The following is a 115,343-nucleotide window of genomic DNA, read 5'->3' as shown; positions in this document are numbered from 1 at the left end:
TCCTTTTCTCCGGTGCGATCGGTCTGTTCCTGACCCTGGTCGGCACGCCGCTGCTGATCAAGCTGCTCGCCCGCAAGGGCTACGGCCAGTACATCCGCGACGACGGCCCGCGCGACCACCACAGCAAGCGCGGCACCCCGACGATGGGCGGCATCGCCTTCATCCTGGCCACGCTCGTCGCGTACGCCCTGACCAAGATCATCACGAGTGAGCAGCCGTCGTTCTCCGGCCTGCTGGTCCTCTTCCTGATGGCCGGCATGGGCCTGGTCGGCTTCCTGGACGACTACATCAAGATCGTCCGCCGCCGCAGCCTCGGCCTGCGGGCCGGCGCGAAGATGCTCGGTCAGTTCATCGTCGGCGTCACGTTCGCCATCCTGTCGCTCAACTTCGCCGACTCCCGCGACCTGACGCCCGCCTCCACGCACCTGTCGTTCACCCAGGACTTCTCCTGGTCGATCGGTCCCGTGCTGTTCGTGGTGTGGGCGCTGTTCATGATTCTCGCCATGTCCAACGGCGTGAACCTGACGGACGGTCTGGACGGCCTCGCCACCGGCGCGTCCGTCATGGTGTTCGGCGCCTACGTCTTCATCGGCGTGTGGCAGTACGGCCAGACCTGCGCCGAGTTCGACACCGCCGGCGCGAGCTGCTACGAGGTGCGCGACCCGCTGGACGGCGCCGTCGTCGCCGCCGCCCTGATGGGCGCCCTCTTCGGCTTCCTGTGGTGGAACACCTCGCCCGCCAAGATCTTCATGGGCGACACCGGCTCACTGGCCCTCGGCGGCGCGCTCGCCGGCCTCGCGATCGTCTCGCGCACCGAGCTGCTGATGGCCGTCCTCGGCGGCCTGTTCGTCCTCATCACCATGTCGGTGGTCATCCAGGTCGGCAGCTTCCGCCTGACCGGCCGCCGCGTGTTCAAGATGGCGCCGCTCCAGCACCACTTCGAGCTGAAGGGCTGGAGCGAGGTCCTCGTCGTGGTCCGTTTCTGGATCATCCAGGGCATGTGTGTCATCGTCGGCATCGGCATCTTCTACGGGACATGGGTGGCGGACTGGTGAGCGGGTTCCCCGGGCAGCGGATCACCGTCGCCGGCCTCGGCGTGAGCGGCATCGGCGCCGCCCGCGCCCTGGCCGGGCTCGGCGCCCTCGTCACCGTCGTCGACGGTGGCGACGGGCCGCGGCAGCGCGAGCGCGCCGCCGAACTGGCGGCGGAGGGCATCGACGTCCGCACCGGCGACGGCGAGACGCTGCCCGAGGGGACCGACCTGGTCGTCACCTCGCCCGGCTGGCGGCCGGACAGCCCGCTGTTCGCCGCCGCAGGGAAGGCCGGGGTCGAGGTCGTCGGCGACGTGGAGATCGCCTGGCGGCTGCGCGGCCCCGGCGCGGCCCCCTGGCTCGCCGTCACCGGCACCAACGGCAAGACCACCACGGTGCGCATGCTCGCCGCCATCCTCGGCGCCGCGGGCCTGCGCACCGCCGCCGTGGGCAACATCGGCAGCTCCCTCGTGGACGCCGTGCGCGCCGACCCGCCGTACGACGTCCTCGCCGTCGAGCTGTCCAGCTACCAGCTCCACTGGGCGCCGTCCGTCCGCCCCCACTCCGCCGCCGTCCTCAACCTGGCGCCCGACCACCTCGACTGGCACGGCTCCATGGAGGCGTACGCCGCCGCCAAGGGCCGCATCTACGAGGGCAACACCGTCGCCTGCGTCTACAACGCCGCCGACCCCGCCACCGAGGCCCTGGTCCGCGCCGCGGACGTCGCCGAGGGCTGCCGCGCCGTCGGCTTCACCCTCGGCGCCCCCGGCCTGTCGGAGGTGGGCGTCGTCGACGGCATCCTCGCCGACCGCGCCTTTGTCCCGGACCGCCGCGAGCGGGCGCAGGAGCTGGCCCAGGTCTCCGACATCGGCCCGGACACCGGCACCACCGCGCCCCACACCGTCGCGAACGCCCTGGCCGCCGCGGCCCTGGCCCGCGCGTACGGCGTCCCGGCCGCCGCCGTACGGGACGGCCTGCGCGCCTTCCGCCCCGACCCGCACCGCATCGCGCACGTCGCGGACATCGGGGGCGTGGCCTGGGTGGACGACTCCAAGGCCACCAACACCCACGCCGCCGAGGCGTCCCTCGCCGCCTTCCCCGGCGTCGTGTGGATCGCCGGCGGCCTCGCCAAGGGCGCCACCTTCGACGAACTCGTCGCCGGTGCCGCGGACCGGCTGCGCGGCGTCGTCCTCATCGGCGCCGACCGGCGGCTCATCGCCGACGCGCTGGCGCGACACGCGCCGGATGTCCCGGTCGTGGACCTCGACCGGACCGACACTGGGGCGATGGCGGCGGCGGTCGGCGAGGCGGCCGGACTCGCCCGCCCGGGGGACACCGTCCTGTTGGCCCCGGCCTGCGCCTCGATGGACATGTTCACCAACTACAACGAGCGCGGCGATGCCTTCGCCGCCGCCGTCCGGGCCCTGGCGACCGGCCCGGACGCAACCGGGCAGTAGCCCCCGGCGGCCGCGGACCGCCGGCGGGCGCGGGGCCGAGGAGGGGTCGACGCCATGACACAAGCGCCACCACCGGCGGCGGGTTCCGCGCGGCGGGGCCGCGCACCCGCCGCCGCCGACCGCCGGCCGGTACCGCCCCGGCCGCGGTCCGGCCGTCCGGTCCGCCGCCCGGGACCGCCCCGCGCCCCCCGCCCGCTGGAACGGCTGCGCCGCGCGTGGGACCGCCCGCTGACGGCCTATTACGTCGTCCTCGGCACCGGCCTGCTCATCACGGCGCTCGGCCTGGTCATGGTGTTCTCCGCCTCGCAGATCCAGGCCCTGCGCTACGACCTCCCCGCCACCCACTACTTCCGCAAGCAGCTCCTGGCCGCCGTCATCGGCACCGTGCTGCTGCTCATCGCGTCCCGCGTCCCGGTCCGGCTGCTGCGCGCGCTCACCTACCCGTTCCTCGCCTGCTCCGTCGTCCTGCTGATCCTGGTGCAGGTCCCGGGCATCGGCGTCCGGGTCAACGGCAACAGCAACTGGATCGCGCTCGGCGGCTCGTTCCAGATCCAGCCGAGCGAGTTCGCGAAGCTCGCGCTCATCCTGTGGGGCGGCGACCTCCTGGCCCGCAAGGGCGAGCGGAATCTCCTCGTCCAGTGGCGCCACCTCCTGATCCCGCTGATCCCGGGCGCGCTGCTGGTCTGCGGCCTCGTCATGTTCGGCGGCGACATGGGCACGGTGATGGTCATCATCGCCGAGCTGTTCGCCCTGCTGTGGCTGGCCGGGGCACCCACGCGCCTGTTCGCCGGCGTCATCGGCACGGCGGCCGTGCTCGGCACCCTCTTCATCGTCACGAGCTCCCACCGCATGGACCGGCTCTCCTGCCTCGGCTCCACCGACGCGGACAACTGCTGGCAGGCCGTGCACGGGCTCTACGCCCTCGCGTCCGGCGGCTGGTTCGGCTCCGGCCTCGGCGCCAGCGTGGAGAAATGGGGCGAACTGCCGGAACCCCACACGGACTTCATCTTCGCCATCACCGGCGAGGAGTTGGGCCTCGTGGGGACGCTGTCGGTGCTCGGTCTCTTCGCCGCTCTAGGCTATGCGGGTATCCGCGTGGCGGGACGCACGGAGGACCCGTTCGTCAGGTATGCCGCGGGAGGGATCACGGCCTGGCTCATGACCCAGACCGTGATCAACATCGGTGCGGTCCTGGGCCTGCTGCCCATCGCCGGTGTGCCCCTGCCGCTGTTCTCCTACGGAGGTTCCGCCCTGCTGCCCACCATGGCCGCCGTCGGGCTGCTGATCGCCTTCGCACGCGGCGAACCGGCGGCCAGGTCGGCGCTCGCCGCGCGGGGACCCCGGCTCAAGTGGAAGACGATGGGACGGCGCCGCAGGCCGGCGCCGTCCGGAGAGCGGTGAATTTTCGGTGCATGTTGTTCTCGCCGGCGGGGGGACCGCCGGTCACATCGAGCCGGCGCTGGCCCTCGCGGACGCCCTGCGCAGGCACGACCCGACCGTGGGCATCACGGCTCTCGGCACGGAGCGCGGTCTGGAGACCCGCCTGGTGCCCGAGCGCGGCTACGACCTCGGACTCATCCCCGCCGTGCCGCTGCCCCGCAAACCCACCCCCGAACTCTTCACCGTCCCGGGCCGGCTGCGCGGCACCGTCAAGGCGGCCGAGGACATCATCGAACGGGTCAAGGCCGACTGCGTCGTCGGCTTCGGCGGCTACGTCGCCCTCCCCGGCTACTTCGCCGCGCGCCGCCAGCGCGTCCCGATCGTCGTGCACGAGGCCAACGCCCGCCCGGGCCTCGCCAACAAGATCGGCGCCCGCTACACGCGGTTCGTCGCCGTGTCCACCCCGGACAGCAAGCTGCGCGGCGCCCGCTACATCGGCATCCCCCTGCGCCGCGCCATCGCGACGCTGGACCGGGCCGCGATGCGCGCCCAGGCCCGGGCGTTCTTCGGCCTCGACCACAACCTGCCGACGCTCCTGGTGTCCGGCGGCTCGCAGGGCGCGCGGCGGCTGAACGAGGTCGTCGCGCAGGCCGTCCCGTTCCTCCAGCGCTCCGGCGTCCAGGTGCTGCACGCGGTCGGCCCGAAGAACGAACTGCCGCAGGTCGACACGATGCCCGGGATGCCCCCCTACATCCCGCTATCGTATGTGGACCGCATGGACCTCGCGTACGCGGCGGCCGACATGATGCTCTGCCGCGCGGGCGCGATGACCGTCGCCGAACTGTCCGCCGTCGGGCTGCCCGCCGCCTATGTGCCCCTTCCCATCGGGAACGGGGAGCAGCGGCTCAACGCCCAGCCGGTGGTCAAGGCCGGCGGCGGGGTCCTCGTCGACGACGCCGCGCTGACGCCGGACTGGGTACGGGCCAACGTCCTGCCCGTCCTCACCGACCCGAACCGGCTCGGCAAGATGTCGCGCGCGGCCGCCGAGTTCGGCCGCAGGGACGCCGACGACCTCCTCGTCGGCATGGTCCGCGAGGCGATCGCCGCCCGCCGGGGCTGACCGGGGCGGGGACACGCGGACAGACGGACAGACGGACACCATCCAACCGAGACGGGAGCTGAGGGAGCGTGGCCGGATCGACGACCGCCCGGCGCGGCCGGGACCGCCGTCCGGCGCCGCCCGGCCCGCCCCCGCCCGCGCGGCGCCGCCGCCTGCGGCTGCCCCGCCCCGGGCGGCCCCGCGTGATCGCGCTGATCCTGGTCCTCGCCGCACTCACCGGCGGATTCGGCACCTGGGCGCTGTACGGCTCCGGCTGGCTGCGCGTCGAGAACGTCTCCGTCCGCTGGCAGGACGGCCCCCGCGAACTGACGAGGGACCAGATCCTGGACGCGGCGGGTGTGCGCGTCGGCTCCCCGATGGCGTCCCTCGACAAGGACGCCGTCCGGGACCGGCTCCTCGACGGCCTGCCGCGTCTGGCCTCCGTCGACGTGGTGCGGGCCTGGCCGCACGGCGTCTCCCTCAAGGTCACCGAGCGGGAGGCGGAGGTCCTGATGCCCGACGGCGACCGCTTCACCGAGGTCGACGGCGAGGGCGTCGCCTTCGGGGAGCGCGCCGAGGCCGATCCGGACCTGCCGCTCCTGGAACTCGACCTTGCCGACAGCGCGTCGGCCCGCCGCTACGGCGAGGACCGCGTGCGCCGCGCCGCCGTCTCCGTCGTCCTCGCGCTGCCCGGCGAGGTGCGCCGCGAGACCCGTACCGTCCTCGCCACCTCGTACGACGCCATTTCCCTGGAACTCGCCGACGGCACCACCGTGTTCTGGGGGAGTCCGGAGCGGTCGCGGGCGAAGGCGGACGCGCTGCTCGCGGTGCGCGCGGCGGCGCCGGACGCGACCCGGTTCGACGTCAGCGCGCCCACCGTCCCGGCCTCGTCGGGCGGTTGACGCCGCGGTATGTCCGCGCAGGTGGGACCCCTGTTTGATGCGCCCGTGCGTGATCACATAGGGTGAAAAGAAAAACGGGAGGTTCGGCGTGTTCGTTGAACGCGTAGCTCTTGTCGACTTAGTGTCCGGTACTGGGAATACAAGGAACGACAAGCACGGGTAACCCTAAACTTGCAGCGTTAGGGTTCGGGGCGGCCCTCCCTCCGTCCCATCGGCATCCGTCGGCGCACTGCGGCTCACGCGGAGCGGCGACACGTAAATCGAGGCGAGAGGCCTTCGACGTGGCAGCACCGCAGAACTACCTCGCAGTCATCAAGGTCGTCGGTATCGGCGGCGGTGGTGTCAACGCCATCAACCGGATGATCGAGGTCGGTCTCAAGGGCGTCGAGTTCATCGCGATCAACACCGACGCCCAGGCGTTGCTGATGAGCGACGCCGACGTCAAGCTCGATGTCGGCCGTGAACTCACCCGTGGTCTCGGCGCGGGTGCCAACCCCGACGTGGGCCGCAAGGCTGCCGAGGACCACCGCGAGGAGATCGAGGAGGTCCTCAAGGGGGCCGACATGGTCTTCGTCACCGCGGGCGAGGGCGGCGGCACCGGCACCGGCGGCGCCCCGGTCGTGGCGAACATCGCCCGCTCCCTCGGCGCCCTGACGATCGGTGTGGTGACGCGCCCCTTCACCTTCGAGGGCCGGCGCCGCGCCAACCAGGCCGAGGACGGCATCGCCAGCCTGCGCGACGAGGTCGACACCCTGATCGTCATCCCGAACGACCGGCTGCTCTCCATCTCGGACCGCCAGGTCAGCGTCCTGGACGCGTTCAAGTCCGCCGACCAGGTCCTCCTGTCCGGTGTGCAGGGCATCACCGACCTCATCACCACCCCCGGCCTGATCAACCTCGACTTCGCCGACGTCAAGTCCGTCATGTCGGAGGCCGGCTCCGCGCTGATGGGCATCGGTTCCGCCCGCGGCGACGACCGCGCGGTCGCGGCGGCCGAGATGGCGATCTCCTCCCCCCTGCTCGAAGCCTCCATCGACGGCGCACGCGGCGTGCTGCTGTCCATCTCCGGCGGCTCCGACCTCGGCCTCTTCGAGATCAACGAGGCGGCGCAGCTCGTCAGCGAGGCCGCCCACCCCGAGGCCAACATCATCTTCGGCGCCGTCATCGACGACGCGCTCGGCGACGAGGTGCGCGTCACCGTCATCGCCGCCGGCTTCGACGGCGGCCAGCCGCCGTCCCGCAGTCGCGACAAGGCGCTCGGCGGCTACGGCGGTTCCCGCGACGACAGCACCCCCACCCCGCTGCCCACCGAGCGGTCCGCGCCCGAACCGGAGCCCGAGCGGCCGGCGTTCGGCGGCCTCGGCTCCCTGCCCGGCCGCGACGGCGGTCTGTCGGCCGACCGGGACGGCGGCCAGCAGCCGGCCGAGCCGGCCCGTGAACCGCTCGGTCCGCAGGTCCCCCCGGCCCGCCCGTACGACGGCCAGGTCGAGGAGCTCGACGTCCCCGACTTCCTGAAGTGACCCGTCCGGGCACCGAAGCGGACGGCACGACGTGATAGGGATGCAGCACACGGTGGGCGGCGCCCACTTCGCCTTCACCGACCGGTGGGGCGGGGTGAGCGCCGCTCCGTACGGCACGCTCAACCTCGGCGGCGCGGTCGGTGACGACTCCGCCGCCGTTTCGGCGAACCGGGAGCGCGCCGCGCGCGGCCTCGGTCTCGACCCGGCGGACGTCCGCTGGATGCGGCAGGTCCACGGGCGCGAGGTCGTGGTGGCCGACGGGCCGTGGCCCGAGGGGGAGCCGCCACCGGCCGACGGCGTGGTCACCGCCCGCGCGGGGCTCGCGCTCGCCGTGCTCACCGCCGACTGCGCCCCCGTACTCCTCGCCGACCCGGTCGCCCGGGTCACCGCCGCAGCCCATGCCGGACGCCCGGGCCTGCTCGCCGGCGTCGTGCCCGCGACCGTCGCCGCGATGCGGGAACTCGGCGCCGACCCGGCCAGGACCACCGCCCTCGTCGGCCCGACCGTCTGCGGCCGCTGCTACGAGGTGCCCGCCGAACTCCGCGACGAGGCCGAGCGGCTGGTGCCCGGCAGCGCGGCGACCACATCGGCCGGCACCCCCGCGATCGACATCCCCGCCGGGGTCCGCGCGCAGCTCGCCGCCTGCGGTGTCGGGGAGATCACCGTCTCGCCGGTGTGCACGCGCGAGTCGGACGACCATTTCTCCTACCGCCGCGACCGGACCACCGGTCGGCAGGCCGGCTACGTCTGGGCGGATCCCGCATGAGTGGCCCGGAACGTCCCGAAGATCACCTGCCCGACCTCCGTTCGACCGCGGGTTCGCACAGCGGCGCGGACCCGACGGCGCGGGAGGTCGAACTCGCCGCGAATCTGGCCCGTGTCGAGGAGCGTGTCGCCCGCGCCTGCGCCGCCGCCGGCCGGGCGCGCGAGGACGTCACCCTCATCGTCGTGAGCAAGACGTACCCCGCCGACGACGTGCGTATTCTCGCCGGTCTCGGCGTACACCAGTTCGCCGAGAACCGCGACCAGGAGGCGGCGGCCAAGGCGGCGGTCCTCGCCGATCTCCCCCTGACCTGGCACTTCGTGGGCCAGTTGCAGACGAACAAGGTGCGTTCCGTGGTGGGGTACGCGTCCTGTGTGCATTCGGTGGACCGTGTGAAGCTCGTGACCGCGCTGTCCGCCGAGGTCGTGCGCCGGGGGCGCGCGCCTCTCGACTGTCTGCTTCAAGTCGCGTTGGAGAAGGAGTCGGGCTCCGGCGGCGGGCGGGGCGGGGTCGCGCCGGACGGCGTCCCCGAGTTGGCGGCGGCGATCGCCGCGGCGCCGGGGTTGCGGCCGGCGGGCGTCATGACCGTGGCGCCCCTCGAAGGCGTGTACGCCGGTTCACCGGGAGCGGCGTTCGAACGGCTGGCGGAAATCTCCAGGGGCCTGCGCGCAACCGTTCCTGCTGCCACCATGATGTCGGCGGGAATGAGCGCGGACCTGGAGGAGGCGATCCTGGCCGGGGCGACACACGTACGCGTCGGCAGTGCGGTACTCGGCGTCCGCCCTGCCCTCGGGTAACGTCGCCAGGCGAGGGGCCACAGCCGAAAATATGGTCATTCCCGGAGAATTCGGGCAAGTTGCGTGGATCTCCTTGGCCCCGGGCAGTCGGAGCCGATCCACCACAGAGCGGAGGACGCAGTCGATGGCTGGCGCGATGCGCAAGATGGCGGTCTACCTCGGCCTCGTGGAGGACGACGGGTACGACCGCCCGGGGTATGGCCCCGATGACGAATTCGAACCCGAACCGGAGCCCGAGCGGGCGGCGCCGCGCCGTCAGACGCTCGAACCCCCGGTCCGGGAACGGACGGAGGAGCCGGTGCGGGTCGTCCACCCGCCGGCCCAGCGGGAGACGGAGCCGACACCCGCTCCGGTCCTGGCGGAAAGCAGGCGGCCCGGGAGGATCGCTCCCGTGTCTTCCATCACATCAGAACGGCACAACGTGGAGAAGAACGCGCCGGTGATCATGCCCAAGGTCGTATCCGAGCGGGAGCCCTACCGCATCACGACGCTCCACCCCCGGACCTACAACGAGGCCCGTACCATCGGGGAACACTTCCGCGAGGGCACCCCCGTGATCATGAACCTCACGGAGATGGACGACACCGACGCGAAGCGACTTGTCGACTTTGCCGCTGGTCTCGTCTTCGGGCTGCATGGGAGCATCGAGCGGGTGACGCAGAAGGTGTTCCTGCTGTCGCCTGCTAACGTCGATGTAACGGCGGAGGACAAAGCCCGGATCGCCGAGGGCGGGTTCTTCAACCAGAGCTGACGGAAGACAGCCAACCGACATGAGTCCCGGCCGCCCGGCCGGGGCAGGAACAGGGGAGAGGGACCTGCGGGATGGGGATCGTTCTGGGCGTGATCTCAACTGTCTTGTGGTGCTTCCTCGCCCTGTTGCTCTTCCGGCTCGTGATGGACTACGTCTTCATGTTCGCGCGCTCCTGGCACCCCGGCAAGGCGATGGTTGTCGCGCTGGAGGCCACCTACACTGTCACCGATCCGCCGCTCAAGGCCTTGCGAAGGATCATCCCTCCGCTGCGGTTCGGGGGTGTGGCGCTTGATCTGTCCTTCTTCGTACTGATGATCATCGTCTACATCCTGATCAGCGTCGTGGCCTGGCTGTGAACGACTACGGTCTTGCCGATATCCGACGAAATACGTTGAGGTGAAGAGATGCCGTTGACCCCCGAGGACGTACGGAACAAGCAGTTCACGACCGTCCGTCTGCGTGAAGGCTATGACGAGGACGAGGTCGACGCCTTCCTCGATGAGGTCGAGGCAGAGCTGACCCGGCTGCTCAGGGAGAACGAGGATCTGCGCGCCAAGCTCGCCGCGGCCACCCGCGCCGCCGCGCAGAGCCAGCAGGCCGCTCAGAACATGCGGAAACCCGAGCCCCAGGACCGGCAGGGCGGCCCGCCGGCCATATCCGGACCGCAGGGCGTGCCGCAGCAACAGCAGCAGATGGGCGGCCCGCCCCAACTCCCCGCCGGCCCGGGCGGTCCCGGTGGTCCCGGCGGCCCGCAGGGCCACCCCGGCGGGCCCGGCCCGATGGGCCAGGGCGGCCCCATGGGTCCTGGCGGCCCCGGTGGCCCCGGTCCGATGGGCCAGGGCGGTCCGATGGGTCCCGGCGGCCCCGTGCCGATGAACCAGGGCATGGGCGGCCACGGCGGCCCGGGCATGGGCGGTCCGATGGGTCCCGGCGGCCCCGGCGGCCCGGGCATGGGCGGCCACGGCATGGGCGGCCCGATGGGTCCCGGCCCGATGCAGCAGCAGGGAGGCAACGAGAGTGCCGCCCGCGTGCTGTCGCTCGCGCAGCAGACCGCCGACCAGGCGATCGCAGAGGCCCGTTCCGAGGCCAACAAGATCGTCGGTGAGGCGCGCAGCCGTGCCGAGGGCCTGGAGCGCGACGCCCGTGCCAAGGCCGACGCGCTGGAGCGGGACGCGCAGGAGAAGCACCGCGTGGCCATGGGCTCCCTGGAGTCCGCCCGCGCGACGCTGGAGCGCAAGGTCGAGGACCTGCGCGGCTTCGAGCGCGAGTACCGCACCCGCCTGAAGTCGTACCTGGAGAGCCAGCTCCGCCAGCTCGAGAGCCAGTCCGACGACTCGCTCGCGCCGCCGCGCACCCCTGCCACCGCTTCGCTGCCGCCGTCGCCGCCGTCCCTGGCGTCCGCCGGCGCGCCCAGCGGTCCCGGCGGCGGTCTGGGACACCAGACCATGGGCGGCAACCAGCAGATGGGCGGCGGTCACGGTGGCCACGGCGGTCATGGCGGCCACGGTGGTCCCGGCCAGGCACCGTCGTACGGCGGGCAGCAGCAGATGTCGCCGGCCATGACGCAGCCGATGGCCCCGGTGCGGCCGCAGGGCCCGCAGCCGGTGCAGCAGGCGCCGTCCCCGATGCGCGGCTTCCTCATCGACGAGGACGACAACTGAGCTGAGCACGGGCGTTCGAGCCCACACGCCGAAGGGGCGGGTCCCGGACCGATCGGTCCGGGACCCGCCCCTTCGGCATGCTCGGTGGCGGTCCGGTCCCGGCCGCTCCCGCGGGGCCGGGACCGGACCGCCGAGGGTCAGTTCCTCCGCAGGCGGAACGAGCCGCCCACCGTGTCGTCCCCGAACGGCACGCCGAACGCGTCGTCACCCGGCCCCTCGGCGAAGTCGGTCGCCAGGATCTCCGAGCAGATCAGCGTCCGGTGGTCGTCCAGGGCACGGCGCAGCTCCTCGTCGGCGGACTCCCAGCGCACCGCGATGCGGTCCGCCACATCGAGACCGCTGCTCTTGCGGGCCTCCTGCACCAGTCGGATGACGTCGCGCGCCACACCGGCCCGGCGCAGCTCCGGCGTGATCTCCAGGTCGAGCGCCACCGTCGCGCCCGCGTCGGAGGCCACCGACCAGCCCTCGCGCGGCGTCTCCGTGATGATGACCTCCTCCGGGCTCAGCTCGATCCGCTCGCCGTCGACCTCGACCGTGGCCGTGCCCGCGCGCAGCGCCGCCGAAAGCCCGGCCGCGTCGGCCTCCGCGATGGCCCGCGCCACCGGCTGCGTGCCCTTGCCGAACCGGCGGCCGAGCGCACGGAAGTTGGCCTTGGCCGAGGTGTCCACCAGCGAGCCGCCGATCTCCGACAGGGCGGCGAGCGACGTGACGTTCAGCTCGTCGGCGATCTGCTCGCGCAGGTCGTCACCGAGGAGTTCGAAGCCCTGGGCGGCGACCAGCGCGCGCGACAGCGGCTGCCGCGTCTTGACACCGGACTCGGCGCGCGTCGCGCGGCCCAGCTCCACGAGCCGGCGCACCAGCAGCATGTCCTGGGACAGATCGGCGTCGATCATCGTCACGTCCGCCTCGGGCCAGCGCGCCAGGTGCACCGAGTCGGGCGCGCCCGGGGTCACCGGCACGACCAGGTCCTGCCACACGCGCTCGGTGATGAACGGGACGAGCGGCGCCATCAGGCGCGTCACGGTCTCCAGCGCGTCGTGCAGGGTGCGCAGGGCCGCGGGGTCGCCCTGCCAGAACCGGCGGCGGGAGCGGCGCACGTACCAGTTGGACAGGTCGTCGACGAAGGTGGAGATCAGCTTCCCCGTGCGCTGGGTGTCGAAGTTCTCCATGGCGGTGGTGACGGCGGCGACGAGAGCGTTCAGCTCGCTCAGCAGCCAGCGGTCGAGCAGCGGGCGGTCGGCCGGCGCCGGGTCCGCCCCGCCCGGCGCCCACTCGGCGGTCCGCGCGTACAGGGCCTGGAAGGCGACCGTGTTCCAGTAGGTGAGGAGCGTCTTGCGGACGACCTCCTGGATGGTGCCGTGCCCGACGCGGCGCGCGGCCCAGGGGGAGCCGCCCGCCGCCATGAACCAGCGCACCGCGTCGGCGCCGTGCTGCTCCATCAGGGGGATGGGCTCCAGGATGTTGCCCAGGTGCTTGGACATCTTGCGGCCGTCCTCGGCCAGGATGTGCCCGAGGCAGACGACGTTCTCGTACGACGAACGGTCGAACACCAGCGTGCCGACGGCCATCAGCGTGTAGAACCAGCCGCGCGTCTGGTCGATCGCCTCGGCGATGTACTGCGCCGGGTAGTGCTTCTCGAACTCCTCGCGGTTGCGGTGCGGGTAACCCCACTGCGCGAAGGGCATGGAGCCCGAGTCGTACCAGCCGTCGATGACCTCCTCGACACGGGTCGAGACCAGCTCGCAGCCCTCCGCGGGGCAGGTGAACCGCACCTCGTCGATGAACGGGCGGTGCGGATCCAGCTCCGACTGGTCGGCACCGGTCAGCTCGCTCAGCTCGGCGAGGGAGCCCACGCAGGTGAGGTGGTCGTCCTGGCAGCGCCAGATGGGCAGCGGGGTGCCCCAGTAGCGCTTGCGGGAGAGCGCCCAGTCCACGTTGTTGGTGAGCCAGTCGCCGTAGCGGCCGTGCTTGACGGACTCCGGGTACCAGGTGGTCTTCTCGTTCTCCCGGAGGAGGGCGTCCCGCACGCGGGTGGTGCGGATGTACCAGGAGGGCTGTGCGTAGTAGAGCAGCGGGTTGTGGCAGCGCCAGCAGTGCGGGTAGCTGTGCTCGTAGGGCAGGTGGCGGAAGAGGAGACCGCGCTCCCGCAGGTCGGCGACGAGGGCCTCGTCGGCCTTCTTGAAGAACTGCCCGCCCACCAGCGGCAGCCCGGCCTCGAACGTGCCGTCGGCCAGCACCGGGTTGACGACCGGCAGGCCGTAGCGGCGGCAGGTGAGGAGGTCGTCCTCGCCGAACGCCGGGGCCTGGTGCACGAGGCCGGTGCCGTCCTCGGTGGTCACGTACGCGGCGGTCACGACGTAGTGCGCCTCGGCGCCGCCGAAGTCGACCAGGTCGAAGGGGCGGCGGTACGCCCAGCGTTCCATCTCGGCGCCGGTGAACGTCTCACCGGTCGCCGTCCACTCGTCGCCGAGGGCCTTGCCGAGCAGCGGCTCGGCGACGACGATCCGCTCGTCGCCGCGGGCGGCGACCGCGTACGTCACCTCGGGGTGGACGGCGACGGCCGTGTTGGAGACGAGGGTCCAGGGCGTCGTCGTCCACACGAGCAGGTCGGCCCGCCCGGCGAGGGGGCCGCTCAGCAGGGGGAAGCGGACGTAGACCGAGGGGTCGACGACCGTCTCGTAGCCCTGGGCCAGCTCGTGGTCGGACAGACCGGTCTCGCAGCGCGGGCACCAGGGGGCGACGCGGTGGTCCTGGCCGAGGAGGCCCTTGGAGAAGATCTCCTTCAGCGACCACCAGACGGACTCGATGTACTCCGGGTCCATGGTGCGGTAGGCGTCGTCCAGGTCGACCCAGTAGCCCATGCGGCGGGTCAGCTCGGCGAACGCGTCGGTGTGCCGGGTGACGGAGGCCCGGCAGCGGGCGTTGAACTCGGCGATGCCGTAGCGCTCGATGTCCTGCTTGCCGGTGAAGCCCAGCTCCTTCTCGACGGCCAGCTCGACGGGCAGGCCGTGGCAGTCCCAGCCCGCCTTGCGGGTCACGTGGAAGCCGCGCATGGTGCGGTAGCGGGGGAACACGTCCTTGAAGACGCGGGCCTCGATGTGGTGGGCGCCCGGCATGCCGTTCGCGGTGGGCGGCCCTTCGTAGAAGACCCACTCGGGGCGCCCGGCGGACTCCTGGAGCGTGCGGGCGAACGTCTTGTTCTGCTCCCACAGGTCGAGCACGCCGTGCTCCAGGGCGGGCAGGTCGACCTGGGCGGGCACGGGTCGGTACAGCGGCATCGGATCGTCCTCCGGCGGACACACAGGGCGTGGCGTTCTCCGACGGAGGGACGAGAGCTGCGGGCTCCCGCGGTACCACCCTCCTTGGCCCCGGCGGGCCGCCGCGCACGGCGGGTGCCGAGACCCCCTCATTGGGCCGCGAACGCCGGGTCTACCGGACCGCCGCACGGGGCGGCGGGCTTTCTTCCGGCGGCTCCGGGGTGATCTTCGCGCCGCGCCTGCCCCCGGGCTCGCACCGTCCCCGGGTCGCTCCTGGCCGCTCGACGACGCTACTCGTCCCCATCCACGCCTTTCGCTGCGACCAGTGTACGGCCGGTGAGCGACGGGGACGACCGGGTTGACCGGGGGCCGGGCGGGGCACAACGCACTCAGACCGGCGCGCCCTCGTTGCCGCACGTCCAGGCCCGACTTATCGTTCCGGTCACGGTGCACGAGCACGATCACACCATGTGAACAATCGCGTGTCGGCCAAGGACGCGGGCGGCGCGTGAGGGGAACGGGACGGGAGCCAGCAGGTGGCAGCGAAGAAGAGCACGGCCGGTGAGTCGGCCACCGCGGCGCCGCCGGCCCGCGCCGGGGTCCTCGCCGTACGCACCGGCGAGGACCCGTGGACCGAGGAGGAGGTCGCCGCCGCGCGCGCCGGGCTCTCCGCCGAGGCCGACCGGCTGCGCGGCCAGATCGCAGCGGCCGAGGCGGCGCTCGCCGGCCTCATGCGCGACTCCGGCGACGGCGCCGGCGACGACCAGGCCGACACCGGGTCGAAGAACGTGACGCGCGAGCACGAGATGGCCCTCGCGTCCAACGCCCGCGAGACCCTCCACCAGACCGAACGGGCGCTCCGGCGGATCGACGCCGGCACCTACGGTCTGTGCGAGAACTGCGGCAACCCCATCGGCAAGGCCCGCATGCAGGCGTTCCCGCGCGCCACCCTGTGCGTCGACTGCAAGCAGAAACAGGAACGCCGCTAGGGCACGTCCCGCGGCGGAGGCGGGCCGGTTCGGCCCGCTTCTTCCGGTGATCGCACAGGAGTGTCGTACTCTCATCCCGTGAGCGAGGCGGAGCGGACCATCGAGACCCCCGACGACCCCCCGGCCGGGGACGGGACGGCGGGGAGCCAGGAGACCCCCGGGAGCGCGGACGAGCCCGGGGCGGCGCCGCGCGGGCGGCGGCGTGTTGCCGTGCTCGTGGCCGTCGCCGCGTTCGCCTACGTCCTCGACCTGGTCACCAAGACCCTGGTCGTCAGGGGCCTGGAGAACGAGCCCGCCATCCATGTGATCGGCGACTGGCTGCGGCTCACCGTCGTCCGCAACGCCGGCGCCGCCTTCGGGATCGGCTCCGCGCTCACCATCGTCTTCACCTGCATCGCGGCCGCCGTCATCGTCGTCATCGTCCGGCTGGCCCGCCGCCTGTACAGCACGCCGTGGGCCATCGCGCTCGGCCTGCTCCTCGGCGGCGCTCTCGGCAACCTCACCGACCGCGTCCTCCGCGACCCGGGCGCCCTCCAGGGCCATGTGGTCGACTTCATCGCCCCCAAGCACTTCGCCGTCTTCAACCTGGCCGATTCGGCGATCGTCTGCGGCGGCATCCTGATCGTCCTGCTGTCGTTCCGCGGGCTCGACCCGGACGGCACCGTGCACCGCGACTGACGGGCGGTCCGGCATACTCGGTGGGGTGAGCACGCTTCCGGAGACGCCCGAGACCCGCACCCTGCCCGTACCGGAAGGCCTGGAGGGGGAGCGCGTCGACGCGGCGCTGTCCCGCATGCTCGGGTTCTCCCGCACCAAGGCCGCGGAACTCGCCGCGGCCGGCAAGGTCCGCATCGACGGCGCCGAGGTCGGCAAGTCGGAGCGTGTGACCGGCGGATCGTGGATCGAGGTCGAGATGCCGCCGCCGGCCGTCCCCGTCCGCGTGGTCGCCGAGCCCGTCGAAGGACTGCGGATCGTGCACGACGACGCCGACCTCGTCGTCGTCGACAAGCCGGTCGGCGTCGCGGCCCACCCGAGCCCCGGCTGGACCGGGCCGACCGTCGTCGGGGGCCTCGCGGCGGCCGGGTACCGCATCGCCACCTCCGGCGCGGCGGAGCGGCAGGGCGTCGTCCACCGCCTGGACGTCGGCACGTCCGGGCTGATGGTCGTCGCCAAGTCGGAGCGGGCGTACACGCGGCTGAAGCAGCAGTTCCGCGAGCGGACCGTCGACAAGCGCTACCACGCCCTCGTCCAGGGCCACCCCGACCCGCTCAGCGGCACCATCGACGCGCCCGTCGGCCGCCACCCGCAGCACGACTGGAAGTGGGCCGTCACGGCCGACGGCAAGCCCGCCGTCACCCACTACGACCTGGTCGAGGCGCTCAGGGCCGCGAGCCTCCTGACCATCAAGCTGGAGACGGGCCGCACCCACCAGATCCGCGTCCACATGTCCGCCCACCGCCACCCGTGCGTCGGCGACACGACCTACGGGGCCGACCCCACCCTCGCGCGGCGCCTCGGCCTGACCCGCCAGTGGCTCCACGCCAAGGAGCTGGGCTTCACCCACCCCGACGACGGCCGGTGGGTCGCCTTCGCGAGCGACTACCCGGAGGATCTGCGGCACGCCCTCGACGTGCTGCGTGCCGAGAGCGCCTGACACGTGGACCAGGTCACCCTGCTCTTCGCCCTGCTCTTCGGCGCGCTGCTGACCGTGCCGCTCGGTGAGCGGTTCAACCTGCCGTCGCCCGTCCTGATGACCCTCTTCGGCGGGCTGCTCGGCGTCGCGCCGTTCGTGCCGGACATCGAGATCGAGCCGGACCTGATCCTGCCGCTCGTCCTGCCGCCCCTGCTGTACGCGGCGGTGCGGCGCACGTCCTGGCGCCAGTTCACCGCGAACGTGCGGCCGATCCTGCTGCTCGCCGTCGCGCTGGTGTTCGTGACGACCGCCGTCGTGGCCGCCGTCGCCGACGCCGCCGTCGCGGGCATGCCGCTGGCCGCCGCCGTCGCGCTGGGCGCGCTCGTCGCGCCGCCCGACCCGATCGCGGCCACCGCCGTCGCCGGACAGCTCGGGCTGCCGCGCCGCATGGTGTCGATCCTGGAGGGCGAGGGCCTCTTCAACGACGTCACGGCCATCACGCTGTACCACGTGGCGATCGGCGCGGTCGTGGCCGGCTCGTACTCGTTCCCCGCCGCCGTGACCGATTTCGCGCTGTCGGCGGTCGTCGCGGTCGCGGTGGGCGCCGTCCTCGGCTGGCTCGTCACGCTGATGCGGCCCCTGCTCGGGGATGTGACGCTGAGGGTCGGCTTCACGCTGCTGCTGCCGTTCGCGGCGTACGTCATCGCGGAGGAGATGCACGGCTCCGGCGTGCTGGCCGTCCTCGTGCTCGGCCTCTACCTGAGCGAGCAGACCGACCCGGACGACGTGGCGGGGCGGCTCACCGGCGGCAGCTTCTGGGCCGTCGTGGACACCATGGTGACGGGCGTCGCGTTCGGCCTCATCGGGCTCGAACTGCACAGCGTCCTCGACACCACCCTCGACCGCTGGGACGAACTGCTGCCCGCCGCCCTCGCGGTGCTGGCCGCCGTCATCGGCGTCCGGCTGCTGTGGCTGCTGCCGGCGGCGTGGTTCGCGCGGCGGCTGCACAAGGACACGGACTCCGCCGAGGAGGTGCCGCTCAGCTGGCAGGAGACCGTCATCATGTGGTGGTCCGGCATGCGCGGGGTGGCCACCGTCGCCCTGGCGCTCGCCGTGCCGCTCGCCGTGGACGACGGGGGCGACTTCCCGCAGCGCGACGCCCTCATCTTCATCGCTTTCGTCGTCGTGCTCGTCACGCTGGTCCTGCAGGGGCTGACGCTGCCGTGGCTGGTCGGCCTGCTCGGCGTGCGCGCGGACACCGACATCGCCGACCAGCAGGAGCACGACCTCGCGGTCCGCGCGGCGCAGGCGGCACGGCGGCGGCTGCGGCAGATCGAGGAGAGTGCGGACCTCACCGAGGAGATGTCGGAGGCGCTGCTGCGCCGGGCGCTCGACATCGGGGTGCGGATCTCGCCGTCCCTCGCCGAGGGCGACCTCCGGGAGAACGCGGCCCTGCGCGCGCAGCGTACGCGGCAGGTCGACACGTACTACGCGGAACTGCTGGCCGCCGCGCGGCGCGAGGTCCTGGACGCACGCAGCGAGGCGGGCGCCGACCCGGACGTGGTGGACCGAGCACTGCGCGAACTGGACAGGGCAAGCCTGCCCCACGGCTGACCCGGGCCGCCGGACCGGCGTGGGTCAGTGGACGTGGGTCGTCGTGTGGTGGTTCGTGGTGGTGGTCTGTGCCGTGTGCTGGTGCGGCAAGCGGTGGTCCGGTGGTGTCGCCGCCTGTGATGTCGCCACCCTCGGGAGTGCGTAGGGGTGGGTCTCACCCAGCCAGGCGATGAGTTCCTCGCGTACCGCGCAGCGCAGGTTCCACGCGTCGTCGGAATTGCGGGTGGACATCGCGGCGCGTACCTGGATCGCGGACGGAGTCGTGTCCGTCACCACCAGGCTCCAGCTCCGGCCGTCCCAGTCCTTGCGGCCCAGCAGGAACTCCTGCAGGTGCTTGCGCAGCTCGGGGATCGGTGTCGCGTGGTCCAGGTAGAGGAAGACCGTGCCGGTCAGTTCGTTGCCGCCGCGGGACCAGTTCTCGTACGGCTTGCTGTTGAAGTACGAGACGGGCATCGTCAGGCGACGGTCGTCCCAGATGCGGATCGTCAGGAACGCGAGGGAGATCTCCTCCACCGTGCCCCACTCGCCGTCCACGACGACCGTGTCGCCGATCTTCACCGAGTCGCCGAACGCGATCTGCAGGCCGGCGAAGAGGTTGCCCAGCATCGACTGGGCCGCCACACCGGCGATGACGCCGATGACGCCGGCCGACGCCAGCATCGAGGCGCCCAGGGTGCGCAGGTCGGGGAAGAGCACCAGGATCGTGACCGCCACCGCGACGATGGCCAGGATCGTCGTGACGACGCGGCGCAGCATCGTGAGCTGGGTGCGGAACTGCCGGACGCGGGCCAGGTCCTGGGTGCGGGACTCGTAGCGTGCGAGGGAGTTCTCGGCGACGGCGCCGGCGAGCCGTATGGCGAGCCAGGCCGCGGCGGCGATGGCGATGGTCGCGAGCAGGCTCTCCATGATGTCGTCGCGCCGCAGGCTGAGGTCGAAGGCGGCGTAGGCGACGCGGACGGCGGAGGCCGCGAGGAGGAGCTGGAGCGGCGCGCTGCAGCGGCGCATCAGACCCCACAGACGTGTGTCGTGGTGCCGGGCGTCGGCCGATGACAGGGCGCGGTCGATGAGCCAGCCGGCCAGCAGCGTGAGCGCGAGGGTGCCGCCGATCACCAGAAGTGACCGCAACACGTCGTCCATGGAGTCCTCCACTGGGGGCGGCGGCCGCGCGGCGGGCCGGCCGGTTCGTCTGCCAGGATGGTGGTGGCCCGGCTGGTCCGGCCCACACATCCATCATCCCCACGCGTACCCCGGGAAAGGACGCCTTCAGACCGTGAGCGATGTCATCCTCTTCCATTCCGTCCACGGTCTGCGGCCCGCCGTGCGGGACGCCGCCGGGCGGCTGCGGGCGGCGGGACACCGCGTGCACGTGCCGGACCTGTTCGATGGCCGGACGGCACAGACGGTCGAGGAGGGAATGGCGATCAGCGAGGAGATCGGGCGGGACGAACTGCTGCGGCGCGCGGTGGCCGCCGCCGCCCCGCACTCGGACGCCGGTCTCGTCTACGCCGGCTTCTCGCTCGGCGCCTCGCTCGCGCAGACGGTGGCGCTCGGCGACGAGCGGGCGCGGGGGGCGCTGCTCCTGCACGGCACGGCGGACATCGCCGACGACGCGGCGGCGGACGACCTGCCGGTGCAGCTGCACGTCGCCGACCCCGACCCGTTCGAGACGCACGACTGGCTGACGGCCTGGTACCTGCGGATGCGGCGGGCCGGCGCCGATGTCGAGGTCTTCCGGCACCCGGGCGCGGGCCACCTGTACACGGACCCGGGGCTGCCGGACTGGGATGCCGAGGCGGCCGAGGAGACCTGGCGGCTGGCCGAGGAGTTCCTGGCGTCGCTCGACGGGTGACGGAGGGGCGGCGCGGTGGCCCGCGCCGCCCTCACCGCGGTGTCTACTGGCTGTTCTCGCTGATCATCTGCTCGAACGCCTCGGGGGACTGCGGCGTGTCGACGATCTCGCCGTTGTAGCGCAGGGTCGGCGTGCCGGTGACGTCCTCCGTGCTGTCGAACTTGTCCGACATCTTCAGCGCCCAGACGGCGTAGCTGCTGTTCTCGACGGCCGCTGAGAAGTCCGCGTTGTCCTTCAGCTCGGGCACGCTCTGCGCGATGTCGATCAGCGTCTGGTCGTCCGCGTACGCGTCGGTCTGCTCGTCCGGGTGGTTGTCGGCCGAGTAGAGGGCCTCGTGGTAGGCGGTGAACGCCTCGGGGCTCACGTCGAGCGCGGCGGCGAGGGCGCTGAGCGCGTTCTTCGAGCCGCTGCCGCCGAGGCTGTCGTCGAGGAAGGTGCCGAAGACGTACTCGATGTTGTAGGTGCCGTCCTCGACGCCCTGCTGGATCGTTTCTCCAAGGGTCTGCTCCATGGTGGCGCAGATCGGGCAGCGCGGGTCCTCGTAGAGCGTCAGGGTGTTGGGGGCGTCCTCGTCGCCGACGCGGACGGTCAGGCCGTCGTCGCCGGCGGTGTTGGCGGGGGCGCCGTCGGCGAAGGCGGCGGACTCGGCCTCCGCGGCCTTGCCGTCGATCTGGTCGCGGACGGCGGACCAGTTCGTGTCGTCGTGCCCGCCGCCGTCCTGGTTGGCGACGACGACACCGACGCCGGCGGCTATGCCGAGGACGACGACGGCCGAGCCGGCGACGGTGAGGCGCCGGCGGAGCCGGGCGCGGCGCGCCTCGCGCTCCCGTTCGGCCTGGAGGCGTTCCCGGGCGGCGCGCTTGGCCTCGGCGGAATTGCGCTTGCTCATGATGGTGATCTCCGTGTGTGGGGTCCTGTGCCGGTGGACGGCGGGGCTGGCGGTCGCGCGCTCAGGAGGCGAGCGCGGCGGGCGCCGGCGGACCGCGGCGGAGAACGGAGTGCGCGAGCAGCGGGGAGCGCGGAGCCGGCTCCTCGCGCCGGCCCGCCCGCGGCGCGGCGGTGCGGCGCCCGGAGCGGCCGGCGTGGACCGCGGCGACGGCGAGCAGCAGCGGCCGGAACGTGACGGCGACGGCCGACCGCAGCGCGCTGGCGAGCGCCGCCTCGCCGCCGCGCAGCCAGCACGCGGCGAGCAGTCCGACCGCGATGTGCGCGGCGAGCAGGGCCAGGGGGCCGCCGAGGGGGCCGCCCAGGGGGCCGGCGGGTACGGACGTGAGGCCGGACAGTGAGCCGCCGAGATCGCCGCCGCCGCACAGGAGGTCGAGGCCGAGCATCCGCAGGGGGCCCGTGACGGGGCCGCCGCCGGGTCCGTAACACGTGGCCTGCCCGGTCGTGAACACGGTGTCCGCGGCGAGCTGGAGCGGCACCAGGAGGGCGGCGATGGACCAGAAGCCGCGCTCCCGGTCGCCCGCGAGCAGCAGGGCGAGCGCGAAGACGGCGGCGGCCACGGGGGCGGCCGTCGCTGCGGGGAGTGGCGTACCGGAGAGCAGGATGTGGGCACCGGCGGACAGGGTGACGCACAGGGCGGTGAAGACCGCCGCGCGCAGCACGCGCAGGCCCGCGGTGCCCACCCCGGAGGGGCGCGGTGCCGCGGACCGAGCCGGGAAACCTGTTCTGCCCATCGTGGCGAGTGTGCCAGGTCGTTCGTATGAACGTCATAAAGACCCCGGCGGATATGGTTCCGTGACCATCGCGCTGACCTCGGACGTCCGGGGCGTAACCCCTGTTGACCTGGGGAAACACGGGGCGGGCCGCGATGTGTGGGCGGCTCGGGACCGGAGGGGGGTGGGGGTAGGGTCGGTGAGCGAAACCACCCCTGCTGCGGAAGGCCCGTGGAGTGACCAAGCCGTTCACACACCTGCATGTTCACACCCAGTACTCGCTGCTGGACGGTGCGGCACGGCTCAAGGACATGTTCGCCGCGTGCAACGAGATGGGCATGTCGCACATCGCGATCACCGACCACGGGAACCTGCACGGCGCCTACGACTTCTTCCAGCAGGCGACGAACGCCGGCGTCACGCCGATCATCGGCATCGAGGCGTACGTCGCGCCCGAGTCGCGCCGGCACAAGCGCCGCGTCCAGTGGGGCCAGCCGCACCAGAAGAGGGACGACGTCTCCGGCTCCGGCGGCTACACCCACAAGACGATCTGGGCCTCGAACCGCACCGGTCTCCACAATCTCTTCCGGCTCTCGTCGGACGCCTACACCGAGGGCTACTTCGTCAAGTGGCCGCGGATGGACAAGGAGACGATCGCCCAGTACGCGGAGGGGCTGATCGCGTCCACCGGCTGCCCGTCCGGCGAGGTGCAGACCCGCCTGCGCCTCGGGCAGGAGGAGGAGGCCCTGAAGGCCGCCGCCGACTACCAGCAGATCTTCGGGAAGGACCGCTACTTCCTGGAGCTGATGGACCACGGCCTCGACATCGAGAAGAGGGTCCGCGACGGGCTGCTGGACATCGGCAGGAAGCTCGGCATCCCCCCGCTCGTCACGAACGACAGCCACTACACGTACAGCCACGAGGCGTCGGCCCACGACGCGCTGCTGTGCGTCCAGACCGGCAAGAACCTCTCCGACCCCGACCGCTTCCGGTTCGACGGCACCGGCTACTTCCTGAAGTCGCCGGAGGAGATGTACGCCATCGACCTGTCCGACGCCTGGCAGGAGGGCTGCGCGAACACCCGGCTGGTCGCCGAGCAGGTGGACACCGAGGGCTGGTTCAAGCCGCGCGACCTGATGCCGCGCTTCGACGTGCCGGACGGCTACACGGAGGTCACCTGGTTCCGCGAGGAGGTCGCGCGCGGCATGGCCCGCCGCTACCCGGGCGGGGTGCCGGAGGACCGCGAGCGGCAGGTCGAGTACGAGATGAACGTCATCATCGAGATGGGGTTCCCCGGCTACTTCCTCGTCGTCGCCGACTTCATCATGTGGGCGAAGTCCCAGGGCATCGCGGTGGGGCCGGGCCGCGGCTCGGCGGCCGGCTCGCTGGTGAGCTACGCGCTCGGCATCACCGACCTCGACCCGATGGAACACGGTCTGATCTTCGAGCGGTTCCTCAACCCCGAGCGCATCTCCATGCCGGACGTCGACATCGACTTCGACGAGCGCAGGCGCGGCGAGGTCATCCGGTACGTCACGGAGAAGTACGGCGCCGACAAGGTCTCCATGATCGGCACCTACGGCACGATCAAGGCGAAGGCCGCCATCAAGGACGCCTCCCGCGTCCTGGGCTACCCGTACGCCATGGGCGACCGCATCACCAAGGCGATGCCCGCCGACGTGCTCGGCAAGGGCATCCCGCTGTCCGGCATCACGGACAAGGAGCACCCGCGCTACAGCGAGGCGGCCGAAGTGCGCGGGATGTACGAGAACGAGCCGGACGTCCGCAAGGTCATCGACACCGCGAAGGGCCTTGAGGGCCTGGTGCGGCAGATGGGCATGCACGCGGCGGGCGTGATCATGTCGAGCGAGCGGCTCGTGGACCACGTGCCGCTGTTCGCGCCGAAGAACGACGGCGTGGTCGTCACGCAGTGGGACTACCCCACCTGCGAGTCGCTCGGCCTGCTGAAGATGGACTTCCTCGGCCTGCGCAACCTGACGATCATGGATGACGCGGTCAAGCTCATCAAGCAGAACAAGGGCATCGACATCGAGCTGCTCGGGCTGCCGCTGGACGACCCGAAGACGTTCGAGCTCCTGGGCCGTGGCGACACCCTGGGCGTCTTCCAGTTCGACGGCGGGCCGATGCGGTCCCTGCTGCGCATGATGAAGCCGACCCACTTCGAGGACATCTCCGCCGTCGGCGCGCTGTACCGGCCCGGCCCGATGGGCATGAACAGCCACATCAACTACGCGCTCCGCAAGAACGGGCAGCAGGAGATCACCCCGATCCACCCGGAGCTGGAGGAGCCGCTCAAGGACGTCCTGGACGTCACGTACGGCCTGATCGTCTACCAGGAGCAGGTGCAGAAGGCGGCCCAGGTCCTCGCCGGGTACACGCTCGGACAGGCGGACCTGCTGCGCCGCGCGATGGGCAAGAAGAAGAAGGAGATCCTGGAGAAGGAGTTCGTGCCGTTCCGCGAGGGCATGCGGAAGAACGGCTACTCCGACGAGGCCGTGCAGGCCGTGTGGGACGTGCTGGTCCCGTTCTCCGGATACGCGTTCAACAAGGCGCACTCCTCGGCGTACGGCCTGATCACCTACTGGACGGCCTATCTCAAGGCGAATTACCCGGCGGAATACATGGCGGCCGTCCTCACGTCCGTGCGCGACGACAAGGACAAGTCGGCCGTCTATCTCAACGAGTGCCGCCGCATGGGCATCAAGGTGCTGCCGCCGGACGTCAACGAATCGGAGGCCTTCTTCACGCCGCGGGGCGACGAGATCATCGTCTTCGGGCTCACGGCAGTCCGCAATGTCGGGCAGAACGTGGTGGATTCCGTCGTCGCCACCCGGAAGGCCAAGGGGAAGTACACGTCGTTCCCCGACTTCCTGGACAAGGTCGAAGCCGTCGTCTGCAACAAGCGCACCATCGAATCACTCATCAAGGCCGGCGCCTTCGACACGCTGAAGCACACCCGCAAGGGACTCACCGCCCATTTCGAGTCGATGATCGACACGGTGGTGCAGGTGAAACGCAAGGAGGCCGAGGGGCAGTTCGACCTCTTCGGCGGCATGGGCGACGACGACAAGGACGACGGCCCCGGGTTCGGGCTCGACGTCGTCTTCTCCGACGAGGAGTGGGACAAGTCCTATCTCCTCGCGCAGGAGCGGGAAATGCTCGGCCTCTACGTCTCCGACCACCCGCTGTTCGGCATCGAGCACGTGCTGAGCGAGAAGGCCGACGCCGCGATCTCCGCGCTGAACGGCGGCGAGTACCCGGACGGCGCGACCGTCACCATCGGCGGCATCATCTCCGGTCTCCAGCGGAAGATGACCAAGCAGGGCAACCCGTGGGCCATCGCCACCGTGGAGGACCTGGCCGGCTCGATCGACTGCATGTTCTTCCCCGCGACCTACCAGCTCATCTCCACCCAGCTCGTCGAGGACACCGTCGTCTTCGTCAAGGGACGGCTCGACAAGCGCGAGGACGTGCCGCGGCTGGTCGCCATGGAGCTGATGGTGCCCGACCTGTCCGACGCCTCCGCCGACGCGCCGGTCACCATCACCATCCCGAGCGTCAAGGTCACCCCGCCGCTCGTGGAACGGCTCGGCGAGCTGCTGGGGGCGCACCGGGGGCCGACCGAGGTGCGCCTGCGGCTGCAGGGCGCGCGCTCGACGACCGTCCTGCGCCTGGACCGGCACCGGGTGGCCGCCGACCCCGCGCTCTTCGGCGACCTCAAGGCGCTGCTGGGTCCCGCTTGTTTGGCGGGATGATGGAATCCGCTTTACCGATACGGGAAATCCGCGGCGCTACCTTCGGGAGTGAGAACTACTCCATGAAAGGGGTGGGTTGCCGTGGACGCCCTGATGATAGAAAAGGCAGCTTTCCTCATCCGTGAGGCGCACGCCTCACGGGAGGAAGCCGTCCACGCGCTGGCCGGGTACTTCCCCGGAAGTGCGTTCGACGACCGTCTGCGTTGTGTGCACGAGGCATATGACAAAGTGCACCGGGGGGAGCCGGTGGCGTACGTGTCACCGTCGCAGGTTTCGGACGCGCGCTATTTCGCCGCCGCGCACCGAAGGCACGCATTCACCGACTGACGCGCGCACCGTCGCGCAAAGGAGCGCACCCCCGAGCGGGGGTGCGCTCCTTCGTGCGGTACCGCGGGCGGCGGGTTGACGTCAGTTGTGCCCGAAACGCCTCTCCCGCTTGCGGCTTCTCGACGGTTCCGCGGAAGCCTCGGGACGGCTCTCGCCCGGCGGCGGTTCGGGCGGCCGGTCGCGGTTCCGGTCCTTGTTCCTGCCGTTCTTGGCCATGAGTCCTCCTCGCGCTCGGCGGCGCTGCGGCGTCCCGTCCCGCTGCCGCGCGGAACGGTGGCACGGCATCAGCCTCGCACGGCTTCCCCAAGACCGCATTCCGGACGGACCGGACCCCTGATTCGCCACGCCGAAGATCGAGTTGGCGCAGATAACGACGCTCCGGTCGGGCAGACTCAAGAAAACGTTCCGGGTCAGGCCGGGGAAGGAAGGTGCTACGTGGACCGCTGCGTCGTCCTGGTGGACGCCGGGTACTTGCTGGGCGCCGCGGCCAGCCTCCTCGCCGGCGAACCGTCCCGGCCCCGCATCACCGTCGATCACGCCGCGCTCATCCACGGCCTGCGCGAGCGGGCCGAGGCCGACACCGGCCGGGACCTGCTGCGCATCTACTGGTTCGACGGCGCCCCCGACCGCGTCCCGCAGCCCGAGCACCGCCGGCTCCGCGTCATGCCGCGTGTCACCGTCCGCCTCGGCGCCCTCACTCGGAGCGACGGACGCTGGGCGCAGAAGGGCGTCGACGCCGCCATGCACGCCGAACTCACCGAACTCGCCCGCAATCGCGCCTGCGCCGACATCGTCCTCGTCACCGGCGACGGGGACCTGCTGCCCGGCCTCATGTCCGCCAAGGAGCACGGCGTCGCCGTCCACCTGTGGGCGGTCCAGGCCGCCGACGGCGACTACAACCAGTCCGAGGACCTCGTCGCCGAGGCCGACGAACGGCGTGTCCTGGACCGGGCGTGGATCACGCGCGCCGTCCGCGTCAACGAGACGTTCACCGGCGCCTCCCCGCACCCGGGACAGCGCCCCGAGATCGCCGCGATCCTCTCCGCCCCGCTGCCCGAGACGCCGGGGCACGGCGGCGACCCGGCGCCCGGCCGGCGCTCCGGCACGGTGCCCGTCCCCGGCAAGAACGGCAGCGCCCCCGCCGCCGAGGCGTCGCCCTGCCCGCCCGAGCCGCGGGAGTCCGGCGGGCAGGCCGCCGCCCGGGGCGTCCCCACGCCGAAGGACCTCGCGTCCCTCGGCCGGTCCGTCGCCGCGCCGCCGCAGCCGGCCGGCGGCACCGCGCCGGCCACCGCGACACTGCGCTGGTCGTCCGACCGCGGCTGGGTGGACCGGGGCGCGCCCGAGGAGTCCCCCGAGATCGCCGCCATCCCGATGCTCTCCCAGCTCACCACCGCCGAGCAGCGGTGGGCCGACCGCGAGGAGGACATCACCGCGGTCAGCGGCGACCCGTTCGAGGTGGGCCAGGTCTTCGCCCGCCGCTGGGCCGAACGCCTCGCCGCCCCCGCGCACCTCCAGCGCCTGGCCGGCGAGTACCCCCGCATCCCGCACCGCATCGACGGCGAGCTGCTGCGCTACGCCGCCCGCTTCGGCCTGCTCGCCCACAAGGACGACCAGATCGACGAGCAGGACCGCTACGCGATCCGGGCCGGCTTCTGGCGCGAGGTGGACGCCAGGACCGGCGCGGAGCGCACCGCCTAGTGCCGCGTCAGGCAGGTTTGCCCGTCAAGGAGCGGCGTCCGGTGCGGTGCATCGCAAGGCGCCGGATCGCAGCTCATACCCGTCGTATTCGCGCGATTCGGCAACGCAGCGAGGTGCCGTGCCGGGCGACGCGACGGGGCGAACCTTGCCTGACGCGGCACTAGGGTCTGTCCGGCGGGTCCTGTCGCGGGCTCGCGGCGTCGGATGCGGTGCATCGCAAGGCGCCGGATCGCAGCTCATACCCGTCGTATTCGCGCGATACGGCAACGCAGCGAGGTGCCGTGGCCGGCGTCGCGAGACAGGCGGGACCCGCCGGACAGACCCTGGGGCTTGTCCGAGGGGCTCGGCGCGAGACGGGCGGGCGCGGTCGCGCGATTGTCCGAAACGTGCCCCGGCGTCCTGCCGGGGGGGCAGGCCGCGTAGGCTCACTCCTCGTGGTCTCCCCCACGGCTCGGACCGGCCCCCCGACGAACACCCCGCGGCGCGTCACCACCGGCGCGGCCCTCGTCGTGCGCGACCTGGTGAAGACCTACCCCGTCCGCAAGGCCGGGCGCAGGTACGGGCGCGGCGCCGGCGCTCCCGCGCCGGTCGCGGCGAGCGACGGCATCGGTCTGGACGTGGCGCGCGGCGAGATCTTCGGCATCCTCGGCCCCAACGGGGCGGGCAAGACCACCCTCGTGCGGCAGATCACCGGCCTGCTGCGGCCCGACGCCGGGCGCATCACCCTCCTCGGCCACGACCTGGTCCGCCACCCGCGCCGCGCCGCGCGGCTGCTGGCGTACCTCGGGCAGGAGTCGTCCGCCCTGGACGAGCTGACGGTCGCCCTCGCCGCCGAGACGACGGCGCGGCTGCGCGGCCTCGACGCCCCCGCCGCCCGCCGCGAACGCGACACCGTCATCGACGAACTCGGGCTGGGACCCCTCGCCTCCCGCCCGGTGAAGAAGCTGTCCGGCGGCGAACGCAGGCTGGCCTGCCTGGCCGCCGCGCTCGCCGGGCACCGGCCCGTCCTCGTGCTGGACGAGCCGACCACCGGCATGGACCCGGTGGCCAGGCGCGCCGTGTGGTCCGCCATCGACCGGCGCCGCGCCACCGAGGGCACCACCGTGCTGCTCGTCACGCACAACGTGCTGGAGGCCGAGACCGTGCTCGACCGCGTGGCCGTCCTGGACGCGGGCCGCGTCATCGCCTGCGACACGCCCGGCGGGCTCAAGGCGCTGGTCGGCCCGGACGTACGGCTCGACCTGGTGTGGCGCGACGAGCCGCCGGACGGTCTCGCGGAGCTGGCCGACGCACGCCGCGCCGCCGGGATCGCCGGCCGCCGCTGGACCCTGCGGCTGCCGCCCGACGAGGCCAGGGCGCTGGTCACGGCGGTCACCCAGGGGCCGGCGTTCGCCGCCCTGGACGACTTCACGCTCGCGACACCGAGCCTGGAGGACGTGTATCTCGCGCTCGGCGGGCGGGGCGAAGGACTGGTGCGCGCATGACCGACATCTCGACCGACATCCCCGCGGCCCGCGTCGCCGCGCGTACGGGCGCCGCCGTCACGGCCGTCCTGCCCGCCGCGGCGGACGGGGGACCCGAACCGCTCGCCCCCGCGGCGCGGCTGTGGCCGGCCCTCGCCGCGGTCTACCGGGCACAGCTCTCACGGGCGCGGGTGGCCCGCATCCCGCTGCTGTTCGTCGCCACGTTCCAGTCGATCGGGATCATGGTCCTGATGCGGGGCGTCGTCGACGGGGGCACAGGGGGCGGCGGCGAGGCGCGCGCGGTCGTCGCCGGGTCGGCGGTCCTGGTGGTCGCGTTCGTCGCGCTGAACCTCCTGGCGCAGTACTTCGGCCAGCTCCGCGCGTCCGGCGGGCTCGACCACTACGCGACCCTGCCGGTGCCCGGTGCCGCCGTCGCGCTCGGCACGGCCGCCGCGTACGCGTCGTTCACGGCGCCGGGCGTCCTCGTCACGGCGGTGACGGGCGCCCTGATGTACCAGCTCCCGCTGGGCGGTCTGTGGGTCCTGGTGGCCGTGGTGCCGCTCGCGGGCGCCGCCCTCGCCGGTCTCGGTGCCGCGCTCGGCCTCCTCGCGCCGCGGGCCGAGCTGGCCACCCTCTGCGGGCAGCTCGGCATGTCGGCCGCGCTGCTGCTGGGCGTCCTCCCCGCCTGGCGGCTGCCCGAACCCGTGCGCTGGCTGCGTGACCTGCTCCCGTCGAGCTACGGGGTGGACGCGCTGGCCGAGACGTTCGGCACCGATCCCGACTGGGCCTCCGTCGCCGCGAACCTGGCCGTCTGCGGTGTCGTCGGCGTCGTCGCGCTGGCCCTGGCGACCTGGGCCTACCGGCGCGCGGCGCTGCGCTGACGCGGACGGCACGCCGGCGCGCCTGCGGCCCGGACATGCCGCCGATACGGTGATACGCCCGAACAGCCGTCCCGGAGACCGAACGGATGGGCGTACCTGGCAGGATGACCGCGTGACCGATCCCGAGCCCGCACCGGACCGAGACCTCTCCGAGCGGCCAGCCCACGACCCGTGGGCGCCGCCCCCGCCCGCCGGCGGACCGGACGCGGCGGACGGCGGGGGAGCCCGTCCCCGGCGGTGGGTCCGGGAGGTCCTGGGCGACCTCCTTGTCGCGGTGTGCGCGGCCGTCGTCACCGGCGTCGCCCTCGGCCTGCTGTGGCTGTGGCTCGCACCCCGCATACCCCTGGTGTCCGACGGTGAGGCCGTGCTGCTGGCCGATGCGGAGGGGCAGCAGGCGATCGGCGCGGACGGCACGTTCCTGCTGTGGGGACTCGGCCTGGGCGCGCTGACGGGCGTGGTCGTGTTCCTGCTGCGGCGGCGCGGGGGAGCGGGCGTCGTGCTCGCCCTGGCGATCGGTACGTTCCTCGGGTCGCTGCTGGCGTGGCGGCTCGGCATGTGGCTCGGGCCGACCGACGACATCGGCCGGCACGCGCGGGACGTCGGGCAGGACGTGGTCTTCGACGCGCCGCTGCGGCTGGGCGCGAAGGGCGTTCTGCTGGGGTTGCCGTTCGGGGCGGTGGCGGTGCACATGCTGTGCGCGGCCGTCTGGGGTCCCCGTGACGAGGTGCCGCGCGAGCCGGAACTGCCGTCCTGGGGCGGCCCGGAGGGTGTCCGGCACGACGCGTAGGCGCACGGACCGGAGCACGCCGGGGCGCGGCACCGGACCGGACCGTCGGCACCGCCCCCAGCCGTCCCCGGGCCGGCCCCGGGTGATCGCGTTCAGGCCCGTTCCGGCAGTGGGGCCGTGGCGGTGGGCTCCCCGGTGTCCCGCCGTGCGCCGATGGCGAGCGGGGCGATGACCGCGCCCGCCAGGCCGATGCCCGTCGCGACGAGGAACAGCCCGCCGTAGGCGCTGTCGCCGACCGGCCCGCCGGCCGCCCCGGGCGTGAGGAACAGGGCCGTCACCTGGCTGCCGACCGCGCCGCCGACCGTGCGGGCGATGTTGTTGAGGCCGTTGGCCGTCCCCGTCCTCGATGGCGGGGTCAGGGCGGAGATCCGCTGCGGCAGAGCGGCCATGACCAGGCCGGAGCCCACACCCACCAGCGTGTAGAAGACGAGATGCTGCCACGCCGCCCCGTGCGCGACGGCCAGCAGCAGTGCCCCGGCGCCGCAGACCAGGAAACCGGTGACCAGCGGCGCGCTCTCCCCGGCGCGGCGGGGGAACCGACCCGCCGACATGCCGGCGGGCAGCATGACGAGCGCACTCGGCAGCATCAGCAGACCGGCCCCCGTGACGGTGGCGCCGAAGCCGTACCCGGCGGTCTCGTGCGGAGTCCGGGCGAACTGGGGGAGTGCCACGTAGAAGACGTAGCTCAGAGCGCCGAAGGCGAACGCCGCCAGGTGCGTGACCAGCATCGGGCGGTGGGTGAACTCCCGGATGTCCACGAGCGCGTCCCGGCGTCCGGACTCGACGACGGCCAGCAGCGCGAGGAGGACGGCCGCCAGTGCGAACAGTCCCACGGTCCGCCAGGAGCCCCAGCCCCAGGCGGGACCCTCCGTCAGCGCCAGCAGCGCGGCGGCGAGGCCGCCCCCGAGCAGCACGGCGCCGGCCGGGTCGAGGCGTCCGCCCGCCGGGTGCCCGTCGTCGCGCACCCACGCCGTCACCAGCAGGAGGGAGACGGCGGCCAGCAGCGCGCCCAGCACGAACAGGGCGCGCCAGGTCGTGTGGTCCGCGATCAGGCCGCCGGCGACCAGGCCCGCACCCGCGCCCACGCCCATCACGCCGGACACCAGGCCGGTGCCGAGGGCGGCGCGGTCCGCGGGGAGCGCCTCGCGCAGGATGCCGATCGCCAGCGGCAGCACCGACAGGCCGGCGCCCTGGACGGCGCGGGCCGCGATGAGTTCGCCGATGTTCCCGGCCACGGCGGCGCCCGCGCAGGCGACGACCTGGACGACGAGGACCCACCGCAGCACGCGGCGCCGTCCGTACTGGTCGCCCAGCCGCCCGAGCAGCGGGGTGAGGACCGCGCTGGACAGCAGGAACGCGGTGAGGACCCATGCCGTCCAGGTGGGCGAGGCGTCCAGTTCCTCGCCGAGGAGCCCGAGCGCGGGGACGACGAGCGTCTGCATGAGCGCGTAGCCGGCGACGGCGGCGACGAGGGCCGCGAGGGGTTTCGTGCCCGATGGGCCGGGTGAAGTGGTCATGCGAGGACGCTAGGAACAACGCTCTCTTTCCGTAAGGGCGTACCTCAAGGTAAGGTCCGGACATGGAGATCGGTTCCCAGGCCACCCGCGGCGCCGTCTCGGACCCCTGTGACGCGTTCAACAGGGACTGTCCCGGCCGCGAGGTGCTCAACCACCTGACGAGCCGCTGGGGACTGCTGATCCTCGTCGGCCTGCAGGACGGCCCGCTCCGGTTCCACGAACTGCGCACGCTCATCGACGGCGTCAGCGAGAAGATGCTGTCCCAGAACCTGCGGGTCCTCGTCCACGACGGGCTGCTCTCCCGCGAGGTGCTGCCGACCGTGCCCCCGAGCGTCAGGTACGCCCTCACGCCGCTCGGCGCGGACGCGGCGGACCGCCTCGCCGCGCTGCTGCGCTGGGTCAAGGACAACACCGCGGCCGTCCTCGCAGCCCGGCCGGCGGCGGAGGAGAGCGCGCCCGCCCCGGCCCTCAGCGCGCGATCGGGGCCGACGTCGCGCCGGTGAGCGCTGCCAGGTCCGCCGGGGACAGCTCGATCTCAAGACCCCTGCGGCCCGCCGACACGAACACCGTCGCGTGCCCGGCGGCCGACGCGTCCAGCACCGTCGGCAGGCGCCTGCGCTGGCCCAGCGGGGAGATCCCGCCCCGCACATAGCCCGTCGTCCGCTCGGCCGCCGCCGGATCCGCCATCGCCGCGCGCTTCCCGCCCACCGCGGCGGCCAGTGCCTTCAGCGAGAGCTGCCCCGCGACCGGCACCAGCGCCATCGTCAGCGCGCCGTCCACCTCGGCCACGAGCGTCTTGAACACCCGGCGCGGATCCGTGCCCAGCGCCTCGGCCGCCTCCCCGCCGTACGACGGGGCCGCCGGATCGTGCTCGTAGGAGTGAACCGTGAACGAGATCCCGGCGCGCGCCGCGGCCACCGTCGCGGGCGTGCCGCCGGTGCCGGCCGACCGCTGTCTGCGCGCCATCAGTTGAGGCTCGTCGGGCGGACCGTGAACTCGGCGCCGGGCACCGACGGCAGCTTGGCGATGACGGCCGTCTCCTGCCGCAGGACCCGCAGCTCCTCCGCCAGCCGCGCCGCCGTCGTCTCGGCCTGGAGCAGCCGCTGCTTGTCGCCCGTGCACAGCATCGTCGCGGCCGCCACCAGGTAGGAGACGACCGACGGGTCGTCCGGCAGCTCCTGCCCCGGCGCGAGGGAGCGCTCGTTCGCCCCCGCGAGGACCTTCTGGTACGAGCGGAACGCGCGCAGCACCCCCGACGCCAGCGCGCCCGCGCCGACGCCGGCCACCTCCTCCAGCGGCTCCACCTCGGCCCGCAGGTACGGGCCGTCCGCGTCCACCGACACGAGGCGGAAGCGCGTCGTGCCCGTGGCGAGGACCTCGTACCCCTCGTCGGCGGGGCGCCGCCGGATCGTGGTGGCGTCGGCGATGCAGCCCACCGCGTGGAACGAGCGCTTCGGATCGTCCACGGCGAACCCGGCGGCCGCCCCCGCCCGTGGCGGCTTCCCGCTCTCCGGCAGACCGACCGCGCTCGGCGCCACCTCGTGCCCGTCCCTGATCGCCACGACGCCGAACGGCCGGGGACCGTCCTCCGGCAGTTCGAGGAGGGCGGCCATCAGGGCGCGGTAGCGGGCCTCGAAGACGTTCAGCGGAAGGACGAGCCCGGGGAACAGCACGGTGTTCAGCGGGAAGAGCGGCACGCGCGTGGTCGTCACGACCGGCCAGCCTATCGGCTGGCGGATGCCCTGTCCGGGGGGACGGGGGGAAGCGCGGCGGAGGAACGGCGACCCCGCCGTGACCGGCCCGCGCCGCCGCTCCCACATGGTGAAACCTGTTCCCCCCGCTCCCGGGCCGTCTGCGAGACTGGACGGGTGCTGAATCGAATCGATCTGCGGGAGGGCCGCCCCTCGGAGGGCGGCATCGACCGCGACCTGCTGCCGCGCGCCGAGCTCGACGTCGAGGCCGCCCTGGAGAAGGTGCGGCCCATCTGCGAGAACGTGCGCCATCGCGGCACCGCGGCGCTGATCGAGTACGCCGAACGGTTCGAGCACGTCACCGTCGACCGCATCCGCGTTCCCGCCGAGGCCCTGGAGCGCGCGCTGCGCGAGCTGGACCCGGCCGTCCGCGCCGGCCTGGAGGAGTCCGCCCGCCGCGCCCGCCTCGTCCACCGCGACCAGCGCCGCACCGACTCCACCGTCCGCGTCGTGCCCGGCGGCACCGTCACCGAGCGCTGGGTGCCGGTCGAGCGCGTCGGCCTGTACGTGCCGGGCGGCCGCGCCGTCTACCCGTCCTCCGTCGTGATGAACGTCGTGCCGGCCCAGGAGGCGGGCGTCGGCTCCCTCGCCGTCGCGTCCCCGCCGCAGCGCACCCCGGGCAACGACTGGAGCGCCGGCCTGCCCCACCCCACGATCCTCGCGGCCTGCGCGCTGCTCGGCGTGGACGAGGTGTACGCGGCCGGCGGCGCCCAGGCCATCGCCATGTTCGCCTACGGCACCGACGAGTGCCCGCCCGTGCGCATGGTCACCGGCCCGGGGAACGTCTACGTCGCCGCGGCCAAGCGCCTGCTCAAGGGCGTCATCGGCATCGACGCCGAGGCCGGGCCGACGGAGATCGCCGTCCTCGCCGACGACAGCGCCGACCCGGTCGCCGTGGCCGCCGACCTCATCAGCCAGGCGGAGCACGACGTGCTGGCCGCCGCCGTCCTCGTGACGCCGTCCGCCGCCCTCGCCGACGCCGTGGACGCCGAACTCCGCGCGCAGGTCCCGGCAGCCAAGCACCACGAGCGGATCGCCGAGGCGCTCGGCGGGCGGCAGTCCGGCACCGTCCTCGTCCGCGACCTCGACCACGGGCTCGCCGTCGTCGACGCGTACGCCGCCGAGCACCTGGAGATCATGACCGAGGACGCGCGCGCCGTCGCCGCCCGCGTCCGCAACGCCGGCGCCGTCTTCATCGGCCCCTACGCGCCCGTCTCCCTCGGCGACTACGCCGCCGGTTCCAACCACGTGCTGCCCACGGGCGGCTGCGCCTGCCACTCGTCCGGCCTGTCCGTGCAGACGTTCCTGCGCGGCATCCACGTCGTGGACTACGACCGCGACGCGCTGGCCGGGGTCGCCCGCCATGTGGTGACCCTCGCCGAGGCCGAGGACCTGCCGGCCCACGGCTCGGCGGTCAAGGCGCGGTTCGACTGGCAGGTACCGACCGAGGACGAGAGCGGCAAGTGACCGAGCAGCGCAAGACCCGTATCGACGACCTGCCCATCAGGGACGAGCTGCGGGGCAAGAGCCCGTACGGCGCGCCGCAGATCGACGTCCCCGTGCGGCTCAACACCAACGAGAACCCCCACCCCCTGCCCGAGGAGCTGGTGCGGCTGATCGCCGAGCGCGTCGCCGCCGCCGCCCGCACCCTCAACCGCTACCCCGACCGCGACGCCGTCGCCCTGCGGACCGGCCTCGCCGCGTACCTCACGCGCACCGGCGGCGGGCCGGTGCTCGGCGCCGACCGCGTGTGGGCCGCCAACGGGTCGAACGAGATCATGCAGCAGCTCCTGCAGACGTTCGGCGGCCCGGGGCGCACCGCCATCGGCTTCGACCCCTCGTACTCGATGTACGCGCTGCTGGCGCGCGGCACCGGCACCGGCTGGATCGCCGGCCCCCGCAGGCCGGACTACGGCATCGACGTCGCCGCCGCCGTCGCCGCCGTCCGCGAGCACGCGCCGGACATCGTGTTCATCTGCTCGCCGAACAACCCGACGGGCACCGCCGTCGAGGCCGAGGCCGTCACCGCCCTGTACGACGCGGCGCAGGACGCCGCCCGGGGCGGGCACGGCGCGCTGGTCGTCGTGGACGAGGCGTACGCCGAGTTCAGCCACCAACCGTCGCTGCTGCGGCTGCTGGACGGCCGGCCCAACCTCGTCGTCACCCGTACCATGTCCAAGGCGTTCGGCGCGGCCGGGCTGCGCCTCGGCTACCTCGCGGCCGACCCGGCCGTCGTGGACGCCGTGCAGCTCGTGCGCCTGCCGTACCACCTCTCCGCCGTCGCGCAGGCCACCGCGCTCGCCGCGCTGGAGTTCGCCGATACGCTGCTCGGGTACGTCGAGGAGCTCAAGGCCGAACGGGACCGGCTGGTCGCGGAGCTGCGCGGCATGGGCTGCGACGTGACGGAGTCCGACGCCAACTTCGTGCAGTTCGGCGTCTTCGCCGACCCGCACGACGTCTGGGAGCGGCTGCTCGCGCACGGCGTGCTCGTCCGGGACAACGGCGTGCCCGGCAGGCTGCGGGTCAGCACGGGCACCCACCAGGAGAACGACGCCTTCCTGGACGCCGTCCGGGCAGTGCGGAAGGAGATCAGCGAATGACGCGCGTGGGCCGCGTGGAGCGCACCACCAAGGAGACCTCGGTCACCGTCGGGATCGACCTCGACGGCACCGGACGGGTCGATGTGTCGACCGGGGTCGGCTTCTTCGACCACATGCTCGACCAGCTCGGGCGGCACGGTCTGTTCGACCTGACGGTGAAGACCGACGGGGACCTGCACATCGACACGCACCACACGATCGAGGACACCGCGCTCGCGCTCGGCGCGGCGTTCCGCCAGGCGCTCGGGGACAAGCGCGGCATCGTGCGGTTCGCGGACGCCTCGGTACCGCTGGACGAGTCGCTCGCGCAGGTGACCGTCGACCTGTCGGGCCGCCCGTACCTCGTGCACCGCGAGCCGGAGAACATGGCGCCGATGATCGGCACGTACGACACCACGATGACCCGGCACATCCTGGAGTCGTTCGTGGCGCAGGCGCAGGTCGCGCTGCACGTCCACGTCCCGTACGGGCGCAACGCCCACCACATCGTCGAGTGCCAGTTCAAGGCGCTGGCCCGCGCGCTGCGGTACGCCAGCGAGATCGACCCGCGGCAGACCGGCATCCCCTCCACCAAGGGCGCCCTGTGAACGGCCTGTCGACAGTGCTGCTGATTGTGGGGCTCTTCCTCGCCGGCGGCGTCTACTCGTTCGTGAAGCAGGGGCTGCCCAGGGGCGTCATCGCGCTGCTCGGTGTGGCGAGCGGCATGTGCCTGCTGGCCGGCGCCCTCCGGCTGGGAGCGTGACACCGTGACGACCGACACCCGCACCGAGTCGTTCGCCGACGCCGTGTCCGGCAGCCCGGGGCGCGGCCGGAAGGTCGTGGTCTTCGACTACGGCTTCGGCAACATTCGCTCCGCCCAGCGCGCCGTCGCCAGGACCGGCGCCGAGGTCGAGATCACGCGCGACCTGGACACCGCGCTGAACGCCGACGGGCTCCTCGTCCCCGGCGTCGGCGCGTTCGCCGCCTGCATGAACGGGCTGCGGCAGGCCCGCGGCGACTGGGTCGTCGGCCGCCGGCTGGCCGGCGGGCGGCCCGTCCTCGGCATCTGCGTCGGGATGCAGATCCTGTTCGCCCGCGGCATCGAGCACGGTGTCGCCAGCGAGGGGCTGGACGAGTGGCCGGGCACGGTGGGGCCGCTGCGCGCCGACATCGTCCCCCACATGGGGTGGAACACGGTGCGGCCCCCCGCCGACTCCCGGCTGTTCGCAGGCATAGCACCCGGCGAGCGGTTCTACTTCGTCCACTCGTACGCGGTCCACGACTGGGAGCTGCCCGCCCACCACGCGGCGCAGAGCCCCGCGAAGGTCACCTGGTCCACGCACGGCGAGCCGTTCGTCGCCGCCGTGGAGAACGGGCCGCTGTGGGCCACCCAATTCCACCCGGAGAAGTCCGGCGACGCCGGCGCCCGCCTCATCACCAACTGGATCGAGACTCTGTGATGCTGGAACTCCTCCCCGCCGTCGACGTCCGCAACGGCCAGGCCGTCCGCCTGGTGCACGGCGAGTCCGGCACCGAGACGTCCTACGGCGACCCGTACGCCGCCGCCGTCGCCTGGCAGCGGGCCGGCGCGCAGTGGCTGCACCTGGTCGACCTCGACGCCGCGTTCGGCACCGGCGACAACCGCGAGCAGATCGCCGACGTCGTCCGCGCCATGGACATCGAGGTCGAGCTGTCCGGCGGCATCCGCGACGACGACACCCTCGCCGCCGCCCTCGCCACCGGCTGCACCCGCGTCAACCTCGGTACCGCGGCCCTGGAGTCCCCGGAGTGGGTCGCCAAGGTGATCGCCGAGCACGGCGACCGGATCGCCGTCGGCCTCGACGTCCGCGGCACGACGCTGCGCGGCCGCGGCTGGACGCGGGACGGCGGCGACCTCTTCGAGACCCTGGAGCGGCTGAACGCCGAGGGCTGCGCCCGCTACGTCGTGACCGACATCAACAAGGACGGCACCCTCCAGGGGCCGAACCTGGACCTGCTGCGGTCCGTGTGCGAGGCCACCGACCGGCCCGTCGTGGCGTCCGGCGGCGTGTCGTCGCTGAAGGACCTGCGGGCCATCGCGTCCCTCACCTCCGTGGGCGTGGAGGGCGCGATCGTCGGGAAGGCGCTGTACGCGGGCGCCTTCACGCTGGAGGAGGCGCTGCGGACGGTGGAGGCGGTGGCCTGATGGCGCTGGAACGCGTGGGGACCGGCGGTCCGTGGGAGGAGACGCTCGGCGCGGCGCGTGCCGTCGCGGCCGGTGACATGGTGCTGGTCGGCGGCACGATGCCGCCGACCGCCGGTGCCGCGGCCGTGGGGGACCCGTACGAGCAGGCCCGGGTGGCGCTCGCGGACGCGGTGGCGGCGCTGACGCCGTTCGGGCTCGGCATCGAGTCCGTCGTGCGGACCCGCATCTACCTCAGCCACTCGCGGGACGTGGAGGAGGTCACCCGCGCCCACCAGGAGCTGTTCGCGGCGGTCCGGCCGGTGACGACGCTGGCCGTGGTCGCGGGCTTCGCCGACTCGCGCATCCTCGTGCAGGTCGAGATCGAGGCGTACCGCGGGCCGCGGGGCGGGGCGGGCGCCGAGGGGGGCGAGCGGCCGTGACGCTGGCGGTACGGGTCATTCCCTGCCTGGACGTGGACGCGGGCCGGGTCGTCAAGGGCGTCAACTTCCGGAACCTCCGCGACGCCGGCGACCCGGTGGAGATGGCCAAGCTCTACGACGCGGAGGGCGCGGACGAGCTGACGTTCCTCGACATCACCGCGTCGTCGGGGAACCGCGAGACGACCTACGACGTGGTGCGCCGCACCGCCGAGCAGGTCTTCATCCCGCTGACGGTGGGCGGCGGCGTCCGCACGCCCGACGACGTGGACCGGCTGCTGCGCGCCGGCGCGGACAAGGTCGGCGTCAACACGGCGGCCATCGCGCGGCCCGAGCTGATCCGCGAGATCGCCGAGCGGTTCGGCAGCCAGGTACTCGTGCTGTCGGTGGACGCGCGGCGCTGCCCCGAGGGCACGGTCACGGAGTCCGGCTTCGAGGTGACGACGCACGGCGGGCGGCGCGGCACCGGCATCGACGCGGTCGCCTGGGCACAGCGGGCGGCCGAGCTCGGGGCGGGCGAGATCCTGCTGAACTCCATGGACGCCGACGGCACCAAGGACGGCTACGACACGACGATGATCGCCGCGGTGCGCAAGCGGGTCGCGATCCCCGTCATCGCCTCGGGCGGCGCCGGCCGGCTCGCGGACTTCCCGCCGGCGGTCGAGGCGGGCGCGGACGCCGTGCTCGCCGCGTCGGTGTTCCACTTCGGTGATCTGCGGATTGGCGAAGTGAAGGGCGCGCTGCGCGGGGCGGGCCACACCGTCCGCTGAGGCCGGACGGGGGCCGGCGCGCGGCCCCCGCCCCCGGCGTTCAGCGGGCCGAGCCGCCCTTGCGTGCCGCGCGGAGGTACTCGCGGTTCAGCGTCGTGATGGACGACATGGGGATGCCCTTCGGGCAGACCGTCGTGCACATGCCGGTGTTGGTGCAGCCGCCGAAGCCCTCGGCGTCCATCGTCTCCACCATCCCGAGGACGCGGCTCTCCCGTTCGGGACCGCCCTGGGGCAACGTGTTCAGGTGGACGACCTTGGCGGAGGTGAAGAGCATCGCCGACCCGTTCGGGCAGGCGGCGACGCACGCCCCGCAGCCGATGCACTCGGCGTGCTCGAACGCCGTGTCGGCCGCCGGCTTCGGCACCGGGGTGGCGTGGGCCTCGGGCGCGCTGCCGGTCGGCGCGGTGATGTAGCCGCCGGCGCCGATGACCCGGTCGAACGCGGAGCGGTCCACCACCAGGTCCTTCACCACGGGGAACGCGGCGGCCCGCCACGGCTCCACGTCGATCGTGTCGCCGTCCTCGAAGTGCCGCATGTGGAGCTGGCAGGTGGTGGTGCGCTCCGGGCCGTGGGCGTCGCCGTTGATGACCATGCCGCAGGCGCCGCAGATGCCCTCGCGGCAGTCGTGGTCGAACGCCACGGGCTCCTCGCCGCGGGTGATGAGGTCCTCGTTCAGGGTGTCGAGCATCTCCAGGAAGGACATGTCGGGCGAGACGCCGGTGACCTCGTAGGTGGTCATCGCGCCCTCGGCGTCGGGACCCGGCTGCCGCCAGATGCGCAGGGTGAGGTTCACGCGTAGCTCCGCTGGGTGGGGTGGACGTACTCGAAGTCGAGGTGTTCCCGGTGCAGGACGGGGGCCGTGCCGGTGCCGGTGAACTCCCAGGCGGCGGCGTAGGAGAACGCGTCGTCGCGCCGTTCCGCCTCGCCCGTGTCGCTCTGGCTCTCGGTGCGGAAGTGGCCGCCGCAGGACTCGGCGCGGTGCAGGGCGTCGAGGCACATGAGTTCGGCCAGCTCCAGGTGGTCGCTGATGCGGTTGGCCTTCTCCAGGGACTGGTTGAGGGTGTCGCCGCTGCCGGGGACGCGCACGTCCCGCCAGAACTCCTCGCGCAGCGCGGGGATGCGGTCGAGCGCCCGGCGCAGGCCCGCCTCGTCGCGCGCCATGCCGCACTCGTTCCACAGGATGTCGCCGAGTTCGCGGTGGAACGAGTCGGGGGTGCGGTGGCCGTTCGCCGCCAGCAGCCGCGCCAGGCGGTCGGTGACGCCGGTGACGGCCTCCGTGACGGCGGGGTGGTCGGCCGGCACGTCGTCGTGAGGGTGGCGGGCGAGGAAGTCGGGGAGGGTGGCGGGGAGCACGAAGTAGCCGTCGGCCAGGCCCTGCATGAGGGCGGACGCGCCGAGGCGGTTCGCGCCGTGGTCGGAGAAGTTGGCCTCGCCGATCGCGAACAGGCCGGGGATCGTCGTCTGGAGGTCGTAGTCGACCCACAGGCCGCCCATCGTGTAGTGGATGGCCGGGTAGATGCGCATCGGCACCTCGTACGGGTCCTCGGCGGTGATGCGCTCGTACATCTCGAAGAGGTTGCCGTACTTCTCGGCGACGGCCGCGCGGCCCATGCGGGCGATGGCGTCGGCGAAGTCGAGGTAGACGCCCTGGCCGCCGGGACCGACGCCGCGGCCCTCGTCGCACACGTTCTTCGCGGCGCGTGAGGCGATGTCGCGGGGCACGAGGTTGCCGAACGACGGGTAGATCCGTTCCAGGTAGTAGTCCCGCTCGTCCTCGGGGATGTCGGCGGGGGCGCGGGTGTCGCCGGCGCGCTTCGGCACCCAGATGCGGCCGTCGTTGCGCAGCGACTCGCTCATCAGCGTCAGCTTCGACTGGTGGTCGCCGGAGCGGGGGATGCAGGTCGGGTGGATCTGGGTGAAGCACGGGTTGGCGAAGAGGGCGCCGCGGCGGTGGGCACGCCAGATGGCGGTGGCGTTGGAGTTCTTCGCGTTGGTGGAGAGATGGAAGACGTTGCCGTAGCCGCCGGTCGCGAGGACCACGGCGTCGGCGAAGTACGTGTCGATCCGGCCGGTGACCAGGTCACGGGCCACGATGCCGCGCGCCCGGCCGTCCACGACGATGAGGTCCAGCATCTCGGTGCGCGGGTGGATCTCGACGGCACCGGCCGCGATCTGGCGGGAGAGTGCCTGGTAGGCGCCGAGCAGGAGCTGCTGGCCCGTCTGGCCGCGCGCGTAGAACGTCCGGGAGACCTGGACACCGCCGAACGAGCGGGTGTCGAGGAGGCCGCCGTACTCGCGGGCGAACGGCACGCCCTGCGCCACGCACTGGTCGATGATCTCGACCGACACCTGCGCGAGGCGGTGGACGTTGGACTCGCGGGCGCGGAAGTCACCGCCCTTCACCGTGTCGTAGAAGAGGCGGTGCACGGAGTCGCCGTCGTTGCGGTAGTTCTTGGCCGCGTTGATGCCGCCCTGGGCGGCGATCGAGTGGGCGCGGCGCGGGGAGTCCTGGTAGCAGAACTGGAGGACACGGTAGCCCTGTTCGGCGAGGGTCGCGCCGGCCGCGCCGCCGGCCAGCCCGGTGCCGACGACGATGACGGTGTGCTTGCGGCGGTTGGCCGGGTTGACGAGCTTCGCCTCGAAGCGGCGGCGGTCCCAGCGCTCCGCGATCGGGCCGGCGGGCGCCTTCGTGTCGGCGACGGGCTCGCCGGTGGTGTAGTCGAGGTAGCTGGACATGGGGGCACTCACTCCACGATTCCGGTCATCACGCCGACGGGGACGGACAGGAAACCCGCGGTCAGGACGACGGCGAGGACGTTCGCGCACGCCTTCCACACGCGGTCGCGCGTGGGGCTGCCGGCGCCGAGCGTCTGCGCCGCGCCGTGGAAGCCGTGCCGGATGTGCAGGCCGAGGGCCAGCATGGCGACGATGTAGATCGTGTTGCCGTACCACGTGCTGAAGGCGGCGACGATGTTCTCGTACGGGTGGCCGGCCTCGCCGCGCGGATTCACGGTGCCGGTGGTGAGGTCCAGGATGTGCCAGACGATGAACAGCGCCAGGATCACCCCGCCCCAGCGCATGGTGCGCGTGGCGTAGCTGGTGCGGGCCTTGCGGTGCGCGTACTTCACGGGGCGGGCGGCCAGGTCGCGGCGGCTGAGCTGGGCGGCGGCCACGGCGTGCGCGACGACCGCGAGCAGCAGGAGCGGCCGCATGATCCACAGGAACCACTCGTGGTGCAGGACCGGCTCGCCGATGGTGCGCAGCCAGTGCGCGTAGCCGTTCATGTCGTCCGGGCCGAAGAACACCTTGAGGTTGCCCAGCATGTGGGCCACCAGGTACGCCAGCATGACGAGGCCGCTCGTGGCCATCACGGCTTTCTTGCCGATGGTGGAGTGCCAGAAGCGGCCCGCGGCACTCCTCGGCCGGCGGGGCCGGGGGGTGTCGTGCTGCGGGGGGTGCGGTTGCGGCGTGCCGGGCGTCGCCGGCCTGTTGGTCGCCAGAGCCATGTCAGGCACGGTAGGGCGGCCGCCGGGGAGAGGTCCAAGACATAGTCGGACTGATTCCGATAGGTGCTGCCTATCGTCCCGCGTAGGATGGTCCGTATGCAGCTCCAGCAGCTCCGGTATTTCACGGCCGTGGCGGAGACCCGCCACTTCACCCGGGCCGCGGCCCGCGAGCACGTCGCGCAGCCGTCGCTGTCCCAGCAGATCCGCGCGCTGGAGCGCGATCTCGGCGCCGAGCTGTTCCACCGGGCGCGGGGCCATGTCGCGCTGACGGACGCGGGGGAGGCGCTGCTGCCGCTGGCGCGCCGCATCCTCGCCGACACCGAGACGGCGCGGCGCGAGGTGCAGGAGGTGGTGCGGCTGCGGCGCGGACGCGTGCGGCTCGGCGCGCCGCCCAGCCTGTGCGCCAGTCTCGTGCCGGACGTGCTGCGGATCTTCCGCGACAGCTATCCGGGCGTCGAGCTGTTCATCCACGAGGGCGGGTCCCAGGACCTGGTGCGCGTCCTCGCGGCGGGCGAGCTGGACCTCGCGCTGATCATCACACCGCTGCCGCTCCAGGCGCCGGCGCTGGCCACCGAGGAACTGCTGCGGGAGGAGCTGGTCGTCGTCTCCGCCGCGTCGGCCCCGCCGCCGGCGGCCGGCGGTCGGATGCGGATCGACGACCTGCGGCAGCGGCCGATGGTGATGTTCCGCCACGGCTACGACCTGCGGGAACTGACCGTGGCCGCGTGCCGCGACGCGGGGTTCGAGCCGTTGTTCTCCGTCGAGGGCGGCGAGATGGACGCGGTCATCGAGCTGGTGCGGGCCGGGCTCGGGATCGCCGTCGTGCCCCGCATGGTGGCGGAACGGTCCGGGCTGCGCGCTACTCCGTTCGCCGCGCCCGGGCTGCGGCGCACCGTCTCGCTGGCGCACCGGGGGACGTGTCGCCGCCGCGCGCCGCGCGGGAGCTGCGGCGCATCCTGCTCGGCCGCGTCACGGCGGGGGAGGCCGCCGGCGGGGTGTGAGTCCCGGTCGGCGCGGCCTCAGCGCGCCTCGGGCTCCGCGGCCCGCTCGCGGGCCAGCCGGCGGGCCTCCACCGAGAGCGCGGCCAGCGGCAGGAGACCGCCCGGCAGCAGGGCCAGCGGCAGCAGCATCCAGACGAACACGAGGCACATCCCGCACGCGAACGCCAGCAGGACCGACCCCGCCACGTCCCGTCCGGTGGTCTCGGCGGCCTCCCGCACGAGGGCGACCGGATCGGTGCGCGACGGGTCCCACAGCGCCGCCGTCCGCAGCAGCACGACCGCCCAGCCGGCCAGCAGCAGCGTCGTCACCGCAACCATGGCGCCGGACCCCGGCAGGTAGTCGGCCTGGGCCAGTGACAGGTTCCACAGGAGCAGCAGCGCGAGCAGCGGGAACGCCAGCGCGGCCGGCCACAGTGTGCGGCAGCCGGCCGCGAAGTCCCGCAGGAGGTCGGGGACGCGTGTGCGCTCCCCGGCGAGGTGGCGCCGCAGGTGCGCGGTGCCGGCCGCCAGCGCCGGGAGGGCGGTGACGACCGGCAGGCACAGGACGGCGACCACGGCGCCGGTGATCACGACCTCGCCGAACAGCGCGATCCCGGTCGACAGCCGGGAGCCGTCCGTGCGATCCGTGCGATTCATCGCCTCAGCCCTTCAGACCCGAGGTGGCCACACCGTCCACGATGTAGCGCTGGAAGAGGACGAAGAACAGGATGACAGGCACCAGGGCCAGGACGGCGGCGGCCATCTGCCCGCCGTAGTCCGAGACGCTGGTCTGGTCCGTGTACTGGCGCAGCATCAGCGGCAGCGGGTATTTGTCCGGGGACCGCAGATAGATGAGCGGCGCGAGGAAGTCGTTCCAGCTCCAGATGAACGCGAAGATCGATGCGGTCGCGAGGACCGGGCGCATCAGCGGCAGCATGATGGAGAAGAAGATGCGCGGATGCCCGGCGCCGTCGATACGGGCCGACTCGTCCAGTTCACGCGGGAGATTCCGCATGAACTGCACCATCAGGAAGACGAAGAACGCGTCGGCCGCCAGGAACTTGCCGACCAGCAGCGGCAGATACGAATCCGTCCAGCCGATCTCGTTGAACATGATGAACTGCGGAATGATCAGCACGTGGAACGGCAGCAGCAGGGTGCAGATCATCAGGGTGAAGAAGATCTTCTTGCCCGGGAAATCGATGCGCGCGAACGCGTACGCCGATATCGAGCAGGAAAGACACACACCGACGACCGAGCCGACCGCGAGGATCATCGAGTTGGAGAAGAACGTCCAGAACGACACGCCGCCGATTCCGGAGAACGCCGTGCGGAAGTTGTCCAGCGTCGTCTTGTCCGGAATGAGGCCGGTCTCGCCCACGATCTCGTGCGTCGGCCGGAACGACGACAGCAGCATCCACAGGCCCGGGTACAGCATGACCAGCGCCACGGCCCACATCACCAGGTGGAACAGCAGGGTGCGGCCCGACCGCCGGCGCTTCGCCCGCCGCTTCAGGACGGCGCCGGAGGGATTCGGCGCGTTCGGCGCGGGCGGCCGCTCGGTGAGAGTGGTGGCGCTCATCGGCCCTCCCCTGAGTAGTGGACCCAGTGCTTCGAGGTCCTGAAGAAGATCAGCGTGATCACGCCGACCGCGATCACCAGCAGCCACGCCATCGCGGCGGCGTAGCCGAGCTGGCCCTGGCCGAAACCGCGCTGGTACAGGTACAGCGTGTAGAACAGCGTCGAGTTCGCCGGGCCGCCGCGGCCGCCCGAGATGATGAACGCCGATCCGAAGATCTGGAACGAGTGGATCGTCTCCAGCACCAGGTTGAAGAACAGCACCGGCGACAGCATCGGAACGGTGATCCGCGCAAACCGGCGCCACGGACCCGCGCCGTCCACCTGCGCGGCCTCGTACAGCTCGACCGGGATCTGCTTCAGACCGGCCAGGAAGATCACCATCGGCGCGCCGAACTGCCAGACGGCCAGCAGGATCATCATCGGCATGGTCTTGCCCGGGTCGCCGACCCAGCCGCCGTCCCACAGGCCGAACATGTCACCGATGTCGTCGATGATGCCCTGGTCGTTGAACATCGCCTTCCACACGATGGCGATGGACACGCTCGCGCCGATCAGGGACGGCGCGTAGTACATCGAGCGGTAGGTGCCCTTGCCGCGCCGCCGCGTGTTGAGCAGCATCGCGACACCGAGGGCCGCCGCCAGCTTGATCGGCGTGCCGACGACCGCGTAGGTCACGGTGACCTTCACCGAGTCCATGAAGCGCGGGTCGTCGAAGAGGCGGGTGAAGTTCTCGGTGCCGATCCAGCTCCCGCCGCGGATCGGGTGGTAGTCGGTGAACGCCAGGTAGGCGGAGGCGATCATGGGCCCGGCCGTCAGGGCGATGAAGCCCAGCAGCCAGGGCGCGAGAAAGGCGTAACCGGCCCGGGTCTCCGCCGCCCGGCGCGACGGCCGCTTGGTCTGCGGCCGTCGCGCCGGGGGCGCGCCCTGAGCGGTCCGGGTCGCCTCATGCGTCGTGGTCATGAGGGGGTTCCGTTCGCGTTCGCGTTCGAGACGTCGTGCGCCGCTCGGGCGCGGGGCGACGTCGGGGTCAGGAGGTCACCAGGAGGTTCTGGGCCTCGGAGAACCAGCGCTCCACGAACTCGTCCGTGTCGATCTGGCGGTAGCCGAACTCCTGCGAGAGGACCTCGACGTACTCGGTCTCCAGAGCGCCGAAGCCCTCGGGCTGGAACGGGACGGTCGCGGTCGCGGCACCCTCGTCACGGACGCGCTGTTCGTACTCGATGATCCGCTGGTCGAGGCTGCCCTCCTCGAAGGACATCGCGTCCAGGCGCTCGGAGGACGCGGGCACACCCAGGTCGGTGCCGATGATCTCGCCGGCCTCGGGGGAGTTGATGAGGAAGTCGATCAGCTCGGCCGCCTCCTCGGGGTGGCTCGTGTTGGAGCCCATCGAGAGCTGCATCGTCGGCTTGAAGAACATGTGCTTCTCGCCGTCGGCCGCGGTCGGGATCGGCAGGAGCTGGATGTTGTCGCTGCCGAGGTCGGCGCTGTTGCCGCTCAGGAAGTTGTCCCAGTGGAACTGGAACGCGGCCTCACCGGCGGTGAAGTCGGCCTTCGGGAGGAGCTGCTCGGCACGCTCGGCCGGGAAGGTGACGTCCTCGGGCTCGCGGACGGAGTCGGCGCTGTTGATCCAGTCCTTCATGTCCTGCTCGTCGAAGTTCATCTCGCCGTTCTCGGAGAACGGCTCGATGCCCTGCTGGACGAGGTACTGCATGAAGAACCACCACACCATGGTGTAGTCGCCGCCGGCGTAGACCTGGGGGTCGCGGTCGGCGCCCGCCTCGGCGACCTGGTGCATCAGATCGTTGTAGTCGTCCCAGGTGTAGTCCCACTCCGGCGGGTCGATCCCGAGGTCGGCGAGGAGGTCCGGGTTGTACATGAGCGCCAGCGTGTTGGTGCCGGTGGGTATGGCGACGAGCTGTTCGTTCGCCGTGCCGGAGGACAGCAGCTCCTCGTCGATCGTCGAGGTGTCGAGCGGGCCGCCGTCGGTGAATTCGCTCATGTCGTACAGGAGGCCGTTGTTGGCGTATTCGAGCAGCCGGGAGGCGTCCATTTGCATGACGTCCGGAAGTTCGCCCGAGGTGGCGTCGGTGCTGCGCTGCGTCCAGTAATCCTGGAACTCCGCGAAACTCGTCTGCACCTCGATGTCCGGGTGGTCCGCCTCGAAAAGGTCGATCGCCTCCTCATAGCGCGCGGACCGCTCGTCACCGCCCCACCAGGTGAAGTTGAGCGTGACCTTGCCGCCGTCGTCACCGCTGTCGTCGGAACCGCAGGCGCTGAGTGCGAACGAGCCGACGAGGGCGAGGGCGATACCGCTCATGGCGGTTCTTCGGATTGACATGCGAGCCTCCCTGCTCTGCCAATGCGTAACGACACTTCAGGGTCGGTAAATCCGCTGTCACAGCCCCGGTGGGACCCGAAGTGAATCGTTACAATACCGTCGGCGCCGGAGTCGGCAACCGGACAGCGCATAACTTTTCGGAAACACCGCCGTGATCTCTAAAGAGGGACAGTCCACGGCAGGTGATGGAACGTATATCGATCGTGTTCACAAGGGGGCACGGCGGTCCCCGCACCGGTCGCGCGGGGGACCGCCGTGCACTGAAGTCGGTTACGGGGCGCCGGGGTTACCGGTGCGAGTCCGTCCCCGCGTAGCGGATGGCGGGAGCATCGGGCTCCTCCATGCCGGCACCGATGAAGTAACTCGGGTGCGGCGGCTGGTTGTACGCCACGTTCTGCCAGGCGACGCCCAGCCGGTACTGCGGGTCGTGCATCAGGGTGCGCAGCCGCAGGTCGGTCTCCTCGGTCGTCGTGTAGACGCGCAGCGCCGAGTCGTCCTCGGTCCGCAGGACGACCTCCTCGCGCCAGTCGCCGTACAGGTCGGCCTGGAGGACCGGGTTGCCCTTGGTCCAGTTGTCCGAGTAGGTGCCCTCGGGGCTGAAGACCACGTTCTGCTCGCCGGTCTCCCAGTCCCACTTCGCGATGTACGGCGCCCCGGCCGGGTCGGCGCTCTCGTCGAAGTCGTGGTCCAGGATCTCGCGCAGGGGATCGCCGTCCCACCAGATCATGAAGTTGGCCGACGGGATGTCCGTGCCGAGCAGGGTCCCGTCAGCGGCGCGCAGCTCGCCCTCACGGGAGTTCCACGCGCCGGTGGCCGTCACGGCCCACGACTCGGAACCCTCGTGCGTCGGGTCGATGTCGCCGGTGGCGCCGCGCCCGATGTCCCGGCTCGCCGGCATGCTCCACAGGACCTCGCCGGTCGCCGCGTCGCGGAAGGTGCCGCCGAGGTTCCCCGAGGCGCTCATGCTCTCGTGGACGGCGAACGTCTCAAGACCGGGACGGCTCGGGTCGAGGTCGCCGGTGTGGGCGGCGTCGCCGTGGCCGAGACCGGTGTTGTAGAGCACCGTGCCGTCGTCGTCCAGGGTCATCGACCCGTAGACGATCTCGTCGCGCGAGTCACCGTCCACGTCGGCGGCCGACAGGTTGTGGTTGCCCTGGCCCTCGTACTCCTCGCCGGCCTCGTCGGAGTCGAACAGCCAGCGCTGCGTCAGGTGCTCGCCGTCGAAGTCGAACGCCGCCACGGTCGTCCGCGTGTAGTAGCCGCGCGCGAACAGCACCGAGGGGTGCTCCCCGTCGAGGTACGCCACGCCCGCGAGGAAGCGGTCGACGCGGTTGCCGTAGCAGTCGCCCCAGGTGCAGGGATCGCCGCGCCCCGGGACGTAGTCGATCGTGTCGATCGCCGCACCGCTCTCGCCGTCGAAGACGGTCAGGTACTCGGGACCTTCGAGGATGTAGCCGCCGCTGTTGCGCCAGTCCGCGTCCGCGTCGCCGATGACCCGGCCGGTGCCGTCCACCGTGCCGTCCGCCGTCTTCAGGGTGACCTCGGAGCGGCCGTCGCCGTCGAGGTCGTACACCGCGAGCTGCGTGTAGTGGGCGCCGGCGCGGATGTTGCGGCCCAGGTCGATGCGCCAGAGCTGCTCGCCGTCGAGGGTGTAGGCGTCGATGTAGACGTTGCCCGTGTAGCCGCCCTGCGAGTTGTCCTTGGAGTTGCTCGGGTCCCACTTCTGGATGATCTCGTAGCGGCCGTCGCCGTCGAGGTCGCCGACGCTCGCGTCGTTGAGGTGGTAGGTGTACTCCGTGCCGTCCGGGGTGACCCCGTCCGGCGGGCGGTTGACCGGGATCTCCTGGTACTGCCGGCTCCAGACCCCGAACTCGTCCGTGGTCTCGGCGTTCCGGCCGCCCTGGACGACGGCGACGCGGTAGACGGAGTCGGCCGTGCCGTCGGGGTCGGTGTAGTTCGTGGTGTCCTTGACGGGCCGGCGCGTGATGCGCTCGCCGTCCCGGTAGACGTGGAACGAGATGTTGTCGCGGTCGAGGCCCAGCATGCGCCAGCTCACGAACACGCCGTTCTCGGTGAGGACGGCGACCGGCGCGCGGTCGAGCTCCTCCATCTGCCGCACGGGCGTGGAGTGGCCGCCGCCGTGCCCGTCGCTCGCGGCGCTCGCCGGGAGGGCGGGCAGGACCATGGCGGTGGCGGCGACGGTCAGGGTGGCGGTGGTGAGGAGTCCGCGGCGGCGGACGGAGGTGCGGGGGACGGCGGCTCTGCTGCCCATCCGGATGCTCCTTTGGTTCGGTGGACGAAGTCCCGGACCGGCCCTGTCCTGAATCGATTCAGACCAGTGGCCGGACGAGTGTCGCAACGGCTGATCGGTTGCGTCAAGAGTTGTGTGACTCTGTTGGGAACTTATGGGGATTGGCGGGTTGACGGCCGGTGTCCGGTCAGCGGACGCGGCTCAGCTCCAGGCCGTTGATGTGGCCGGTCTCGCCGTAGAACGTGACGTTCAACTGCCCGTCGGCCACGGTGACCTGGGTGAACGTCTGGCGGGTCGGCTCACCGGTGTAGCCGATGACCTGGCCGCGGTCGGAGCCGTCGAGGACGAAACCGGTGCGCGAGTAGCCGTCGGGGTCGCCGACGGAGACCGACACGGTGTACGTGCCGTCCGGCACGTCGGCGGCGAACCCGTAGCGGCCGCCCGGGTAGGACACGAAGTCGCGCGTCACGTCGTCCGTGCCCGCGCCGCGGTCGGCGGCGGTGAGGGCGGCGGCGCCGTCCGTGAACCCGTAGCCGGCCTCCGCGGTGTACGCCGTGGCCGGCGAGACCCCCGTCCAGCCGTCGGCGACGGGCGACCCCTCGGTGCCGAAGTCGAACCGGAGGTCGGCGTCCGGCGTGGTCAGGGTGACCGCCCGGGAGGGCGCCGACTCGCCGCGGCCGTTGACGGCGACCACGCGCAGGTCGTAGCGCGCCCCGGAGTCGAGGCCCGTGACGTCCGCCAGCGGGATCGGTGAGGTGGCGACGAGGGTGTAGCGCCCGTGCCGCTCGTCCCGGTTGCGCGCCTCGACGCGGTAGAGGTCAGCGCCGTCGGCCGCCTCCCAGGTCAGCCGCGCGCCGTCATGTCCGATGTCGGTCGCGGAGATCCCGGACGGCCGGTCGGGCCGGTGGCGCGGCGGGCCGGTGTTCTCGACCTCGTCGGAGAGCGGTACGTCCAGGCGCGCCACGTCCTCGGCGATCAGGCGGGCGACCTGGGTGGCGCCGTACTCCTGGAAGTGCGTCTCGTCGAGCGTGCCGGCCGGGCGGCCCGCGTAGACGCCGGGCGGCACGTGCAGGAAGGAGGACCTGGCCTCGATCGGGCCGACCTCCTCGAAGTAGGCGCGGCTGGTGGCGGCGAGGTCGATGAGCGGGACGTCCTCCTCGGCGGCGACCTCGCGGGCCGCCCGCTCGTACTCGGGGAACGCGTCGTCGAGCGCGCCGGTCGCCGGGTTGAAGAGGCGGCGGGCGACGGGGGTGAGGATCACCGGGGTCGCGCCGCGTTCCAGGGCGCCGGTGATGTAGTCGTCGCGGAGGTACTCCTTGTAGTCGGCCGGCGGGGTGTAGCGCTCGGGGCGGCTGACCGTGCCGTCGTTGTGGCCGAACTGGACGAAGAGGTAGTCGCCGGGCTCGATCTCGTCCAGGATCGCGTCGAGCCGGCCCTCCTCCACGAAGCTGCGGGAACTGCGGCCGCCGATCGCGTGGTTGGCGATCGTCACGTCCTCGGAGAAGAACTGGTCGAGTACCTGGCCCCAGCCGGTCTGGGGCGCGTAGCCGGTGTCGTACGTCTGGGCCGTCGAGTCGCTCGCGATGTAGACGGTCGGTCCGTCGTCGTCCGCGGCCCGGGCCGTCGTGGGGAGCGCGAGTCCCGCGGCGGCGGTCGCGGCGAGTGCGAGGGCGGTGACGGCGGCCCGCGCGCCGGTGCGGCGGCGGGGCGGGCCGGTGTCGGCCGTGGTCGGGTGCACGCATGCCTCCTATATCCGGTGATGAACGGATGAGAACGGTGAGTGAATCGATTCATTCGAGGGGTCCACGTCACCGTTGAAAGCGCTTGCGATCGCGGGGTGGAGTGTTCCAACGCCTCCGTCGGGGCGTCAAGGGGTCTGCATGGCGCGGGCGTTGCCGCGCGTCGGCGCATTGCACGTGCGACCGTCCCGCCGGCGGCGGCCCCGGTCCGTCCGTACACATGCGCGGAGCCGCCGCGGGTTTCGGCCGCGCCCGGGGCGGGGGAGGGGGCGTCGGCCGGTCGGCGCTCGCCGTCGGCCGCGGCGAATGCCCGGTCGGGCCGTCACGCCTGCCGGTCGCCCCCGGCTCCGCCGCCTCTCTCCTCGCTTCCGCGAACTGCGCAGGAGCCCACGAGGTGTTCCGGCCCACCGCCCTCCGGTGCCGCCGTCGGCGTCACACCTCGCGGACGAACGCCGCGCGGTCCGCGCTGCCGCCTCCGGTCGATCTCCCCGCTCCAGGTGGCGATCGTGCGCCGCACGGCCGCCTGCGCCGCCGACTTCTCCGGGGACATGGCGGCGGTGATCCCGGGCAGGGAGAGCCCGACGCGCCGCAGTCTCAGCACGGTGCGCGCCCGGTCCATGGCGTCGTCGTCGAAGACGCGGTGACCGTTCTCCTCGCGACGCACGGAAAGTGCTCCGGCGTCCTCCCAATGCCTCAGGACACAGCCTCCTCGCGCGAGGTGCATGCGTGCGACGCCTCCTGCACCGCCGGACTGGTCACCAGCCGGAGACCGGTCCGGCGGTGGGCGACCTGACCGACCGCGCCGCCGTCCGCGCCGCCCTCACGGGCGTCGATGCCGTCTTCCTCGTCCGGCCCCTGCCCGACGCCGCCCCCGCCGAGGGCCTGATCGCCGAACTCGTCACGGCGGCGCCCCGCGTCGTCCACCTCTCCTCGACCGCCGTCACCGACGCGGCCGTCCGTCAGACCGATCCCATGGCCCACGTGCACGCGGACATGGAGACCCTGCTTCGGGACGCCGGTCTGCGGCCCGAAGTGCTGCGCACCGACACCCTGGCCTCCACCACGCGGCTGGGCGCCGCAGGTCCGGGCGGGCGACGTGGTGTCGGGACAGGACGCGGCGCCCACGGCCGTCGTGGACGAACGCGACGTGGCCGCGCCGACCAGGTCGCCCTGCTCGGTGCCGCCCTCCGGCGTCCGCTGCGCTTCCGCGCGCTCCCGGCCGGCCTCGCAGGGGAACGGCTGCTCGCCGACGGCCGCCCCGAGCGGCTGGTGGCGGCGCTGATCGCGGCCGCTGAGCGCCGCCCGGCGTCGGACCGCGTCACCGACCACGTCGAGCGGCTCACCGGCCGGCCCGCCGGCACCTTCGCGCGGTGGGCCGCCGACCACGCGGCCGAGTTCGGCCGGTGAGACGCGCCGCCCCGGACGCTCACACCGCGCGGGCGCGGCGCCGCAGCCTCGTGTGCCACCACACCGGCCACGCCGCCGACACACCGGTCAGTGCCGCCGCCGCGCCGCACAGCAGCCACGACGCCACCGACGGGGGCGTGCCCAGCAGGTCCGGCAGCAGCAGCGCGAACGCCGCCGCGAGCATCCCCAGCCTCGGCAGGTCCAGCGTCGGGCGGAAGGTGCTGAGCACCGGTACGGGGGCGCACCAGCGGCCGTCGCGCGTGGTCACGTGCCGGACGTCATCGCCGTCGCCGGTCTCCCCGGCCAGTGCCCCGGCCTGCGCCGCGTCGATCCGCGCCCACACCGTGCGCCCGTTGTCCGCCACGACGACGACCGGTGGATGGGAGTCCGCGAACCGCGGTTGCGACGGCAGGCACAGCCACGCGTCCCCGCCCGCGAGGACCTGCCCCATATACAGCAGCGCCTCTCCCGAACGGCCAGGACCCGAGGGACGGTTGAGCAGCCGGGGGACCAGCCGCACCGGTGTGCCGCGCTCGGTGCGCAGCAGCAGGACCGGCCCCGGGCCGTCGTCCGGGCGGCGTGTGGCGGAGACGATCGTCACCCGCGCGGCGCGCACCCCGCCGCCGCGCGCCTCCTGCCGCAGCGCGCGGCTCGCCGGATCGAGCCGCCGCGCCAGGAGCCGGTACGCCGTCACGATCGTGAACGGCACCAGGCCGAGCAGGAACGGCAGCAGCGTCCACGACGGCGGCAGCCCCCAGCCCTGCCGGTAGTGACCCAGATCCGTCTCCAGCTCGTCCACGAACGCCCCGAGCGACAGCGCGGACGGCGCGTACAGGACGGCGTGCGCCTCCCCGACGCCGGGGCGCGCCACGGTGCGGGCGTCCTCGGCGAACAGCCGGCGGGGGCCGCTGGGCGTGTCCACCCGGAGGACCAGGTCGGACCGGTAGACGTGCCGGCGGTTGTAGGTGATGTGCTGGTCCTCCACGTGCAGCGGCGGCTCCACGACCGCGCCCGTCGCGACGGCCGCGCCCGCGCGCTGGATGGCGTTGACCGCCGCGCCCTGCGCCCCGCTGGGCAGCATGCCGATCACGAGGGCCGCGAGCACACCGCAGGCCGTGAGCACCGCGCTCAGGGCCGGTCCCCAGTCGGGGCGCGGCGGGGGCAGCCTGCGGGGCGGTGGCGGGACGCCGTGCAGCGACCGGTGCGGCGACGGCGCCGGGGGCTGCCGTGCCGCGCGGGAGGCGATGATCCATCCGCAGGTCGCGGCGGCGGCCGCGCCGATGAGGGCGATCACGTTGAGGTGCGGGCGGGGCGTCCCGTGGCGGAAGAGCACGAGCCCGAGCGCATAGGCGATGCAGGCGTAGGCGGAGGCGCCGAGGAGACGCGTCAGGGTGGAGGGGACATGCATGACGGTTCTGTGACTCATGGGCGGGGCCGGTGGTTGTGGTGTACGAGGGCACCGGGTCGGTCGCCGGGCCACCGCTCCTCCGGCCGCCGCCGGTGACGGACGGGCCGGGGAACGAGGCGGTCGGACACGGTGGCGGGTGCGGCTTCCGCCCTCCCGGGAGGGCGGGGACCGGCGGACGCGGGCGGGCCGGTGACCGCCCAGCGGCGCGCCCCCGGCCGTCCCGCACCGGCCGGGCGGCCCGGTCGCCGATCACCGTCGAAGCGTTTCACGTCCGGGGATCTCGCTACGCTCCGGGGCATGTTGCATCTGCGGCTCATCATCCCGGCACACCGCACCGACGAGGTCGTGGCCCTGCTGCGGGACACCGTCGGCACCGCGCATCTCGCCGTCCTGCCCGGCGCGGGCATCGATCCGGCGGGCGATGTCGTGCTGTGCGACGTGGCGCGCGAGGCGGCCGACGGCCTGCTCGGCCGCCTGCGGGCACTCGGCCTCGACACGGACGGCGCGATCACCGCCGAGCACGTCGATCTCTCGCTCTCGCGCCGCGCCGACCGGGCGGAACGCGAGGCACCCGGCGCGGGGGTCGACGCCGTCGTATGGGAGTCGCTGATCGACGCGACGGACGAGGAGTCCGGGCTCACGGTCACGTATCTCGCCTTCCTGTCCCTCGCCACCATGCTGGCGGCCTGCGGCGTCCTGCTCGACAGCGAGATCCTGATCGTCGGCGCGATGGTCGTCGGGCCGGAGATCGGACCCCTCGCGGGCCTGTGCACCTCGCTGGTGGCCCGCCGGCCGCGCCTCGGACTCCGCTCCCTGCTGGCGCTCGTCATCGGCTTCCCGGTGGCGATGCTGCTCACGAGCTGCTTCGCGCTGCTGATGACCGCGCTGGGGCTGTTCTCGGACGACAGGTTCACGCAGCCGCATCCCATGGTCGAGTTCGTCTGGCAGCCGGACGCCATGTCGTTCGTCGTGGCGCTGCTCGCCGGAGCGGCCGGCGTGATCTCGCTGACCTCCGCCAAGTCGGCCGCGCTCGTCGGCGTCGCCATCTCCGTGACCACCGTGCCGGCCGCCGGGCACGCCGCGCTCGCGCTGTCCTACGGCCATGTCTCGGACGCCGCGGGGTCCATGACCCAGCTCGGGGTCAACCTCCTCGGCATCGTGATCGCGGGCACCGTGACTCTGCTCGCACAGCGCCTCTACTGGTCGAGGATGCGCGGCGGCCCGGCGGACGGCCCCACCGCCCGCTGACGGACGCGGGCGCCGGGAGGCGGCCCTTCAGCCCGCCGCGAGGAGATCCCGCACGTCCATGAGGGCGAAACCGAGCAGATTGAGACCGCGCCAGCGCGAGGGCCGGGCCGCGGCCTCGTCGCCGGCGGCGAGACCTATGCCCCAGACCCGGTCCACCGGGCTGGCCTCCACCAGCACGCACTTCCGCGTCCCGGTGAGGAAGGCGCGCAGCGGCGGATGCTGCCGGAACTTGGCCGCGTTCCCCCGGACGACGATCCCGTACCGCTCGCGCTCCCAGCTCTCCTCGTCGAAGCCGCGCACCCGGCGGCCGAGCCGCTTGGCCTCCCCGGGGTGGCCCGCGGCCAGCACCTCGCCGGCGATCTCCCCGTCCCCGAACAGCCATGCCTTGTGCGCCATCATGTAGTGCTCCGCGGTGCGGAAGACATGCCCGTCCTCCTCGAACGGCGCCTCCCACCACTGGCTCAGGCAGCCGGCGCCCACCCCGCCGTCGCGGGGCGGCCGGTGGCCCCAGAAGAAGAGGAAGCGCAGGGGGCGCCCCTCCTGCTCGCACCGCTCGGCCTCCGCCACCGTGCGCGGCAGCGCCTCCGCCGGCGCGCCCGTGCCTCCGCTCATCGCCATCATCCCCGTCCCTCGCCCGGCCGCCCCGTCGGGCCGGAACCGTCCGTCTCCGTCAGCCTGACACAGGCCACTGACAGCCGCTGCGGGTCACCTGCCGGACCGCGCGCGCCGCCGGCGGGCGACATCGCGATGAAGTCGCAACGTACGGGAGACCGATCGAACGTTGAGTTCCGGACACCGCCCCGTTAGGTTCACGGAGCCGAGAACGACCGAAAGGCGCACCACGTGTCCGCGACCGCAACTCCCCGACCCGCATCGGCCGGAGAGCCGCCGCAGCCGCCCGACCCCGCCGACCTGCTCAGGGAGGCCGTCCGCCGCGCCAACCGGCTCAGCGAACTCAACCGCATGGGCAAGGGGGACGGCCGGGTCTGAGCGGGCGTCCGGCCGGGCATTGACGGAGTGAGTACTCACTCCGTATCGTCGGGGGTGTGAACGACACCCCCGCGCGCCGTCGCGCGCCCGCCATGGACCCCGACCAGCGCCGCGCGATGATCGTCGCCGCGGCCCTTCCCCTCGTCGTCGAGTACGGCGCCTCCGTGACCACAGCGAAGATCGCCCGTGCCGCCGGCATCGGCGAGGGCACGGTCTTCCGCGTCTTCCCCGACAAGGACGCCATCCTCGCCGCCTGCCTCGCCGAGGCCGTACGCCCCGACGATCTGGTCGCCCACCTCACTGCCATCGACACCGACCAGCCCCTGCACGCGCGCCTGCACGAGGCGGCCGAGGTCATGCGCGCCCGCATGGAGCGGATGGGCGCCGTCATCGGCGCACTCGCCGCCACCGCCGGCACCATGAGCCGTCCCGCGCCCGGCAAGGGCGGCGCGCTCCCCGACCGCGAGGCGGGTTTCGCCGCGCCGCGCGCCGCGCTCGCCGCCCTCTTCGCCCCCGACGCCGACCGGCTCCGCCTGGCACCGGAACGCCTCGCGGACGCCTTCCAGATGCTCCTCGTCCCGGCCGGCCGCAGCGGCGCCCCCGACCCCCTGACCACCGGCGAGATCGTGGACCTCTTCCTCCACGGCGCCCTCGCCGGGGACGCCGGATGACCAGCCCCGACGCGTACGGCACGCTCTCCGGGCGCCGCCGTACGGCCATCACCGCAGCGCTCCTCGCCTGCGTCTTCCTCGCCATGCTCGACGGCACGGTCGTCGGTACCGCCCTGCCCCGCATCACCACCGAACTGGGCGGCGACGACGGCTGGTACCTGTGGCTCGTCACCGCCTACCTGCTGACGTCGTCGGCCGCCGTGCCCGCCTGGGGCCGTTACTCCGACCTGTACGGCCGCCGTCCACTGCTCATCGCCGGGCTCACGCTCTTCCTCGCGGGCTCCTTCGCCTGCGGATGCGCGCAGAGCATGCCGTTCCTCATCGCGGCCCGCGCGGTCCAGGGGCTGGGCGGCGGATCGCTCCTGGTGCTGGGTATGGCTGTCATGCGGGACCTGTACCCGCCCGACCGCGCGGCGGGACTCGTCCGCATGCAGACCGCGCTGGCGGCGATGATGGTCCTCGGCATGGTCGGCGGCCCCCTGGTCGGCGGCCTGCTGGCGGACAACGCCGGCTGGCGCTGGGCCTTCTGGCTCAATCTGCCCGTGGGCGCCGTCGTCATCGCCGTCCTCGCCGCCGCCCTGCCCCCGTACCGGGCGGCGGCGCGCCCGTCCGGCCGCCTCGATGCCACGGGCATGCTCCTGCTCGCCGGCGGCATCTCGCTCGTGCTGGTCGCGTTCAGCATCAAGGGCGACGCGGGTCCCGGTCACTCCCGCGGCTGGACGGATCCCGCGGTCGCCGGGAGCCTGCTGACCGGTCTCCTGCTGCTCGCCGTCCTCGTCCCCGTCGAGCGGCGCGCCGCAGTCCCCGTCCTGCCGCTGCGCCTCTTCGGCCACCGCGCCTACGCGTCCCTGCTGACGGCCGGCCTCCTCGCGCAGCTCGGGGCGATGCCCGTGGGCATCCTCCTGCCGCTGTACTTCCAGCACGTGCGCGACCATTCCGCCACGGTGTCCGGCCTGTTGCTGCTGCCCTACCTCATCGGCATGACCGCCGGGAACCGGATCACGGCGGCCGTCGTCGTCCGGCAGGGCCGCGCGCGCCCGGCCCTTTTCACGGGGGCGGTCCTGCTGACGGCCGGCACCCTGCCGTTCCTCGCTCTCGGGGACGGTACGCCGATGCTCCTGTGCGGCGCGTGGCTGTTCGTCGCGGGGCTCGGCACAGGGCCGTTCATGGGCGGACTCACCATCGCGACGCAGAGTGCCGTGCCCCCGGCCGACATGGGTACGGCCACGGCCGGCGCGGCGCTGGCGAAGCAACTGGGGGGCGCGTGCGGGCTCGCGTGCGCCCAGTCGCTGGCCGGGGGCGGGACCGGCGCGGCGTCCGCGGGGGCGGCCGTCGCCTGGACCGGCGGTGCCGCCGGGCTGCTGGCGATCGCGGTGCTCCTGGCGGCGCCCGACGTCCCACTCGCCGGGCGGGGCGCGGTGGGGCGCGGGAGGGGGGACCCCGGCGCCGGCCGGGGGAGACCGGCGGGCTTCAGGGAGGCCGCCCCGAAGGCCCGCTGACCGCGCGACCGCCGGACGGACCCCCCTCGGACGGAGCGCCGGGACGCTCGGGAACCATCGACCGTCACTCAGCGTTACGTGGGTATGACTCTTCGATTTCTCGGCTCCGGCCCGGCCTCCGGCTCCTTCTGCTTCATCCGCTTCTTCCGGTCCCTGCGTCTTCTCCGCCCCGCCGCGATCGCGGGGACGCGTCCGCCCCCGCGCGGTGTGCGACGCGGGGCGGATGCCGTGCCGGTGCGCCCGGGGAGACGGCCGGCCGGTGGAAGGTCCGGGCGCCCCGCGGGGTGTTGGGGGCCGTGGGCGCCCGGACCGGTCTCGGGTCAGGCCGCGGGCAGGATCTCCACGGCGTTCAGGTGCCCGGTCTCGCCGGACACCGCGAGGTCGAGCCGTCCGTCCGTCACCGTGACGCCGCTCAGCGTCAGGGACATCGCCGTCCCGGAGGAGGGAGCGAGGCGGCCGGAGACGGTCCCCTCCGCGGTGACGTTCGTCCGGGCCGAACCGCCGGCGTCGCCCGCCGACACCCGCACGTCGTAGACGCCGTCGGGGACATCCGCGCGGAAGGCGTAAGGGGCGTTGAAACGGGCCACGAAGTCCCGGTCCAGCGCGTTCATCGCCGTGCCGCGGTCACGCTCGATCGCCCCGCTGTGGTCCGCCAGGCCGTACCCGCGCTGCGCCGTGTAGGCCGTCGACGCGGTGACGCTTGTGTAGGAGGACGCGACGGGGGAGCCGGAGTGGCCGAAGTCGTACACGTCGGAGACCGTGTCGAGGACGTGCGCGGACAGCGGAAGCCCCTCGGACGCCGCCTCGCGTGCGATGAGGCGGGCCATCTGCAGCGCGCCGTAGGTCTGGAAATGGGTGTTGTCGGCGGTGCCGTCCGGACGGTTCGGGTACTCGCCCGGATCGGTGTGCAGGAAGACGTCCTTCGCGGCCTCGGGGCCGATCGAGTCCAGGTAGGCGCGGCTCGACGCCGACAGGTCGATCAGCGGGACGCCCTCCTCCCGCGCGACCTCGGTCGCCGCCTGCACGTACGCGGGGAAGGACACGTTGAACAGGCCCGTCGCCGCGGCGTAGTCCCGGCGCGAGACAGGTGTGATGATCACCGGAGTGGCGCCGCGGGCGCGGGCACCGGCGATGTAGTCGTCGCGCAGGTACTCCTTGAAGTCGTCCGGCGGCGTGTAGCGGTCCGGGATCGTGGACGAGGCGTCGTTGTGCCCGAACTGCACGAACAGGTAGTCGCCCGGCTGGATCCGGTCCAGGATCGTCTGCAGCCGCCCCTGCTCGACGAACGAGCGGGAACTGCGCCCGCCGATCGCGTGGTTCGCGACCGTCACGTCGTCGGAGAAGAAGCGGTCGATCACCTGGCCCCAGCCGGTCTGGGGGGCGTAGGCGTCGGTGTACGTCTGGGCGGTCGAGTCGCTCGCGATGTAGACCGTCGGTCCTGCGTCCGCCGCGGCTGCGGTGCCCGGCAGCGCGACGGCGGCGGCCACGGCCGAGACCAGGCCGGCCAGGAGGGTAGCTGCGGCTCTGCGGAGTCCTGCCATCCATCACTCCCGTGTGCTGGGTACGGAGGCCGTGAATCGATTCATTCACAGCTGGCGCCCGGGCGGCACGCACGTTCCCGGGGTCGCCGGAAGAGTCGCCCGGGCCGGCCGGCTATGTCAACACCCCCGGCACACCGAACGTGTGACGGACCGTCGGTCGAGCGCCGACCGGCCGGCGCACGGCACGGCACGACGCCCGCGCCGCCCGGTGTGAGCCGGCGGCGCGGGCGTTGCGCGGGGAGCGGGGGAGCGGGAGGGCGCCGGACGTCAGCCGAGCCCGAGCCGGGCCGCCCGTACCTGCGCGACGGCGCCCGGGTCGCCCTCCTCCGTGACCCTCGCCGAGTCCTGGCGCCCCGAGGCGTACAGGAGCAGCTCGGCCGTGTCCCCCGTGACCGTCACGACGGGCGCGCCCCGGTGCGCGACGACGGTCTGCCCGTTGGGGCGGCGCAGCACCAGGCCGACGGGGCAGCGGCGGCCCATGATCCGGCCGGCCGTCTCCAGGCGCCGCCACAGCGTCGTGGCGAAGACGGTGTCGATCTCGCGCGGTGCCCAGTCCGTGCCGGCTCGCCGCACATCCTCGCCGTGGATGAAGAACTCCACCGTGTTCGCCGCCTCGTCGATCTGCTTCAGCGAGAACGGCGACACCCGCGGCGGCCCGCCGCGGAACAACTGCACCAGCTCGTCGTACGGCCGGGCGGCGAACTCGTTCCGCACCCGCTCGCCCCGGGCCGCCAGGGGCTTGATCACCAGTCCGCCCGCGGCGTCCGGCCGCCGCTCCCGCACCACCAGGTGCGCGGCCAGGTCACGGGTCCGCCAGCCCTCGCACAGGGTGGGGGCGTCCGGTCCCGCGTTCTCCAAGAGTTCGGCGAGCAGCAGACGTTCACGCTTGGCATGGGTAGACATGCCGCAACTGTAGACGCTGGGCACCCCCGCGGCCCGGTACGCTGCGCCCGGGCCGCCGCCCCGGGCACGGCAGAATGGGGGGCATGTCCGACGCCCCCGCTCTCGACCCGGCCGTCGCCGCCCGCCTCAAGCGGACGGCGGACGGGCTCGTCGCCGCCATCGCCCAGCAGTACGACACCGGTGAGGTGCTCATGCTCGGCTGGATGGACGACGAGGCCCTGCGGCGCACGCTCACCACCGGCCGCTGCACCTACTGGAGCCGCAGCCGCCGGGAGTACTGGGTGAAGGGCGACACCTCCGGCCACGTGCAGTACGTCAAGTCCGTCGCGCTCGACTGCGACGGCGACACCGTGCTCGTCAAGGTCGACCAGGTCGGCGGCGCCTGCCACACCGGCGACCGCACCTGCTTCGACGCCGGTTCGCTCCCGCTGGCCGACGGCGCGCCCGCCCCGGCACAGTAGGCTGACCGCCCATGGACCTCGACCGCTTCCGGGTGCTCGCCAAGGACCGCCGGGTCATCCCGGTCACCCGCCGGCTCCTCGCAGACGGCGACACCCCCATCGCGCTGTACCGCAGGCTCGCCGGCGAGCGGCCCGGCACGTTCCTCCTCGAATCCGCGGAGAACGGCCGCACCTGGTCCCGCTACTCGTTCATCGGTGTCCGCAGCTCCGCCGCCCTCACCGTCCGCGACGGACGCGCCCACTGGCTCGGTACCCCGCCCGTCTCCGTCCCCACCGACGGCGACCCGCTGCACGTCCTCCGGGAGACGCTGCGCGCCCTGCACACCCCGCGCGACCCCGAACTGCCGCCCTTCACCGGCGGCATGGTCGGCTACCTCGGCTACGACATCGTCCGCCGCCTTGAGTCGGTCGGCGACAGCGCCGAGGACGACCTGCGCCTGCCCGAGCTGACCATGCTGCTGGCCTCCGACCTCGCGGTCCTCGACCACCGCGACGGCACGGTCCTCCTCATCGCCAACGCCATCAACCACAACGACCTGGCCACCGGCGTGGACGAGGCGTGGGCCGACGCCGTCGCCCGTCTCGACGCGATGACGGCCGACCTCTCCCGCCCCGCGCCCGCCGCGCCGCCGGCCGTCCTCCCGCCGTCCGAACTGCCGCCGTTCACCGCGCGGTCGGGCGGTGCCGCCTACCGGTCGGCCGTCGAGACGGTCAAGGAGTACATCCGGGCCGGCGACGCGTTCCAGGTCGTCCCGTCCCAGCGTTTCGAGATGCCGTGCGCCGCCCCCGCCCTCGACGTCTACCGGGTCCTGCGCGCCACGAACCCCAGCCCGTACATGTACCTCTTCCGGTTCGCCGGCGACGGTGACGGCGGGAGCGGTTTCGACGTCGTCGGCTCCAGCCCGGAGGCGCTCGTCAAGGTCACCGACGGCCGCGCCCTGCTGCACCCCATCGCCGGCACCCGCCCGCGCGGTGCCACCCCGCAGGAGGACGCCGCGCTCGGCGAGGAGCTGCTCGCCGACCCGAAGGAACGCGCCGAGCACCTGATGCTGGTCGACCTCGGCCGCAACGACCTCGGCCGCGTCTGCGCCCCCGGCACCGTCGAGGTCGTCGACTTCATGTCGGTCGAGCGCTACAGCCACGTCATGCACATCGTGTCCACCGTCACCGGCCGCCTCGCCGAGGACCGCACGGCCTTCGACGCCCTCACCGCCTGCTTCCCCGCCGGCACCCTCTCCGGGGCGCCGAAGCCGAGGGCGCTGCAGATCATCGAGGAGCTGGAGCCGACCCGCCGCGGCGTGTACGGCGGCTGCGTCGGCTACCTCGACTTCGCCGGCGACGCGGACACCGCCATCGCCATCCGCACCGCGCTGCTGCGCGACGGCACGGCCTACGTCCAGGCGGGCGCCGGCGTCGTCGCCGACTCCGACCCGGCCGCCGAGGACACCGAGTGCCGCAACAAGGCGTCAGCCGTTCTCAGGGCGGTCGCCGCGGCCGGGAAGCTGCGCGGTAGCGTGGAGGGGTGAAGCGTGACCCCGCCGGCGGCGACAGTCAGAGGACGTCGAGTGCACCGCGCCGCGCGCTCGCGGGCGCGCTGCTCAGCGGCGCGGCCGGTGCCGCGCTCGTCCTGATCGCCGCGGGCCAGACCTGGAGCAGCGGCGACGCCTCGAACAGCGGCGTCAGCCTGCCCGTCTCCGCGAGCGGCAGCGCGGTCTCCGGCGTGCCCAGTGCTCTGGCGCTCGTCGGCCTGGCCGCGCTGGTCGCCGTGTTCGCGGTGCGCGGCGCCGGCCGTGTCGTCGTCGCCGCGGTCCTCGCGCTCAGCGGCGCGGGCGCGATCGGCGCGGCGCTGCTCGGCGCGGGCGACACCGACGCCCTGGAGCGGCACGCGGGCGAGGTGATCGGGCTCACGGAGGCGGCCGTCGCCGGCGTGGGCCACACCGGCTGGCCGTGGGTGTCGGCGCTGGGAGGCCTGCTGCTGCTTTGCGCGGGCCTGCTGGCGCTGAGCTACGGCACGCAGTGGCCCGCCATGTCCGGCCGTTACGAGCGCGGTGGCCGGCGCACGGCGCGCACGGCCCGCCGTGTGCCCCGTCCGGCGGGCGACCCCGACCGGCCGGAGAACATCTGGCGCGCCCTCGACCGCGGCGAGGACCCGACCTGATACGGGACTTCGGACCCCGTCCGGGCGTTCCGGACGCGGCTGCCACAATGGACCGTGGGTGTTGTTCATCGGACATCCACGATTCCTGAGCCAGGAGGATTATCAGAAATGGCGGACAAGTACCACCACGGCAACAGCCCTGCCGCCTGGACCGGTGTCGTGATCGCCTTCATCGGGTTCGGCGCCGGCAGCTACTTCATCATCCAGGCCCAGCCCTGGGGTGTCGTGGCCTCCGGCGTGATCCTCGCCATCGCCGCGCTCGCGGGTCTCGTGCTGCGCGTCATGGGCTACGGCCAGCAGCAGGTCGAGGACGGGCAGCACGGCCACGCGGCCGCCCGCGCGGTCGAGGCGGAGAAGACCGGCCGGCACAGCGACGCCCTGACCGAGGGCCGCGCCGCCACCGACGAGGACGTGCAGGAGCAGGCCGCCGCCGCCCGCTGACACGCCGTCCGCCGCCCGCACCCCGCGCCGCTCCCCGGGTGCGGGCGACCCGCGGCCGGTGTGTCCGCCCCGCCGGGGCGCGCGCCGGTCCGATCCTGGGCGGGTGGAGTCACCGCCCCCCGTCCCGCCCCTCCCGCGGCGGCTCGCGTCCCTGACGGTCGCGCTCGCCGCCGTCATCGCGGCGTCCTGCTGGATCGCCCTCGCCGATCCCACCGTCCCGGGCCGCCATCCCGCCTGCCCGGTCCTGGCCCTCACCGGCCTGTACTGCCCGGGCTGCGGCGGCCTGCGCGGCGCCCACGCGCTGCTGCACGGGGACCCGCTCACCGCACTCAGGTGCAACGCCCTGCTGGTCGCCGGATGCGTGGCCGCCGCAGTCTCCTTCGTCACATACGCGGCACGCGGCAGAGTGCTCCCCTCCGCTCCGTCACCGCGCGCCTTCCTGCGCGGGGCGGCCGCCGTCGCCGTGCTCTTCACGGTGCTGCGCAACCTGCCCCCCGGCGCCCTCCTGACCCCCTGACGGCCGGGGCGGCCGCCGGGGGCGGGGGCAGCCCCGGCGGCCGGATACCATCGATGTGTCCGATGCCTGTGTCAGGCCCCCGACAGGCCGCGCAGCCCCCTCGACCGAAAGGACCCGTCGCATGAGTGTGCTCGACGAGATCATCGACGGAGTCCGTGCCGACCTCGCCGAGCGCCAGGGCCGCGTCGCCCTGGACGACCTCAAGGCCAGGGCCGCCGCCGCGCCGCCCGCGCGGGACGGGGTGGCCGCCCTCAGGGGCGACGGCGTCGCCGTCATCTGCGAGGTCAAGCGCTCCAGCCCCTCCAAGGGCGCCCTCGCCGCCATCGCCGACCCGGCCGCTCTCGCCGCCGACTACGCGGCGGGCGGCGCCGCCGCGATCTCCGTGCTGACCGAGCGCCGCCGCTTCGGCGGATCCCTGGACGACCTCGCAGCCGTCCGCGCCCGGGTGGACACGCCGCTGCTGCGCAAGGACTTCATCGTCACCTCCTACCAGCTCTGGGAGGCCCGCGCGCACGGCGCCGACATCGTGCTGCTGATCGTGGCCGCGCTGGAGCAGGACGCCCTCGTGTCCCTCGTGGAGCGCGCCGAGTCCATCGGCCTGACGCCCCTGGTCGAGGTCCACGACGAGGACGAGGTCGACCGCGCGGTGGACGCCGGCGCCCGCGTCATCGGCGTCAACGCCCGCGACCTGAAGACGCTGGAGGTGGACCGCTCCACCTTCGCCCGGGTCGCCCCCGAGATCCCCGACCACATCGTCAAGGTCGCCGAGTCCGGCGTGCGCGGGCCGCACGACCTCATCGCCTACGCCCACGACGGCGCCGACGCCGTCCTCGTGGGCGAGTCCCTGGTCACCGGCCGGGACCCGAGGACCGCCGTGGCGGACCTCGTGGCGGCCGGCGCCCACCCCGCGCTGCGGCAGGGCCGCTGACCGGGGCCATGCCGACGCCGAACCGGCTCCGCGAGACCGCCCGCCCCCGCGCGGGCGGCGGTTTCGCGTGCCTGGAGCGCGGGGCCAGGCCCCGCGGCTGCCGGGCGCCCGCCCGCCGGGTCCTCGGCCGCCGGGTGCGCTACCACATCGGGTGCGAGCCCGGCCAGATCAACGGGCGGCGATGGCGCTGACCCCGTACGGCCACCGGCACGGGTGATCCGCGGCGTTCAGCCGCGCCCCGTCCGTGCCGCCGTCCGTACCGCGTCCCCACACGGTCAGCACCCCTTCAGCAGGAGGCATCGCCCACCCATGTCCGCACGCTTCTTCCATCCCGATCCCGAGGCCACGGCCTTCACGGCCGGCGGCTACTTCGGCGCCTTCGGCGGGACGTTCATCCCCGAGGCCCTGCGCGCCGCCGTCGACGAGGTCGCCGCGGAGTACGAGAAGGCGCGCAACGACCCCGCGTTCGCCGCCGAGCTGGACGACCTGTTCCAGCACTACGCCGGCCGCCCGAGCCCGCTCACCGAGGTGCCGAGGTTCGCCGGGCACGCCGGCGGCGCCCGCGTGTTCCTCAAGCGCGAGGACCTGAACCACACCGGCTCCCACAAGATCAACAACGTGCTCGGCCAGGCGCTCCTCACCCGCCGCATGGGCAAGCGCCGCGTCATCGCGGAGACCGGCGCCGGCCAGCACGGCGTGGCCACCGCCACCGCGTGCGCCCTCCTCGGTCTCGAATGCACCATCTACATGGGCGAGATCGACACGCAGCGACAGGCGCTCAACGTCGCCCGCATGCGCATCCTGGGCGCCGAGGTCATCCCCGTGACGTCCGGCAGCCGCACCCTCAAGGACGCGGTGAACGAGGCGTTCCGCGCCTGGGTCGCCACCGTGGACGACACGCACTACCTCTTCGGCACGGTCGCGGGTCCGCATCCGTTCCCCGCCCTGGTGCGCGACTTCCAGCGCGTCATCGGCGTCGAGGCGCGCCGCCAGGTGCAGGAGCGCGCCGGCCGTCTCCCGGACGCCGTGGTGGCGTGCGTCGGCGGCGGCTCGAACGCCATCGGCCTGTTCCACGCGTTCATCCCGGACACCGGCGTGCGGCTCATCGGCTGCGAGGCCGGCGGCCGCGGCGTCGAGTCCGGCGAGCACGCTGCGACGCTGACCGTCGGCGAGCCGGGCATCCTGCACGGTTCGCGGTCCTACGTCCTGCAGGACGACGAGGGGCAGATCACCGAGCCGTACTCCATCTCCGCCGGCCTCGACTACCCGGGCATCGGCCCGGAGCACTCGCACCTGAAGGACAGCGGGCGGGCCGAGTACCTCGCCGTCACCGACGACGAGGCGATGCAGGCGCTGCGCCTGCTGTCCCGCACCGAGGGCATCATCCCGGCCATCGAGTCCGCGCACGCCCTCGCCGGCGCCCTGGCCGTCGGCCGCGAGCTGGGCGAGGACGGGCTCGTCGTCGTCAGCCTCTCCGGCCGCGGCGACAAGGACATGGACACCGCCGCCCGCTACTTCGGGCTCTACGACGAGGAGAACGGCCGATGAGCGGCGCCGGCACCGGACCCACCACCCCCCTGCCGGGCGAGCGCGGACTCACCGCCGCCCTGGCCGCGGCCCGCGCCGAGGACCGCGCCGCGCTGATCGGCTACTTCCCGGCCGGCTACCCGACCGTGGACGACGGCATCGAGGCGGCCGTCGCCATGGCCGAGGGCGGCTGCGACGTCATCGAGATCGGCCTGCCGTACAGCGACCCGGTGCTCGACGGCCCCGTCATCCAGCACGCGGACGTCGTGGCCCTGCGCGGCGGCGTCCGGATCGCCGACGTGATCCGCACGGTCGGGGAGGTCCACCGCAGGACCGGGGTTCCCGTCCTGTGCATGACGTACTGGAACCCGGTCGACCGCTACGGCGCCGCCCGCTTCGCCGGGGAACTGGCCGCGGTGGGCGGCGCGGGCTGCATCCTGCCCGACCTGCCCGTCGAGGAGTCGGCCGAGTGGCGCAAGGCCGCCGCCGAACACGGCCTCGCCACCGTCTTCGTCGTCGCGCCGAGCACGCGGGACGAGCGGCTCGGGGCCGTCACGGCGGCCGGCAGCGGCTTCGTGTACGCGGCGTCCGTCATGGGCATCACCGGCCTGCGCGCCTCGGTGGGCGACCGGGCGGCCGACCTCGTGCGCCGCACCAAGGGCGTGACGGATCTGCCGGTGTGCGTCGGCCTCGGTGTCTCCGACCGCGCACAGGCGGCGGAGGTCGCCTCCTTCGCGGACGGCGTGATCGTCGGAACGGCGTTCATCCGCCGGTACGACGAGGCCGGTGACGACCGGGCCGCCGCCCCCGCGGGCGTCCGCGCGCTGGCCGCCGACCTGGCCGCCGGCACCCGCCGCACCGGCTGACCACCCGTTCCCGCACGGGAAGACCGGAACGCGGCCGCGCGCCGCGTTCCGGTACAGTCGGGACCCATGGGCACCGACGGGGCCGCGGAGGGCATACCGTGGCAGCCGCCTTCGGCGGTCGAGGCAGCACTGTACGAGGCCGCGCTCGCCGAGGACTGGTCCGCCTACTTCGCGCTCCTGTCCGGCACCGACCTGTTCCTGCCCGTCTCCCGCGAGATCGCCGACGCCACCGGCGGCGTCCGCTTCATCCCCTTCACCGACCCCCGGTTCAAGGGGCCGGCGATGCCCGTCTACACCCGGGGCATGCTGACCGCCCCCACCGCACGCCGCGTCCACGAACGCACTGAACTCGCCCTCCTCGCCCGGCGCTGGCCCCGCCCGGCCCGCTGGCTCGCCGTCAACCCGGGCACCCCCCTGGAGACGTTCCTCCCCGCCGCCCCGCGCCGCTGGCGCAAGCTCGCGCGGACGGCCGCCCCCGAGCCGCGGCTCAAGACCCTCTGGCAGGGTCCCCGTTCCGGCCCGCTCGCGCACGGCATGGCCTGCGACGCCCTCATGCTCGTGCACAACGGCCTCCTGTGGAATCAGCTCGGCTGGCAGAGCAGCGGCTACTCCGAGGCCAGGAAGCTGCTGCGCCGCTGGTGGGGCGTCGGCTCCCGCCGCGAGTGGCAGGAGACCGCCGGACGGCTCCTGCGCTGCGAGATCCTGCCCCCCGCCTGGGAGTACGTGCTGCGCGTGCGGCAGGCGATGATCCTGGAGTCCGGCCGGATGCCGGGGGCGGTCCAGTGGCGCGAGACGGCGGAGCGCGTCATCGTCTCCCGCACCGCCGAGGTCGTCGACGAGACGGGCCGGCCGCCCGGCTTCGACCTCGACGCGGACCTCGGCCTCGTGCAGCAGCTCATCGGCCGTGTCCTCCGCTACGAGGCGCGGTTCCGCGCGGACGGGCTGCTCGCCGCCGACGAGTGCGTCAGGTCCGTCGCCGCGTGGGACATCGGACGCGCCTCGGGCGTGGCCCGCTGGGGCGTCGGCGCGGGCTTCGCCACCCCGGCCGAGGCGGAGACGCTGCTGCTGCGCTCGGGAGCCGCCGCCCGCCAGGTGCACCGGTCCTGGTCGGACTTCGCCGCCGGGTACGTCCTCGGCCGCTGCCTCCACTTCGACAGCGAGGAGTTCGGTGACTGGTACACCGAGATGCGGGACGCCCACCGCCTGCTGTCCACCGAGCAGGACAGCCCGTGGCTCAGCGTCCCGTGGGAGCAGCCGGCGGCCGACCGCAGCGAGCGCTGAGGGGCCGCCCCGCGCCCGTACGGTGGCCGGTATGACGTGACCGCGCGTCCCGGTGACGGAGGAGCCGGGTCCGTCGGCTCCCGATCGTGGACGAACTGCTGGCCGCCGGGACGGACCGGTGGGGTTCGCATGCATTCACGGCCGGGCAGGCCGCACCCGACGCACCGCTCGGAAGGGGGACGGTCACGGGTACCACTGCGCCGTTCTCACCGGGCCGAGGAGCAGTACGAGCACCGCCCACGGCGTCCCCAGCGGAGGTCCCGACCCGCCGCCGCTCACCACCGGGTCACCAGCAGGTGGTTCACGAGGAGCGGCAGCGCGGCCTGCGCCGCGAGCCACCACCGGGAGCCGCGGTCCGGGAGCAGCGCGCAGACCGGCAGCAGCCACACGGCGAACGGCAGCCAGATCCGCTCCGTCTCGGCCTTGCTCATGCCCGACAGGTCCGCCACGAGCAGCGCGACGCACGCCGTGCCCACCAGCGCGATCAGCCCGGCCCGCCGCCCCGTTCGCCACTCCGTGCGCCCCGCGCAGGCGAGACGGCCGAGCCCGGCCGACGTGGCGAGACCCACCGTGAGGACCTGCACCACCACGTTCGCCCACACGAAGTACCAGTACGGGCGCTCACCGCCGACCCCCTGGTAGTACCGCTCCACCAGCGTCGAGCAGCCGTCGAACCACCAGAAGCCCGCCGCCGTGAACCCCACCACCCACGGCAGGACGCCCAGCACCACCCACGGCAGCGGCCGCCATGTCCGGGCCAGGACCAGCACGGCCGCGCCCGGGACCGCCAACAGCGCGAGCCCGTACGACAGGTACAGCAGGAGCCCGGACAACACCCCGGCCCCGAGCGCCGCGAGCCACGGTGCCCGCACCGCGCCCGTCGCAGCGAGCGCGAGCAGCGCCACCGCCCACGCCCCGACCGCGGCGAACCAGGCGTCCGCCGACACCCCGAGCCACACCGCGGCGGGCGCGACGACGACGAACGGCGCCGCCCGGCGCGCGAGCGCCGTGCCCGCCACGGCCCGCACGGCCACCAGTACGGCCGCCGCCGCGCTCGCCCCCGTCGTCACACAGAACACCGCGGCCCACGCACCGCCCCCGAGCCCCACCCGGTCCAGCACCACGAACGTCAGCGTCGCCGCCGGGGGATGCCCCGCCACGTGCGCCGACCAGTTGTCCGGCGCCCCCAGCGGGATGTGATCGGTGAACGTGCGCAGGAAGTGGCCCACGTCGCCGATCCGCGCCACCTCAGGCACGTACTCCTCACCGGTGGCGAGCCGTTCGGTGACGCCCCGGTGCAGGCCGTCCACCAGCGCGAGCGCCCAGATCCAGGCCATCGACGCCGCCCAGGCGGCCACCGGTATCCACCGCCACCGCAACCGCCGCGCCACCCCGAGCGCGTAGAGCACGAGCAGCACCGCCAGCACGACGGCCACGGGGGTGCCGGGACCCCAGTGCGGCTCCCAGCGTGCCGACACGGGCGGCCACCGCATGTGCAGCACGTTGTCGTCGTTGACGGCGGCGCCGACCAAGGCAGCCGCGCCGAACAGCACGGCCGCCGCTGCAGCTCCGACACCATGAGAAACACTCACGCCGTCACGCTACGTGATGGGTACGACAGAACCCCCGCCCGAGCGGACCTTGTCATCACTTCGACAGGAGTCCGCCGACCGGACCCGCCGGTTGCCGCCGGAAGCGTGTCCTGCCCGACGCCTGTTCGTTGGCCCGGGTGTGAGTGAGAAGAACCGAGAAGGCAAGCGCAGCGCCCGGGAACGGCTCCGGGCGGAACGGGAACGCGAGGCCGCCGGCGCGCGCCGGACCCGCACGGTCAAGGTCGGCGGCGTCGCCGTCGTCGCCCTCGCCGCGGCGGCCGGCATCGGCGTCGTGGCCGCCGGCGGCGGTGACGAGGCCGACAACGGCGGCGGATCCGCCGAACCGATCGTCGTCGGCCGTACCGACGCCCCGGCCACCCTCACCGTCTACGAGGACTTCCGCTGCCCCGCCTGCGGCCAGTTCGAGCAGACCTTCCGCGACACGATCCACGAGCTGACGGACACCGGATCCCTGCGCGTCGAGTACCACACCGTCTCCATCATCGACGGCAACATCGGCGGCGACGGCTCCAAGAACGCGGCCAACGCCGCCGCCTGCGCCCGCGACGCCGGCGCCTTCGCCGCCTACCACGACACGCTCTTCGCGCACCAGCCGTCCGAGCGGGACGACGCGTTCGCCGACAAGGACCATCTCATCGACCTGGCCGCCGACATCGAGGGGCTGGACACCCCGGTCTTCCGCGACTGCGTCGAGCAGGGCACCCACGACTCCTGGGTGAACCGCGTCAACTCCGACTTCATGCAGTCCGACTTCAACGCGACGCCCACCGTCCTCCTCGACGGCGAGGACATCTACGGGAGCGACGCGTCGGTGGCCCTGACCCCCGACACCCTCCGCACCCGCGTCGAGGAGCTGGCCGGCGCCTGAGACGGGGCCGGGCCGGCCGTGCGGCGGCGGACTTGCGGAGAAGACGTGAAGGCGTGGAGGATCTTGCTCCCGGGTCCCCGCCGATGGGCGGGGCGTGCCGGCCCCGTGCGTCGACGAAGGTGCAGCCGTGATGACGAAGCGTCCCCCGACCACCGGCGCGCACGGCGGAACGGGGAAGCGGCCGCCGGACTGGCTCGGCCCGGTCCTCGGGCTCCTCGCGGCCGCGATCACCGCGCTCGTCCTGCGGCCCGGGCTCGTCCTCGACCGGCCCGACCCCGACGCGGACCGGCCGCCGGCCACGGACACCCTGGCCGTCACCCCGTCGCCGGACGCGCCGGCCGCCCCGGCGGCGACCGAGGGACCCACCCGCGACGCGCCGTTCCGCGGCACGCCCGCCGCGGACTGGGCCGACGGCCGGGACGGGCTCGACGCGCCGCCCCCCGGGCCGGTGGGCGGTGTCTCCGCGGCCCGGATGGACGAGGCCGTCCGCCTGATCCACGCCTTCCTCGCCGGCACCAATCTCGCCCCCGGCGTCCTCGCCGGCGAGACACCGCACGAGGCACTCGCCCTCGTCGACCCCGCCTCCGACGCCGCGGCCTGGCTGGAGCTGGCGCTCGCGGCCCCCGGTCCCGACCACGACCCGACGGCGCTCCTCAGCCGATTCCACCCGGACCGCGTCGGCACGCTCGGCGATGTCGTCAAGGTCGCGGGCCGCACCGAGGCCGAACCGGCGCCCGACGGCGGCGCCATCATCCACACCGACCACACCTTCGTCTACGCGCTGCGGGCGGCCGACGGCTCCGAGCGCGCCACCCGGGCCGTCGTCCGGCGCGTCATCGACTTCGCCGTGCACGCCGCTCCCCGCCCGGACGGGCACGCCGCGACCGTGTGGCCGCTCCAATGGCAGGTGTACCGGGGCAACGACGACTGCGCCGTGACCGACGGCTACCTCAATCCGCGCTTCGGCCCCGACGCCGCCGCGGACACCGCTCCCCCGACCGACCCCTACGACCGTGAGGGCGTGCCTCCGGCGGGGGAGGAGTGCAGCGCCCTCGCCCGTCTCTGACCGCCTTCCGCCCGCCCCGGCCCGGCGATCCGGCACTCCGGGTGACGCGACGGGCGCGCCCCGTGGCGGCGCTGCCCCGGGCGGGGCCGCGGATTACCGCGCGGGCGCCCCGCACGGTAGCGTCGGGGGCACCATGGAGATCCTGGCCTCGATTCCCAGCCCCGGCGAGAGCGAGATCCACCTCGGACCGCTGCCGCTGCGTGGGTACGCGCTGTGCATCATCATCGGCGTCTTCCTCGCCATCTGGCTCGGCGGCAGGCGCTGGGTCGAACGGGGAGGCAGGCAGGGGACGGTCGCCGACATCGCCGTCTGGGCGGTCCCGTCCGGGCTCGTCGGCGCACGTGTCTACCACGTCGTCACCGACCACCAGCTCTACTTCGGCGAGGGCCGCGACTGGGTCGACGCGTTCAAGATCTGGGACGGCGGCATCGGCATCTGGGGCGCCATCGCCGGCGGCGCCCTCGGCGTGTGGGTCGCGTGCCGCCGCCGGGGCATCGCCCTGCCGCCCATGGCCGACGCCATCGCCCCCGGCATCGCCTTCGCCCAGGCCATCGGCCGCTGGGGCAACTGGTTCAACCAGGAGCTGTACGGCCGCCCCACGGACCTGCCGTGGGCCGTCGAGATCGACAACGGCCTCGACAGCGGGACCTTCCACCCCACCTTCCTGTACGAGTCGCTGTGGTGCCTGGGCGTGGGGGCGCTGGTGCTGTGGGCCGACCGCAGGTTCCGGCTCGGGCACGGGCGGGCGTTCGCCCTCTACGTCGCGGCGTACACGGCCGGCCGGTTCTGGATCGAGTCCATCCGGATCGACGAGGCGCACCACATCCTCGGCCTGCGCCTGAACGAGTGGACGTCCGTCTTCGTCTTCGCCGCGGCCGTCGTCTACCTGGTCGTGTCGGCCCGGCGGGTGCCGGGCCGTGAGGAGGCGGTCGAGCCCGACGCCGGTACCGACGCGCCGGACGGTGCCGCCGGGGCGGCGGACGACCCGGCGGCGGACACCGCCGAGGGCACGGAGCGGACCGTCGACTTCGCGAAGCGGGGGGATCCGGAGGGCGACGGCACCCCGGCCGATGCCGAGACCGTCACCGCGACCAAGGCCGGAGCCGGGGACGGCGACGCCGACCCGGCGTCCGTGAAGCCCGCCTGATCCTGCCGTGTCCGTCTCCGCCGAAGCGCACCACAGCCACCGCGACGTGAACGGCGGCTGGCTCCGCCCCTCCGTGTTCGGAGCCATGGACGGCCTGGTCTCCAACCTCGGCCTCATCGCCGGCGTCGCCGGCAGCTCGGCGTCCTCCCGCGCCGTCGCGGTCGCGGGCCTCGCCGGGCTCGCGGCCGGCGCGTTCTCCATGGCGGCCGGCGAGTACACCTCCGTCGCCTCCCAGCGCGAGCTGGTGGAGGCCGAGATAGAGGTCGAACGACGGGAGCTGCGCCGGCACCCCGCCGACGAGCTGGCGGAGCTCACCGACGTCTACATCCGGCGCGGCGTCGAGCCCGAGCTGGCCCGCGAGGTCGCCCGCCAGCTCTCCGCCGACCCCGAACAGGCCCTGGAGATCCACGCCCGCGAGGAGCTGGGCGTCGATCCGGGCGACCTGCCGTCCCCCACCGTCGCCGCCGTCTCGTCCTTCGGCTCCTTCGCGGTGGGCGCGGTCCTGCCCCTCCTGCCCTACCTGCTCGGCGCCACGGCCCTGTGGCCGGCGGTCGCCGTGGCGCTCGTCGGGCTCTTCCTGTGCGGCGCGGTCGTCGCCCGGCTGACGGCCCGCCCGTGGTGGTTCAGCGGGCTGCGGCAGCTCGTCCTGGGCGCCGCGGCGGCCGGCGTCACCTACGGGCTCGGCGCGCTCTTCGGCACCGCGCTGGAGTAGCGGCGCACGTCCGATCGGGTCGTTCCGCCCACGCCGGGCATCCCGCCCACTGCCGGAGAAATGCACCGGGGAGACTTCCCCCGAAGCGGGAATAACGGGCGCGCCGTGCGCGCTGTGCGTCCTGGCGATCCGTCCCGGTGAGAATGTTTCCCGCGGGTTTCGGCTCCGCGTCACCGGGAATAGCTCCGGTGGCCCGCGAGCGGTGATCCGCGCCTCACTCCGAGGTGCGAGGCGGGCACAACCGCCCATTCCGGCACGGCGACGCAGCCGCGAGTCCGTATGGCGGACCCCAGTATCCGCTTCCCGGGAACCGGGACATCGTGTAACCTGCACGAAAATTTACGCATGAACCAGGGCCAACGTCGTCCCTCGGAGCCAAGCAACAAGCCAAGACGACGACGGGAGAGCCGATGCGTTCCGCGTCCCACCCGGTTCGACAGGGTATGTACGACCCTCGTGACGAGCACGACGCCTGCGGTGTCGGCTTCGTCGCGACGCTCACCGGCGAGGCCGGCCATGAGCTGGTCGATCAGGCGCTGACCGTCCTGCGGAACCTCGAACACCGCGGCGCCACCGGGTCCGATCCGGACACCGGCGACGGAGCCGGCATCCTCCTGCAGGTGCCGGACGCCTTCCTCCGCGAGGCCGTGCCCTTCGCACTGCCCGCGGCCGGCGCCTATGCGGTCGGCATGGCGTTCCTCCCGGCCGACGCCCCCGGCGCCGACGCCGCGACCGCCCGGATCGAGGCCATTGCGGCCGAGCAGGGCCTCACCGTCCTCGGCTGGCGCGAGGTGCCCGTCGCCCCGCAGCTCCTCGGCGCCGCGGCCCGCGAGACGATGCCGTCGTTCCGCCACCTGTTCGTCGCAGACGCCGCCGGCGAGCGGACCGGCCTCGACCTCGACCGGCTCGTCTTCGTGCTGCGCAAGCGGGCCGAGCGCGAGGTCGGCGTCTACTTCCCGTCGCTCTCCGCGCGCACGCTCGTCTACAAGGGCATGCTCACCACAGGGCAGCTCGAGCCGTTCTTCCCGGACCTCTCCGACCGGCGGCTGACCAGCGCCATCGCCCTCGTGCACTCCCGCTTCTCCACCAACACGTTCCCGAGCTGGCCGCTCGCACACCCCTACCGGTTCGTCGCCCACAACGGCGAGATCAACACCGTCAGGGGCAACCGCAACTGGATGCGCGCCCGCGAGTCGCAGCTCATGAGCGACCTGTTCGGCGGCCCGGACCAGCTCGAGAAGGTCTTCCCCGTCTGCACGCCCGACGCGTCCGACTCCGCGAGCTTCGACGAGGTCCTCGAACTGCTGCACCTCGGCGGCCGCTCCCTGCCGCACTCGGTGCTGATGATGGTGCCCGAGGCGTGGGAGAACCACACGTCGATGGACCCGGCCCGCCGCGCGTTCTACCGCTTCCACTCCACGATCATGGAGCCCTGGGACGGCCCCGCCTGTGTCGCGTTCAGCGACGGCACGCAGGTCGGCGCCGTCCTCGACCGCAACGGTCTGCGTCCCGGCCGCTACTGGGTCACCGACGACGGCCTCGTCGTGCTGTCCTCCGAGGTCGGCGTCCTCGACATCGACCCCGCCCGCATCGTGCGCAAGGGCCGCCTCCAGCCGGGCCGTATGTTCCTCGTCGACACCGCCGAGCGGCGCATCATCGAGGACGACGAGATCAAGGACGCGCTGGCCGCCGAGCACCCGTACGGCGAGTGGCTTGACGCCGGTGTCATCGAGCTGGCCGACCTGCCCGAGCGCGAGCACGTCGTCCACACCCACGCGTCCGTCACGCGCCGCCAGCAGACCTTCGGCTACACGGAGGAGGAGCTGCGCGTCCTGCTCACGCCGATGGCCCGCACCGGCGCCGAGCCCATCGGCTCGATGGGCACCGACAGCCCCATCGCGGCGCTCTCCGACCGTCCGCGGCTGATCTTCGACTACTTCACCCAGCTCTTCGCGCAGGTCACGAATCCGCCGCTGGACGCGATCCGCGAGGAGCTGGTCACCTCCCTGCGCTCCGCCCTCGGCCCCCAGGGCAACCTGCTCGCGGCAGGACCCGCGTCCTGCCGCACCGTGACGCTGCCGTTCCCGGTGATCGACAACGACGAGCTGGCCAAGCTCATCCACATCAACGCGGACGGCGACCTGCCCGGTTTCGCCGCCGCGACCATCTCCGGCCTCTACCGCGTCGGCGGCGGCGGCGAGGCGCTGGCCCAGCGGCTGGCCGACATCAGCGCCGAGGTGGACGCGGCCATCGCCGACGGCGCCCGCATCATCGTGCTGTCCGACCGCCACTCCGACGCCGAGCACGCGCCCATCCCGTCGCTGCTGCTGACCTCCTCCGTGCACCACCACCTCATCCGCACCAAGCAGCGGACGCAGGTCGGTCTGCTCGTCGAGGCCGGCGACGTGCGCGAGGTCCACCACGTGGCCCTGCTCGTCGGGTACGGCGCCGCCGCCGTCAACCCGTACCTCGCCATGGAGTCCGTCGAGGACCTCGTCGCCCGCGGCACCTACCTGCCCGGCATCGAGGCGAACGACGCCATCCGCAACCTCATCAAGGCCCTCGGCAAGGGCGTCCTCAAGGTCATGTCCAAGATGGGCATCTCCACGGTCGCCTCCTACCGCGGCGCCCAGGTCTTCGAGGCCGTCGGCCTCGACGAGGGCTTCGTCGACGCCTACTTCCACGGCACCACCACCAAGATCGGCGGCGCCGGCCTCGACGTGATCGCCCGCGAGGTCGCCGCCCGTCACGCCAAGGCGTACCCGGCCTCCGGCGTCGCCCCCGCGCACCGGAACCTGGAGATCGGCGGCGAGTACCAGTGGCGGCGCGAGGGCGAGCCGCACCTGTTCGACCCGGAGACCGTCTTCCGCCTCCAGCACTCGACGCGGCAGCGGCGCTACGACATCTTCCGCCAGTACACGTCGCGCGTGAACGAGCAGTCGGAGCGCCTGATGACGCTGCGCGGCCTGTTCCGGCTGCGTGACGGCGAGCGGGCGCCCGTGCCGATCGAGGAGGTCGAGCCGGTCGCCGAGATCGTCAAGCGGTTCTCCACCGGCGCGATGAGCTACGGCTCCATCTCCAAGGAGGCCCACGAGACGCTCGCCATCGCCATGAACCAGCTCGGCGGCAAGTCGAACACCGGTGAGGGCGGCGAGGACTCCGACCGCCTGGTGGACCCGCGCCGCCGCAGCGCGATCAAGCAGGTCGCGTCCGGCCGGTTCGGCGTCACCAGCGAGTACCTGGTCAACGCGGACGACATCCAGATCAAGATGGCCCAGGGCGCAAAGCCCGGCGAGGGCGGCCAGCTCCCCGGCCACAAGGTCTACCCGTGGGTCGCGAAGACCCGGCACTCCACGCCGGGCGTCGGCCTGATCTCGCCGCCGCCGCACCACGACATCTACTCGATCGAGGACCTGGCGCAGCTCATCCACGACCTGAAGAACGCCAACCCGGCGGCCCGCATCCACGTGAAGCTAGTCTCCGAGGTCGGTGTCGGCACCGTCGCCGCCGGTGTGTCGAAGGCGCACGCCGACGTGGTGCTGATCTCGGGCCACGACGGCGGCACCGGCGCCTCGCCGCTCACCTCGCTCAAGCACGCGGGCGGCCCCTGGGAGCTCGGCCTCGCCGAGACCCAGCAGACGCTGCTGCTCAACGGGCTGCGCGACCGCATCGTCGTCCAGACCGACGGCCAGCTGAAGACGGGGCGCGACGTCGTCATCGCCGCGCTGCTCGGCGCCGAGGAGTTCGGCTTCGCGACCGCGCCGCTCGTCGTCTCCGGCTGCATCCTCATGCGGGTGTGCCACCTGGACACCTGCCCGGTCGGCATCGCCACGCAGAACCCGGTGCTGCGCGAGCGCTTCTCGGGCAAGCCCGAGTTCGTCGTGAACTTCTTCGAGTTCATCGCCGAGGAGGTCAGGGAGCTGCTCGCCGAGCTGGGCTTCCGCACCCTGGAGGAGGCCGTCGGCCACGCCGAGCTGCTGGACGTCACCCGGGCCGTCGACCACTGGAAGGCGCAGGGTCTGGACCTCGCCCCGCTGCTGTACGTCCCCGAGCTGCCCGGGGGCACCGCCCGGCACCGCACCACCGAGCAGGACCACGGGCTGGCCAAGGCGCTGGACAACGAGCTGATCCGGCTCGCGGCCGACGCCCTGTCGGCCGAGGCGGCCGAGGCGGCCCACCCGGTCCGCGCCCAGGTCGCCGTCCGCAACATCAACCGGACCGTCGGCACCATGCTGGGGCACGAGGTGACGAAGCGGTTCGGCGGCGCGGGACTGCCGGACGACACCATCGACATCACGTTCACCGGCTCGGCGGGCCAGTCGTTCGGCGCCTTCGTGCCGCGCGGCGTGACCCTGCGCCTGGAGGGCGACGCCAACGACTACGTCGGCAAGGGCCTCTCCGGCGGCCGGCTCGTGGTGCGTCCCGACCGGGGCGCCGACCACCTGCCGGAGTTCTCCACGATCGCGGGCAACACCATCGCGTACGGGGCGACCGGCGGCGAGGTGTTCCTGCGCGGCCGGGTCGGCGAGCGGTTCTGCGTCCGCAACTCGGGCGCGCTGGTCGTCGCCGAGGGCGTCGGGGACCACGGCTGCGAGTACATGACCGGCGGACAGGCCGTCGTGCTCGGCGCCACGGGGCGGAACTTCGCGGCCGGCATGTCCGGCGGCACCGCCTACCTGATCGACCTCGACCCGGCGAACGTCAACACCGGCATGGTCGCCGTCGAGGAGCTCGACGACGGCGACCGCGCGTGGCTGCACGAGGTGGTGCGCCGCCACGCGGACGAGACGGGGTCGACCGTCGCCGCCGGGCTGCTGGCGGACTGGGAGACCGCGGTCACCCGCTTCAGCAAGATCATGCCCACCACCTACAAGGCCGTGCTCGCCGCCAAGGACGCCGCCGAGCGGGCCGGACTCTCCGAGTCCGAGACCCACGAGAAGATGATGGAGGCGGCGTCCCATGGCTGACCCGAAGGGCTTTCTCACCACCGCGCGCGAGACCGCCGCGTCCCGTCCCGTCGAGGAGCGCGTGCGCGACTGGAACGAGGTCTACGTCCCCGGTTCGCTGCTGCCCGTCATCAGCAAGCAGGCCGGCCGCTGCATGGACTGCGGCGTGCCGTTCTGCCACAACGGCTGTCCGCTCGGCAACCTCATCCCCGAGTGGAACGACTACGCGTACCGCGGGGACTGGGCCGCGGCCAGCGAGCGGCTGCACGCGACGAACAACTTCCCCGAGTTCACCGGGCGCCTGTGCCCGGCGCCCTGCGAGTCGGCGTGCGTGCTCGGCATCAACCAGCCGCCGGTGACCATCAAGAACGTCGAGGTCACCATCATCGACAAGGCGTGGGAGGCCGGCGCGGTCACCCCGCAGCCGCCCCAGCGCCTGTCCGGCAAGACGGTGGCCGTCATCGGCTCGGGTCCCTCGGGGCTCGCCGCCGCGCAGCAGCTCACGCGCGCGGGCCACACCGTCGCCGTGTACGAGCGCGCGGACCGGATCGGCGGTCTGCTGCGCTACGGCATCCCGGCGTTCAAGATGGAGAAGCGGCATCTGAACCGCCGCATCGAGCAGATGCGGGCCGAGGGCACCAAGTTCCGCACCGGCGTGGAGATCGGCCGTGACATCGACGCCGCCAGGCTGCGCAAGCGGTACGACGCGGTCGTCATCGCGGCCGGCGCCACCACCGCGCGCGACCTGCCCGTCCCCGGCCGCGAGCTGAACGGCGTGCACCAGGCGATGGAGTACCTGCCGCTCTCCAACAAGGTGCAGGAGGGCGACCTCGTCTCCTCGCCGATCACCGCCGAGGGCAAGCACGTGGTCGTCATCGGCGGCGGCGACACCGGCGCCGACTGCGTCGGCACCGCGCACCGGCAGGGCGCCGCGTCCGTCACGCAGCTGGAGATCATGCCGCAGCCGGGTACCGACCGGCCCGCGCACCAGCCGTGGCCGACGATGCCGATGACCTTCAAGGTCACCTCGGCGCACGAGGAGGGCGGCGAGCGGGTCTACTCCGTGTCGACCACGCACTTCGAGGGCGACGAGGACGGCAACGTCCAGTGGCTGCACCTGGTCGAGGTCGAGTTCGTGGACGGGAAGCTGACGCCGCTGCCCGGCACCGAGCGGAAGATCCCGGCGCAGCTCGTCACGCTGGCGATGGGCTTCACCGGCACCGACCAGGAGAACGGCCTGGTGCAGCAGTTCGGTCTCGAACTGGACGCGCGCGGCAATGTCGCGCGGGACGCCTCCTACGCCACCAACGTGGACGGTGTCTTCGTCGCCGGTGACGCCGGACGCGGCCAGTCGCTGATCGTGTGGGCCATCGCCGAGGGGCGCGCCGCCGCCCGCGGTGTGGACCGTTACCTGACCGGCGAGTCCACCCTGCCGTACCCGGTCCGGCCGACCGACCGCGCCCTGGCGGTCTGACCGGCCGGGGGCGACCCCCAGCGTGCCGTACAGAGCCGTGCGGACACATCGACGCCCGCCCTTCCCCGACCGTGAGGGCGGGCGTCGTGCTGTCCCGCGCCCGTTCCTGCCGCGGCCGCCACGCCGGTGCGCGGGCCGCATAGGGTGGACCCATGAACAGCAGTACCGATCTCGACGAGTCCGTGTCCGCGGAGCTGTCCGCGCTGCGTGACAGCATCGACAACATCGACGCCGCCGTCGTCCACATGCTCGCCGAACGGTTCAAGTGCACGCAGAAGGTGGGGCGTCTGAAGGCGGAGCACGCCCTGCCGGCCGCCGACCCGGCGCGTGAGGCGCGCCAGATCGCGCGGCTGCGCCAGCTCGCCGAGAACGCCAAGCTGGACCCGGCGTTCGCGGAGAAGCTGCTGAACTTCGTCATCGCCGAGGTGATCCGCCACCACGAGACGCTGGCGGGCCGCCGTCCGGCGGCGGGGGAGGGCGGCGCGGGCTGAGCGTCCGGCGCGCGCCACCGCGTCGCGGCGCGTGAGTGATCGGTCACAATGTCCTCCCGAGGGTCCGCCGTCCGCGGAGCCGCCGAGCGAAGGAGGGCACGGTGCCCCGTGCCGAGAGGGAACGCCGCCGCCGTATCGCAGACGCCGCGTCCGGACTGCGCCGCCGCCCGGCCGTCGTCCTCTATCTCTGCGTTCCCGGGCCGCCCCGGGAGGCGGAGGTGGCGCGGCTCGAGGCGTACGCGCGGGAGCGCGGCATCCGCGTCACCGGCACGGTCGTGGACCTGGTCGATCCGGCGTCGCCGGTCGAGGAGCGGCCGGGCTGGCGCAGCATCAGGGAACTCGTCCTGACGCACCAGGTCACGGGTGTCCTGACGGAGACCGCCGACATGTGCGGCGCGACGCCGGCGGAGCACGGCGCGGTCCTCGCCTGGCTGGCGGACCACGCGGCCGACCTGACGGTCCTGCCCGCACCGGTGGACAGGGGTGCGCCCACCACACCGGTCGCAAGTGTGTAAATCTGTCCTATTAGGCGCCTCTTGTCCGCTTCGTACCGCTGCTCCTGTCGTGGGAATCGTCTGCGCACGGGCTGAATGGAGCAGAGGACATGGCCAAGAGTCTCAGCGACACGATGCGGGATCTCGTCGGCGGTGTCGCCGACGAGATCAAGGAAGCCTTCGACGAGGTCATCGACCACGGCAGGTACCGCGACCGGCGTGAGCGCGACCGGCACTGGGACCGGGACCGGCACGACCACCGCGACCACCACGACGGGGACCGCGACCGTGACCGCGACCGGCACTGGGACCGCGATCACGACCGTGACCGGCACGACCGTGACCGCGACCGGCACGACCGGGACAGGCGCTGGCACGAGCGCGATCGGGAGCGTGCCCGTGACGCGGCGCGCTGGGACGAACTGGTGGACCGGGTGGAGACCCTCACGGCCCTGATCCGCTCGGTCAACTCCGAGGTCGCCGAGGACGCCAGGTCCTGACGGTCCCCCACCCACCCTCATGAGGCGGCCCGGACTTGAGCGCTGCTCGGCTGCGCACGGTCACCCGTGTGCTGGGCGATCTCCTCACGGGGGAGATCAGGCAGGTCCTCGGGCCGCGACGGGGTGCCGGCGGGTCGGCGCGCCAGGAGGAACGGGCCGTCGCAATCCGTGAGTCGCTGGAGCGGCTCGGCCCCTTCTGGATCAAGGTGGGGCAGATCCTGTCCACGCGGCCCGACATCGTCCCGGCCTCCGTCATTCCGGAGCTGGCCAAGCTGCACGACCGTGTGGACATCCTGCCGTTCGCCCACTTCGAGCCGGTGCTCCGGGCCGAGTTCGGCGACGACTGGACGGCGCGGTTCTCGGACATCGACACGGGCAAGCCGCTGGGTGCCGCCTCCCTGGCACAGGTCTACCGCGCGACCCTGCCTTCCGGCCGGGCCGCCGTGGTGAAGATCCAGCGACCCGGTGTGCAGGACGTCGTCCTCCAGGACATGGCCCTGATGCGCAGGGCGGCCCGCCTCGTCGGCCGGGCCGCTCCCCGCTTCTCCTCGGTCATCGACGCCGATGCCATGCTCGGCGTCATCTTCGACGCGATGCAGCCCGAGCTGGACTTCACCAACGAGGCGCGCAACATGCGGCGCGCCCAGGGGCTGGTCGCCGATTTCGAGCATCTCACCGTCCCCGACGTGCACCTGGTCAAGCCCCGGGCGATGGTGCAGTCCCTGGCGCCCGGCGTGTCGATCAACCAGGCGGATCCGGCGGCGTTCGGGCGGCAGGAGCGGGCGGCGATCGGCCGGGAGCTGCTGTCGTTCCTCTACCGCGGCTTCTTCATCAACCGCTTCTTCCACGCGGACCCCCACCCGGGCAACACCTTCGTCGCTCCCGGTCTGCCCGCCACGGTGATCGACTGGGGCATGGTCGGCCGCGTCGACCGCAGGACGAGCATGCTGCTCGTCCTCATCCTGCTGAATCTCGCGCAGAACGACGGCCACGGCCTCGCGGCGGCGTGGTCGGAGCTGGGACAGGCCACCCCCTGGGCGCAGCCCGCGGCCTTCGAGGCCGACATGGCGACTCTGGTGCCCCGCATCGCCGACGCCTCCCTGGAGAGCCTGGACTTCGGCGTCACCCTGACCCGTATCCTCACCTGCTCCACGCGCCGCGGCATCGCCACGAACCCGGCGATCTCCATTCTCGGCAAGGCGTTCGGGAACATCGAGGGGTCGGTCCGCTGCCTCGCGCCGGAGCTGTCGATCGTCGACATCTTCAAGGAGGAGCTGGGCACCGTCCTGCGCGCCCTCGCGCGCGAGACCGTGTCCACGGAGCAGTTGGCGCGTACCGCGATGGAGGTGCTGCTCGGGGTCCCCGTGATGCCCGGCCAGTTGCGGGGGCTCCTGCGGGACCTGTCGGGGGGCCGTTCCGTGTTCCGCGCCGGGTCGGGCACGGGCTGAACCGCCCGGGACCGCCGCGTGGTCAGCGGGTGCGGCCCACGAGGTAGTCGGACACCGCGGTCAGCTCCCGCCATGTGCGGGGACGCAGCGGGACATCGAGCAGTGTCTCCCGCGCGAGGGCGAGGCAACGGCGCCCTTCGGCCAGGGTGCGGGACCGTCCGCCGGCCTCCTCGATCACGGCCGCCGCCCGGCGGGTGCGTTCCTCCGTCATCTCGCCCGGCTCCCCGAGCAGGCCGGCGAGGTGCCGGGCGGCCGCCGTGTCGCCGGTGAGCGTCATGACGACGGGCAGCGTCCTCTTGCGGCTGCGCAGGTCGCTCCCGGCGGGCTTGCCGGTGCTGCGCGGGTCGCCCCAGATGCCCAGCAGGTCGTCCACGGCCTGGAACGCGAGACCGAGGAGGCGCCCGGCCTCGGTGAACGCCCCGACCATGCGGGGCGTCCCGCCGGCGAGGAGCGCGCCGAGCCCGCGGCGCGACCGAAGAGGGCGCCGGTCTTCCCGATCGCCATCGCCCGGTACTCCTCGATCAGGACCGCTCCCGAGCCGTCGAACGGCCGCCGCTCGAACTCGAGGTCCTGTGCCTGCCCGCGCATCAGCCCGGACAGCGCGCCGCACAGGAGCCGCACCGCGTGCGGCGTGCGGTCGCCCGCCGCGTCGCTGACGACCTCGAGGGCGAGCGCCTGCAGCGCGTCCCCGGTGAGGACGGCCGGACCCGTGCCGAACGTCTCCCACACGGCGGGACGGTGCCGGCGTTCCTCGTCGCGGTCCATGATGTCGTCGTGCACCAGGCTGAAGGTGTGCAGCAGTTCCACGGCGACGGCGGCGGGCACGGCCGACGCGCCCGTGCCGCCCACGGCCTCGCCCGCGAGGACGGCGTACGCCTGGCGCACTCCCTTCCCCGCGCGTGGCGGCGGGGAGCCGTCCGGATGGCAGCCGAGGCCGCACGCGTACGCCGCGGCCCGCCGGGTCGCGGGATGCAGCCGGGCCAGGGATTCGGTGAGGGCCGGGCGGACGAGGCCGCGGCAGCGGTCGAGGATGTGTTCGGCGGCCGGAGCGTTGTCGACAGAGGTTGCGGTCGCAGGCACCTGACGGCCCCTCTCCTGGGTCACCGGATCCGGCCGATCGTGCGCCGGGCGGTCCCTTCGATTGGAGGGGACCCCGTCCGGCGCTGGCAAGGACGCCACGTGGTTTCCCCCGGGAGGGGGACGACAGTGGGGGCGGCGCGCACGCTTCCCCGATCGGGTGAAGAGCCGCATAACGGCGCATGGCGGGCGGATCCGGCGCCGAGCCTCTCAGGGAGAACACGGGAGACGACCGCCTCGGGAGGTCACCCTTGATCACGCCCGACACCGAGATCGAACTGCCGCCGATCTACTGCCCCCTCGAACCGGCCGTCCATCCCCGTGTCCACGCGGTGGAACGCCGGGCGGACGACTGGATCCGCGCGTCGGGGATGTGCGCGGACGACACCGAGTGCCGGTGGGTCATCGCCACCCACAGCGTCAACTTCTACGGCCGCTTCGCTCCGTTCGCCGACGACGACCGGCTGCTCGCGACCGCCCTGTGGGTCTACTGGGGATTCGCGTTCGACGACGCCCGCTGCGACAACGGGCCGCTGAGCGACCGCCCCGACCGGTTCGCCGCCCTGGCCGGACGGGTCCAGCGGGCCGTCGAGGGGCCGACGGCCGCGGCCGGCGGCGAGCGGCTCATCCCGCCCCTGCAGCGGATCGTCGCCGGGTTCCGCGCCATCGGCACGCCGCTCCAGGCCCGCCGGTTCGGCGCCGCGCACCGGGCCTGGCTGTCGGGTGTGACCTGGTAGATCGGCAACCAGGCGGCGGGCCGCATCCCCGACCTGGACGAGTTCCTCGGGATGCGGCTGCTGTCCTCCGGGGGTGAGCCGACGTTCGCCATGCTGGAGCTGGCCTCGGGCCTGGAGGTGCCGGCCCGGGAGATGGAGAGTCCCGCCGTCCGCGCGCTCACCGAGATGGCGATCTGCGTCGCCGCCCTCGACAACGACCGCCAGTCCTTCCGCCGGGAGGTCCTGCGCGGGCACACCGGCCAGAACATCTACACGGTGCTCGTCAGGCGGCACGGCCAGTCGCTCTCCGAGGCGGCGGTTTCGGCGTCGGCGCTCCGCGACCTGGTGTTCCACCGCTTCCTGCGGCTCATGGCCCGGGTCAGGCCGCGCGGCAGCGTGGAGCTGCGCAGTTACCTCGACGGGCTGCGCCACGGCATCCGCGGCAACGCGGAGTGGGGCCAGATGGTGCCGCGCTACCTGAGCCGGGGCCGTCTGCCCGACCCGCTCGACGACTCCGCCGGCTTCCAGTGGGCCGACCGCCCGGCCGACCCGGCCGCGGCACCGCCCCGCGTCCCCACGATCGCCTGGTGGTGGGACGACGACCTGTGCTGACGCCGTACCGGGCACGGCCCGGCCCGTTCCACGCCGACCTCCGGAGCTGAGATGCCTCCCACCGACCTCGGTATGCCCCCCGCTCCCGCGCCCCGCCGCCGTGTCAGCCGTCAGCTCAGGGTCGGCAGCGTGCCGGTGGGCGGCGACGCGCCGGTGAGCGTGCAGTCGATGACCACGACCGTCACCGCCGATGTGAACGCCACCCTCCAGCAGATCGCCGAACTGACCGCCGCGGGATGCCAGATCGTACGGGTCGCCGTGCCGTCGCAGGACGACGCGGCCGCGCTGCCCGCGATCGCGGCGAAGTCCGCCGTCCCGGTCGTCGCCGACATCCACTTCCAGCCGAAGTACGTCTTCGCCGCCATCGACGCCGGCTGCGCCGCCGTCCGCGTCAACCCGGGCAACATCCGGCGGTTCGACGACAAGGTCCGCGACATCGCGCGCGCCGCCGCCGGCGCCGGGGTGCCCATCCGGATCGGGGTCAACGCGGGCTCGCTCGACCCGCGGCTGCTGGCCCGGCACGGCAGTGCGACACCGGAGGCCCTGGTGGAGTCGGCGCTGTGGGAGTGCTCGCTGTTCGAGGAGCACGGCTTCACCGACATCAAGATCAGCGTCAAGCACCACGACCCGGTCACGGTCGTCGCCGCCTACCGCCGCCTCGCCGCCGCCTGCGACTACCCGCTGCACCTCGGCGTCACCGAGGCCGGGCCGCTGATGCAGGGGACCATCAAGTCGGCCGTCGCCTTCGGGCAACTGCTCGGCGACGGGATCGGGGACACGATCCGGGTGTCGCTGTCGGCGCCGCCCGTCGAGGAGGTCAAGGTCGGCATCGGCATCCTGGAGTCGCTGGGTCTGCGGACCCGCAGGCTGGAGATCGTCTCCTGCCCCTCCTGCGGGCGGGCGCAGGTGGACGTCTACTCGCTCACCGACCGCGTCACGGCGGCGCTGGAGGACTTCCCGTACCCGCTCCGGGTCGCCGTCATGGGGTGCGTCGTCAACGGTCCGGGGGAGGCGCGGGAGGCGGACATCGGCGTCGCGTCCGGGAACGGCAAGGGGCAGATCTTCGTGAAGGGCCGGGTGGTGGCGACCGTACCGGAGCACCGGATCGTGGACGCGCTGGTCGAGGAGGCGCTGCGGCTGGCGGAGAGCGGGGAGGACGAGTCCGGCTGAGGGGGCGCGCCGGCGCGCGTGGTCACGCTTCCGGCGCGGTCCAGGCGGCGACCAGGGCGAGGAGGCCGGGGAAACGGGCGTCGAGGTCGTCCACCCGGACGTGGCTGCGCCGTTCGAGACCGTACTGGCGCTGCCGGATCAGGCCGGCGTCGCGCAGGGCGCGGAAGTGGTGGGTGAGCGAGGACTTCGGCCGGTCGATGCCGAACCAGCCGCAGGGGTGGTCGAACCGCTCGCGCTCCAGCAGCAGTTTGCGCACGATTCCCAGCCGGAGCGGGTCGCTCAGCGCGCCGAGGACCGTCTCCAGGCGCAGGTCCGCGACGTCCGGCTCGGGCAGCGGAGCGGGGAGCCCCGGCGGCTCCGGCAGCGTGATCGGTCGCAAGGGGCACTCCTCGGGTCCGGGGAACGGGCTGTACGTATTCCATCGTACAGTGCATGCTTGTACGACTCGATTCGTACTGCCGGACCCCGACGCCGGACTCGAACTGAACGGAGATCAGCCGTGCCCCGGACCCGGAACGCACCACCCGAAGCGGTGACCGCGTCGACACCACCGCCGTCCCCGCCGCCCGCGGCCACCGCCCGCATCTGGCTCGCCGCCTGGCCCGTGGCCGCCGTCTTCGTGCTGTCGAACGCCGCCACCCCGCTGTACGTCCTCTGGCAGCGGGACATCGGCTTCTCGAAGGGGACCCTCACCGTCGTCTTCGCCTTCTACATCGTCGGACTCCTCGGATCGCTGCTGGTCAGCGGTGTCCTGTCGGACCGCCTCGGACGCCGGCCGGTCCTGCTGCCCGCCCTGGCACTCGCGCTGGCGGCCTGCGCCGTCTTCGCCACGGCGACGTCGGTCGCCGCGCTCGTGATCGCCCGCCTGTTCACCGGGGTGGCGGTCGGCGCCGTCGTCTCCGCGGGCATGGCGGCCGTGGCGGACGTCGCGGGGCCGGGGCGGCGGCGCACGGCGGCGCTGCTCGCGTCGTGCGCGATGGTCTTCGGGGCGGGCCTCGGCCCCTTTCTCGCCGCCGTCCTGTCCGAGACGCTGCCCGGGCCGACCGTGACCGTCTTCGCCGTGGAGGCCGTCCTGCTGCTGAGCGCGGCCGCCGTGGTCCTGCGGCTCCCGGCGCGGCGGCCCGCGCGCACCGCGCACGGGCCGTGGATACGCCTCCCCGCCGTCCCCCGGGAGCACCGGATCCGCCTCGTCCTCGGCGTCGCCGTCTTCGCGCCGGGCATCACGGCGACCTCGTTCGTCCTCTCGCTCGGCCCCTCCCTGCTCGCCGGGCTGCTCGGCACGACCGACCGGACCGTCGCCGGGGCGATGGCCTTCCTCATGTTCGCCACGGCGACCGGGGCGCAGTTCGCGGCCCGGCGGCTCGGGCGGCGCGCCCTCCTGCTCGCCGGCGCGCTCGCGACCACCGGGAGCATGGCGGCCCTCGTCACCGCGGCGCACACGGCGTCCGCCGCCGCGCTGATCGCCACCGCCGTCCTCGCCGGCGCGGGACAGGGACTCGGACAGCTCGGCGGACTCACGCTGCTGGGCTCCGCCGTCCCGCCGGACCGCGCCGCCGAGGCGAACGCCGCGCTGAACACCGGCGGTTACCTGCTCGCCGCCGTCCTGCCCGTGTCCGCCGGCTACCTCAGCGACGCCGCGGGACTCGCCACCGGGGCCACCGTCTTCGCCGCCGTCCTCGGCGCGCTCGCGGTCGCCGGCGGCGGCACCGTCGTCGCGGCCCGGCGGGACGCCCTCACCTGACCGGCCGGTGCCGCCCCCGCCCCGGGGCGGCACCGGCCACCGTGCGACGATGCGCCGCATGACCGGACACCGGGACCAGGCGGACGACCTCGGCGAGCGGCTCGAACGCGCCGTACGGGCACGTGAGGACGGCCGACACGAGGAGGCGCGCACCCTGCTCCTCGCCCTCCGCGCCGACCACCCGGACGACGCGACGGTCGCCTATCAGACGGCCTGGGTCCACGACGCCCTCGGCCTGGAGCGCGAGGCCGTCCCCCACTACGAGCGCGCCCTCGCCGGCGAGGGGCTCACCGACGCCGAACGCCAGGGCGCCCTCGTCGGTCTCGGCAGCACCTACCGGGTCGTCGGACGCCACGACGACGCCGTGGCCACCCTGCGCGCCGGCGTCGCCGCGTACCCGGACCACGGCGCGCTGCGCACCTTCCTCGCCCTCGCCCTCCACAGCACCGGCCGGCACACCGAGGCCACCGGACTCCTGCTCACCCTCCTCGCCGAGACCAGCGCCGACCCCGGTATCACGGCGTACCGCCGCGCCATCGCCCGCTACGCCGAGGACCCCGACCGGACCTGGTGACCGAATCGCTGCTGCGGACGGGACGGGGCGTGCGGCAGCATGATCCGCATGGTCCCACTCACCCGTGCCGAAGCCGCCGCGCGCGCCCAGCTCATCGACGTCCACGGCTACGCCGTCGACCTCGACTTCACCGGCGGCGACGAGACGTTCGCCTCCGAGACGGTCATCCGCTTCACCGCGCGGCGGCCCGGCGACACCTTCGCCGAGCTGCACCCCGTGACGCTGCACGCCGCCGAGCTCGACGGCAGCGCCCTCGATCCCGCCGTCCTCGCCGACGGCCGCCTGCCGCTGACCGGCCTCACGGCGGGCGAGCACGAGCTGCGCGTTCGCGCGACCATGCGGTACTCGCACACGGGCGAGGGCATGCACCGGTTCACCGACCCGGCGGACGGCCTGACGTACCTCTACAGCATGTGCTGCATGACCGAGGGCACCAAGGTCTTCGCCTCCTTCGACCAGCCCGACCTCAAGGCCGTCTTCGACGTCACCGTCACCGCCCCGGAGGGATGGACCGTGCTCGGCAACGGCGTCGCCACCCGCGTCGCGGGCGAGCCGGGCCGCTGGCGCTGCGCGACGACGCCGCCCATCAGCACCTACCTCATGGCCGTCGCGGCGGGGCCGTACCACTCGGTGCGCACGGAGCACGCCGGCCTCCCGTTCGGCATCCACGTGCGCCGGTCCCTCGCGGAGCACCTCGACAAGGACGCCGACGAGATCTTCGACATCACCCGGCGCTGCTTCGACCGCTTCGGCGAACTGTTCGACGAGCCCTACCCGTTCGACTCCTACAACCAGGCTTTCGTGCCCGAGTTCAACGCCGGCGCGATGGAGAACCCCGGTCTCGTCACGATCCGCGACGAGTACGTCTTCCGGTCCGCCGTCACCGGGACCCAGCGGGAGCTGCGGGGCGTCACCATCGCGCACGAGATGGCCCACATGTGGTTCGGCGACCTGGTGACCCTCCGCTGGTGGGACGACATCTGGCTGAACGAGTCGTTCGCCGAGTACATGGGCTACCAGGTCCTCGCGGAGGCGACCGGCTTCACCCCGTGGACGGAGTTCGCGGCGAGCCGCAAGCCCTGGGGCTACGAGGCGGACCAGCGGCCGTCCACCCACCCCGTCGCGCCGCGCGGCGAGGACGTGCCCGACACCGCCTCCGCCTGGACCAACTTCGACGGCATCTCCTACGCCAAGGGCGCCTCCGCCCTGCGGCAGCTCGTCACCTGGCTCGGGGAAGAACACTTCCTCGCCGGCGTCAACGACCACATCACGCGCCACCGGTTCGGCAACGCGACGCTCGCCGACTTCATCGACGCCATGGCCCGCGCCTCCGGCCGGCCCGTCCCCGCCTGGGCCGACGCGTGGCTGCGCACCAGCGGCCCCGACACCCTCACGCCGTCGGTCGTGACCGAGGACGGCGCCTGGCACCTCGACATCGCGCACACCGGCGGCAGACCGCACCGGCTGCGGGTCGGCCTGTACGACGCGGACGCCGTGTCGGAGGGCCGGGTCGCGCCGCGGGCCTCGGGAGCCGTGGCGGAGATCGAACTCCCGGCCGGCGAGGGCGTCGCCCGCCACACCTTCACCGGCCGGCGCCCCGACCTCGTCGTGCTGAACGAGGGGGACCTCACCTACGCCAAGGTCAGGCTGGACCCGATCTCGTGGGAGACCGCGCGGCAGACCGTCTCCACCCTCGCCGACCCGCTGACGCGCGGCGTGGTGTGGGGCGCCGCCCGTGACATGGTGCGGGACGGCGAGCTGCCCCCGGCCGCCTACCTCGCCGCCGTCCGGCGCAACCTGCCGGACGAGCCGTCGGACACCGTCCTGTCGGCCGTCCTCGCCTTCGCCAGACAGCAGGTCGCGGACCGGTACGTGCCGCTCGGCCGGCGGGCCGAGGCGCTCGCGGACCTGACGGCCGTCGCCGGCGACCTGATCGACGCGACGGCGGACGACCCCGACGGTGCCCGCCGCCTCATCGCCGTCCGCACCACCATCGGCGCGGCAACCCACCCCGGTCTACTGCGTTCCTGGTGGGACGCGGGCGCCGTCCCCGGCGGCCCGGCCCTCGACCCGGAGCTGCGCTGGTACCTCCTGCACCGGCTCGCCGTCCTCGGCGCGACGGACGCGGCCGAGATCGACGCCGAGCTGGCCCGCGACCCGGGCGCGAGCGGCCAGGAGGGCGCCGCGCGCTGCCGCGCCGCGCTGCCGGACGCGGCGGCGAAGGCGGCAGCGTGGGAGGCGATGTTCGGGCCGGGCGACCGGCTGTCCACCTACCTGTTCACGGCGACGGCCGAGGGGTTCTGGCAGCCCGAGCAGCACGACCTGCTCGCCCCGTACGTCGAACGGTACTTCCCGGCCGCCGTCGACCTGGCCGCTCGGCGCGGGCACTACCTGGCCACCGGGGTCGCGAGGACGGCGTTCCCGCGCGGCTTCGTGGACGCGGTGACCGTGGGCCTGACGGAGCGCTGCCTCGCCGGCGACGGTCTCCACCCCGCCCTGCGCCGTGGCCTCGCCGACCAGGCGGACGACCTGCGCCGCGCCCTGCGTGTGGTGACGGGAGCCTGACGCACGCGGCGCCGGTGCCGGACTCAGCCGCCGGCCCCGGCATCCTCCGTGCCGCCGGCCACGGCCAGGTGCGTGCGGTGGTGCCGGGGCCGCTCGACCTCGTCGAGCAGGGCCACGGCGAGGTCCTGGTAGGAGATCCGGTCGGCGGGCTCCGCACCCGGCGCCACCCGGTAGCGGCCGGTGCGCGTGCCGCCGTGGTCGAAGTCGCCCGCAGGGCTCGCGTACAGCCAGTCCACGTCCGTGCCCTCCGACCGGAGGATCTCCAGGCCCCGCCCGTGCGCCCGGCAGAACTCCCGGACGTCCCCCGGCTCAGCCGACAGGTACAGCGGTCGCCCCTCGGGGTCCGGCAGCACCGCCGACAACCCGACGACCACCAGCCGGGACGGGCCGTCGCCGCGGACCGCCCCGAGCAGCGCCCGGGTCGAGGCGTCGAAGAAGGCGGCCGGATCCGTCCCGGGACCGTACACCGCCGCCGCGCTGATCAGCGCGTCCTGCCCGGCGCCCAGCTCCGCGACACGCGCCGCGTCCGTGACATCGCCCGCCACGATCCGCGCCGGAGAGCCCGTCAGTTCCCCGGCACGGGCGGGGTCGCGCACCACGGCCGTGACCTCGTGGCCCCGGCGCACCGCCTCCGCCACCGCACGCCGCCCGGCCCTGCCGCCCGCTCCCAGCACCACGATCCCGCTCACCACTGCCTCCCGGCTCCCTCGCCCCGGTGCCGGGGACATTCCGCCCCGGCCGGACGCCGAGGACCGTAGCGGTCCCGCCGGTATCCCCGGGGATACCGACGGGACCGCTACGGTGGGGCGGTATGAGGCCACCGCTGGCGCGTGACATGTTCGACGAGCTGTGCCCCTCGGGGCTGCTGCCCCTCCGCTTCGCGGACAAGTGGGCTCCTCTCGTCCTCACCTGCCTCACGGACGGGCCCCGCCGTTTCTCCGAACTGCGCGTCCCCCTCCACCGCGTCACGCCGAGGACGCTCACGCGCACCCTGCGCGCCCTCCAGCGCGACGGACTGATCACCCGCGCCGAGTGCCCGGGGCGCACTCCGCACGTCGAATACGCCCTGACGCCACTCGGCCGCAGCCTCCTCGAACCCCTGGCCGCCGTCTGCGCCTGGACCCGGGAGCACTGGGAGGAACTGCTCCGCGCCCGGGAGGAGCACATCGCCGCGTCACCCGCCTGACCTGTACCTCCTTCGAGGGAACCGCTCCGCAACGGCCGCCCCGCCCGATGCGGGCCCGCGTACGGTGATCGCGTTGTCCGCCGTTCGGCGTAATCCCCGTACCGGAAAGAGCCCCCCGCGATGGCCCCGCCCGCCCTGCCCGACTCCACCCTGCTCGCGGGAGGCACCGCGGGACCGCGCGCACTGCGGCCACTGGTGGACGCCGTGCTCACCGCGCTCGCGGACGGGGCCGCCGCCCGCTGCGGCCCGCTCCCGCCGGGCGGCCCGGCCGCCGTCGCGGGGATGCTGGCCGAGCGTGCCGGGCCCGTCCTCCCCGTGCACGGCAGCGGCGCCGCCGAGGCCCTGCGCGTCCTCGTCGGATTCCTCGCCGAGGGCGCCGCGGACCCCGCCGACCCCCACTGCGCCGCCCACCTGCACTGCCCGCCGCTCGCCGTCGCGGCCGCCGCCGACCTGGCCGCCTCCGCGCTCAACCCGTCGATGGACTCGTGGGACCAGGCGCCGGCGGCGTCCGCCGTCGAGGAGCGCGTCACCCGCGAACTGGCCCGTCTCGTCCATCCCTCCGGCCCCGCACCGGACGCCCTGGTCACCACCGGCGGCACCGAGTCCAACCTCCTGGGCGTCCTGCTCGCCCGCGAGAAGCACGGCCCGGAGCTCACCGTCCTCTGCGGAGCCAACGCCCACCACAGCGTCCGGCGCGCCACCTGGCTGCTCGGCCTCCCGGCACCGCGCGTCCTCCCCACGCCGCGCGGCGTCCTGGACCCGGCCGCCCTCCGGCGCGCGCTGGAGGGAGACGGCACCACCACCGGACGCGGCCCGGTCCTGGTCGTGGCCACCGCCGGGACCACCGACACGGGGGACATCGACCCCCTTCCCCCCATCGCCGACACCGTCGCCGCCCACCGCGCCCATCGGCCCGTGCTGCTCCACGTCGACGCGGCCTACGGCGGCCCGCTCCTCCTCAGCCCCGCCCTCGCGCCCCGGCTCGCCGGCCTCGAACGGGCCGACAGCGTCACCCTCGACCTGCACAAACTCGGCTGGCAGCCCGTGGCCGCCGGGCTCCTCACCGTCCCCGACGCCGCGGCCCTCGCGGCGCTCGACCAGCGCGCCGACTATCTCAACGCGGACGACGACACCGAGGCCGGGCTCCCCGACCTCCTCGGCCGTTCGCTGCGCACCACGCGGCGGCCCGACATCCTGAAGATCGCCGTCACCCTGCGGGCGCTCGGCCGCGACGGGCTGGCCGCCCTCGTCGAGGCGACCTGCGCCGCGGCCCGGGAGCTGGCCGCCCTCGTCGCCGCCGAGCCACGGCTCCGGCTCCACGCCGAACCGCCCATCAGCACCGTGCTGTTCCGTCCGGCGGGCGCGACCGACGCGGAGGTCGCCGCGCTGCGCCGCGGCCTCATCACCGACGGCCGCGCGGTCCTCGGCCGTGCCACCGCACCAGCCCCGGACGGCCGCCCCGTCCTGTGGCTGAAGGCCACCCTGCTCAACCCCCACACCCAGCCGGCCGACCTCGCCGCCCTCCTCAAGCTCGTCCTCGACCGGTACGCCCCCGGCACGGCCGGCACTCCCGGCACCACCCGTACATCCCGCACAGCCCGCGCATAAGGACCCGCCCCGATGACGACCTCCGAACCCGCCCACCCGCTCGACCTGGCAGGCATCGGCATCGGTCCGGCCAACCTCTCGCTCGCCGCCCTCACCCAGCCCTGCTCCGGGCTCCGCGCCGCCTGGTACGAGCAGCGGCCCGCGTTCCACTGGCACCCGGGGCTCCTGATCGAGGACGCCACCCTCCAGGTCCCCTTCCTCGCCGACCTGGTGACCCTCGCCGACCCGACGAGCCGCTGGAGCTTCCTCAACTACCTGCGGCACACCCAGCGTCTCTACCCCTTCTACTTCGCCGAGCGCTTCCACAGCCCCCGCGCCGAGTACGACGCCTACTGCCGGTGGGTCGCCGAGAGCCTGCCGGGGCTGCATTTCGGCCACCGGATCGACGCCGTGCGCTGGGACCCTCAGGACGCCGTGTTCGTCCTGGAGTTCACCCGCACGGGCCGCGGCGGTCCCGCGGACGGCACCACCGGCACCGTCCGGGCGCGCCACCTCGCCATCGGCATCGGGAGCGCGCCTCACATCCCCGGGGCGCTGCGGCACCTGACCACCGCGCAGGGCCGCCACGCGGCTCCCGTCCTGCACTCCGCCGACTACCTGCGCCGGCGCGAGGCGCTGCTGGCCGCGGGGCACATCACCGTCGTCGGCTCCGGCCAGTCGGGGGCGGAGATCGCGCTCGACCTGCTGCGCCGCAGGCCCGCCGGCGCCGAGGGGCTGCACTGGCTCAGCAGCAGCCAGGCCTTCGCGCCCATGGAGTACAGCAAGCTCGGCCTCGAACACTTCACACCCGACTACACGCGCTTCTTCCACGCCCTGCCCGAGGCGGTGCGCGACCGCCTCCTGCCCGCGCAGTGGCAGTTGCACCGCGCCGTCGACCACGGCACGCTCGCCGCCCTCCACGACGAGCTGTACCGCCGCAGCCTCGGCGGCGGCTGGCCGGACGCCGTCCTCACGCCCGGCGTCACGGTGCGCGGGGGAAGGCGCCTCGCCGACGGCAGGCTCGCCCTCGACCTCCTGCACCGGCTGCAGGACGAGCGCTCCCGGCTCGTCACCGACGCCTTGGTCCTGGCCACCGGCTACCGCGACCGCCCCCTCGACACCCTGCTGGCCGAGCTGGCCGGACGGCTCCGGCGCGACGCCGCCGGGCGCGCCGTCGTGGACGAGTGCTACCGTCTCGCGCTCGATCCCGGCATCTCGGGAACGGTGTACGTCCTGGGGGCCGAGCGCCATACGCACGGTGTCGGCACGCCCGACCTCGGCCTGGTCGCCCACCGCAGCGCCGTGATCCTGAACACACTCACCGGCCGGGAGCGCTATCCGCTGCCCGAGAGGACCGCTTTCACCACGTTCGGGCTGAGCGGGCCGTGGGCCCCGGCGGGCGGACGGCCGGAGACGGAGTTTGCCATTCCGGCGGGCGGGGAGGCTCTTCCCCGGTGAAGGCGCGTCGTCCGGGAAATACCCGACCGTGAAATCGCTCATCGGAGCGCACCGCCGCTCATTTCGTCGACTTGTCGGCCCTTCGTCAAAAGCCAGCCGCCGAGTGGTCACTTCCGGATAGCCCCCTACTGTGAGGTAACTCCTACAGTTGGGCGTATGCGCCGAGCGAAAATCGTCTGCACCCTGGGACCCGCCACCGACTCCTACGAGCGCATCGCCGCGCTGGTGGAGGCCGGTATGGACGTGGCACGGCTCAACCTCAGCCACGGAGCCCACCGGGAGCACGAGCTGCGCCTGCGGCGGGTGCGGCGCGCTGCCGCGGAAAGGGGCCGGAGCGTCGGAATTCTCGCCGATCTCCAGGGACCGAAGATTCGTCTCGGCCGCTTCGCCGACGGTCCGGTGCTCCTGGAGACGGGGGACGAATTCACCATCACGGCGGACGACGTGCCCGGTGATCCCACCCGTTGCGGCACCACCTACGCCGGGCTTCCCGGCGATGTGGCGGCGGGCGAGCGCATCCTCGTGGACGACGGCCGGGTCGCCCTGGAGGTCACCGCCGTCGAGGGCGCGGACGTCCGCACCGTCGTCGTGGAGGGCGGCCTGGTCTCCGACCACAAGGGTCTCAACCTCCCCGGGGTCGCCGTCTCCGTGCCGGCCCTGTCCACCAAGGACATCGACGACCTGCGCTGGGCGCTGCGCGGCGGCGCCGACCTCATCGCCCTGTCGTTCGTGCGCAGCGGTGACGACATCAAGGACGTGCACCGGGTCATGGCCGAGGAAGGGCGGTTCCTGCCGGTCATCGCGAAGATCGAGAAGCCGCAGGCCGAGGAGAACCTCGCCGACATCGTCGGCGCCTTCGACGGCATCATGGTGGCGCGCGGCGACCTGGGGGTCGAGGTGCCGCTGGAGGACGTGCCGCTGGTGCAGAAGCGCGCCGTCGCCCTGGCCCGCCGCAATGCCAAGCCGGTCATCGTGGCGACGCAGATGCTGGACTCGATGATCGAGTCGTCGCGCCCGACCCGCGCCGAGGCCTCCGACGTGGCCAACGCGGTCATGGACGGCACCGACGCCGTGATGCTGTCCGGCGAGACGAGCGTCGGCCGCTACCCGGTGGAGACGGTCGGCACGATGAGCCGCATCGTCGTGGCGGCGGAGGCGGAGCTGCTGGCGCGCGGCCTGTCGCCCCTGACGGAGGAGAACAAGCCACGCACCCAGGGCGGTGCCGTGGCGAGGGCCGCGGCGGAGGTCGGGGACTTCCTGAACGCCTCGCTGCTCGTCGCCTTCACCCAGAGCGGGGACACCGCCCGCCGGCTCGCGCGCTACCGCTCGCCGATCCCCGTCGTCGCGCTCACCCCCGACCCGGCGACCCACGCGCAGCTCACCCTGACCTGGGGCGTCGAGAGCCACCTCGTGCCCACCGCGCGGACGACCGACGAGATGGTGACGCAGATGGACGAGCACCTGCTGCGGCTCGGCCGGTGCCGCGAGGGCGAGATCGTGGTCATGACGGCCGGCTCCCCGCCCGGCACCCCCGGGACCACGAATCTCGTGCGGGTGCACCACGTCGGCCAGGACGACTCGCCGCGCTGATCCCGGCGGGTCCGCCGCCGGCCGGCGGCGCCCGCGGGGCCTTCCCCGCCCGGAGCCGGAAAGGTGGGTTTGACCGGCGTCGCACCGTGCACCCGCGCATGAGGGGCCAGGCGAGGGCGACGGGCGGGAGGTACCGGGATGAGCACAGCGACCCGACGGGCGCCGGGACGGACCGGCGGTCCCGCCCGGCGGTCCCGGGACGCGTACCGTTTCGCCGTGCGTGCCGTGCGGCACTCCGGACCCGAGCGGGACGAGGCGCTGCTCCAGGTCCGGGCGGTGCTCGCGGTCGTCGTGGCCTGGGGCATCGCCTCGTGGCTGCTGCCGGTGTCGGTCACGACCTTCGCCCCGTTCACCTCCCTGCTGGCACTCCACGGCACGGTCTACAGGTCCCTGTGGCAGTCGCTGCGCTACATGGCCGCGGTCGCGGTGGGGGTGATCGTCGCCGCGGCCTTCGGGTCGACGGCCGGTGTCCACCTGTGGAGCCTGGCCGTCGTCACCGCGGCGGCGCTGCTCGCGTCGCGCCTGCCCACGCTCGGGGGGCAGCGCTTCCAGGTGCCGGTGACGGCCCTGTTCGCCTTCTCCGCCGGCGGGGGGCGGATCGACTACAGCTTCCACCTCGTGACGGCCGTGCTGATCGGCGTCGGGTGCGGGCTGGCCGCCACCGTCTTCCTCGCGCCGCCCACCCGGTTCCACGACGCCAGGGCGGCCGTCGGGCAACTCGCCGGTCATGTGGGCGATCTGCTGCGCGACATGGCCCGCACGCTCGGGGAGACCACCCCCGATCCGGCGCTCGCCCAGGAGTGGAGCGAGCGCGCCGCGCGGGTGGGCGGCCTCGCCGGCCACGCCCGCGACGCAGCGGCGGCCGGTGAGGAGAGCGCACGCCTGAACCCCCGCAGGCTCCCCGTCTCGCGCCGTCTCGCGCCGCCCGCCCACAGCACGGTCATCAACGCCCTCGAACGCGTCGGGCACCAGGCGGAGTCCATCGCGCGGGGTCTCGCCCACGCGGCCCGCAGCGAGAACTACGACGCGCTCGCCCGCGACTTCCTGACCCCGTACGCCGAACTCCTCACCGAGGCCGCCGCCGCTGTCGAGTGCCTCGGCTTCGACGAGGACCGGGTCGCGGACACGTGCGAGGACGTGGGCGCGCACATCGAGGAGGGGCGCAGGCTCTACGCGGCTCTCAACGCCCGCGCCCGCGGCGAACACCTGGACGCACCGGGTGAATGGCCGCTGTACGGCGCGCTGCTCACCGACGCGCACCGCGCCCTGGACGACCTGTCGACGGCGCTGCCCCGCTGATCCGCGGCCACGTGCCGCCGGACGACGCCCGTACACCCTGGAAAGAAGCTCTGCCCACCACATGTGACCGAGCGTAGTGGATGGTCACGTAAAGTGAGCATAAAGGTGGTGTCGCCCGAACCGGGGAATCGTGGGGAAGGTGCGGCGCGCGATGCCGGAAGCTGGTGCCGGGTGCGGGATTCGAACCCGCAAGCCCTCACGGGCAGAGGTGTTTGAGACCTCCGTGTATACCGTTCCACCAACCCGGCCGACGCCTGCTCGGGGAGTCTATCCGCTCCGTCAGGAGGGCGGCGAGTAGGTACCCTCGGGGGTGCCCCAACCGGCAGGAAACGAGGAGCAACGTGAGCACCCCCGACGCCCCGCACGAGCCCACCACCCCGCCCGAGGCGGGCGGCGCCGCGGGAGCGGACGCCGCCGCCGGGCAGGACGACTCCGCGCACGTCCCGCCGCTGACGACCCGGGTCGTCATCGCCGAGGACGAGGCGCTGATCCGGCTCGACCTCAAGGAGATGCTGGAGGAGGAGGGGTACTCGGTCGTCGGCGAGGCGGGTGACGGCGAGCGCGCCGTCGAACTGGCCAGGGAGCTGCGGCCCGACCTGGTCATCCTGGATGTGAAGATGCCGGTCATGGACGGCATCTCCGCGGCCGAGAAGATCGCGGGGGAGTCCATCGCGCCGGTCCTGATGCTCACCGCCTTCTCGCAGCGCGACCTGGTCGAGCGCGCCCGCGACGCCGGTGCGATGGCCTACCTCGTGAAGCCGTTCAGCAAGAGCGATGTCGTCCCGGCCATCGAGATCGCCGTCTCCCGCTTCACGGAGCTGAAGTCGCTCACCGAGGAGGTCGCCGACCTGGCGCAGCGCCTGGAGACCCGCAAGCTGGTGGACCGCGCCAAGAGCGTCCTGCAGACCCAGTACGGGCTGAGCGAGCCGGCCGCCTTCCGCTGGATCCAGAAGACGTCGATGGACCGCCGTCTCTCGATGCGCCAGGTCGCCGAGGCCGTCATCCAGGACGCCGAGGAGAAGCGGCAGAAGCAGCAGAAGCAGTGAGGGAACGGGCGGGGCGAGCGAGCGGCATTCGGACGGTCCCTGTCGTGAATCCGCTGTAAATATCCCTCAAGAAACACTCATCACGGGGCAGAGCGTGTCCGGAGACCTCCTTCCGGACGCGCTCTTCTTGTCATAAGGGGGCACATCCGTCCCCGACCGGCGGATCACCGGCCGAAACATCGCCGGACTTCCCGTATCTCTGCTGTTTCCGGCATGTGGCGCAGGTCACGAGGAGATCACATCTGCTGCCGCGGAGTGTTCGCCCAGCTTCCCTGGCAATAGATTCCGCTGCACGCCGCACGGATGTGCCTGCGCGCATGCGAGCTGTGCGGTGACGACACGACCGGCTCGCTCCAGGGGGTTTTCCACGTGTCCAGCAGAACCGTCATGAGGCTGGCGATACCCGTCGCCGCCGGCGCACTGCTCCTGACCGGATGCGGCGGTGACGACGGCGGCGACAGCGGCGACGGCGGACCGACGTACAAGATCGCTTATCAGGGGCCGCTCTCCGGTTCCAACGTCGGACTCGGCGAGAATATGCAGAACGGCATCCAGCTCGCCATCGACGAGGCCAACGACTCCGGCGAATACGATTTCACCCTCGAATACTTCCCCGCCGACGACCAGGGCAGCGAGACGACGGCCACGACCGCCGCCCAGAGCGCCATCGACCAGGAGGAAGTGGTCGCCGTCATCGGCCCCGCGTTCTCCGGGCCCGCGAGCGTCGCGGCCCCCCTGTACGGCCAGGCCGGTCTGGCCGCGGTCTCGACCTCGGCGACCAACCCCGCCCTCACGGAGCAGGGCTTCGGCACGTTCCTGCGCGCCGTGCCGAACGACAACGCGCAGGGCGCCGCGATGGCCGACTTCCTCGCCACCCAGGACGGCGTCGAGAGCGTCATCGTGATCGATGACGTGACCCCGTACGGCGAGGGCCTCGCCGAGGTGGCCGACGAGAGCCTGCAGGCGGCCGGCTTCGACGTCGAGCGGGAGAGCGTCCCCGCCGACACGGTCGACTACAGCAGCGCCGCCCGCAACGTCGTCGAATCCGGCGCCGACGCCCTGGTCTACGCGGGTTACTACCAGGCGCTCGCCCCCTTCGCCGTCCGCCTCGACGAGGCCGGCTTCGACGGGATCGGCATCTCGGGCGACGGCTCGAACGACGACGAGTTCATCAACCTCGCCGGCGAGGCGTCCGAGGGCTGGTACCTCACCTGCCCCTGCACGGACGCGACCGCGGAGGAGGCCACCCAGGCGTTCGCCGAGCGCTACGAGGCGGCGTTCCAGATCCCGCCGGGCACCTACTCCGCCGAGTCCTACGACGTGGCGAACATGATCATCGAGCAGATCGCCGCGCTGAACGGCGAGGTCGACCGCCAGACCCTCTACCAGGCGCTGGCCGGCGTCGAGTACCAGGGCCTCACCAAGTCGTTCTCCTTCGACGAGAACGGCGAGTTCACCGAACAGGCCATCTTCCTCTACCGGGTCGAGAACGGCGCCATCGGCTACGTCGGCAACGTCCAGGAGCTGGCCGGCTCCTGACCGGGACGCCCCGGCGGGACGGGCCGCACGCCCGTCCCGCCGGGGGCCGGCCCACCCGTCGCCGCTCGTCCCCACAAGGAAGTCAGCCATGTCCCTTTCCGATATCTGGGACGTCCTCGTCCTCGGGGTGGTGCTCGGCTCGCTGTACGCCGTCATCGCCATCGGCTACACACTCGTCTACGGCGTCCTGCAACTCCTGAACTTCGCACACAGCGAGGTCTTCATGTCCGGCGGCTTCGGTGGCGTCATCGCGCTCACCCTCTTTCCGCCGGCCCTCGACCCGTCCGGAATCCAGTCCTTCGGATATGTGGTCCTCGGTATCTGCGCCGGCGCCGCGCTCGGCGGCATCGTCGCGTTCGGTCTGGAAAAGGCGGCCTATCTCCCGCTCCGCCGCCGGAACGCGCCCCGCCTCGTCTTCTTGATCACCGCGATCGGCGCGTCCTTCTTTCTCTACAACCTCGCCGGCAAACTTTTCGGGCGCTACCCGCTCCCCATGCCGCGGATGTACGAGAACCGGCGTCTCTTCGATCTTTTCGGAACACCGATCAGCGTCACCCAGCTCATCATCGTCGTGGTCGGCGTCCTCATGCTGGTCACCGTCGATCTCATCGTGAACCGCACCAAACTCGGTGCCGGTATCCGCGCCGTCGCCCAGGACCCCGAGGTCGCCTCGCTGATGGGCGTCGACATCGACAAGGTCGTCTCCCGCACCTTCGTTCTCGGCGGCCTGATGGGCGGCGTCGCCGGTTTCCTCTTCGGCACGAACCTCCAGGTCACCTACACCATGGGCTTCCTCCCCGGCATCACCGCGTTCGCCGCGGCCGTCCTCGGCGGCATCGGCAACGTCCGCGGCGCCATGCTCGGCGGCCTCACCCTCGGCGTGGTGGAGTCCTTCACGGTCGAGCTGTGGGGCGACGCCTGGCGGTACGTCGGCGCGTTCGCCGTCCTCGTGCTCGTCCTCATGTTCCGCCCCACGGGCATCCTCGGCGAGCGGGTCGGGAGGGCCGCATGACCACCGACGCACCGGCCCCGCACCCCCGTCTCTCCACCGCCGCCGCCCGGCTCAGACGCCGCAGGTGGTACCAGCAGGCCCGCTGGCAGCGGCTCTTCGCCCTGCTCGTCACGGCCGCCGTCATCGGCATCGCCATCGGCGACCAGGGCATCCGCGGCGACCTCTTCTACGCGCTCCAGGAGAACGTCACCAAGGTCCGCTTCTTCGTGTGCCTCGCGATCGCCGTCGTCGTGTGGGCGGTGCGCGAGTTCGCGGGCGGCGCGCTGACCGCGTGGCGGACGGCCGTCCGGACGGAGACACGCACGCCCGGCACCCACGGTCCCCTCTCCGCGCGCACGGCGCACATCGCCCTGCCGTCGTTGGTGGGCCGCGGGTTCGGCGCGGCGACCGGCCTGTTCCGCACCTCCGCCCTCTACCGCTACGGACTCCTCGCCGCCCTGGCCGCGTGCCTCATCATCCTGCCGTTCACCCTCACCCGGGTGTGGCAGACCGTCATCGTCGACCAGATGGGCATGTACGTCCTGGTCGCCATCGGCCTGAACGTCGTCATCGGCTGGGCCGGCATGCTCGACCTCGGCTTCATCGCGTTCTTCGCCATCGGGGCCTACAGCGCCGCGTACTGGACCGGCGGACTCCCCGTCGACCCGCCCGTCGAGCTGAACACGTTCCTCGTCATCCCGGTCGCCATCGTCACCTGCCTCATCGCCGGTGTCCTGCTCGGCGCCCCGACGCTGCGGCTGCGCGGCGACTACCTGGCGATCGTCACCCTCGGGTTCCACGAGATCGTCTACCTGCTCGCCAAGAACTGGACCGAGTTCACGGGCGGCACGCGCGGCGCCCAGGGACTCGACCGGTTCTCCGTCGACCTCGGGTTCTGGTCGTACGACTGGGGGCTCGACCCCCAGCCCTACTACTGGCTCCAACTGATCTTCGCGACGCTGATCATCGTCCTGTTCCTGCGCCTGGAGCACTCCCGCATCGGCCGCGCCTGGACGGCGATCCGCGAGGACGAGGTCGCGGCCGCCGCCACCGGCGTGAACACGGTCCGCTTCAAGCTGCTCGCCTTCGCCATCGGCGCCTCGACCTCCGGCGTGGCCGGTGTCCTGTACGCCGGCAAGCAGGGCTTCATCAACTCCGAGCAGTTCCTCATCCTGATGTCCGTACTCGCCCTGTCGTACGTCGTCTTCGGCGGCATGGGCTCGATCCCCGGCGTCGTGCTCGGCACGGTCGTCCTGATCTGGCTCCCCGAGTACCTGCGCGGCGACATGATCGACCCCCAGGACCGCTACATGTACCTCGGCGGCCTGCTCGTCGTGATGATGATCTACCGGCCGCAGGGCCTGTGGCCGTCCCGCCGACGATCGCGCGAACTCCGGATGGCCGAGGAAGGATCGGGCGGCGCCGACGCGCTGGGCGCGCAGCCGGGAGGTGCGCACGCATGACCACCCGAACGAGCGGGGCACCCGCCCCCGCGGCGGCCGACCTCATCCTCGACGCGTCCGGAGTCACCCTCCGCTTCGGCGGCCTGACCAGCCTGGACGGCGTCGCGCTGCAGGTCAGGCGTGGCGAGATCCTGGCCGTCATCGGACCGAACGGCGCCGGCAAGACATCGCTGTTCAACGCGCTGACCGGCGCCTACCTCCCGCAGGAGGGCGTCATCACCTTCCGCCCCGGGAGGGGCGGCGAACACGAGCTGCGCGGACGCAAACCGCACCGCGTCAGCCGCCTCGGCGTGGCCAGGACGTTCCAGAACATCCGGCTGTTCGGGGCGCTCACCGTGCTGGAGAACGTCAAGATCGCCGTCGAGACCCGGCAGCGGACGGACGCCCTCTCGATCATGCTGGGGCTGCCCGGCGCCCGCCGCGACGAGCGCGAGAGCGACCGGGCGGCCCACCGCATGCTGGCGTTCGTCGGCCTCGAACACCGGATCAACGAGCTGGCCTCGGCCCTCAGCTACGGCGAGCAGCGCCGCCTGGAGATCGCCCGCGCCCTCGCGACCACCCCGGAACTCCTGCTCCTCGACGAGCCGGCGGCCGGCACCAACCCCACCGAGAAACACGACCTCGAACTGCTGATCCGCCGCATCAACACGGAACTGGACGTCAGCGTCCTCCTGATCGAGCACGACATGAAACTCGTCATGTCGGTCGCCGACCGCGTCGTGGTGCTGAACTTCGGCCGCACCATCGCCGAGGGCACCCCGGCCGAGGTGCAGGCCGACCCGGCCGTCGTCGAGGCGTACCTCGGCACCTCGGCCGACGAGGACGGCGCCGCCGTCGCCGAGACGCTCGCCGCCACCGGGGGCGGGCCGGCCGGGGAGAGCGGGGAAGGCAAGGAAGGCGAGGAGGAACGCCCGTGACCACGGAGGCACAGAAGGAGCCGGCCCCGCCCCCCGCACCGGCCGGGCCACCGCTTCTCGAACTGCGCGACCTGCACGTCGCCTACGGCGCGATCGAGGCGCTCAAGGGCGTCGGCCTCACGGTCGCCGCGGGCGAGGTCGTCGCCCTCCTCGGGGCCAACGGCGCGGGCAAGTCGACCACCCTCAAGACCGCGTCGGGCATGCTGACCCCCCGCAGGGGCCAGGTCCTCCTGCACGGCGAGCGGGTGGACGGCATCAGATCGCACGAACTGGTCAGGTTCGGCATCGGCCACGTGCCCGAGGGACGCCGCGTCTTCCCCCGCATGTCGGTCCTGGAGAACCTCCGCATGGGCGCCTACCGGCTGCGCCGCCCCGACCCGGCCGACCTCGACCGGGTCTTCACCCTCTTCCCCCGGCTCGCCGACCGGCGCAAGCAGATCAGCGGCACGCTCTCCGGCGGCGAGCAGCAGATGCTCGCCATCGGCCGCGCCCTGATGGGCAAACCGGAACTCCTGCTGCTCGACGAGCCGTCCATGGGCCTCGCACCGCTGATCGTGCAGCAGATCTTCGAGATCCTGCGCGAGATCAACGCCCAGGGCACGACCCTCCTGCTGGTCGAGCAGAACGCCGCGCAGGCACTCCGGCTCGCCGACCGCGGCTACGTCCTGGAGACGGGGACCGTCGCCATGAGCGGCGAGGCGGGCACGCTCCTGTCCGACCCGCGCATACGGGCGGCCTACCTCGGGGAGACGGTCGATCCGGGAGGCGCGTGACGCGGGTCCGCCTCACTCCACGGGCGGGGCGCCGGCCTCCGGCGCCCCGTTCGCCTGCGCCTGCTGCGTCGCGGGCCGCAGCGCGCACGTCAGCCGCGCCGTGCACACGCGCTTCTCCCGCTCGTCGTGCAGCACGATCTCGTACGTCGCGGAGGTGCGGCCGGTGTGCGCGGGTGTCGCGACACCCCTCACCAGCCCCGACCTGACGGGCCGGTGGTGCGTACAGCTCAGGTCGACGCCGACCGCGATCTTGTTCGGCCCCGCGTGGAGCATCGCGCCGACCGAGCCCAGCGTCTCGGCGAGGACGGCGGACGCGCCGCCGTGCAGCAGGCCGTACGGCTGGGTGTTCCCCTCGACGGGGAGCGTCCCGACGACCTCCTGCGGGGACGCGGACACGATCCGCAGCCCCATCCGCCCGCCGAGCGCCCCCGCCGAGAACAGCGCCCGAAGGTCGATGCCGAGGCCCGCCCACTGGTCGAGGAGGCCGGCCGGGAACTGTGTACGTGTGCTGTCGCCCATGTCAGCGTTCTACCAGGCCGGTCCGGGCGTCCGCCGCCGGGGTGAGACGGATGACGACCGACTTGGACGCCGGGGTGTTGCTGACGTCGGCGGTCGCGTCGAGCGGCACCAGCACGTTGGTCTCCGGGTAGTACGCGGCGGCGCACCCCCGCGTCGTCGGGTAGTGCACGACGCGGAAGCCGGGCGCCGTGCGCTCGCTGCCGTCCGTCCACTCGCTGGTCAGGTCGGCCAGGGCGCCGTCGGCGAGCCCGCGCTCCGCCGCGTCGTCGGGGTGCACCAGTACGATCCGCCGGCCGCCGCTGATGCCGCGGTAGCGGTCGTCGAGGCCGTAGATCGTGGTGTTGTACTGGTCGTGGGAGCGGAGGGTCTGGAGCAGCAGCCGTCCCGCGGGCACCTGCGGATATTCGACGGGGGACGCCGTGAAGTTCGCCTTGCCGGTGGCGGTGGGGAAGGTCCGGCTGTCGCGGGGGGCGTGCGGCAGCGCGAAGCCGCCGGGCCGGGCCACGCGCTCCTCGAAGTCCTCGAAGCCGGGGACCACCCGCGCGATGCGCTCCCGCACCCGCCGGTAGTCCGCCTCGAACTCCTCCCACGGCGTCGCGCTGTCCTCGCCCAGCACCCGCCGCGCCAGCCGGCACACGATCGCCGGCTCCGACAGCAGCGCGTCGTCCGCGGGCCGCAGCCGCCCCCGTGAGGCGTGGACCATCCCCATCGAGTCCTCGACGGTGACGAACTGCTCGCCGCCCGCCCGCACGTCGCGCTCGGTGCGGCCGAGCGTCGGCAGGATCAGCGCCCGTGTGCCCGTGACACAGTGCGAGCGGTTCAGTTTCGTGGAGACGTGCACGGTCAGGCGCGCCCGCCGCATCGCCGCCTCGGTGACGTCCGTGTCGGGGCTCGCGGCGACGAAGTTCCCGCCCATGGCGAAGAACACCTTCGCGCGCCCGTCGCGCAGCGCGCGGATCGCCTCGACCACGTCCAGGCCGTGCCGGCGCGGCGGCGCGAAGCCGAACTCGTGCTCCAGCGCGTCGAGGAACGCGGCGGCCGGCTTCTCGTGGATGCCCATGGTCCGGTCGCCCTGCACGTTGCTGTGGCCGCGCACCGGGCACACGCCCGCGCCGGGGCGGCCGATGTTCCCGCGCAGGAGGAGGAAGTTCACGACCTCCTTGATGGTCGGCACCGCGTGCTTGTGCTGGGTCAGGCCCATCGCCCAGCAGACGACGGTCCTGCGGGAGGCCAGCACCATCTCCAGGGCGCGTTCGATCTCGGAGCGGTCGAGGCCGGTGGCGGCCAGCGTCTCGTCCCAGTCGGCCGCCGGCGCCGCCGCGGCGAACTCGTCGAAGCCGTGGCAGTGCTCCGTCACGAACGCGGTGTCCACCGCGCCGTCCCGCTCCAGGATGAGCCGGTTGAGCAGCCGGAACAGCGCCTGGTCGCCGCCGATCCTGATCTGGAGGAACAGGTCGGTCAGCGCCGTGCCCCGGCCCGCGAGGCCCCGGGGCGTCTGCGGGTTGCGGAAGCGTTCGAGCCCGGCCTCCGGCAGCGGATTGACCGAGATGATGCGGCTTCCGCCCGCTTTCGCCCGTTCCAGGGCGGACAGCATACGGGGATGGTTCGTCCCCGGGTTCTGGCCGGCGACGATGATCAGATCGGCGTGGTGCAGATCCTCCAGGGTCACGCTGCCCTTGCCGACGCCGATCGTCTCCACCAGCGCCGAGCCGGACGACTCGTGGCACATGTTCGAGCAGTCCGGCAGGTTGTTCGTGCCGAACTCGCGGGCGAACAACTGGTAGAGGAACGCCGCCTCGTTGCTCGTGCGCCCCGAGGTGTAGAAGACCGCCTCGTCCGGCGAATCGAGCGACCGCAGTTCGTCCGCGACGATGTCGAACGCCCGCTCCCAGCTCACCGGCTCGTACCGGTCGGCGCCCTCCGGCAGGTACATCGGTGTCGTCAGCCGCCCCTGCTGCCCCAGCCAGTACCCGGACCGCCCGGCCAGCTCGCCCACCGGGTGTTCGGCGAAGAACTCCGGCGTGACCCGCCGCAGCGTCGCCTCCTCCGCCACGGCCTTCGCGCCGTTCTCGCAGAACTCCGCCGTGTGCGTCCGCCCCGGCTCGGGCCACGCGCACCCGGGGCAGTCGAAGCCGTCCGGCTGGTTCACGCGCAGCAGGGTGAGCGCCGTGCGCCGCACCCCCATCTGCCGCTGCGCGACGCGCAGCGCGTGCCCGACGGCCGGGAGCCCCGCCGCGGAGTGCCGGGGAGCGCCCACGGCGGGCGCGTCCTGGACGGGATCGGTGGCCGGCGGCTCGGCGGGCATGGAGTCCTCTCCTCGCGTGATGTGGGGGCGCACGGAGCGATCCCACGATCCTCGCACGTCCGGCCGGGAGTGTCAGTGGTCCGTGGGAGGATCGGGAACGTGGCTGAGAACGCATCGCAGACGACCGCCCCGCCCCGCCTCCTCCTGCTGGACGGGCACTCGCTGGCGTACCGCGCCTTCTTCGCGCTCCCCGCGGAGAACTTCACGACCACGGTGGGCCAGCCGACGAACGCCGTGTACGGCTTCACCTCCATGCTGGCCAACACGCTGCGCGACGAGGCGCCCACGCACCTCGCCGTCGCGTTCGACGTCTCCCGCAGGACCTGGCGCTCCGAGCGGTACACGGAGTACAAGGCCACCCGCTCCGCCACGCCCGACGAGTTCAAGGGCCAGGTCGAGCTGATCGGCGAGCTGCTCGACACCATGCGCGTGCGGCGCTTCGCCGTCGACGGGTACGAGGCGGACGACGTCATCGCCACCCTCGCCACCCGGGCCGCCGCCGAGGGCTTCCACGTGTCGATCGTCACCGGCGACCGCGACGCGTTCCAGCTCGTGAGCGAGAGCGTCACCGTCCTCTACCCGACGAAGGGCGTCTCCGAGCTGACCCGCTTCACCCCGGAGAAGGTCCTGGAGAAGTACGGTCTGCCGCCCGCCCGCTACCCCGACTTCGCCGCCCTGCGCGGCGACCCGTCGGACAACCTCCCCGGCATTCCCGGCGTCGGCGAGAAGACGGCCGCGAAGTGGATCAACCAGTTCGGCTCCCTGGACGAGCTGGCCGAGCGCGCCGACGAGGTGAAGGGCAAGGCCGGGCAGAACCTCCGCGAGCACCTGGAGTCCGTCCGGCTCAACCGCGTCCTCACCGAGCTGGTGCGGGACATCGACCTCGGCTGCGGCCCTGCCGACCTCCTGCGCGCGCCGTACGACCGCGACTCCCTCACCGTCCTCCTCGACGCCCTGGAGTTCCGCAACGCCAGCCTCCGCGACCGGCTCTTCGCCGTGGATCCGGGCGCCGAGGAGGACGTGCCGGCCGTCGCCGAGGGCGTCGAGATCCAGGGCGCCGTCCTGGCCGCCGGCGGCCTCGCCCCCTGGCTCGCGGAGCACGGGGGCGAGCCCCTCGGCATGGCCACCCTCGACTCCTGGAAGCTGGGCGCGGGCAGCGTCCACGCCGTCGCCCTCGCCACCGCCGGCGGACCGGCCGCCTGGTTCGACCCGGCCGGGCTCGACGAGCCGGACGAACGCGCCTTCGCCGCCTGGGCCGCCGACCCGGCCCGCCCCAAGATCGTGCACAACGCCAAGGCCGTCCAGCGCGTCTTCGCCGAGCACGGCTGGCACGTCGCGGGCATCACCATGGACACCGCGCTGGCCGCCTACCTGGTCCAGCCCGGCCGCCGCTCCTTCGCGCTCGACGGGCTCAGCGTCGAGTTCCTCGGCCGCGAGCTGGCCCGCCCCGCCGACGAGAGCGGCCAGCTCACCCTCGGCGCGGACGAGGCCGCCGAGGCCGACAGCCTGATGCGCCACGCCCGTACCGTGCTCGACCTCGGCGAGGCGTTCCGCGGCCGGCTCACCGAGGTCGGCGCCGCCGGCCTCCTCACCGACCTGGAGCTGCCCACCTCCGACCTCCTCGCCAGGATGGAGCGGGCCGGCATCCCGGCCGACCGCGCCTGGCTGGAGCGCCTGGAGCAGCAGTTCGCCGCCGCCGTCCAGCAGGCGGTGACCGAGGCGCACGCCTCCGTCGGCCACGAGTTCAACCTCGGCTCGCCCAAGCAGCTCCAGGAAGTCCTCTTCGGTGAGCTCGGTCTCCCGAGGACGAAGAAGACGAAGACGGGCTACACCACCGACGCCGACGCCCTCACCTGGCTCGCGGCCCAGACCGAGCACCCCCTGCCGGTCATCATGCTGCGCCACCGCGAGCAGGCCAGGCTCCGCAGCACCGTCGAGGGCCTGATCAAGACCATCGCGTCGGACGGCCGCATCCACACCACGTTCCAGCAGACCGTGGCCGCTACCGGCCGTCTCTCCTCCACCGACCCCAACCTGCAGAACATCCCCGTCCGCACGGACGAGGGCCGCGCCATCCGCCGCGGCTTCGTCGTCGGGGAGGGGTACGAGTGCCTCCTCACCGCCGACTACAGCCAGATCGAGCTGCGCGTCATGGCCCATCTGTCGCAGGACGCCGGGCTCATCGAGGCGTTCACCTCCGGCGAGGACCTCCACACCACCGTCGGCTCGCAGGTCTTCTCCGTGCCCAAGGAGCAGGTGGACGCCGAGATGCGCCGGCGGATCAAGGCCATGAGCTACGGCCTCGCCTACGGTCTGTCCGCGTTCGGCCTCTCCCAGCAGCTCTCGATCTCGGCCGACGAGGCGCGCGGCCTGATGGACACCTACTTCGAGCGCTTCGGCGGCGTCCGGGACTACCTCCAGCACGTCGTCGACGAGGCCCGCGTCACCGGGTACACGCAGACCGTCCTCGGCCGCCGCCGCTACCTGCCCGACCTGACCAGCTCCAACCGCCAGCGCCGCGAGATGGCGGAGCGCATGGCCCTGAACGCCCCGATCCAGGGCACCGCCGCCGACATCGTGAAGATCGCCATGCTGCGCGTGGACGAGGCTCTGCGGCGCGATGACCTGCGCACCCGCATGCTGCTCCAGGTGCACGACGAGATCGTGCTCGAAGTGGCCCCGGGCGAGCGGGAGCGGGTCACCGAGCTGGTCCGCCGCGAGATGAAGAACGCGGTGGAGCTGCGCGCCCCGCTGGACGTCTCCATCGGGGCGGGCACCACCTGGGAGGCCGCCGCGCACTAGGGTCTGTCCGGCGGGTCTTGGCGCGGCTCGCGGCGTCGGATGCGGTGCATCGCAAGGCGCCGGATCGCAGCTCATACCCGACCGTATTCGCGCGATACGGCAACGCAGCGAGGTGCCGTGGCCGGCGTCGCGAGACAGGCAAGATCCGCCGGACAGGCCCTGGGGTCCGCCGGGCGGACCCGGGCGCCGCGTTTCCTCAACTGCCACTCGCAGTAGGCCAGTAGGTCCTGGCAGGGAACCGTCGTGTGTCGTACTGTCGTCCGTCGACGGGAAGCGCCGACGGCGGCACAGGTGCGGGGAAGGGATCACGAGTGGCGTTGCGAATCGGCAGGCTCCGCCGGGGGATCACGGGCTCGGCGGTCGCGGCGGCGGCGATGGCCGCGCTCACCGCCTCCCAGGCGGCCGACGCGGCGGGGGAGACGGTGGTACCGCCCGACCCGGCGCGCGAGCCGGTCGCCGCGGAACCGGAGGCGCCGGACCTCGGTGCCGGCGACCCGCCGTACCACACGGACCTGCCGCCGCTGGACACCGTGGAGCCCGGCACGGCCGACGACGGCACCGAGGGCGGGGACGACGACGCGGACCTCGCGGCGGAGGCCGGCATACCCGCGACCGTCCTGGACGCCTACCGCAGGGCGGCCGGCACCGTGGGGTCGACGACGCCCGGCTGCGACCTCACCTGGGAGGTCCTCGCCGGCATCGGCAAGGTCGAGTCCGGGCACGCGCGGGGCGGCGACGTCACCGCGGACGGCACGACGACGACGCCGATCCTCGGCCCCGCACTCAACGGGCAGGGCTTCGCCCGCATCGACGACACGGACGGCGGCCGCTGGGACGGCGACACCCGGTTCGACCGCGCCGTCGGCCCCATGCAGTTCATCCCGTCCACGTGGCAGACCTGGGGCACCGACGGCAACGGCGACGGCGTCGCGGACCCCGACAACGTGTACGACGCCGCCCTCGCGGCCGGCGACTACCTGTGCGCGTCCGGCCGCAGCCTGGCCACGTCGGACGGCCTGGACCGGGCGATCCTCAGTTACAACCACTCCTGGGACTACGTCAGCACGGTCCGCTCCTGGATCGACTACTACCGGCACGGCGTCCACGAGGTCCCCGACGGCGAGGGGCAGCTCCCCGCGTCGCCGGGAGCCGGCAGCCCGTCGCCGGGCGGCGCGGACGAGGAGGAGCGCGACACCGGCGCGGCCGCCCGGCCCACGGTCCCGCCGGCCGCCGACGAGGGCGACGGCGACACGGGCGGTGCCGGCACCGGCAGCGACCCGGAGGGGGAGTCGGGCGGCACGGACGGGCCGGCCGACGAGGACCCGGCCGCGGAGGTGCCGGACGGCGACGGGGAGACCGAGGAGCCGGGCACCGAGGAGCCCGGGACCGACGAGCCGGGGACGACCGACCCGGGCGGCGAGGAGCCCGGGACCACCGACCCCGGCGGTGAGGAGCCCGGCGATCCGGAGGACCCGGACGACCCGACCGCGCCCGAGTGCCCGGCCGATCCCGAGGACCCGACGGACCCCGAGGACCCCACAGACCCGACGGATCCTGCCGACCCCGCCGACCCGGAGGGGCCGGGGACGGAGGAGCCCGGCGAGGGCACCGACCCGGACGGCGGCACCGCCACGCCCGGTGACCCGGACGGTTCCACGGACACCGATGACCCGGCAGACCCGGAGGACCCGGCAGACCCGGACGACGGTGCCGGGGACCCGGGGACGAGTGCGGGGACGAGGAGGACCCCGCAGACCCGGCCGACCCCGAGGACCCCGCCGACCCGGACGGCACCCAGGAGCCCGGAGCGCCGGGCACGGCGGACGGCACGGCGGTGGTCGTGGTCTCCCGCCGCGCCGTCTGACACCGCGCGGCCCGCTGCCCGGCGCGCCCCCGCGGCAC

103 protein-coding genes, 1 tRNA gene and 2 pseudogenes (2 of these 106 running past the window's edge) are annotated in these 115,343 nt (G+C 73.2%); 76 read left to right on the top strand and 30 right to left on the bottom strand.

Translation table 11 applies throughout. The features are described 5' to 3' along the window. The 11 genes from mraY to EMA09_RS05040 form a co-directional block, all read left to right on the top strand. On the top strand, positions 1-1,055 hold the 3' portion of the coding sequence (gene mraY, locus EMA09_RS05090) for a phospho-N-acetylmuramoyl-pentapeptide-transferase (protein WP_129839305.1). 10 nt of this gene lie to the left of the window's left edge; 1,055 of the gene's 1,065 nt are visible here — the last part of the coding sequence; the start codon falls outside the window, past its left edge; it ends in the stop codon at positions 1,053-1,055. Next, positions 1,037-2,488, top strand: a complete 1,452-nt coding sequence (murD, locus tag EMA09_RS05085; RefSeq protein ID WP_206305902.1) for a UDP-N-acetylmuramoyl-L-alanine--D-glutamate ligase — start codon at positions 1,037-1,039, stop codon at positions 2,486-2,488. The genes mraY and murD overlap by 19 nt, the downstream gene beginning before the upstream one ends. Before the next feature lie 54 nt (positions 2,489-2,542). Then, positions 2,543-3,889 (top strand): putative lipid II flippase FtsW, encoded by a 1,347-nt coding sequence (gene ftsW, locus EMA09_RS05080; RefSeq protein WP_129839303.1) that lies wholly within the window; start codon positions 2,543-2,545, stop codon positions 3,887-3,889. A 7-nt stretch (positions 3,890-3,896) separates the two neighbouring features. After that, a complete protein-coding gene (gene murG / locus EMA09_RS05075) occupies positions 3,897-4,988 on the top strand; it encodes an undecaprenyldiphospho-muramoylpentapeptide beta-N-acetylglucosaminyltransferase (protein ID WP_129839301.1) in 1,092 nt (363 codons plus the stop codon). A gap of 68 nt (positions 4,989-5,056) precedes the next feature. Continuing rightward, positions 5,057-5,869, top strand: coding sequence for an FtsQ-type POTRA domain-containing protein (locus tag EMA09_RS05070; protein ID WP_129839299.1), 813 nt, complete (start codon positions 5,057-5,059; stop codon positions 5,867-5,869). 281 nt (positions 5,870-6,150) lie between these two features. Next, a complete protein-coding gene (ftsZ, locus tag EMA09_RS05065) occupies positions 6,151-7,389 on the top strand; it encodes a cell division protein FtsZ (RefSeq protein WP_129839297.1) in 1,239 nt (412 codons plus the stop codon). A gap of 40 nt (positions 7,390-7,429) precedes the next feature. Continuing rightward, on the top strand, positions 7,430-8,155 hold the full coding sequence (gene pgeF, locus EMA09_RS05060; protein ID WP_129839295.1) for a peptidoglycan editing factor PgeF: 726 nt from the start codon (positions 7,430-7,432) through the stop codon (positions 8,153-8,155). After that, the gene (locus EMA09_RS05055) at positions 8,152-8,949 is read left to right on the top strand and encodes a YggS family pyridoxal phosphate-dependent enzyme (RefSeq protein ID WP_129839293.1); all 798 of its coding nucleotides are present in this window, start codon (positions 8,152-8,154) and stop codon (positions 8,947-8,949) included. The genes pgeF and EMA09_RS05055 overlap by 4 nt, the downstream gene beginning before the upstream one ends. Before the next feature lie 124 nt (positions 8,950-9,073). Beyond that, positions 9,074-9,700 (top strand): cell division protein SepF, encoded by a 627-nt coding sequence (sepF, locus tag EMA09_RS05050; RefSeq protein ID WP_129839291.1) that lies wholly within the window; start codon positions 9,074-9,076, stop codon positions 9,698-9,700. 71 nt (positions 9,701-9,771) lie between these two features. Continuing rightward, complete coding sequence (locus EMA09_RS05045; RefSeq protein WP_129839289.1) at positions 9,772-10,056, top strand: YggT family protein; 285 nt, start codon at positions 9,772-9,774, stop codon at positions 10,054-10,056. 48 nt (positions 10,057-10,104) lie between these two features. Then, the gene (locus tag EMA09_RS05040; protein WP_129839287.1) at positions 10,105-11,361 is read left to right on the top strand and encodes a DivIVA domain-containing protein; all 1,257 of its coding nucleotides are present in this window, start codon (positions 10,105-10,107) and stop codon (positions 11,359-11,361) included. 137 nt (positions 11,362-11,498) lie between these two features. Here the strand turns inward: EMA09_RS05040 and ileS are convergent, their stop codons facing one another. Next, positions 11,499-14,639, bottom strand: a complete 3,141-nt coding sequence (ileS, locus tag EMA09_RS05035; protein WP_129839285.1) for an isoleucine--tRNA ligase — start codon at positions 14,637-14,639, stop codon at positions 11,499-11,501. A 515-nt stretch (positions 14,640-15,154) separates the two neighbouring features. Here ileS and EMA09_RS05030 point away from each other — a divergent pair. The 4 genes from EMA09_RS05030 to EMA09_RS05015 all read left to right on the top strand — a co-directional run bounded on the left by EMA09_RS05030 (position 15,155) and on the right by EMA09_RS05015 (position 18,854). Next, the gene (locus tag EMA09_RS05030; protein WP_129839283.1) at positions 15,155-15,607 is read left to right on the top strand and encodes a TraR/DksA C4-type zinc finger protein; all 453 of its coding nucleotides are present in this window, start codon (positions 15,155-15,157) and stop codon (positions 15,605-15,607) included. Positions 15,608-15,685: 78 nt separating this feature from the next. Further along, positions 15,686-16,285: a signal peptidase II gene (gene lspA, locus EMA09_RS05025; RefSeq protein WP_129839281.1), complete on the top strand. Its 600-nt coding sequence runs from the start codon at positions 15,686-15,688 to the stop codon at positions 16,283-16,285. Between the two features lie 25 nt (positions 16,286-16,310). Continuing rightward, positions 16,311-17,261, top strand: coding sequence for an RluA family pseudouridine synthase (locus tag EMA09_RS05020; RefSeq protein ID WP_129839279.1), 951 nt, complete (start codon positions 16,311-16,313; stop codon positions 17,259-17,261). 3 nt (positions 17,262-17,264) lie between these two features. Continuing rightward, positions 17,265-18,854 carry a Na+/H+ antiporter gene (locus tag EMA09_RS05015; RefSeq protein ID WP_129839277.1) on the top strand — a complete coding sequence of 530 codons (1,590 nt, stop codon included), beginning with the start codon at positions 17,265-17,267 and terminating at the stop codon, positions 18,852-18,854. Positions 18,855-18,878: 24 nt separating this feature from the next. Here the strand turns inward: EMA09_RS05015 and EMA09_RS05010 are convergent, their stop codons facing one another. Next, positions 18,879-19,991 (bottom strand): mechanosensitive ion channel domain-containing protein, encoded by a 1,113-nt coding sequence (locus EMA09_RS05010; protein WP_129839275.1) that lies wholly within the window; start codon positions 19,989-19,991, stop codon positions 18,879-18,881. A 133-nt stretch (positions 19,992-20,124) separates the two neighbouring features. On the opposite strand from EMA09_RS05010, the gene EMA09_RS05005 reads away from it, so the two are divergent. Next, on the top strand, positions 20,125-20,703 hold the full coding sequence (locus EMA09_RS05005; protein ID WP_240796233.1) for a dienelactone hydrolase family protein: 579 nt from the start codon (positions 20,125-20,127) through the stop codon (positions 20,701-20,703). 43 nt (positions 20,704-20,746) lie between these two features. Here EMA09_RS05005 and EMA09_RS05000 read toward each other — a convergent pair whose 3' ends face one another. Then, entirely contained in the window at positions 20,747-21,592 is an 846-nt protein-coding gene (locus tag EMA09_RS05000) for a thioredoxin domain-containing protein (RefSeq protein WP_129839271.1), read from the bottom strand. 61 nt (positions 21,593-21,653) lie between these two features. Next, positions 21,654-22,382 (bottom strand): hypothetical protein, encoded by a 729-nt coding sequence (locus EMA09_RS04995; RefSeq protein WP_240796232.1) that lies wholly within the window; start codon positions 22,380-22,382, stop codon positions 21,654-21,656. A 215-nt stretch (positions 22,383-22,597) separates the two neighbouring features. On the opposite strand from EMA09_RS04995, the gene dnaE reads away from it, so the two are divergent. Then, positions 22,598-26,137: a DNA polymerase III subunit alpha gene (gene dnaE, locus EMA09_RS04990; RefSeq protein WP_129839269.1), complete on the top strand. Its 3,540-nt coding sequence runs from the start codon at positions 22,598-22,600 to the stop codon at positions 26,135-26,137. A gap of 81 nt (positions 26,138-26,218) precedes the next feature. Continuing rightward, the gene (locus tag EMA09_RS04985; protein WP_129839267.1) at positions 26,219-26,464 is read left to right on the top strand and encodes a hypothetical protein; all 246 of its coding nucleotides are present in this window, start codon (positions 26,219-26,221) and stop codon (positions 26,462-26,464) included. Positions 26,465-26,545: 81 nt separating this feature from the next. Here EMA09_RS04985 and EMA09_RS29255 read toward each other — a convergent pair whose 3' ends face one another. After that, a complete protein-coding gene (locus tag EMA09_RS29255; RefSeq protein WP_276324156.1) occupies positions 26,546-26,680 on the bottom strand; it encodes a hypothetical protein in 135 nt (44 codons plus the stop codon). Between the two features lie 219 nt (positions 26,681-26,899). Between EMA09_RS29255 and EMA09_RS04980 the strand changes: the two genes are divergently transcribed. The 4 genes from EMA09_RS04980 to EMA09_RS04965 all read left to right on the top strand — a co-directional run bounded on the left by EMA09_RS04980 (position 26,900) and on the right by EMA09_RS04965 (position 31,293). After that, positions 26,900-28,162 (top strand): NYN domain-containing protein, encoded by a 1,263-nt coding sequence (locus EMA09_RS04980; RefSeq protein WP_129839265.1) that lies wholly within the window; start codon positions 26,900-26,902, stop codon positions 28,160-28,162. A 518-nt stretch (positions 28,163-28,680) separates the two neighbouring features. Next, positions 28,681-29,646, top strand: coding sequence for an ABC transporter ATP-binding protein (locus EMA09_RS04975; RefSeq protein WP_240796628.1), 966 nt, complete (start codon positions 28,681-28,683; stop codon positions 29,644-29,646). Then, positions 29,643-30,506 carry an ABC transporter permease gene (locus EMA09_RS04970; protein WP_129839263.1) on the top strand — a complete coding sequence of 288 codons (864 nt, stop codon included), beginning with the start codon at positions 29,643-29,645 and terminating at the stop codon, positions 30,504-30,506. Before EMA09_RS04975 ends, EMA09_RS04970 begins: the two co-directional genes overlap by 4 nt. 112 nt (positions 30,507-30,618) lie before the next feature. After that, positions 30,619-31,293: an ABC transporter permease gene (locus EMA09_RS04965; RefSeq protein WP_129839261.1), complete on the top strand. Its 675-nt coding sequence runs from the start codon at positions 30,619-30,621 to the stop codon at positions 31,291-31,293. A gap of 92 nt (positions 31,294-31,385) precedes the next feature. Here EMA09_RS04965 and EMA09_RS04960 read toward each other — a convergent pair whose 3' ends face one another. Further along, complete coding sequence (locus tag EMA09_RS04960) at positions 31,386-32,810, bottom strand: MFS transporter (protein WP_129839259.1); 1,425 nt, start codon at positions 32,808-32,810, stop codon at positions 31,386-31,388. 62 nt (positions 32,811-32,872) lie between these two features. Here EMA09_RS04960 and EMA09_RS04955 point away from each other — a divergent pair, with 62 nt between their 5' ends. Then, on the top strand, positions 32,873-33,313 hold the full coding sequence (locus tag EMA09_RS04955; protein WP_129839257.1) for a helix-turn-helix domain-containing protein: 441 nt from the start codon (positions 32,873-32,875) through the stop codon (positions 33,311-33,313). Here the strand turns inward: EMA09_RS04955 and ybaK are convergent. Together ybaK and EMA09_RS04945 are read right to left on the bottom strand one after the other, a co-directional pair. Next, positions 33,279-33,776 carry a Cys-tRNA(Pro) deacylase gene (gene ybaK / locus EMA09_RS04950; protein WP_129839255.1) on the bottom strand — a complete coding sequence of 166 codons (498 nt, stop codon included), beginning with the start codon at positions 33,774-33,776 and terminating at the stop codon, positions 33,279-33,281. The genes EMA09_RS04955 and ybaK overlap by 35 nt on opposite strands. Then, entirely contained in the window at positions 33,776-34,522 is a 747-nt protein-coding gene (locus tag EMA09_RS04945; RefSeq protein WP_129839253.1) for an LON peptidase substrate-binding domain-containing protein, read from the bottom strand. The genes ybaK and EMA09_RS04945 overlap by 1 nt, the downstream gene beginning before the upstream one ends. Before the next feature lie 156 nt (positions 34,523-34,678). On the opposite strand from EMA09_RS04945, the gene hisD reads away from it, so the two are divergent. From hisD to hisF, 8 genes are read left to right on the top strand one after another with little or no spacing between them, the layout of a single operon-like run. Next, complete coding sequence (gene hisD / locus EMA09_RS04940; RefSeq protein ID WP_129839251.1) at positions 34,679-36,028, top strand: histidinol dehydrogenase; 1,350 nt, start codon at positions 34,679-34,681, stop codon at positions 36,026-36,028. Then, entirely contained in the window at positions 36,025-37,161 is a 1,137-nt protein-coding gene (locus EMA09_RS04935) for a histidinol-phosphate transaminase (RefSeq protein WP_129839249.1), read from the top strand. Before hisD ends, EMA09_RS04935 begins: the two co-directional genes overlap by 4 nt. Next, the gene (gene hisB / locus EMA09_RS04930) at positions 37,158-37,748 is read left to right on the top strand and encodes an imidazoleglycerol-phosphate dehydratase HisB (RefSeq protein ID WP_129839247.1); all 591 of its coding nucleotides are present in this window, start codon (positions 37,158-37,160) and stop codon (positions 37,746-37,748) included. The genes EMA09_RS04935 and hisB overlap by 4 nt, the downstream gene beginning before the upstream one ends. 14 nt (positions 37,749-37,762) lie before the next feature. Beyond that, complete coding sequence (locus tag EMA09_RS28190) at positions 37,763-37,903, top strand: hypothetical protein (RefSeq protein WP_168220592.1); 141 nt, start codon at positions 37,763-37,765, stop codon at positions 37,901-37,903. A 43-nt stretch (positions 37,904-37,946) separates the two neighbouring features. Then, entirely contained in the window at positions 37,947-38,600 is a 654-nt protein-coding gene (gene hisH / locus EMA09_RS04925) for an imidazole glycerol phosphate synthase subunit HisH (protein ID WP_129843833.1), read from the top strand. Continuing rightward, complete coding sequence (gene priA, locus EMA09_RS04920) at positions 38,600-39,325, top strand: bifunctional 1-(5-phosphoribosyl)-5-((5-phosphoribosylamino)methylideneamino)imidazole-4-carboxamide isomerase/phosphoribosylanthranilate isomerase PriA (protein WP_129839245.1); 726 nt, start codon at positions 38,600-38,602, stop codon at positions 39,323-39,325. The genes hisH and priA overlap by 1 nt, the downstream gene beginning before the upstream one ends. Beyond that, a complete protein-coding gene (locus tag EMA09_RS04915; RefSeq protein WP_129839243.1) occupies positions 39,325-39,744 on the top strand; it encodes a Rid family hydrolase in 420 nt (139 codons plus the stop codon). The genes priA and EMA09_RS04915 overlap by 1 nt, the downstream gene beginning before the upstream one ends. After that, positions 39,741-40,511 (top strand): imidazole glycerol phosphate synthase subunit HisF, encoded by a 771-nt coding sequence (gene hisF, locus EMA09_RS04910; protein WP_129839241.1) that lies wholly within the window; start codon positions 39,741-39,743, stop codon positions 40,509-40,511. The genes EMA09_RS04915 and hisF overlap by 4 nt, the downstream gene beginning before the upstream one ends. A 40-nt stretch (positions 40,512-40,551) precedes the next feature. Here hisF and EMA09_RS04905 read toward each other — a convergent pair whose 3' ends face one another. From EMA09_RS04905 to EMA09_RS04895, 3 genes are read right to left on the bottom strand one after another with little or no spacing between them, the layout of a single operon-like run. Next, positions 40,552-41,304 (bottom strand): succinate dehydrogenase/fumarate reductase iron-sulfur subunit, encoded by a 753-nt coding sequence (locus EMA09_RS04905; RefSeq protein WP_129839239.1) that lies wholly within the window; start codon positions 41,302-41,304, stop codon positions 40,552-40,554. Next, positions 41,301-43,247, bottom strand: a complete 1,947-nt coding sequence (locus EMA09_RS04900) for a fumarate reductase/succinate dehydrogenase flavoprotein subunit (protein ID WP_129839237.1) — start codon at positions 43,245-43,247, stop codon at positions 41,301-41,303. The genes EMA09_RS04905 and EMA09_RS04900 overlap by 4 nt, the downstream gene beginning before the upstream one ends. An 8-nt stretch (positions 43,248-43,255) precedes the next feature. Further along, positions 43,256-44,017: a succinate dehydrogenase cytochrome b subunit gene (locus EMA09_RS04895; protein ID WP_129839236.1), complete on the bottom strand. Its 762-nt coding sequence runs from the start codon at positions 44,015-44,017 to the stop codon at positions 43,256-43,258. Between the two features lie 96 nt (positions 44,018-44,113). Here EMA09_RS04895 and EMA09_RS04890 point away from each other — a divergent pair. Next, a pseudogene (locus EMA09_RS04890) lies at positions 44,114-45,018 on the top strand (LysR family transcriptional regulator). Between the two features lie 18 nt (positions 45,019-45,036). Here EMA09_RS04890 and EMA09_RS28595 read toward each other — a convergent pair. The 7 genes from EMA09_RS28595 to EMA09_RS04855 all read right to left on the bottom strand — a co-directional run bounded on the left by EMA09_RS28595 (position 45,037) and on the right by EMA09_RS04855 (position 53,630). Next, a complete protein-coding gene (locus EMA09_RS28595) occupies positions 45,037-45,654 on the bottom strand; it encodes a hypothetical protein (RefSeq protein ID WP_129839234.1) in 618 nt (205 codons plus the stop codon). 4 nt (positions 45,655-45,658) lie between these two features. Beyond that, complete coding sequence (locus tag EMA09_RS04880) at positions 45,659-46,579, bottom strand: carbohydrate ABC transporter permease (protein WP_129839232.1); 921 nt, start codon at positions 46,577-46,579, stop codon at positions 45,659-45,661. Next, complete coding sequence (locus EMA09_RS04875) at positions 46,576-47,538, bottom strand: sugar ABC transporter permease (RefSeq protein WP_129839230.1); 963 nt, start codon at positions 47,536-47,538, stop codon at positions 46,576-46,578. Before EMA09_RS04875 ends, EMA09_RS04880 begins: the two co-directional genes overlap by 4 nt. Before the next feature lie 67 nt (positions 47,539-47,605). Next, positions 47,606-48,916, bottom strand: coding sequence for an extracellular solute-binding protein (locus tag EMA09_RS04870; protein ID WP_129839228.1), 1,311 nt, complete (start codon positions 48,914-48,916; stop codon positions 47,606-47,608). Positions 48,917-49,202: 286 nt separating this feature from the next. Continuing rightward, entirely contained in the window at positions 49,203-51,188 is a 1,986-nt protein-coding gene (locus tag EMA09_RS04865; RefSeq protein ID WP_129839226.1) for a rhamnogalacturonan lyase, read from the bottom strand. Positions 51,189-51,354: 166 nt separating this feature from the next. Continuing rightward, on the bottom strand, positions 51,355-52,905 hold the full coding sequence (locus EMA09_RS28185) for a GDSL-type esterase/lipase family protein (RefSeq protein WP_168220639.1): 1,551 nt from the start codon (positions 52,903-52,905) through the stop codon (positions 51,355-51,357). Between the two features lie 323 nt (positions 52,906-53,228). Further along, on the bottom strand, positions 53,229-53,630 hold the full coding sequence (locus tag EMA09_RS04855) for a MerR family transcriptional regulator (RefSeq protein WP_129839224.1): 402 nt from the start codon (positions 53,628-53,630) through the stop codon (positions 53,229-53,231). A 2-nt stretch (positions 53,631-53,632) separates the two neighbouring features. On the opposite strand from EMA09_RS04855, the gene EMA09_RS04850 reads away from it, so the two are divergent. Next, a complete protein-coding gene (locus EMA09_RS04850; protein WP_240796231.1) occupies positions 53,633-54,313 on the top strand; it encodes an NmrA family transcriptional regulator in 681 nt (226 codons plus the stop codon). A gap of 19 nt (positions 54,314-54,332) precedes the next feature. Here the strand turns inward: EMA09_RS04850 and EMA09_RS04845 are convergent, their stop codons facing one another. Next, positions 54,333-55,721, bottom strand: a complete 1,389-nt coding sequence (locus tag EMA09_RS04845) for a hypothetical protein (RefSeq protein WP_129839222.1) — start codon at positions 55,719-55,721, stop codon at positions 54,333-54,335. 297 nt (positions 55,722-56,018) lie between these two features. Between EMA09_RS04845 and EMA09_RS04840 the strand changes: the two genes are divergently transcribed. Further along, positions 56,019-56,969: a DUF389 domain-containing protein gene (locus tag EMA09_RS04840; protein ID WP_129839220.1), complete on the top strand. Its 951-nt coding sequence runs from the start codon at positions 56,019-56,021 to the stop codon at positions 56,967-56,969. 27 nt (positions 56,970-56,996) lie between these two features. Here the strand turns inward: EMA09_RS04840 and EMA09_RS04835 are convergent, their stop codons facing one another. Continuing rightward, positions 56,997-57,581 carry an NADAR family protein gene (locus EMA09_RS04835; RefSeq protein ID WP_129839218.1) on the bottom strand — a complete coding sequence of 195 codons (585 nt, stop codon included), beginning with the start codon at positions 57,579-57,581 and terminating at the stop codon, positions 56,997-56,999. A gap of 231 nt (positions 57,582-57,812) precedes the next feature. Here EMA09_RS04835 and EMA09_RS28180 point away from each other — a divergent pair, with 231 nt between their 5' ends. The 3 genes from EMA09_RS28180 (at position 57,813) to EMA09_RS04825 (ending at position 60,129) form a co-directional block, all read left to right on the top strand. After that, positions 57,813-57,959 (top strand): hypothetical protein, encoded by a 147-nt coding sequence (locus tag EMA09_RS28180; protein ID WP_168220638.1) that lies wholly within the window; start codon positions 57,813-57,815, stop codon positions 57,957-57,959. Between the two features lie 92 nt (positions 57,960-58,051). Then, the gene (locus EMA09_RS04830) at positions 58,052-58,630 is read left to right on the top strand and encodes a TetR/AcrR family transcriptional regulator (RefSeq protein WP_129843832.1); all 579 of its coding nucleotides are present in this window, start codon (positions 58,052-58,054) and stop codon (positions 58,628-58,630) included. Beyond that, the gene (locus EMA09_RS04825; protein ID WP_129839216.1) at positions 58,627-60,129 is read left to right on the top strand and encodes an MFS transporter; all 1,503 of its coding nucleotides are present in this window, start codon (positions 58,627-58,629) and stop codon (positions 60,127-60,129) included. The genes EMA09_RS04830 and EMA09_RS04825 overlap by 4 nt, the downstream gene beginning before the upstream one ends. Positions 60,130-60,449: 320 nt before the next feature. Here EMA09_RS04825 and EMA09_RS04820 read toward each other — a convergent pair whose 3' ends face one another. Continuing rightward, a complete protein-coding gene (locus EMA09_RS04820) occupies positions 60,450-61,670 on the bottom strand; it encodes a GDSL-type esterase/lipase family protein (protein ID WP_129839214.1) in 1,221 nt (406 codons plus the stop codon). 267 nt (positions 61,671-61,937) lie between these two features. Continuing rightward, positions 61,938-62,573, bottom strand: coding sequence for a TIGR03085 family metal-binding protein (locus EMA09_RS04815; RefSeq protein WP_129839212.1), 636 nt, complete (start codon positions 62,571-62,573; stop codon positions 61,938-61,940). An 83-nt stretch (positions 62,574-62,656) separates the two neighbouring features. Here EMA09_RS04815 and hisI point away from each other — a divergent pair, with 83 nt between their 5' ends. The 10 genes from hisI (at position 62,657) to EMA09_RS04765 (ending at position 70,752) form a co-directional block, all read left to right on the top strand. Beyond that, complete coding sequence (hisI, locus tag EMA09_RS04810) at positions 62,657-63,034, top strand: phosphoribosyl-AMP cyclohydrolase (protein ID WP_240796230.1); 378 nt, start codon at positions 62,657-62,659, stop codon at positions 63,032-63,034. A gap of 11 nt (positions 63,035-63,045) precedes the next feature. After that, positions 63,046-64,560: an anthranilate synthase component I gene (locus EMA09_RS04805; RefSeq protein WP_129839208.1), complete on the top strand. Its 1,515-nt coding sequence runs from the start codon at positions 63,046-63,048 to the stop codon at positions 64,558-64,560. Next, positions 64,557-65,192, top strand: a complete 636-nt coding sequence (locus EMA09_RS04800; RefSeq protein WP_129839206.1) for a TIGR02234 family membrane protein — start codon at positions 64,557-64,559, stop codon at positions 65,190-65,192. Before EMA09_RS04805 ends, EMA09_RS04800 begins: the two co-directional genes overlap by 4 nt. A gap of 108 nt (positions 65,193-65,300) precedes the next feature. After that, positions 65,301-65,633 carry an HGxxPAAW family protein gene (locus EMA09_RS28590; protein ID WP_206305901.1) on the top strand — a complete coding sequence of 111 codons (333 nt, stop codon included), beginning with the start codon at positions 65,301-65,303 and terminating at the stop codon, positions 65,631-65,633. Between the two features lie 103 nt (positions 65,634-65,736). Beyond that, the gene (locus EMA09_RS04790) at positions 65,737-66,150 is read left to right on the top strand and encodes a DUF2752 domain-containing protein (protein ID WP_129839204.1); all 414 of its coding nucleotides are present in this window, start codon (positions 65,737-65,739) and stop codon (positions 66,148-66,150) included. A 121-nt stretch (positions 66,151-66,271) separates the two neighbouring features. After that, positions 66,272-67,078, top strand: a complete 807-nt coding sequence (gene trpC, locus EMA09_RS04785) for an indole-3-glycerol phosphate synthase TrpC (RefSeq protein ID WP_129839202.1) — start codon at positions 66,272-66,274, stop codon at positions 67,076-67,078. 8 nt (positions 67,079-67,086) lie between these two features. Continuing rightward, positions 67,087-67,269 (top strand): hypothetical protein, encoded by a 183-nt coding sequence (locus EMA09_RS04780; RefSeq protein WP_129839200.1) that lies wholly within the window; start codon positions 67,087-67,089, stop codon positions 67,267-67,269. 118 nt (positions 67,270-67,387) lie between these two features. After that, complete coding sequence (trpB, locus tag EMA09_RS04775; protein WP_129839198.1) at positions 67,388-68,626, top strand: tryptophan synthase subunit beta; 1,239 nt, start codon at positions 67,388-67,390, stop codon at positions 68,624-68,626. Continuing rightward, on the top strand, positions 68,623-69,471 hold the full coding sequence (gene trpA / locus EMA09_RS04770) for a tryptophan synthase subunit alpha (RefSeq protein WP_129839196.1): 849 nt from the start codon (positions 68,623-68,625) through the stop codon (positions 69,469-69,471). Before trpB ends, trpA begins: the two co-directional genes overlap by 4 nt. Positions 69,472-69,537: 66 nt before the next feature. Then, entirely contained in the window at positions 69,538-70,752 is a 1,215-nt protein-coding gene (locus EMA09_RS04765; protein WP_129839194.1) for a DUF1266 domain-containing protein, read from the top strand. A 275-nt stretch (positions 70,753-71,027) separates the two neighbouring features. Here the strand turns inward: EMA09_RS04765 and EMA09_RS04760 are convergent, their stop codons facing one another. Continuing rightward, the gene (locus EMA09_RS04760) at positions 71,028-72,344 is read right to left on the bottom strand and encodes a hypothetical protein (protein ID WP_129839193.1); all 1,317 of its coding nucleotides are present in this window, start codon (positions 72,342-72,344) and stop codon (positions 71,028-71,030) included. A gap of 139 nt (positions 72,345-72,483) precedes the next feature. Between EMA09_RS04760 and EMA09_RS04755 the strand changes: the two genes are divergently transcribed. From EMA09_RS04755 to EMA09_RS04710, 10 genes are all read left to right on the top strand, one after another. Beyond that, a complete protein-coding gene (locus EMA09_RS04755; protein WP_168220637.1) occupies positions 72,484-73,233 on the top strand; it encodes a thioredoxin domain-containing protein in 750 nt (249 codons plus the stop codon). Positions 73,234-73,363: 130 nt separating this feature from the next. Next, entirely contained in the window at positions 73,364-74,299 is a 936-nt protein-coding gene (locus tag EMA09_RS04750; RefSeq protein ID WP_129839189.1) for a hypothetical protein, read from the top strand. A 133-nt stretch (positions 74,300-74,432) separates the two neighbouring features. Next, positions 74,433-75,446 (top strand): prolipoprotein diacylglyceryl transferase, encoded by a 1,014-nt coding sequence (lgt, locus tag EMA09_RS04745; RefSeq protein ID WP_129839187.1) that lies wholly within the window; start codon positions 74,433-74,435, stop codon positions 75,444-75,446. 7 nt (positions 75,447-75,453) lie between these two features. Continuing rightward, positions 75,454-76,158, top strand: a complete 705-nt coding sequence (locus tag EMA09_RS04740; protein WP_129839185.1) for a VIT1/CCC1 transporter family protein — start codon at positions 75,454-75,456, stop codon at positions 76,156-76,158. 443 nt (positions 76,159-76,601) lie between these two features. Beyond that, positions 76,602-81,125: a glutamate synthase large subunit gene (gene gltB, locus EMA09_RS04735; RefSeq protein WP_129839183.1), complete on the top strand. Its 4,524-nt coding sequence runs from the start codon at positions 76,602-76,604 to the stop codon at positions 81,123-81,125. Then, the gene (locus tag EMA09_RS04730) at positions 81,118-82,578 is read left to right on the top strand and encodes a glutamate synthase subunit beta (protein WP_129839181.1); all 1,461 of its coding nucleotides are present in this window, start codon (positions 81,118-81,120) and stop codon (positions 82,576-82,578) included. Before gltB ends, EMA09_RS04730 begins: the two co-directional genes overlap by 8 nt. Positions 82,579-82,730: 152 nt before the next feature. Next, positions 82,731-83,069, top strand: a complete 339-nt coding sequence (locus EMA09_RS04725; protein ID WP_129839179.1) for a chorismate mutase — start codon at positions 82,731-82,733, stop codon at positions 83,067-83,069. Positions 83,070-83,170: 101 nt separating this feature from the next. Further along, a complete protein-coding gene (locus EMA09_RS04720) occupies positions 83,171-83,584 on the top strand; it encodes a hypothetical protein (protein WP_129839177.1) in 414 nt (137 codons plus the stop codon). A gap of 89 nt (positions 83,585-83,673) precedes the next feature. Then, entirely contained in the window at positions 83,674-84,063 is a 390-nt protein-coding gene (locus tag EMA09_RS04715; protein WP_168220636.1) for a hypothetical protein, read from the top strand. Positions 84,064-84,098: 35 nt separating this feature from the next. Next, a complete protein-coding gene (locus tag EMA09_RS04710; RefSeq protein WP_206305900.1) occupies positions 84,099-85,511 on the top strand; it encodes an AarF/UbiB family protein in 1,413 nt (470 codons plus the stop codon). Positions 85,512-85,533: 22 nt separating this feature from the next. Here EMA09_RS04710 and EMA09_RS29420 read toward each other — a convergent pair whose 3' ends face one another. Further along, on the bottom strand, positions 85,534-85,938 hold the full coding sequence (locus tag EMA09_RS29420) for a polyprenyl synthetase family protein (protein WP_346655805.1): 405 nt from the start codon (positions 85,936-85,938) through the stop codon (positions 85,534-85,536). A gap of 95 nt (positions 85,939-86,033) precedes the next feature. Then, positions 86,034-86,762, bottom strand: a pseudogene (locus EMA09_RS29415) (polyprenyl synthetase family protein); the annotation flags it as partial. Positions 86,763-86,839: 77 nt separating this feature from the next. Here EMA09_RS29415 and EMA09_RS04700 point away from each other — a divergent pair. Genes EMA09_RS04700 through ispG form a run of 3 tightly spaced genes read left to right on the top strand, consistent with a single transcriptional unit; the run spans position 86,840 to position 89,086 of the window. Beyond that, positions 86,840-87,325, top strand: a complete 486-nt coding sequence (locus tag EMA09_RS04700; protein WP_129839173.1) for a hypothetical protein — start codon at positions 86,840-86,842, stop codon at positions 87,323-87,325. Continuing rightward, positions 87,326-87,916 (top strand): terpene synthase family protein, encoded by a 591-nt coding sequence (locus EMA09_RS04695; RefSeq protein ID WP_276324211.1) that lies wholly within the window; start codon positions 87,326-87,328, stop codon positions 87,914-87,916. Positions 87,917-87,967: 51 nt separating this feature from the next. Next, complete coding sequence (gene ispG / locus EMA09_RS04690; protein WP_129839169.1) at positions 87,968-89,086, top strand: flavodoxin-dependent (E)-4-hydroxy-3-methylbut-2-enyl-diphosphate synthase; 1,119 nt, start codon at positions 87,968-87,970, stop codon at positions 89,084-89,086. Positions 89,087-89,108: 22 nt separating this feature from the next. Here the strand turns inward: ispG and EMA09_RS04685 are convergent, their stop codons facing one another. Further along, complete coding sequence (locus tag EMA09_RS04685) at positions 89,109-89,465, bottom strand: helix-turn-helix domain-containing protein (protein WP_206305899.1); 357 nt, start codon at positions 89,463-89,465, stop codon at positions 89,109-89,111. Positions 89,466-89,618: 153 nt separating this feature from the next. On the opposite strand from EMA09_RS04685, the gene EMA09_RS04680 reads away from it, so the two are divergent. Genes EMA09_RS04680 through pepN form a run of 3 tightly spaced genes read left to right on the top strand, consistent with a single transcriptional unit; the run spans position 89,619 to position 93,966 of the window. Beyond that, positions 89,619-90,827 carry an MFS transporter gene (locus EMA09_RS04680; protein WP_168220831.1) on the top strand — a complete coding sequence of 403 codons (1,209 nt, stop codon included), beginning with the start codon at positions 89,619-89,621 and terminating at the stop codon, positions 90,825-90,827. A gap of 58 nt (positions 90,828-90,885) precedes the next feature. Next, complete coding sequence (locus EMA09_RS04675; protein ID WP_240796229.1) at positions 90,886-91,401, top strand: tetratricopeptide repeat protein; 516 nt, start codon at positions 90,886-90,888, stop codon at positions 91,399-91,401. A gap of 48 nt (positions 91,402-91,449) precedes the next feature. Further along, a complete protein-coding gene (pepN, locus tag EMA09_RS04670; protein ID WP_129839162.1) occupies positions 91,450-93,966 on the top strand; it encodes an aminopeptidase N in 2,517 nt (838 codons plus the stop codon). Between the two features lie 23 nt (positions 93,967-93,989). On the opposite strand, the gene EMA09_RS04665 is transcribed toward pepN, so the two are convergent. Continuing rightward, positions 93,990-94,655 (bottom strand): NAD(P)H-binding protein, encoded by a 666-nt coding sequence (locus tag EMA09_RS04665; protein ID WP_129839160.1) that lies wholly within the window; start codon positions 94,653-94,655, stop codon positions 93,990-93,992. A 122-nt stretch (positions 94,656-94,777) separates the two neighbouring features. Here EMA09_RS04665 and EMA09_RS04660 point away from each other — a divergent pair, with 122 nt between their 5' ends. The 5 genes from EMA09_RS04660 to EMA09_RS04640 all read left to right on the top strand — a co-directional run bounded on the left by EMA09_RS04660 (position 94,778) and on the right by EMA09_RS04640 (position 101,086). Then, the gene (locus EMA09_RS04660; RefSeq protein WP_129839158.1) at positions 94,778-95,152 is read left to right on the top strand and encodes a helix-turn-helix domain-containing protein; all 375 of its coding nucleotides are present in this window, start codon (positions 94,778-94,780) and stop codon (positions 95,150-95,152) included. 120 nt (positions 95,153-95,272) lie between these two features. Next, entirely contained in the window at positions 95,273-96,760 is a 1,488-nt protein-coding gene (locus tag EMA09_RS04655) for a pyridoxal-dependent decarboxylase (RefSeq protein ID WP_129839156.1), read from the top strand. A gap of 12 nt (positions 96,761-96,772) precedes the next feature. Continuing rightward, positions 96,773-98,197 carry a SidA/IucD/PvdA family monooxygenase gene (locus tag EMA09_RS04650; protein ID WP_129839154.1) on the top strand — a complete coding sequence of 475 codons (1,425 nt, stop codon included), beginning with the start codon at positions 96,773-96,775 and terminating at the stop codon, positions 98,195-98,197. 156 nt (positions 98,198-98,353) lie between these two features. Then, positions 98,354-99,787: a pyruvate kinase gene (gene pyk, locus EMA09_RS04645; RefSeq protein WP_129839152.1), complete on the top strand. Its 1,434-nt coding sequence runs from the start codon at positions 98,354-98,356 to the stop codon at positions 99,785-99,787. Positions 99,788-100,003: 216 nt separating this feature from the next. Then, on the top strand, positions 100,004-101,086 hold the full coding sequence (locus EMA09_RS04640) for an aromatic acid exporter family protein (RefSeq protein WP_168220635.1): 1,083 nt from the start codon (positions 100,004-100,006) through the stop codon (positions 101,084-101,086). A 162-nt stretch (positions 101,087-101,248) separates the two neighbouring features. On the opposite strand, the gene EMA09_RS04635 is transcribed toward EMA09_RS04640, so the two are convergent. After that, a tRNA-Leu gene (locus EMA09_RS04635) sits at positions 101,249-101,334 on the bottom strand. A gap of 201 nt (positions 101,335-101,535) precedes the next feature. On the opposite strand from EMA09_RS04635, the gene EMA09_RS04630 reads away from it, so the two are divergent. The 6 genes from EMA09_RS04630 to EMA09_RS04605 all read left to right on the top strand — a co-directional run bounded on the left by EMA09_RS04630 (position 101,536) and on the right by EMA09_RS04605 (position 107,815). After that, positions 101,536-102,132, top strand: coding sequence for a response regulator (locus EMA09_RS04630; RefSeq protein ID WP_129843829.1), 597 nt, complete (start codon positions 101,536-101,538; stop codon positions 102,130-102,132). Positions 102,133-102,519: 387 nt separating this feature from the next. Further along, positions 102,520-103,671, top strand: a complete 1,152-nt coding sequence (locus EMA09_RS04625) for a branched-chain amino acid ABC transporter substrate-binding protein (RefSeq protein ID WP_240796228.1) — start codon at positions 102,520-102,522, stop codon at positions 103,669-103,671. An 88-nt stretch (positions 103,672-103,759) separates the two neighbouring features. Further along, positions 103,760-104,683 (top strand): branched-chain amino acid ABC transporter permease, encoded by a 924-nt coding sequence (locus EMA09_RS04620; protein WP_129839147.1) that lies wholly within the window; start codon positions 103,760-103,762, stop codon positions 104,681-104,683. Next, the gene (locus tag EMA09_RS04615) at positions 104,680-106,125 is read left to right on the top strand and encodes a branched-chain amino acid ABC transporter permease (RefSeq protein ID WP_129839145.1); all 1,446 of its coding nucleotides are present in this window, start codon (positions 104,680-104,682) and stop codon (positions 106,123-106,125) included. Before EMA09_RS04620 ends, EMA09_RS04615 begins: the two co-directional genes overlap by 4 nt. Further along, on the top strand, positions 106,122-107,042 hold the full coding sequence (locus tag EMA09_RS04610; RefSeq protein ID WP_129839143.1) for an ABC transporter ATP-binding protein: 921 nt from the start codon (positions 106,122-106,124) through the stop codon (positions 107,040-107,042). The genes EMA09_RS04615 and EMA09_RS04610 overlap by 4 nt, the downstream gene beginning before the upstream one ends. Beyond that, a complete protein-coding gene (locus tag EMA09_RS04605) occupies positions 107,039-107,815 on the top strand; it encodes an ABC transporter ATP-binding protein (protein WP_129839141.1) in 777 nt (258 codons plus the stop codon). The genes EMA09_RS04610 and EMA09_RS04605 overlap by 4 nt, the downstream gene beginning before the upstream one ends. A 12-nt stretch (positions 107,816-107,827) precedes the next feature. On the opposite strand, the gene EMA09_RS04600 is transcribed toward EMA09_RS04605, so the two are convergent. Together EMA09_RS04600 and EMA09_RS04595 are read right to left on the bottom strand one after the other, a co-directional pair. Continuing rightward, positions 107,828-108,334, bottom strand: coding sequence for a hotdog fold thioesterase (locus EMA09_RS04600; RefSeq protein WP_129839139.1), 507 nt, complete (start codon positions 108,332-108,334; stop codon positions 107,828-107,830). A 1-nt stretch (position 108,335) separates the two neighbouring features. Continuing rightward, positions 108,336-110,639 carry an FdhF/YdeP family oxidoreductase gene (locus EMA09_RS04595; RefSeq protein ID WP_129839137.1) on the bottom strand — a complete coding sequence of 768 codons (2,304 nt, stop codon included), beginning with the start codon at positions 110,637-110,639 and terminating at the stop codon, positions 108,336-108,338. 99 nt (positions 110,640-110,738) lie between these two features. Here EMA09_RS04595 and polA point away from each other — a divergent pair, with 99 nt between their 5' ends. Then, positions 110,739-113,441, top strand: coding sequence for a DNA polymerase I (polA, locus tag EMA09_RS04590; protein WP_129839135.1), 2,703 nt, complete (start codon positions 110,739-110,741; stop codon positions 113,439-113,441). Between the two features lie 311 nt (positions 113,442-113,752). After that, positions 113,753-115,343, top strand: the 5' portion of a protein-coding gene (locus tag EMA09_RS28820) for a lytic murein transglycosylase (protein WP_240796227.1). It continues 290 nt past the right edge of the window; the window shows 1,591 of its 1,881 coding nt (coding positions 1-1,591); it begins with the start codon at positions 113,753-113,755; its stop codon lies off the right edge, out of view.

Source organism: Streptomyces sp. RFCAC02, assembly GCF_004193175.1.
Lineage (GTDB): Bacteria > Actinomycetota > Actinomycetes > Streptomycetales > Streptomycetaceae > Streptomyces.
The sequence above is the reverse complement of the archived record's forward strand: the minus strand, read 5'-3'. Positions and strand labels throughout refer to the sequence as shown.

Bases quoted from the DNA above. Each gene is read 5' to 3' on its own strand.
- murD (WP_206305902.1), top strand. From the start codon at position 1,037: ATGGGTGGCGGACTGGTGAGCGGGTTCCCCGGGCAGCGGATCACCGTC.
- ftsW (WP_129839303.1), top strand. From the start codon at position 2,543: ATGACACAAGCGCCACCACCGGCGGCGGGTTCCGCGCGGCGGGGCCGC.
- pgeF (WP_129839295.1), top strand. From the start codon at position 7,430: ATGCAGCACACGGTGGGCGGCGCCCACTTCGCCTTCACCGACCGGTGG.
- EMA09_RS05055 (WP_129839293.1), top strand. From the start codon at position 8,152: ATGAGTGGCCCGGAACGTCCCGAAGATCACCTGCCCGACCTCCGTTCG.
- sepF (WP_129839291.1), top strand. From the start codon at position 9,074: ATGGCTGGCGCGATGCGCAAGATGGCGGTCTACCTCGGCCTCGTGGAG.
- EMA09_RS05045 (WP_129839289.1), top strand. From the start codon at position 9,772: ATGGGGATCGTTCTGGGCGTGATCTCAACTGTCTTGTGGTGCTTCCTC.
- EMA09_RS05040 (WP_129839287.1), top strand. From the start codon at position 10,105: ATGCCGTTGACCCCCGAGGACGTACGGAACAAGCAGTTCACGACCGTC.
- ileS (WP_129839285.1), bottom strand. From the start codon at position 14,639: ATGCCGCTGTACCGACCCGTGCCCGCCCAGGTCGACCTGCCCGCCCTG.
- EMA09_RS05010 (WP_129839275.1), bottom strand. From the start codon at position 19,991: ATGGACGACGTGTTGCGGTCACTTCTGGTGATCGGCGGCACCCTCGCG.
- EMA09_RS05000 (WP_129839271.1), bottom strand. From the start codon at position 21,592: ATGAGCAAGCGCAATTCCGCCGAGGCCAAGCGCGCCGCCCGGGAACGC.
- EMA09_RS04995 (WP_240796232.1), bottom strand. From the start codon at position 22,382: ATGGGCAGAACAGGTTTCCCGGCTCGGTCCGCGGCACCGCGCCCCTCC.
- EMA09_RS29255 (WP_276324156.1), bottom strand. From the start codon at position 26,680: ATGGCCAAGAACGGCAGGAACAAGGACCGGAACCGCGACCGGCCGCCC.
- EMA09_RS04970 (WP_129839263.1), top strand. From the start codon at position 29,643: ATGACCGACATCTCGACCGACATCCCCGCGGCCCGCGTCGCCGCGCGT.
- EMA09_RS04960 (WP_129839259.1), bottom strand. From the start codon at position 32,810: ATGACCACTTCACCCGGCCCATCGGGCACGAAACCCCTCGCGGCCCTC.
- EMA09_RS04955 (WP_129839257.1), top strand. From the start codon at position 32,873: ATGGAGATCGGTTCCCAGGCCACCCGCGGCGCCGTCTCGGACCCCTGT.
- ybaK (WP_129839255.1), bottom strand. From the start codon at position 33,776: ATGGCGCGCAGACAGCGGTCGGCCGGCACCGGCGGCACGCCCGCGACG.
- hisB (WP_129839247.1), top strand. From the start codon at position 37,158: ATGACGCGCGTGGGCCGCGTGGAGCGCACCACCAAGGAGACCTCGGTC.
- priA (WP_129839245.1), top strand. From the start codon at position 38,600: ATGCTGGAACTCCTCCCCGCCGTCGACGTCCGCAACGGCCAGGCCGTC.
- EMA09_RS04915 (WP_129839243.1), top strand. From the start codon at position 39,325: ATGGCGCTGGAACGCGTGGGGACCGGCGGTCCGTGGGAGGAGACGCTC.
- EMA09_RS04900 (WP_129839237.1), bottom strand. From the start codon at position 43,247: ATGTCCAGCTACCTCGACTACACCACCGGCGAGCCCGTCGCCGACACG.
- EMA09_RS04895 (WP_129839236.1), bottom strand. From the start codon at position 44,017: ATGGCTCTGGCGACCAACAGGCCGGCGACGCCCGGCACGCCGCAACCG.
- EMA09_RS28595 (WP_129839234.1), bottom strand. From the start codon at position 45,654: ATGAATCGCACGGATCGCACGGACGGCTCCCGGCTGTCGACCGGGATC.
- EMA09_RS04880 (WP_129839232.1), bottom strand. From the start codon at position 46,579: ATGAGCGCCACCACTCTCACCGAGCGGCCGCCCGCGCCGAACGCGCCG.
- EMA09_RS04875 (WP_129839230.1), bottom strand. From the start codon at position 47,538: ATGACCACGACGCATGAGGCGACCCGGACCGCTCAGGGCGCGCCCCCG.
- EMA09_RS04870 (WP_129839228.1), bottom strand. From the start codon at position 48,916: ATGTCAATCCGAAGAACCGCCATGAGCGGTATCGCCCTCGCCCTCGTC.
- EMA09_RS04865 (WP_129839226.1), bottom strand. From the start codon at position 51,188: ATGGGCAGCAGAGCCGCCGTCCCCCGCACCTCCGTCCGCCGCCGCGGA.
- EMA09_RS04855 (WP_129839224.1), bottom strand. From the start codon at position 53,630: ATGCACCTCGCGCGAGGAGGCTGTGTCCTGAGGCATTGGGAGGACGCC.
- EMA09_RS04845 (WP_129839222.1), bottom strand. From the start codon at position 55,721: ATGCATGTCCCCTCCACCCTGACGCGTCTCCTCGGCGCCTCCGCCTAC.
- EMA09_RS04840 (WP_129839220.1), top strand. From the start codon at position 56,019: ATGTTGCATCTGCGGCTCATCATCCCGGCACACCGCACCGACGAGGTC.
- EMA09_RS04835 (WP_129839218.1), bottom strand. From the start codon at position 57,581: ATGAGCGGAGGCACGGGCGCGCCGGCGGAGGCGCTGCCGCGCACGGTG.
- EMA09_RS04830 (WP_129843832.1), top strand. From the start codon at position 58,052: ATGGACCCCGACCAGCGCCGCGCGATGATCGTCGCCGCGGCCCTTCCC.
- EMA09_RS04825 (WP_129839216.1), top strand. From the start codon at position 58,627: ATGACCAGCCCCGACGCGTACGGCACGCTCTCCGGGCGCCGCCGTACG.
- EMA09_RS04820 (WP_129839214.1), bottom strand. From the start codon at position 61,670: ATGGCAGGACTCCGCAGAGCCGCAGCTACCCTCCTGGCCGGCCTGGTC.
- EMA09_RS04815 (WP_129839212.1), bottom strand. From the start codon at position 62,573: ATGTCTACCCATGCCAAGCGTGAACGTCTGCTGCTCGCCGAACTCTTG.
- hisI (WP_240796230.1), top strand. From the start codon at position 62,657: ATGTCCGACGCCCCCGCTCTCGACCCGGCCGTCGCCGCCCGCCTCAAG.
- EMA09_RS04805 (WP_129839208.1), top strand. From the start codon at position 63,046: ATGGACCTCGACCGCTTCCGGGTGCTCGCCAAGGACCGCCGGGTCATC.
- EMA09_RS28590 (WP_206305901.1), top strand. From the start codon at position 65,301: ATGGCGGACAAGTACCACCACGGCAACAGCCCTGCCGCCTGGACCGGT.
- trpC (WP_129839202.1), top strand. From the start codon at position 66,272: ATGAGTGTGCTCGACGAGATCATCGACGGAGTCCGTGCCGACCTCGCC.
- EMA09_RS04780 (WP_129839200.1), top strand. From the start codon at position 67,087: ATGCCGACGCCGAACCGGCTCCGCGAGACCGCCCGCCCCCGCGCGGGC.
- trpB (WP_129839198.1), top strand. From the start codon at position 67,388: ATGTCCGCACGCTTCTTCCATCCCGATCCCGAGGCCACGGCCTTCACG.
- trpA (WP_129839196.1), top strand. From the start codon at position 68,623: ATGAGCGGCGCCGGCACCGGACCCACCACCCCCCTGCCGGGCGAGCGC.
- EMA09_RS04765 (WP_129839194.1), top strand. From the start codon at position 69,538: ATGGGCACCGACGGGGCCGCGGAGGGCATACCGTGGCAGCCGCCTTCG.
- EMA09_RS04750 (WP_129839189.1), top strand. From the start codon at position 73,364: ATGACGAAGCGTCCCCCGACCACCGGCGCGCACGGCGGAACGGGGAAG.
- lgt (WP_129839187.1), top strand. From the start codon at position 74,433: ATGGAGATCCTGGCCTCGATTCCCAGCCCCGGCGAGAGCGAGATCCAC.
- gltB (WP_129839183.1), top strand. From the start codon at position 76,602: ATGTACGACCCTCGTGACGAGCACGACGCCTGCGGTGTCGGCTTCGTC.
- EMA09_RS04730 (WP_129839181.1), top strand. From the start codon at position 81,118: ATGGCTGACCCGAAGGGCTTTCTCACCACCGCGCGCGAGACCGCCGCG.
- EMA09_RS04725 (WP_129839179.1), top strand. From the start codon at position 82,731: ATGAACAGCAGTACCGATCTCGACGAGTCCGTGTCCGCGGAGCTGTCC.
- EMA09_RS04715 (WP_168220636.1), top strand. From the start codon at position 83,674: ATGGCCAAGAGTCTCAGCGACACGATGCGGGATCTCGTCGGCGGTGTC.
- EMA09_RS29420 (WP_346655805.1), bottom strand. From the start codon at position 85,938: ATGGTCGGGGCGTTCACCGAGGCCGGGCGCCTCCTCGGTCTCGCGTTC.
- ispG (WP_129839169.1), top strand. From the start codon at position 87,968: ATGCCTCCCACCGACCTCGGTATGCCCCCCGCTCCCGCGCCCCGCCGC.
- EMA09_RS04675 (WP_240796229.1), top strand. From the start codon at position 90,886: ATGACCGGACACCGGGACCAGGCGGACGACCTCGGCGAGCGGCTCGAA.
- pepN (WP_129839162.1), top strand. From the start codon at position 91,450: ATGGTCCCACTCACCCGTGCCGAAGCCGCCGCGCGCGCCCAGCTCATC.
- EMA09_RS04660 (WP_129839158.1), top strand. From the start codon at position 94,778: ATGAGGCCACCGCTGGCGCGTGACATGTTCGACGAGCTGTGCCCCTCG.
- EMA09_RS04655 (WP_129839156.1), top strand. From the start codon at position 95,273: ATGGCCCCGCCCGCCCTGCCCGACTCCACCCTGCTCGCGGGAGGCACC.
- EMA09_RS04650 (WP_129839154.1), top strand. From the start codon at position 96,773: ATGACGACCTCCGAACCCGCCCACCCGCTCGACCTGGCAGGCATCGGC.
- pyk (WP_129839152.1), top strand. From the start codon at position 98,354: ATGCGCCGAGCGAAAATCGTCTGCACCCTGGGACCCGCCACCGACTCC.
- EMA09_RS04625 (WP_240796228.1), top strand. From the start codon at position 102,520: ATGAGGCTGGCGATACCCGTCGCCGCCGGCGCACTGCTCCTGACCGGA.
- EMA09_RS04620 (WP_129839147.1), top strand. From the start codon at position 103,760: ATGTCCCTTTCCGATATCTGGGACGTCCTCGTCCTCGGGGTGGTGCTC.
- EMA09_RS04615 (WP_129839145.1), top strand. From the start codon at position 104,680: ATGACCACCGACGCACCGGCCCCGCACCCCCGTCTCTCCACCGCCGCC.
- EMA09_RS04610 (WP_129839143.1), top strand. From the start codon at position 106,122: ATGACCACCCGAACGAGCGGGGCACCCGCCCCCGCGGCGGCCGACCTC.
- EMA09_RS04600 (WP_129839139.1), bottom strand. From the start codon at position 108,334: ATGGGCGACAGCACACGTACACAGTTCCCGGCCGGCCTCCTCGACCAG.
- EMA09_RS04595 (WP_129839137.1), bottom strand. From the start codon at position 110,639: ATGCCCGCCGAGCCGCCGGCCACCGATCCCGTCCAGGACGCGCCCGCC.